Source organism: Acidiplasma sp., from assembly GCF_038728925.1.
Classification (GTDB): Archaea; Thermoplasmatota; Thermoplasmata; order Thermoplasmatales; family Thermoplasmataceae; genus Acidiplasma; species Acidiplasma aeolicum.
Map to the genome: position 1 here is coordinate 1 of NZ_JAVYSZ010000004.1, position 98,711 is coordinate 98,711.

A 98,711-nucleotide genomic window follows, 5' to 3' on the forward strand; every position below is an offset into this window, starting at 1 on the left:
AATTAAAAAGCATTATATCATTTATAGATGATACGTCAGAGGAAATTTTTATGGCAATTTTTTCCCCTCCGGAAAATACAATATAATCAAAATGATATTCTGTCCCTGACATGCCAGTTATAGAATAATTTGCCTCAACTTTTAATGCATGTGTATCCAGAGAAAACGATTTTGACGCAATTCGCTGCAAAATATCAGTTGATATATTTCCTGCCAATACTACTTAATATATGCTTAAAATATAATACTTTCGCTTAAATATAATACATTAATTTTTAATTTTTAAGATTATACTATATTTAAATCATCGAAAACCTCATCGTAAATATCAGAGCACATTTTAAGCTTTATAATGTTCTCCTTATATATTTCCATGCCGGATGAATACATAATTTGAAGATATTCATTGACTCTAAACGAACTTAAAAATTGTGTTATGATTACATTCCCATCTTTAATCTGGATATATGTCCCATCCCTGAATATGCCATGGTTATTTAATCTTTCCTTCATAAGTAAAAACAATGGATCTTTTATGTATGTTTCATAAATTAATGCATTTTTTGAAATGCATTTTAATTCATCATTTTCCTCAAGTTCAGAATCGGCGTAAATTAAAATTTTAAAACTCTCATCATCAGAAAAAGCATTTATGGCCTCTGCCACAAGATTTCTCTGTTCTATTAAAGTGGCCCCATATCCCATGTTATTCACATTAAATGGAACACTATACTTTATAACTGCCAGTCCCGTCCTTTTGTTTTTTTTAAAGAGTAAATATTTGTATCCCTCAGACTCCTTTATTAATATATCATCTATAAAATATGGTATTAGCAGGTATTTGTTTACAATTTGCGAGATTTCTGCTTTGTAATCACTGTGAAATCTGCATCTAATAATCAATTTGCCATCCTCTATTGTTGTTTCTGATAGCTTTAATGATTTAACCTGAACCAGCTCATTTATTAAATTTATTATTTTCTCATTTGATATTTGTACTGTTACATAAAAATAATTTTCAAATTCCGATGCACCATAAGATTCAAGAAGCTCTTTCGGAATTTTTTTATTTTTATCCTTATAAATGAATACATTTGCATAATTCTTCTTTTCCTGGCTCCTGAAAAAAAGCGTCATATTTAAATTATGCAGCTTTGACCATCTAAATATATATGAATCAGATGATATCACAATTTTCATTTTCATATTAAGTCTTTTGTCAACATCGAGTATATTCATTAATGCATTATTTAATAGTTGTATATATATTTAATTTCATCAATTTAATAAATATATAAAAATTTTATAATTATACAGAATTCTTTAATAATATTATTTTAGATATCAGGCTAACGGCTATTTCCTCTGGGGTTATTGCATTAATCATTATTCCGGCAGGGCAGTCTATTTCATTTAATTTATCATCATTAAAATTCTGTTTTAATTTTTTTAAGTCGTTATTAAACCTGTTTTTGCTTGCCACTAGCCCAATATATTTGTGTTCCCTTTTAAGTATGTATGAAAGATATTCTATTTCCTTTTCGTTCTTAGTGAGCAGTATGAAATAAGAATTTTTTAAATCAATATCATTAAGTTTTTCCTCCAGCTTTTCATTTTCAGTATTTATTTTCAATAAATTTATTTTAATTATATCTGCAATCTTTTTTATGTTTAAATAAATCTCATCATCATCCGATTCTGTTAATATTATAATTCTCTGGCTGTTATAAAATGGTTCTATGAATATATTTATTACACCACCGCAGGTTGTATCCATGTTATAATCATAAATTTTATTATTCTTATCAAGCCCAATTGAAATATTTTTTGTCATATTTTTATTTATGCTTTCATTGCAGGCATCAAGAACATAGGAATCCATTTTTCTGCTCCCAAGCGTGCCCGCAATAATCCTGTTTTCAGAAACTATCAGCCTGAATCCGGGTTTTGCTATGGATGAACCTGTTGAACTTATTACTGTTGCAATAGCATAGTTTTTGTTATTATTCTTTAGTTCATTAAGTATTTCTAAATAATCGTTATACATATTTATATTATAATATATACATATAAATAAATCTATGCAGCGGAAAAATACCTGCCAGATTGGTTTTATATAGTTAATTATGATAACTATAGTCATGGAGGGATATGGTAGGGCGAAGAAATTTTTCAATGCCAATGCCGAGAAATACTCTCAGAGCAGGTCCCATGCTGAGGACAGTGACCTTGATATTTTAATTGAAAGCTTAAATTTAAATTCAAATATGAAAGGACTCGATGTTGGAACCGGAACAGGATTTACTGGCTTAAGGCTTGCACGTAAAATTGATATAGTATATGCCATGGATATTGCAGAAAACATGCTTAAGGAAACGTCCAAACTTGCTGATAAGTACGGTGTGCAGAATATTGTAACAATAAAGGGAAGCGCTGAATCAATGCCATTTGATGACTCTAATTTTGATATTATAACATCAAGGAGGGCACCACATCATTTTCTGGACAAGGCAAAATTTATAGATGAGTCATATAGAACACTTAAATCCGGTGGCATGATAGGCATAGATGATATGACCTGTGACCAAAATTATATTAATTATTTAAACCGGCTTGAAAATATACGGGATAATTCCCATATGGCTGCTGAATCTCCAGAGGGCTGGATTAAATTATTAAAGGATGCAGGTTTTTATGATATTAAGTACCATATATATGAAAGAAGAATATCGTTTGCACAGTGGATATATCCAGTTAGAGAAAACTCAATTGAGGGCTTGGATAGCTATAATTATATAATAAATTCCGGTCCATTTAGAGACTATATAAAATGGGAAAATAACTCATTTCTAAAAAAGTGGATTATTATAACCGGCAAAAAACCTTAAAAAGATAATTATTGGTCACTAATTTTAACATATAAAAATAGTAAAAATCCTATGATAAAAAAAATTCCTGCTGTATAAAATACCAGTTTGAATCCAAGTGAATAGGATTTGACGAAAAAAAGTATCAAACCATATATAAGGGGTGAAATTGATGATGCCCCGCCGGTGGCAATATTATAATATGCCATAAACTTTCCAGCCTCCTCTCTTGGGGACATGTCGCTGGCCAGGGCTTTTGAGACACTCATAAATATTCCGTAGGATATCCCTATCATTGATCCAAATATTAAGAAGTATGTAAATTTTTCAAATTCTGGTATCAAAAACATGGCAAGAGAGCCAATCAATGTTGTAAATAGAAGCATTTTCACCCTGCCAACGCGATCAGAAAATATTCCAAAAACAACAGATGCCAGTGCGGAAACCACCAAAACAACTATACCGGCAATTGATACATAATATGCGGGATTTGAATAATTAAGTATGTATTTAAAAAAATAAAGTTCGAAAAATGATAACCCAACAACACCTGAAAAAACCATAAAACTGCCTAAAACCACATAAATATAACTTTTTATGCCCTTTTTTAGATTAAATATGTCCATAAAAATTTTGAATAGTCTCTCCCTTGAATGAACAATAACAGAATCATCCTTTTTTATGGTACCGGTTGTTAATATCCCTGTAAATATCAGAACAGCGGATATAACAATCAGGCCATATATTGTTTTTCCAACTGTTATAAAATATCCGGTAACTGCATAGCCCATGGCGGAACCAATTAAAATGAATAAACCATTTATGCCTGCTGCGGCACCCCTCTCATCCTTATGCAAAAAATCCACAAATAATGGCTGGTATGCACCAACAGATATATTCGATGATACCTGTATCATTATATATCCTATCAATATTCCAAAAACATTTATTTTCATTACCTCATCCAGAAAAATTGAAAAAACTGTTAATATAACACCTATAATTATGTACGGCCCCCGTCTTCCCCATAGAAATGTGTATTTATCGCTGGCAGTTCCTGAAATTAAGCCTATAAAGACCCCTGCAGCAGTGCCTATAAATGCTATGAAACCCAGAAAAAGGCTGTTGTTTACAAAATTTATGAGTTCTATTGGCAGTATATATGATTCAAATGAAATCCATAGAAAATTCGTTCCAATATGAATTGAATTCATGCCAATAAGGTATTCCGGGCTTCTTTTTTCCTGCATTTAATGCTTTGATATTATTAGACTATATTAACATACGCCAATTTTATTATATTTTAATATAATATCCTGGCGTGTTCAGGCTATTTAAATATCCCGGGGGGAAGAATGTTTCAATAAAAGATATAGAAAATGTTTTTAGATCCTCTGGTTCGGATATATTTATAGACGTTTTTGGTGGTTCAGGGAATGTTATACTGAATGTAAATGCCCCCAATAAAATTTACAATGATATAGATTTTAATATTTACAATTTTTTTATTGAGGCTAAAACACATTTCTTTGATCTTTATAATTACCTGAATGATATATCAAAAAGCCCTGATAATCTTCAGGAATATATAAAGGCCATGCAGTCCAGCCATAGTAATGAAAGATTAATATCTGCTGCAAATTTATTTGTACGGCTAAATATATCATTCGGTGGTATGGGCAACTCCTATGCCACCAGAGAAAAATCAATTTATACACAATTTATAAAAAAACTTGAAAATCTTTATGATGTTCATAACGATATTAAAAAATGGATTATTGAAAATATGGATTTTTCATCGTTAATAGATCATTACAATAGTGTGGATGCATTTTTTTATATGGATCCTCCATACCCAGGTAAAAACTGGTATAACCATAATTTTTCAGACAGTGATTATAAAAGACTGAATAAATCATTAAAAAAGATTTCAGGCAAATATTTATTAAATTTTTATGACAGTGAATACATTAGAAAAATTTTTGGAAATCCATCATTTATAAGGAAATATAAAAATCACAATTCAAACAATGAAGAGTACCGGTATTTATTATTCTATAAAAATTGGTAAAATTATTTTATACTTAATGAATGCATGGTTATGGAAAAATATTCAAGGAAATCCTTTAAATATATATTTGGCATGAATTCAATTTATCTTGGCAATAATTATTTATGGATTTCTTTTGAATCATTGTTTCTGCCCTTCCTTATAGCAAGAATGGTTGCGCAGAATGCACAATCATTATATCTTGGAATTATAGCATTTGCCGGCATAATAATAGGAATTTCATTTAATGTTTTTGCGGGAATAACCACAGACAGTCTTGAAACAAGGTTTGGAAGGAGAAGGCCCTTCATAATGCTTGGGTCGGCAATAACGCTTGGGTCATTAATATACTTTATTATTTATCATTCCTCAATAATATCAATTTTAATTGTTTATGTATTAATAGAAATAGGGTCAAATATGGCATATGGATCATATTTACCACTTGTCAGGGATATTATACCTGATTATCAGAGGGGGACATCATCAGGCATAAGCGGATTTTTTACATTAATAGGAACGGCACTTGGTTTTGGAATCTCAGGCCTGCTGCTTGGTTATAATAAATTGAATCTTGCATTAATGGCAATTATCTTATCATTATTTATTACAACATTATTCACTGTAAACACTATCAGAAATGAAGATTACAGATCAAATGCAGATAAAATATTTTTTCACTTTTCAAAATTATTTAAAAAAATTGCAAATCAACAAAAATTTAAATGGATGTCCATATCAAATTTCTTTATAATTATTGGCAGTTCTGGATTGACATTCTTTGAATTTTATTATTTTGAATATATACTTAATATAAAAAATAGTGCAATCTATGTGGCCATTGCCGGCCTTATAATATTAACGGTGTCGGCCATATCCGCTGTATTAATAGGGATGATATCAGATAAAATTGGCAAGGATGTTTTCATTTTTATATTACCAGTAATTGGTGGTATAAGTGTTCTAATGATAATATTTGTTAGGAGCTTTTATCTTTTTTTAATTATCGGATCAGTGCTTGGCATAACATTTGGGAATTATTTTTCAATGTCAAATTCATATATTAGCTATGTTGTACCAAGGGGAAGTGCCGGAAGATTTATGTCCCTATTTTCTTTTTCCACAGGAATTGGTGAGGCATTCTCTCCAATGGTCTATGGATTTATTCTTTTTATTTTTGGTGGTCAAAAATTAATTGCGTATATAAGGCTTTTTGAAATATCATCCTTGTTCTATTTTATAGGTGCAATAATAATATTTTTTAAGGTTGTGAATTTAAAATCTGGGCTTAAAAAATAGTTAATTAGGATAAAATTTGTTTATGTTATTTAACTTACGCAAAATAGAATGTAAGGTCATTGAAATATAAATTAAAAAATGCAATTAAATTTATAATCATATACCATTATCTTACATGGATTTTCAGGATTATATAGAGGAGGGCGTCATAGCACGTCAGGCAATTGATGAATCCCAGATAATGAGAATTGCACAAAAAATTATTGACTCATTTGATAGTGGGGGAAAATTAATAGTTTTTGGCAATGGTGGGTCAGCGGCCGATTCACAGCACTTTGTTGCCGAACTAACCGGGCATTTTCTAAAGGAGAGAAAACCCCTGCCTGCCATAGCATTAACAACAAATACATCCTCACTTACGGCAATAGCCAACGATTATGATTATAATTCGGTATTTTCAAGACAGGTTCTGGCACTTTCTGGTAAAAATGACACCGTAATAGGCATAAGTACCTCAGGTAATTCAAGGAATGTTTTGGAGGGAATTAATGCTGCGAATACACTTGGTGCATATACAGTTGGAATGACTGGCATATCTGGTGGAAAATTAAAAGATATATGCAGGGAGGTTTTTATTGCAAAATCGAATAAAACATCTATAATACAGGAAATTCATATAACAGCCATTCATATGATATGCGCAGTTATAGATGATCATTATTAAACTAATCATTATAATTTTTTATCAATCTATATGGATTAGATTTAAGTTTAATATAAAAATTATTTTGAAAAATATATTATTCTTGAACCCTCAAAATCGAAATCAAAATCCATTTCACGGAGCCCAAGGGTTCTCACAACGTTACTTTTTTTATCATCCCCGACTATAAAAACCAGAAAACCACCCCCACCGGCTCCTATAAGGTTACCACCAAGTGCACCGGCAGATTTTGCCATGGCATAAAGATCATCTATTTCTTTGTTTGATATCCTTGAAGATAGTGATTTTTTAAGTGACCAGTTTCTATCAAGAATTTCCCCCATGGAATTTATGTCCATCCTATAAAGAGCATCATAAAAATCACGGGTTAATTTCTTCATCTCATGATAGGCATCCAGATGTTCATTTATCTGTTTTTCCATGTCCGTATGTATTTCAGGAGATTTCCTGTTTATTCCTGTATATAAAAATGCAATATTTGATCTCAATTTCTCCAGCATATCAACACTAAGGGCAACTGGATTAACATTTACGCTTTCATTTTCATTAAAATTAAGCATGTTTATTCCACCAAAGGCAGCCATGTACTGATCCTGCTTTCCTCCTGCCTCCCTAAGTATCTCCCTTTCTATTTTAACAGCCTCTGATGCCAGTTCCTCTCGTGAAACGTACTCTGATTTATATGCATGAAGGGCATTTAACAGGCCAACAAGGAATGTGGAGCTTGATCCAAGGCCCGTACCATGCGATGGTATATCCGAAATGCTAAGTATTTCAATGCCACCATCTATATTTAAAAATCTTAATGCCTCCCTAACAGATGGGTGCTTTATTTCATCAATCCTATCCACTATTTCAGTCTGAGAATATGAAATCCTTATCTTTGAATCAAATTTCTTATTAACTATTATATAAATGTATTTATCTATTGCAGCAGAGATAAGTGCACCGCCATAATTCCTGTAATATGCCGGTATATCTGTACCCCCGCCAACAAACCCGATTCTTAGAGGAGTTTTTGTTATTATCATTTTAATACTTGTAATATTCAATTAATTTATCTATGCCCTCATCCAGTGAAACCTTCGCCTTAAAGCCTATTTTTTCCTCAGCCTTTTTGGTATCTGCAAGCGTTTCATGCACGTAATTTTTTATTGGCATCTCTATGTATTTTGGTTTCACATTCTTTTTAAGGTGTTTATTAAGTATATCAACGAGCTGGTTTAATGAATAATTTTTACCAGTACCAACATTGTAGACATTGAATCCATGGTTATTTAATGCCGCAAGGGTCAGGGCATCAACAACATCATCAACAAACACAAAGTCCCTTCTCTGCTCCCCATCGCCGTAAAGTACGGGCTGTATATCGTCATGTATATCCCATAGAAACTGTGATACCAGGTTTGCAAAGATTTTCTTGGATTTCTCGTGATATCCGTATATTGAAAAGAATCTCATGGCTGATACATCCATTCCATAGAGCTTATCATAAAGCTCGGCAACCCTTTCCATGGCAATTCTTGCCTCGGTATAATAATCGGTAACCTTTGGAATGACATTTTCAGAATGAGGCGGTTTTATTTCATTATAAATTGAGGATGTTGATGCATATACTATTTTTGATTTATTTTTCTTTGCCAGTTCAAGTATTTTTATCATATCATTTATGGCATTTCCTATTAAAAGTGGGTTATTGCGGTACATGGGCGATGATGAGTAAATACCTATATGGAAAATATAATCAACATCAAGGCAGTAATTATTTATATTCTCAACCCTATCCTTTATAAAATCTATATCTGGCAAAATATCATTCAAATTGCTCATGGAACCTGTTTGAAGGTCATCCATGACATACACATGATTATCCTTATAAAGCCTGTGAACAAGATTTGAACCTATAAAACCTGCACCACCAGTTATTAATATTTCCTTATTCCTAATATCCATGGTAAGTGATGGTAACTTTATATAAAAAGTTAATTTGGATTAACCCTGAATAATTGTATTTAAAGTAGATGCCCCATTTTATCCTTTTTAGTTTCAAGATAAAATTTATCGAAAGCATTTGGTTCTATAATTATTGGTATTCTCTTGGATATTTTTATGCCATTTTCCTCCAAAAATTTAATCTTTTCCGGGTTATTGGTTATGAGTTCAACAGATTTTATTTTAAAATATTTTATTACCTCGACAGCAAAATTATAATTACGTGCATCTGCCGGCAATCCCTGTTCAAGATTTGCCTCCACAGTATCCAGACCCTGATCCTCAAGGCTGTATGCCTTTATTTTATTCAGGAGGCCAATACCCCTGCCCTCCTGGCGGAGATAAATTAACATGCCATACTCGCTCTGGCCTATCATTTTAAGTGAGGTCAGAAGCTGATCACGGCAATCACATCTTAATGAACCCATTATATCTCCGGTGAGGCATTCGCTGTGTATTCTTACGGGGACATTTTCCCTGCCATAAATGTCACCCTTAACAATAACAGCATGATCCTTATTTTCGTCGTTTTTGAAAACATATATGTCAAAATTACCAAATCTTGATGGCAACTTAGCCTTTGCATAGAACTCTATCATATTTGTCACTTCTAATTACGTAATTCTATAAAAATATATTTCAAAATTTTTTTTATCCTTTTTGTTAGTTTACATAACTACAATTACCTATTTTTCTTTACTATATTTTATATATTTATATGAATATAAAATAATATCTTCTGTTATCCATTAATTTTCCTTGCTATTAAATAGCAATTATTATTTTTAAAAATATAGTATGTTTTGTCTCCATTTAGATGTTTTTCCATCTCATTTTTTAACCTATAATATTCTGATGTATCAATTGAAAAAATAAAAAATATTTTTCCGGCATTTAGTTTTATTAATTCATTTTTAAGTTTTTCTATTGATGATCTTGCCTCCAGTATATATGTACGCCCAAAGAAATTTTTTATATATTCATTGGATGTGAATAAAAGCCTTTTTTTATCATGATATATTAAATGCATATTATCATCTATGGCCTTATAAAGCAGTTTAGAATATATTAAGCTTATATCAGGTAAATATAAATAATCATATATTTTATTATTCTGGTTGACGATTTTAATCTCCTCAGGCTTACCTGTTATCCTCCTCCTTTCGGGAAGCATAACCGCTGAGGTAAAATCTTTCTCGGGATTCATTGTATACAATGTTAGCCTACTAATATAACCATTCACAGATATATATTCCCTTTCACCATTTATGCCTATGTTTTCCCATCTCATCTGTGGTGGTAAATCAAAAACAAAACCAGCATTTGGATTAAATCTTTTCATTATAATTTCAGGATTTGGAATGAGATCATCCATCTTCCTTTTACTGGCCATTGCAGGCCTGAGGGGATCTGAAAAGATTATATCAGCGGAATACCTTATATCATTAAAGGCATCATTATTTATGAAATTTGCATCAGAATTATATGCGCGTTTATTTAGCAATGATAGGAGGTATCTAACCCTGTCTATCTCTATTCCCGTTACATGGGAATATTTTGAAAAAAATATGGCCTGCATGCCTGCTCCGGAACCTATATCAATGATCTCACTGCCTTTCAGTTTTTCACCCCTGTAATCTCCAATTATTTCCGGTGTTGAATACATTGATGCGTATTTGTCAAAGAATAATCTGCTGCTTTTCGAAAATTTATGTGCATTCAATATCCTGTAATGTGCGAATTCATATAGCAAATCAATATTTTTATAATCATATTTTTTCTTAATAAATTTTAAATCATATCCAGAAGTTATATCATTTGCTATATTATCTATCTCATTATTTATAAGATCGTAGTATGAATTGGATTTTACAAGTCCTTCAAGCAATTTTATAATGTTACCCATTTATGACTTAAATACCAAGGTTTATAATTACCTTTATCCATAATAAATATAAAAAATGGAGGAATTAATTTTAAAAGAATTTATTAATAAAACCAAAATAACCATGTGGATTATTAAAAAATGGTGAAGCGATGATACTTGACGGGAACCTTGTTGCAAATAAAAAAATGGAAGAAATCAAAAATGAGGTCGATGACCTTAAAAATAAATACGGAATAATGCCGCATTTAAAATTAATACAGATCGGCAATGATGCTGCATCGTCAATTTATGCAAATGCAAAGATAAGGCGTGGAAAAAAACTTGGAATTAACGTGACACTGGATAAATATCAAAACATCAACCAGGATGAATTAATAGATTTAATTAAAAAATACAGTATTGACAAAAATATACATGGAATAATGATGGAATCACCCCTGCCTGAGAATTTAAATTATTATGACATAATAAAATACATACCATACTACAAGGACTCTGATGGCCTTTCACCGGTAAATCTTGGAAATTTATATATAAGGAATGAGGAAATAGCACCAGCCACAGCAAGGGCAGTTGTAGACATCCTTGAACATTATGGAATTAAAAATGGGAATGTGTGCATAGTTAATAGGAGCCCCGTTGTCGGGAGGCCATTATCAATGATGCTTTTGAACCGTGATTTTACTGTAAGTATATGCCACAGTAAAACGTCAAATTTAAAGGAAATTGTCGAATCATCAGACATCCTGGTTGCCGCAATAGGCAAAAAACATTATTTTGGCAAAGATTTTGTAAATAACAATTCTATAGTCATAGACGTGGGAATTAATTATGAGGGCAATAAAATTTATGGAGATGTAAATTTTGATGAGGTATCCGGCATTGTTAAGGCAATAACACCTGTACCCGGTGGCGTTGGTGTAGTTACAGCCACAGATATATTTCAGAATTTTATAAACGGTATTAAAATACAGATGCATAATTTCGTTTAAAATGTATTTGTAATCGATAAGTTTATATCATTTTGTAGAATATTTTCCCGATGATTTCTCCGGATGAGCTTTTAAAGCCAAATGTTTCAACAACCTTTGCAAGAAATGGGTCAAAAATATACATACTGAAAAATTTTTATGATTTTTCTGTAAATGACGACATATATTATTCTATTAACATGGTTGAGGTTGGAAATAGCAATATAATACTTTATTCTCTTAACAGAAGAAGGTATGTATTTAGCCTTGATTCCATATCATTTTTCAAGGTTCATTACAGATATGAAAAGGTTAAGTTAAACTTAATAAGATACCTTCTTTATATGGGAATTTATTCTGTGGCAATGGCAAGGATTTTATCCTTTGTTGCCAGGTTGTAAACTTTTTTAAAATTAATTTAAAATTTATAAAAAAATTATATAAACCATTTATAATTTTGGTATAAAAGATTATATATATGCTGAATTTTATGATATTATGGTTAGCATTTTTAGAATGGGATTTCAAAAATCCGAAACGGTTAGACAGCTTGCTGGAGAGAGTCTAGCAAGATTTGCCATCATAGCCATTGTTGCGGGTTTGCCGGCATTCCTAGAGGGCTTTGATGCCGAAATATATTCATTTGGTGCTGATTATATTGTACCGTCCATAACAGGGCCGGCATATCTTAGCATAGGAACAATTTTAACAGGTTATGCAATAGGAATAGCAATTTTTAGCCTGGTCGGAGGATATTTCTTTGACAGGTATTCTGTTAAAAACACAATCTTACTTTCGGTTTTAATATTCTCTGCATTTACTGTTTTAACAGGATTTGTAACAAATACTCCAGAACTTTTTGCCTTCAGACTGCTTGTTGGCGTCGGTGTTGGTATGTTTCAACCTGCAGGTGTTGCACTTCTTGGGGATATATTCTTTGAAACACGTGGGAAGGCAGTGTCAGTATGGGCAACATTTTTTGGTGCAGGCCTTTTTGGAGGACCATACATGATATCTCCATTTCTTCCGGCATTCAGGATTCCATTCGAGTTATCCGGCATAGTTTCAGCCATAGTATTATTGTTGGTTCTATTCATTATACCTGTTACATATAAAAAGGAGAAAAGGGAAAAAATAAAACTGGAAAACATATTTAACAGAAATACAGTGCTTCTTGCAATATCTGTATTTTTCTTTGGAATAACCCTATTCGCAGGTTACCTCAGTTATTATGTAAAATATCTTGAACAGGGTCTTGGATTTCCAACAGGTTCAGCGGCAGTTATAGCATCCATGGCAGGCCTTGGAGGCTTTTTACTTGCATTTTTCTATGGTTATATAGCTGATAGAATAGGCAGAAAATACATGGTTATAATAACCTCATTTCTAATTTTCATAGGCAGCCTTGGCATGTTTATACTGTTTAAATCATTTATAGGCCTTGCTGTTTTTACATTTATCTTTGGATCAGGATGGGGTGTCTACGTTGACCTCCTTGTTGCCTTTGGGCAGGATTCTGTGCTGGACCGTGTTGTTGGGTCTGTGTCTGGATTTCTGTTTTTTATCTTTAACATCGGGACATTAATAGGCGGACCATTATACGCATATCTTCTTGGATCAAAGAATAATTATACATTTGCATCGTATATAGCCGTTGTCATACCTGCATTCATTGCACTGATATCCCTTATATTCACCAAGAAGATTACTAAGAGTAATATAAAGGAGCATCCAGAATTTGAGGAGGCAAAAATCAGGGAAAAATCTGCAGAAAAGGAAGGCTCATAATCTTTTATACCTGTAATTTTCATCAACATAAATTTTTATTCCCTTTTTTATTGTTATATCTTCATAATTTAGAATATTATATGTATAAATATCAACGGCTATTTTTATATTATCAATTTTAAAAAATAAAAAATTGTTTTCATCATCTATTTTATCAACAATATCAATATTAAAGTTTTTCTCCTTCTGGCACATGCCTGAATCACATGATGCTATGTACTCATCTGTTCTTATTACCAGAATTCTTTCATTGAGTTCACTTAAAAGTCCATCGCATATGGTCAATGTACCAGAATTGATTTTTACTGATAACATTTACTCAAAAAGTTTTTTATATGCCTCAATGGCATCTTTAATTTCCTTTTTGGCAAATTCAGGACCCTCCCATCCATTTACCTCAGTTTTCTTATTTTGAAGTGCCTTATAGGTGGCAAAGAAATTCTCTGTTTCCTTAAGTATATGTTCAGGTATTTCCGTGTATGATTTAAGATCCTTATAAACAGGGTCATCAAGGCATACACATACCATTTTATTATCAATATCTCCAGAATCTACCATTTTCAATACACCTATTGGTTTGGCCCTTAATATTACACCGGGAAATGTGGGCTGTGACATAAATACAAGGGCATCTATGGGGTCCTTGTCTGTATAATATGTTTGCGGTATCGCCCCATATTCCATTGGATAAACATAGGATGAATATAAAATGCGGTCAAGCTTAATTCCTGGAAATTCCTTGCCCATTTCATACTTGTTTCTCGTACCCTTTGGTATTTCAACAACCACATATACCTCATCCGGCGGGTTCGGACCGGCCGGTACCTGATGCCAGTAGCTTCCATTTTTTTCCATTATTGTTTATTGTATAATGATATTTTATATTTATTCTTTGAATAATATATTCCTGAATAACTTTATAAAATAATTTGCATACACTTAAAGATGAAAATTTCGGTTTACAGCCCTCTAAGAATTAGTTTTGCAGGTGGTGGCACAGACATAAGCCCATTTTTCGAAAAATATGGTGGAGCAGTGTTTAACACAACAATTGATCGTGGAATACTATTGAGGTATACTGATGACAAAATGCCACTAGAGGTTTCCTCAAGAGACTTTTTAAAAAGTGCCATAGTATTAAAACAGAATTCATCTGTTGAGGATAAAATTATGGAATTATTTATGTCAAACGGAATTAAAACCGGAAAGCTGATCATTAATAGTGATGTACCACCGGGATCAGGGCTTGGTTCCAGCAGCGCGCTGATCACAGGCATTCTAAAAATAATTTATAAGATTACAAATAAGAATAAAAATTCATATGAAATTGCTGAGGAGGCATATAATATAGAGAAAACAAATTTTGGGATTGTCCTTGGAAAACAGGACCCATATGCAATATCCGTTGGCGGCCTTAAATATATGGAATTCAGTAAAAATTCTGTTATAACAGAGGCATTCAATCTGGAAAATGATTTCATAGAAACATTACAAAAATCAATGCTGCTTGTTTATACAGGAAAAACGAGGGAAAGCTCAAATGCATTAAGGGATCAGGTTATTAAGTCAGAGAAAAATGATAGTGACACATTAAATAAATTATTAAAAATAAAGGGTTTGGCCGCATCAATGGAGAAAGCATTTAAAACATCAGATTATGGTGAATTCTGCAATATTGTAAACTCTGGCTGGGAAATAAAGAAAACACTTGGAGAGAAAGTTTCCAGTGAGAAGGTTGATGACATAATTGATTTTGCGAAGTCCATAGGTGCAAGGGCGGCGAGGCTTCTCGGGGGCGGCCTGGAAGGATTTATACTTTTAATTACCCCACCTGACAATGTTAATAATCTCCAGAAGGAAATGCTGAAAAAATCAGAGTTTGTAATCAGGGTTAGATTTGACGCCATGGGATCAAGGATGGTATCACCATTTTAACCCTGTAATCTTTTCGTACATATTTTTATAAAGGTCTGATACCTTTTTAATCATATCATCCGGGAGTGGTGGTATATCCGGTTCCTTCTGCCCAAGATCACGTGCCCTGTAAAGTGCATCATGGTATCCTGTTGACCTGTAATACTGCCTTACCATTTCCTTGCTTAGCTCCCTTATATTTCCGTTGGAATATTCATTTAAATCCCAGAACCTATCCTCATCAAGTGTGCCAAATGTATCTATGATCGTCGGCACTCTGCTTATTCCCAGTGCAAACTCCTTTTTTCCATCAGCATGTATTAACCCCCTGCCCTTTACAGACTCATTTATTCTTCTGTCTATTTTTAATATTTTTTCCTTTATATCATAAAGCTCGTAAAGCTTTAAGCCTGAAATGGTCAAAGCCTCATCTGTTTTTAATGGTCTGTCAAATTTTTCATATTTTGTGGTTACCTCAAAATAGGGGTCCGGAAATTCATCTCCATATTCAGGCATATTTTTAAATCCAGCATCATGATAATCAAGGATTCCAGACTTTATCCTGTCATAATATGTTCCTGCAACATAATACCTTGTTATAAATTCAAGCGGAACCATGTAATTGCTAAAATATTCCCTTCCCCTGCTAAATACATTAAATTTTTTGACACGCATTTCATTGTTGCCTTCAAGTTTTATTAAATCTGTTTCTATTCCAATATCACTGGCAACACCATACCAGTAATATGAGGTTCTGCACAGTGATTCCCCCTTATCAGGAATATCCACTGGTATAATTTTATCAAAAACTGATATTCTATTTGAAAATTTAAAAATTAGGGTGTCTCCATCCGAGTAAATATCCTTAACCTTTCCACTTTTTATAAATTCCATGACACGGTATAATTTATGCCAATATAATTTTATTTGTTTGTAATTTGCTGTAATTAAATATAATGTATGAGGCAAGCATAATTATCCATGATGCAAGCAATAAAGCCTCAATGGTCTCAGGTATTGATAGTCCAACACCCTTTAATTTTATAATCTTGAGGGCCATTAAAATTCCTATGATTATTACCATTAGCGATATAAGTGCAGATATCATGCCATAAAGTGTTATAAACCTGGATATTCTGAACAGGCTAAATATTATAATTCCAAGAGGCATTAAAATAAAATATAATATTGCAAATGTTAAATGTATATCACCGGTATGTTCATCAAAGATCCCTACAAAGAAAAGCCCAATGCTTCCTATAATCATTAATATTATAGGTAATGGCTTAACAGGAACTGCCCTGTATAGAAATACTGAAAATGCTGTATTCATTAATCCCTCAAAAATAACTGCAGAATCAAACAAATAATAATATTTATGGATGCCAAGACTGCTTAGTGAGTTTACATGCCATGAAAAGTATGGTGATATTGAAATATCAAGAAATATAAGTGATAAGGTCACCAGCGGACCAATTATACCGGTCAAAAAATATAATTTATTCATAATTATAAAAACATAGTTTTTATTAAAATTTATTGATGGAAACATAATTTTTTATTTACCTTAAGGCATCATATATATAATTTGAATACCGCATTAATCAGGAATAACTGTATATGCATTGATTTTTTATTCTAATTATTATATATAAAAGTGTATGATATTAAATTTTATGATTTTTACAATAAGCCCCATTTTTATAAGATATCTCCATAAAATAACCATATTATGGGGAAAAAAGGTTAAATAAAAAATTTGTAATTATTTAATTATGGAAATTGAAAAGGACTCATTTCTGGAATCCCTTACAGAGGATGATGGTAAGCTTCTAATGGACATTGCTTTAAACGCACTAAAAAAACATTTCGGGCTTGAATATAAATTTCCAGCAATACCCGAAAAATTTAAAACCAACGCAGGTGTTTTTGTTACAATCAATGAGGAAAAAAATCTAAGGGGATGCATAGGGTATATATTTTCCATAAAACCGCTGGCGGAGGCTGTAAAGGAGATGGCAGTTGCGGCTGCAACGGAGGATCCAAGGTTCAGGCCGGTTACATTATCCGAATTTAATAAAATAGAAATAGAAATAACCGTACTTGGAAAACTCCAAAGAATTAATTACACAGACATTGATAAAATAGACCTTGGTGTTCATGGTATATATGTTAAAAACGGATTTTATTCAGGGGTTCTTTTGCCACAGGTTGCAATAGAATATGGTTTTAATAAGCAGCAGTTCCTTGAGGAAACCTGCAGAAAGGCCGGAATGAAAAGGGATTGTTATCTAACATCAGAAATATACATTTTTGAGGGAAGGGTGTTTAAATAAATCCAGATCTCTCCCCATAAACTCTTTTTGAAAGATTTTCAAGAAAATCATTGCCATAAAATACGGCCTTAAGTGCCATGGCATCCCTGTAAAATTTTTCAACCCCGAAATCCTTAAAATAGCCATAGCCTCCATGAACATTCAATGAATATTTTGATATTTCCAGTGCATTTTCTATTGAGAAATCAAAAACATATTCTGAATTTACATTACTGTAAATAATGTTTCTCAGGATATTTTCCCTGGCTACCATTTTTGATAGATTAAATGCTATTGGTCCAAAATCCTTTAAATGCACATCAAATGCCTGCCTGACAGCAGAGTATTCAAGTGCCTTTTGCAACGATCCAGATATTATGCCAAGATTTATTGCGGCCAGTGATCTGTATGAATTCATTATTGAATTTTTTATGTTTTTATTTGATTTTATATTTTTTTGATTTTTAATACCGACATTGCCAAACCTTATGCCCTTAAATCCCATAAAATCCTTTTCAGTAAAATTTTCGTTTTCTGCTATGGCCGGCACATCAGAGGACATTATTGTATATTTTCCATTTGCATTTAATACAGAATCTAAAGAGTTATTTTTTATGGTTTTATCAAGAGATATACCAATAAAATCATCACCTTTAATAACATCGTTAAGATAATTTAAATCATCAGAAAGCACCGGATATGCAATGGAATTAATTAAAAATATTTCAAATGCAGAGGACGGTGAGTATTTTGAAAGCACCTCCAGAATAATATTATATGAGGATTCATCAAGCCCTGAGCCACCAAGATTTTCAGGTATTAATGCGGCAAGGAAGCCCTGTGATGCAAGTTTTTTAAGGAGATTATTATCAATGCCATTTTCCTCTATTTTTTTCTCATCCAGTGTGCTGCCGAATTCCTCAACGTTTTCCCTTAATAGTTTATATTCATCCTCCATTTAATTACCCCCTTTTAATATCTGCCTTGAAATAATGAGCTTTTCAATCTCGCTTGTTCCCTCCCATATCTCCATTATCTTTGCATTTCTAAAGAATCTCTGTGTTTTATGATCATTTTTGGTAAGTTCCATGGCCAGTTCAGAGGCATAAACGGCCGTTTCTCCGGCATATACCTTTGCCATGCTTGTAAGCGCCGGTTTTGGATCAAACTTAAATAGATATGATGCCGCATTGTATGTTAACTGCCTTGACGCCTCTATGCGTGTTGATACATCTGAAACCTTGAACATTGTATATTCATCCTTAATATTATTATTTTTTACAAATTCAAGAATTTTATCCAGTGCACCACGGGCTATTCCAAGGGCCTGGGCGGCAACATATATTCTGCTTATATTGAAAAATGTCATAATATAATAAAATCCCTGGCCAACCTCACCGATAACATCATCCACTGAAACCTCCAGATTATTAAATTTCAATTCTGCTGTATTTGTGGCCCTCACACCAAGCTTGCCATGCAATTTATTGGCCTCAAATCCCGGTGATTTTGTGTTAATTAAAAATGTTGTAAGGCCGTGATGCTTGTTCTCCTCATCAGATGTTCTCGCTAGAAGCACTATATAATCTGCAATACCTCCATTGGAAATAAACATCTTCGATCCATTTATTACATATTTATCTCCAATTTTTTTTGCTGTTGTTTTCAGTCCAGCAACATCACTGCCACCGGATGGCTCTGTTACACCAAGGCCAAGTATGTATTTCCCTGAATAAACATCATTGAGAATCCGCTTCTGTTTTTCATTACCATAAAGCATGATAACCTCTCCGCCAAAATATGGTATTGTTGCCGCTATGCCCAGCCCAGCATCTATTCTGCAAAGTTCCTCAATTGAGATGAGTATCTTTGCCGGATTTGACATATCTATAAGGCCTGATTTTAATGCCTTAAGCCTTATATCATCAGGATATTCCTCTGTTTTATCATATCTATCTATAAGATCCTCTGTAAATTCAGAGAGCCCAAAATCCCTTACCTTCTTTCTGTAATCATCAAGTTCCTCAAACATTTTAAACACGCTCCAGAAGCATTGAATATCCCTGCCCTCCACCAACGCATAATGTGGCTATGCCAAGATCCTTCTTTTTATCATTTAATGTACGTGCCAATGTTCCGGCAATTCTTGCACCAGTGGCCCCGAGTGGATGCCCTATGGAAATTCCACCACCGTGAATGTTTACCCTGGCAAGATCAAGGTTAAATGCCTTTACAGCATTTAAAACAACAACAGCAAAAGCCTCATTAATCTCCCAGTAATCTATATCGTCAGGCTTTAATTTATTTCTTTTAAGCACCTTTTCTGTGGCCGGAACAGGACCCTCACCCATTATTGTGGGGTCAACGCCTGCTGATGCAAAATCAACAATTCTTGCAAGCGGTTTAAAACCGTATTCCTTAACCTTCTTTCCTGACATTATCATCAGAAGAGATGCACCATCGTTAAGTGTTGATGAATTTCCAGCAGTTATTATGCCATCCTCCTTAAAAGCCGGCCTAAGAGCTTTTATTTGTTCAAGAGAGGCATCAGGCCTTATTCCAAGATCCTTCTCATAAACCTGGCCGTTAACCTCAACAGGCATTATTTCATCCTTAAAAAACCCATCCTGGTATGCCTTTTCTGCCCTTAAATGTGAATTATATGAGTATTCATCCATTTCGTCCCTGTCAATGTGCTTAATGCTGGCAAGTTTTTCCGCAGTTAATCCCATGTTATATGAAACGTTCATATTATATTTTGCGTATTTTGGATTTACCATTAATTCCATATTAGGTTTAATGTATGGATTATTTATGCCAAGAGGAACATGCGTCATGTGCTCCATGCCTCCTGCAAGAACTATATCTGATTTCCCGAGCATGACCTCCATGGCACCTATCCCCGCAGCATTAAGCGATGATGAGCATGCCCTGTCCATAGACATTGCAGGCACCGTGTATGGCAGGTTTGATAAAAGCACAGGATGCCTGCCTCCGTATGTCCAGTTCTCACCTGCCTGAAATGCACATCCGGTTATGACATCGCCTATCTCCTCTGGATTTATTTTGGTCTCCTCAAGGGATAAATTAATTAATTCCGATAGAAGCTTATCCATTCTCAAATCATTGTATGCATCCTTTTCAGGGTCATTTGGCCTGGCCCTTGAAAACGGAACACGCTTAAAATAAACTATATATGCATCCTCCATTATTTCACCCTCTCCCTAAGTATCTTCTTATCTATTTTTCCTGTTCCTGTCTTTTCAAAATTTTCAACAAAATAATACCTATCAGGCATCCAGAATTTTGCAATTCTGCCTGTATCCACATATTCATTAAGCTTTTTCCTTATTGTTTCTTCATCTGCTGACCCTTTTATAAATGCAGCAGGGCGCTCCCCCCACTTCTGGTCCCTGTATGCCACAACGGCAACCTCATCAACCCCTGGAACGGTGCTTATTAAATCTTCCAATATCACGGATGGTATAAATTCTCCCCCGGATTTTATCGCATCAGATTCCCTGTCAACAATTTTTATGTATCCATATTTATCCATAACCGCGAGGTCTCCTGTATGAAGCCAGCCATCCTGCCAGAGTTTTTTAGTTTTTTCATCATCCTTAAAATAGCCTGATGTTAACCATGGTGCCCTCAAAATTATCTCACCGATTTCATTTTCGTTTTTTTCAACATCATGGTTTCCAGAAACAACCCTCAGTCTCACCATTGGTATTGGTATGCCTGTTTTTCTCCTAACTGCCTTTTTTGTTTCTTCATCAGAATTTTCTATAATGGAATTATATGTTGCAAGTGTGATTATTGGGCCTGTTTCGGACATGCCATAACCTGATATTATGGTCATGCCTGATTTTTCAGCAAGATCCGCCAGACCTGAGGTTATTGCCGCACCCCCAATTATGGTTTTTAAATGAAGTTTTCCCATTATTGACGGTCCGTTTTTTTCTGATAACAGCAAATAAAGTATGGATGGCACCATTGCAGATACATTTACACTGTATTTCTCCATGGCATTAAGTATATTTGGCCAGTCGTATTTCCCTGGGACTATATATTTCATGCCTTTCAATATTGCAAAATATGGTATTCCCCAAGCATGGACATGGAACATTGGAACAAGTGGAAGTATTGTATCAGTGCGCCTGAAATTTATGGGATCATCTGATAATGCAGCCAGTGAAGATATGCTGTGTAATATTAACTGTTTATGTGTATAATAAACACCCTTTGGAAGTCCGGTTGTTCCAGATGTATAAAATAGAGTTGCAATGGAATTTTCATCGGGCTCATCGATTTTTTCATCATTTTCCTTTAACAGGTCATCCATAAAAACATAATTATCCATGTTATATTTTTCATGGCCATTTTCAGAGTAAATAATAAAAAGGCTTACAAAGCTAAATAGATCCTTATACTGCATTATTAATGGCATGAATGCGGAGTTAACTATAATATATTTATCCTCGGAGTTTTGTATTGTATAGAATAATATCTCTGGCGGGTACCTTATATTAACCATATGCAGGGTGGCACCAATCATTGGCACGGCATAATATGCATACATATAATTTATGGTATCAAAATCAATAATGCCAATTCTATCACCATTTTTTACACCCAGCCGCAACAAATTACCTGCCAGCCTTTTCACATTATTATAAAATTCCTCATAGGTTAATTCCCTATCCCTGTAAATAATTTCCTGATTTTTATTGGACATAACTGAAGCTTCTAAAAGACCATTAATGGTCAGCCTGTAGTTATTCATATTCCATTTATGGTCTTAATATTAATAAAATTTCTTTTCTAAACATTAACACTTGATGTTAATTAATTAATATAGATTTTTATTTTCTTTCTATTTAAATGAAATAACAAAATGCCCGATAGGAAGTAATATATTTTTTAACGTTATAATACATCATGGATTCAAAAATAGCAGTAATAGGAGCAGGAACAATGGGACACGGTATAGCCGAGGTTTTTGCGCTTGGCGGTTATTGTGTCAACCTTGAGGATTTTTATCCCGAGGTTATTGAAAGGGCCAAAAGGGAAATAAATGAAAGCCTATCCAAACTTCTTTCCTCTGGAAAAATTACAAGGGAGTTGTATGACAAAACACTGAAAAACATTAATTATTATAACAATATAAAGGATGCTGTTGATGGAGCATACATATCAATAGAGGCGGTTCCAGAAAAGTTTGAAATTAAAAAAAATGTGCTTTCGGAAATTTCAAATTACACTGATGGAATAATAGCATCGAATACATCAAATATAAGGATTACCGAACTGGCCGAATTTGTTAAAAAACCCGAGCGGCTTCTTGGCATGCATTTTTTTAATCCTCCAGTATTAATGAAGCTTGTTGAGGTTATAAAGGGTGATAAAACAGATGAAAAGTATATTGATGAGATAATGGCTGTTGCAAAGGCCATAGGGAAAGTACCAATAAAGGTTATGAGGGATGAGGCAGGTTTTATTGTCAACAGGGTTTCAGCACCCGAACTCCTAGTATTCTGCATGGCGCTTTCTGATTCGGACCCTGCAGGCATAGATGCATTCTTTAAATCTCAGGGCCTTCCAATGGGGCCATACCAGCTTTTTGATTATGTTGGCCTGGATACCGTATACGATTCCTTAAAATATTATGCACAGGAATTATCTCCGGATTATGGAAAATGCAAAAACCTGGATTCATACGTTAATGCAGGAAAGCTTGGAATGAAAACAGGGTCTGGTATTTACAGGTGGGAAAATGGTAAGGCAGTAATACCGGAGGCGGCACCCTCAGAAAAGATAAGCCTTATGGATGTATTTTCACTTGAAATAAACGAGGCAACAAAATTAATAGAGAGTGGCATTGCCACACCAAATGATATTGAAACAGGAGTTAAACTGGGTCTGAACAGGCCATTTGGTCCGGTAACAGTGGCCCAGGGTTTATCCTCCTCTGATGTTTTAAAGACCCTAAATTCACTCTATGAAAAATATAAAATTGATGTGTTTAAACCATCCAGTACAATAATTAATGGAAAACTAAAGGAGGCATTTTCACCACATAAGGCAGAAAAGGCCAGAGACGAAAATACTGCCCAGAAATACATAATTTTTGAAAAGCATGAAAATACAGGAATTATAAAATTAAATAACACAAAAAATAATCTTATAGGTTCCGGGCTTATTGATGAATTAAATGCTGTGCTTGATAGGATATCAGCTGACAATGATATACATGCCGTGCTTATAACAGGCAATGGTACCAATTTCTCTGCGGGTGCGGATCTGTCACAGTTTATAAACAGCCCCTATGCATTTATGGAAATGTCAAAAAAGGGGGAAAATACCTTTGATAGAATAACAAAAATGAACAAAATATTTGTGGCTTACCTGAAGGGATATGTCCTGGGGGGTGGCCTTGAGCTCGCGCTTGCATGTGATATAAGGGTTTCTTCAGGCGATGCTGTTCTTGGGTTCCCTGAAACATCCCTTGGCCTAATCCCGGGATACGGTGGCAGCCAGAGGCTTCCGGCATTAATCGGAATTTCCCGGGCCATGGATATAATACTATCAGCCGAAAGAATAAATGCACAGAAAGCCTACGAATATGGCATAATAACAAGAATATTCAATGATGATGGGGAGGCACAGGCATTAAAATTGACGGAGGAACTTTCACAGAGGATATCACCTGCATCGGTTTACACTGCCAAAAGATTAATATATGGAACATCCAGAATTAACCTGGATTTCGAATCAATTTCCATGGGAATGCTCTATGGTGGCAATGACCTTAAGGAGGGAATCAGGGCATTCATGGAAAAAAGGTCGCCAAAATTTGGTGGTAATTAATTTTTAAATACATTATTTTTTAAATAAATTAATGAATCCCTTACTATTTCTGCACATTTATCTATTTCCCTGTAATTAATAACCTCGTCAGGTGTGTGGGACAGCTTTGTATCACCAGGCCCATAGGTTACCACAGGTATCCCCCAGTCATGGCCCAGTGTGTTCATGTCACCAGAACCGCTTTTGAATATTAATCTTGGAACCATGCCGTTCTTTTTAATTGATGCCTTGAATGCAGATACCAGATTGCTCTTAAGGTCAGATATATATGGATATGTCCTGTTCTGTGTTTTAAATATATAATCTCGGGAATCCCCGGCAAGTGATTTAATTTCACTTACAATATCATTCTCTGTAACCGATTTTGGATATCTTATATCTATGAACATTGATGCATTTTCAGGCGTCATATTGTCATATTCCCCGCCGTTAAATTTTGTTATTCCCGCGCTTATATCATTAAAATCCTTATTACTCCCCCATTTATCCCTGATCTTTATCCAGAGGTTTATAAGAGAATCTATGGAATTCTCCTCCATCCATGATGAGCTTGCATGATGGGAGCTGCTGTGTTTTTTAATCTCCATAAGTATTCTTCCCTTGTAACCTGCAGTGATATTTTCAGGGCCTCCCGGTTCACCAAAAATGGCGTAGTCGGTTTTATCGTAACCTGATTCTATGTAATTAATACCCTTGCTATCACTTTCCTCCCCTGAGGCTGCTGCAAGTATGATTCTGCCATCGAATCCTGAATCTAATGCATGTTTTGCCCCAAGCATTAGGGCAAGAAGGGATGATTTTGCGTCCACAGCACCGCGGCCGTAAATTAAATCACCGTCAATTTTTACATCAATAAATCCAGGAACAGTATCTTCGTGGCCGCAAATTAGTATTGATGGTTTATTTCTTCCTGTTACCGAAACAACATTGTATTTTTCATCTATAACCGGATTCGGAAATCCCAAATCCTCCATGTAATCTCTAAGGAGTTTTGCTATTTCATACTCCTCCCCGCTTGGTGAGTATATTTCAAGCATTTTTATTAACATGTCCCTTGTATTCATTTCCTTGCCTCGAGTATAAGATAGTCAGCTATATAGGCAGGTATGTCAACGCCAGTTACCGGTACAGTATTTTTAAATTCAGTGTTTCCATTAATTTCGTTGACAAAATAACCATCCCGAGATTCAAGTATGTCTATGCCATAAATCCCAGGGCCTATGGCCTCAGCAGATTTTAGTGCAATATCCTCTATTTCAGGTGTAATTTTTAGTGCCTCTGCACGGCCCCCAAGGGCTGTATTTGTTCTCCAGTCAGTACCAGATTTGTATCTGTAAATTCCTGCAACAACCTGATTATTTATTACAAATACCCTGAGATCACGGCCAAATTCATTAATATATTCCTGTGTATAATTTATCTGGTACAATGGATACATATAATCCTTATATTCCATGACATCCATTGCAGCATAGTAATCATTAAGAAGTGATATCATTCTGCCCCAGCTCCCTGTTACAGGCTTCGTAACTGCAGTACCATGAAAATCCTCATTAAACGATTTTAGAAAAACGTCCTTTGAAAACGATACAAAACTTTTTGGAATTTTCACACCATGGTGGGATAAAACAAGCGATGTAAACATTTTATTTCCGGTGATCACAGTTGAATTAAAATCATTTAAAATCCTGTGCCCTGTGAATTCAATATAGGCTGTTGAATGCAGATTCCGGTAGTAGCCAGTGGATCTTTGAAGTGATATATCACCCCATTCTTCATTATTTTCAACAAGGTTAAGATTTAGGTTTTTAACATCCTTAAGCATTACCTCGACATTTTTATCCTGCAGGGCCTTCATTATTGATTTTTCTTCCCACCTCATTATGTCATAAACAAGAGAGACTTTCATTTTATGACCTCTTTGTAGTATTCATTTATGGATTCGCCTATTATTGATGATGCCTTTGATAGATCATCATATGATATTACATATGGTGAGAGCATCCTTATAATGTTAATACCGGAATAAAGTGCAAGAACGCCTTTATTAATCAGATCCATGAGTACTGGCAAAAATTTTACGCGAAGCTCTATGGCATTCATAAGGCCAAGCCCCCTTACCTCCTTAACGATTTTAACATCGTTTAATGATTCATTTAATTTTGATCTGAAATACTCACCCTTTTTGGCAACGTCGTTTATGAGGTCCGGCGTGAGCTGTTCCAGTACAGCGGTTCCGGCTGCACATGCTATTGGGTTTCCACCTGTTGTTGATGACTGCTCACCCTTTTCAAGGTTATCCATGAATTCATGCCTGCCTGCTGTTACCGACATTGGTATGCCACCACCTATGCCCTTGCCTATTGTAATTATGTCTGGCGTTATGTCAAAATGCTGGTGTGCCCACATTTTCCCTGTTCTGCCAAGGCCTGATTGAATTTCATCCGCAACAAATATTATGTTGTTTTTTTCTGTAATTTCCCTTAATTCTCTTACATAATCATAATCAGGTATGTTTATTCCACCTTCCCCCTGAACCGGCTCAAAGAAAACCGCAGCTATATCATCATCCTTTTCAAGCAGCTTTAAATCATCAGTATTATTGTATCTAATGAACTGCACATCTTTTATTAATATGTCATCAAAGTATTTTCTGTACTTATTTGAATATGTAATTGAAAGTGCACCAAGCGTTTTTCCATGATATGAATTTGTCATGGCCACAAGCTTGTGCTTTTTTAATGACTTTTTTACGACCTTTATTGCAGCCTCTATTGCCTCAGCACCGGTGTTGCCAAGATAAAATTTATCAATGCCTGCCGGAACAGAATCGGCAAGTTTTTTAACAAAATTATTTCTGGCCTCTGTATACTCTGATGCATGGGCTATTGGAAGTATATCCATCTGATCGCAAACAGCCTTTTTTATTTTATCATTTGAATAACCAAATATTGCAACACCATAGCCTCCCATCATATCTATGTATTCCTTGCCGTTTTCATCGTACAGCCTTGCCTCCTCGCCATTTTTAATATGAACCGGCAATCTCTGATACGTATTTGCAATATACTCATCCTCATAATTTTCCATACCATCACCTGTTAATTTATATCTTCATTGCATGGGTTTTCCTTGAAATTACAGTTCCATGCATAATATCTTTAAATGGATTTGAGATAATAACATTCTGAACCCCCAAATCTATGGCCTCTGTTGCAGCCATTAATTTTTTATCCATGCCATGTCCAACACTTGTTATTATGCTTTTTATATACTCGCTGTCAGCGTCCTCAACCACTGTACCATCCCAGTAAAGTCCGTCAACATTTGTGGCCATTATAAGGGTGCTGGCACCTGTATATCCTGCAATATATGCTGCTGCCCTGTCAGCATCTATATTAAGATAGCTTTCGGGGGAATATGCCACAGGTGATATTACAGGAATATATCCAGATAAAACTATATTTTTAATAATATCTGAATTTACAGATGTGATTTTACCTGTGTAACCCCCATCAATTACCATCTTTCTGTTCTTTTCATTAAGTATTATTAATTTATCCTTTCTTTTTGCATTAATAATTGAAACACCGTTAATACCCAGTGCATTGATGCCTGAGTTTCTTAATGAATGTACTATTTTTTCATTTATGAGGGACATGACCATTGTGAAAATTTCAAGTGTTTTTTTATCTGTGTACCTGCTTTTTATACCCTCTGGGGACGTAACAAATTTTTGTTCATATCCGAACTCATCACTGTATTTGTTTAGGTAATTGCCACCCCCATGGACTATTATAATATCATCATTTATATTATTTAAAATATTGGGCAGCGCATTTTCATTTATAATCTTCTCAAGTATGCTTCCACCAATTTTTATCACAATCATATTCTACACCGGGAAAAGTGATGGCGCGGTTAAACCCTCTGATTCATTAAATCCATACATTATATTCATGGACTGTATGGCATTTCCTGATGCGCCCTTTATCATATTGTCTATTGCACCGAAGGATACTATCCTGTTAATGTACCTATCAATTGCAAAACCAAGATCGACAAAATTTGAACCAACAACAATCTTTGGATCAGGATATTTGAAATTGCTCTTTTTATCCATTATTAACCTTACAAATTTCTCACCAGAATAAAATTCCCTTAACAGCCCCCAGCCATGGATTTCATCTGTTTTTGCAAAGATGCTTGATGTTGTCAGTATACCCCTGACCATGTTTACTGAGTGTGCCGATAATGCGATTTTAACATCCCTGCCTGTTGCATATTTTATTTCCTGCTCAATTTCTGGTGTGTGTCTGTGGCCTGCCGGTTTATATGCCCTCACAGAGTTATACCTTTCTGAAAAAACCTTTGACTCATCAAGTTCAGCACCTGACCCAGATGAACCAACCTTTGCATCTACAGTTATAACATTATTATCAAGGTCAAGGGAGGCAAATGGTGCAATGCTGTATATTGATGAGGATGCTATGCATCCGGGCACTGCTATATACCTGGCATTTTTGAGTTCCTCCCTGTGCAGTTCTGGCATTCCATAAACAAATTTTTTGATAAGGTCAGGATATGGATGTTCAAAGCCATACCATACAGGGTATTTATCCGGGTCTCTCAGCCTGAAATCTGCGCTCATATCCACTATTCTAACCCCACTTTCCATGAGCTGTGGTACATAATTTATTGATGTGCCATGTGGCACTGCAAGAAAAACAACATCAAGGTCATCTAAAAGGTCAAAAATGCTTCTTCCCGTAAATTTTAGGTCTGTGAGACCGTAAAGGTCTGGATGTATTCTGGCAACCTTTTCATCCTTATGCTTATTTGATGTTGCAACAGTTACCTCAACGTCACCATGATTGGCAAGCAGCCTTAAAAGCTCACCACCAACGTATCCGGATGCCCCAACAATACCAGCTTTTATCAATTTATTCTCCCCAGTCCTCTCCCACATTTTCTGCAGGTTTTATCTCAACTGAATTACCTGATATCGATGTTATTTCATAGTTCATGCCGCATGAAGGGCATTCCAGCAGTTCTCCTGCCATTGAGTCGTCTGGCACCTGTATTTTTTCTCCACATATCTTGCATTTCGTTTCCATTTTTTCACCTTTTTGGTATTTGTTTATTAATTATGTTTTATTAATAAACATTTGTATATCCATATATCATTTTTAACATTATAAGTCCATTTTAACCTATAATGCCAACATAACATAATTAATTCATAGTATTTAAAATATACGAATTATGTATAAAATTTACTAATTTCGTATTAAGACCAAAAAATGACCAGTATTTTAAAAACCCAAAAAAACAGGATTATGGTTTACCATAAAGTATCCGCCTAATCTTATTTTTATAATCTTTTAATGCGCTTTCCTTCTTATAAATGGATAAATTTAATTCTATTTCAAATTTATTATTTCTTTTGCTGCGCACTTGTATCACTTTTCAGGGTTATCCTGCATTTCCTTTAAAAGTTTATTCAGCTCCTCATCCTCCTTTGATGATTCCGAACCTGACATTTCTGTATTGCTCATTGAATCTGATTTCTGGGACATTTCCCTGCTTAGAGATTCCAGAATCTTTTCTGGATTTGCTGTCGAAATATTTGCTGTTTGCTCCACAGCATCCTTAATCTGGTCAAACTGATCCACGAGTGTTGACTGTATCCTTTCCTGTGCATTTGTAAGCTCATTAAGACTTTTTGACATATCAGCTATCTGCTGTGGGGTCAGCTCGCTGCTCTTTAATGCCTCTGAACTCTGAATAATAGAACTGCTTGTTTGCTTAAGTGTGAGTGAATACATTAAATTAAGGTCGACACTTTCAAGAAGCAGTGAATAATCCTTAAGGCCATTTATTGAGGTCTGGATTGCGTTCATAAAAGATGCAAATAATTTTGCCTTCATCATATTATTCTGCCTTAATGCAAGTTTGGCATCCTCCCTGCTTTTTTCCAAAATCTTCTCATACTGCCTTATTTGCCTGTTTACAGTGGCCTTGAACATGCTAATTTTTGAACGTTTTTCAAGAATTTTTTCCTCATCTGATTTACCAATTTTAAAAACCATAATATATAAATATATACTTTTTAATAAACTTTTTGTATTACTGTACCATATATTCCCGATATTTTTCCAGCATTCTTTCATCTATTGACGGTTTTATTTGGTATATTACAGAAATAATATCATCAGTTGTAACCGGTATTTTATTGCCCGTTTTTATAACCTCCATAAACACATTCTGAACAGCCTTTTTGCATATGAATTCTATATCAGCCCCGGAATACCTTTCCGTAAGCTTTGCCAGCTCCTCATAATCTATATTTCCAAGAGGCTTGATTTTTGATAGCTTTAGCTGGAACAGCTTTACCCTGGCATCAAAGTCTGGGGGTGGAACATATATTTTAACGTCAAATCTACCGGGCCTTAAAATTGCCTCATCGATTGCCCATGGGTTATTGGTTGCTGCTATTATAAAGATATTCTTGTCCTTTTCTGATGTTAAACCACCAACCTCTGTTAAAAGCTGTGAAACCCCCCTTTTTGCAGCATCGGACTCTGTTCCACTTCTTTTGGGCACCAGCGTATCTATTTCATCAAAAAATATTATTGATGGTGATAGCAGATATGCAGCCCTGAAAAGCTGTGAAATATTTTTTTCAAACTGCCCAAACCACTGGCTGTAAAGTGACGAGGGATTTACATTAATAAAGTTTGCCTTAACCTCATTTGCTATGGCCTTAACAATAAAAGTTTTTCCGGTACCGGGGGGACCAAAAAGCAGCATGCCGCCTCCAAATTCGATATTATACTCCTGTGATAGCTCCTTATATCTCATTGGATATATTATCTTTGATAAAATTTCATTCTTTACATCATTAAGACCTGCAACATCATCGAAGGTAATTTTTGGTATTTCTGGAGGTTCAATATTTAAAGATTCAAGGATTTTTTTACCCTTTTCGAGCCTGTCCTCACCAGCATCTGAGTTTTCAAGCCTTTTATATGTTTTAAGTATCTGCTCAGCCTGTTCTGCCCTTTTTTTCCTTTCAGCGCCTTTTGATTCCCTGGCAAGCTCCACCATATGAATATAGGCTTCCTTATAATTTTTTATGGCCTCTTCAAGTTTCCCCTCTGCCTCCATTTTTATTGCCGTTTCAAGGGTTCTGTTTATCTTATAAAGATCCTCCATTTCCTCTATCCTCCTTATCAATTACAGTGCCCTTGTTGAAAAGATTATATTTTCTAAACTTACACGCAACATTATAAAATTCAAATTTTAATTCATATTCCTCTGGGAAAATGGCAAAATCAACAAGCTTGTTCCATGTTTTTAACGGGAAGAACAGATAATCCTTCTCCCCCTCTCCAACATAATAAAGCATCCCAACCTTTAATCCTGTAATTGAGCTCAGATCAGGCATTGCAACCTCTGTGGGATTATCTGTTGCAGGATTGATTTCAACAAGCTTACCATTTACAACACACCCGGATTTTATTGAATACATTTGAAGTATCTTTTTTGAAACATACACAAAATTTTCTGAGGCATGTTCAATTGATGTATTAAGGTTCAGGTGGTGCAGTATTCCCATTACTATAAGCGTCATTTCAAAAGAAATATATATAATCGTTATATAAATTTATTTGAAAAACATCATTGCCATTTTATACGCATTAATATATAAAAAAATACATTTAAAATTCAATAACTTTAAATATAAATTTTTCTTCTCTATTTTATGGTTATTTCAGGATATATATTACTTATCCTTGCCTTTATCGACGGTCTATTTTTTGGGCTGGCAATAAAAAAAGGCATAGCATCGGCCATATTGATAATCATTGCATTCATAATAGCATGGTATGCCGGATTTGCCTTTGTTCCAAAATTGTCGCCCTCACAGATAGGGTCTTCAATTAGCTCGTTTGTGAGTTCCCATATAGCAATGGTTCCAAAACTTTTGGGCCTCACACACTCTGTTTCATTTTCCATTGTACTTGTTCTGTTCATAATAGGTCTTGGCATAGGTATATGGAAGGGATAAAAATAACAAAGTTTAAGTTAAAATAAAACTTTCTTATTTGATGGAAGTTTCAAATTTAAGAACATTAAGCATAACGGCAGAACCATCCAAAAAAATATCCTTTTGTTCTGTGGTTTATGACATTGATAACTCCATTATTTTTAACCTTAAAAAAATTATAGAAATTGCTGAGGAGATTGGGTTTAATTACGAAATAATAATAATTACAGAAAAGGATATAGATATAGAAAATCCAAATTTAAGGATAATTAAATCTAAATTCAACAGCTATGGAATGGCAAAAAGTATTGCAGTTGCCCAGAGCAGTGGTGAATATATAATAATACTAAATCCTGAACTTGAATACAGCATAGGTGTTTCAGATATAATATATAAATTCATAAATCAGAATGAAAAAAAGGCCCTGATTTCAAATTTCACTATAATAAATAGGGATGTGATTATTAACAATGGCGGGTGGCGTGATTTAATGGAATATGAGGATATCGACCTGCTCGTAAGGACGGTTGCCAGTACAGGTTTTATAGCCTATCCATCAAAAACATTTGATATTTTTTTAAAAAGAAACTATAAAAGGAATAAACAAAAATATGGTATTATGTCCAGATTAAAAGAGAATAGGGACACCATAATTGCATGCAATTTAAAATTATCAGACGCATTCCTTTTTCTTGATGGCAGTAAATTGAATATATTAATGTCTAAATTTATGGAAAAATTTTCCGGGATCAAACCATTTGTATTTAAAAAGGATAAAAGCAATTATATTATTGTTATGGAGACTCTAATAGAATCATTAATATTAGAGGATTATAAAAAATATAAACTCCCTGAATCATCAGAAAGAATGCAGATTTCAAGTAAGGATTATAATTACCTTAAAAGTAAAAGCTATCTGTGGAATAAGGTTACACAAAGTATAGAAAAAATAACGGAAATAATAAATTAATTTCAATCTTTTTCATCATCTTTTTTTAATTTGTATCCACATTTTGGGCAGTATTTCATATCATCTGTTATATCTGCACCGCAATTAGGGCATTTTAGATTTGTTGCTGGAAGATTTTCATTGCTTTCTGCATCTATATAATCACCTGGGTTTATTTTCCCCTGATTTTTTTTATCCCCACCAAATACTGCCATGCCTATATTTGCCTTAGGTGCCCTGGCCTTGGCCATCTCCAATTCGTATCTCTTTTGATCCTCCTGCATTCTCGCTGTATTGTTTGCATATTCCTTTTTTGAAATAGATGCAAGCCTTGTTATATTATTTACCCAGTTTTTAGGATCCTTTATTATAAAATCAACCCTTACAAGATTTTTATCACCATTATAATATTCTATACTTAAAATCTTCTTTGTAAAAAGACTAAACTTTGGTATGGCGAATGTTGCATTTTCCACATTATACAAAAAAAGGTTAATATCTGTAACTGCAGGTGATGCCCTTAAAAATTGTCTTTTACCCTTTTTTTCAAATATTATCCTCTTATCAGTTAAAAATAAATTGCCGTCTATATAAACATTATTTTCAATCTTTTTTGCCCTCGCGCTTAGAAATTCATGTTCGTCATTTTCATATATTGGCATTGATTTACATATTTTATAGAATATTATAAAGTTTCCCATGAAAAAAATAAAAAAACAAAAAATAATAACAGGTAATATATCCATGTTTAAATGATCTTAAAATTTAAAGATTCCGCACTAACAGACGATGAAGACTTTGATTATATACTTTCATCAGATATAAACATAGATGGGGATACGGCAATCAAATTTTTTAAGGAGGCACAAAATGACAATTTTGATCTTTTAATAATTAAATGCAGACCGGATGGCCTAAAAAATTTTTCAAATTTTATTCTAAGATTATCATTATCAATTAAAAGCAGGTACCTAATTGGATGCATAAATGTTTACTCAAAATCTGCATATAAATTTATAAAAGATTCCGGCAATTCAATAATTAACGATAGGGTTAATGCACTCAATATAAATATAGATATATTAAAAAATAATTTTAAGGTTGGTTATTCAAGTGTTGATATTGGAAATAAGGCCAGAATAGGCTTAAAAGATTATGTTTATCTAATTTTAAAGCGTGGTACAATATTAAGATATTCCATAATAGGTTTATCAGGTATTGCTGTTAATGAGGGTTTTTTATTCCTCTTGCATCCATATCTTGGAAATATATTAAGTATAATTCCTGCCATTGAAATATCAATTATCTACAATTTTTTTATGAATAATAGATTTACTTTCAATGGGCACGGAATGTTTCTTAAAAGGCTTTTTAAGTACAATATTTTTAATCTTATCGGCTACGGCGTAAATTTATTAATTTATTATTTTGCAATTTTTGAAAATGTAAGTATTTATATAGCCGATTTGCTTGGAATTATAGTGGCATTTATAATAACATACAGTACAGCCTCTTTTCTTGTGTGGTAATTATGGATGACAGAATTAAAAGAATAACACTTAATTACGGGTCTGCCCTTTCAATAATTGCCACATCCATAATTTTTGGGGTCTTTGGTTATCTTGATATTTATGCCATAATTGCAGAATTCCTTATTATGATTTTATCATTTATTTTCTTATTTTTTTCAAATATTAATGCCAGATCAAATATAATTGATAGGTTAATTTATGTATATATATTCATGGGAATGCTAATACTTATCCTGCTTGCTGTGGCATTCATAAAGGCGCCATATTCCCACATCCTGTTTATAATAATCCTTGCAGTTTTTGCCTTTATTGCATATAAATATTATAAAGGAAAAATTAGTCTTGACTTTCTTGAAAATAGGAATTTAAATTTTAAGGCAATATATATAATTTTATCATTGATTGTATTGATAATTATTTTTTCACTCCATTTTTATTTGCATTTTATACAGCAGGATGAGTATTATATAGATGTTTATTCGGCAATACAGTTTATGTCTGGCAGGGACCCTTATATACCTTATGTAACAGCCTCTGTTTTCAGTCATTTTAACATGATAAATTATCAGCTTTTTTCAACACCAACAATGAATGGGAGTTTTGTTACCTTAATGGGATACCCGGCACTTTCGTTTTTGGTATATGTTCCATACGTTTTAATAGGGAAATATAACAATTTTATTATATCTATATTAATTATTATACCCTTTTTTTTAATATATAAAACATATGGCAATAAAAAAATTGCACTGTACGCCCTTTTTGGGTTATTAATAAATATTTTTGTACTTTATTATGGAATAGTGGGTTTAATTGGACTGTTATGGGCCGTACTATTAATGACATCATATTTTTTCAGGAAGAATTACCGATTGTCTGGAATATTCTATGGTCTATCCCTTTCAGCGAAACAGTTTCCTGCCCTAGTTTTTCCATACATTATTTATATGATTTATAAAACCCACGGACCTAAAAAAACATTTTACTGGCTAATATATGGCGCAGGAATCTTTTTCTTAATAAATGGTTATTTTATCATTAAATCACCATACATTTATTTTAAAGATATCCTATCAAGTGAAACACTTAAAATTTATGGCATTGGTGAGGGCATCTCACAGATATCATTCTTAAATTATGCTTATGTACCTTCTAATGTATTCACGGGAATAATGGTTATAATTTTTTTGGTTACCATAATAGTTTACATAAAATATTATGATATATTAAAATATGAATTATTTGCATTTCCTGCCATATTTTTCCTTTTTAATTATCGTGTTCTTCCAGGATATTTTATATTCTGGACCATGATATCGCTTATAACTATTGCCAATATTAATAAAAACGACTTAAAAAAAGAGATAAATACAAAAAAAATCAAAAAATTTGTTTATTATATTATTATTTTTTCCCTTGTAATTATAATTGTTCTGGGATTTATAAACATAAATCATGAGGACCCTGTAACGTTTGAAAGCATATCGCCAACATATAACCATGGGAAATTAACAGGATTTAATATTACAGTAAAATATTCTGGAGACAAAAGGCTATATTTTAGAGGCATAGCAAATGAATCAATTAGCAATGGCATTTTATTTAATTCTCAAGAAATATATTCCAATGGTGATTATAAAATATATAAAATAACATTAATAAAAAATGAAATAATTTATAATAATTCTGCACTTGAATTAATTGCATACAATGGAACAGTTCTCGGTTCAAATGTATATAAAATACAAAATGGTGAAATTAGTGTTTACCATGGGATTTTATATAATCCTCCGCGAAATAGGATATCACTAAGTCAGACCCAGCTCTAAAGAAGGCTGTTAAAACCTCATCAACAATATTTTCACCCAGGTATCCTGATTTAACAGCATTTTTTATCATTGTATACTCACCGCTAACACTGTATGTCGCCATTGGCATGTTGAACAGTCTCTTTGCCCTGCTGATTATATCAAGATATGCCAGTGCTGGTTTTACCATGACTATGTCTGCACCTTCCTTTATATCAAGTTCTATTTCACGTAAAGCCTCATCACCATTATGATAATCCATCTGATATGATTTTCTGTCCCCAAACTGTGGGGCTGACTCCGCAGCGTCCCTGAACGGTCCGTAAAATCCAGATGCAAATTTTGAGCTGTAAGCCATTATTAATTTATCTGTGTATCCATTTTTATCCAGAACCTCACGTATGGCCTTGACCTGGCCATCCATCATTCCACTTGGGGCTATGATATCTACACCAGCATCGGCATAGCTTAAAGCCTCCTTCTGATAAATTTCAAGTGTTTTATCATTATTAACATAGCCATTTTCTATTATTCCACAGTGACCAGTTGATGTATACTCGCAAAGGCATAAATCAGCTATAACATTAAGATCTGTATTTTGCTTTGCGGTTCTAATTGCCTTCTGAATTATGCCATTGGAATCATATGAGGATGAACCTGTTTCATCCTTGTGTGCCGGAATTCCAAAAAGAATTATACTTTTAACACCAATCTCCTCAAGGTATTTTATATAATTTTCATAGGCGCTTAAAGAATATCTGTATATATCCGGCATTGATGGTATTTCCTTTTTATCTTTTTCCGTCTCATCAACAAAAACAGGCATAATTAATTTTTCAGGCCTTATCTCTGATTCTTTAAATAATGATCTTATATTACTATCTTTTCTGTATCTTCTCATTCTTATTATAGGATACATAACTATGAAATCACTTATGAATTATTAACGTTTTTTGATTTATCCCATTGATTATGCAAATGGAGGGTAAAATAGTTATGAAGGATAGAAAATGGGAGGTATTAAAATAAACTTATTGCAAAGATTATTGTAATATTGAAGATATATAGGGTATCATACAGGTCGTCTAAATACCTCTTCAATAACCATAAAGAGTTCATGGAATTATTGAATATTACAGATATACCAGATTTTAGAACATTACCATATAAATTCAGCAATAATAGATATGATAAATCCCGTTAATTATGAGAACAATGATAATATAATAAGGCTTATAATAAATGCATTCTTAATATTGTATTTATCAAAAACGTAGCCACCAACAAAGCTAAATATTGTAATTCCAAGTGCATATGAAAAGTTGATATCCCAGCATAAAAATAATTTATATTTACAATTTTTAATATAAACCATGATCCAAAAAAGAAAAGGGCATCATCAAATAATCTGAATATTATTTAATAGATATGCATAATGAAAATATTTCATCCTTCAAAATTAGGGGTAAATTATGTTAAAGATTTTATTATAGGAAAAGTTTATAACTTTTTATATAATCCGATAAAAATGTATATTTCACTTGAAGATAGTTATGTAGTAAGGGTTCCACCAGAGTTGCTTAATGAAAATTATGATCAGGCTGTACTGGATGCTGCAAGGTCAGTTCTTGAGGGAAAAATAATTGATATAGAAAATAAAGATAATGTCAGTATTGGTAAAACCTATATTATTTCGCTGGAAAACATCAAAAGAATAGGAGACGGCTCCATAGTCCATGGTGATGGTGGCGTTTATCAAACAATACAGTATACAGCCCTTGCATATTATCCAAAAATGCAGGAAATAGTTGATGGTGTTGTTAAATCAATTCAAAAATTTGGAGCCTTTATTAAATTTGGTCCGTTCGAGGGGCTACTTCACATTAGCCAGATCATGGATGACTCAATAAATGTAGACCTTGATAACCAGATATTATCAGGAAAGGATACAAAGTTTTTATTAAAAGCAGGTGACAAAATAAGGGTAAAAATTGTTTCCTTAAATTTAAGTTCATCATCCCTATCAGACAGCAAAATAGGGTTAACAGCCAAACAACCCGGGCTGGGTAAGGAGGACTGGATAAAAAATGATAACCTCAAAAATTAGGTGATAAAATGAAAAAGGTATATAAGGCATGTAGAATATGTAAGAGATTAACGCTTGACGATGTTTGCCCCGTACACGGTGATGAGAAAACAAGGGAGGACTGGTTTGGTTTTCTTATAATCAACGATACCAATTCGATAATAGCCAAAAAGGCCGATATTAAAGAACCGGGTATATATGCGATTAAAGTTAGATCATGATATTGTCCTTACACCGGAAATTATAGATCATATCAAGAATTTTAAACACAATATTGCAAGCCCTGATGATATCATAAAACTCTCAAAAGAATATAAAATAATAGCAGTCGGGGACGTTACAACAGAAAATTTAAAAAACCATGGTGTAAACATTTTCCTGCAGGTTGTAGACCTCATAACAAAGCGTAATGAGGGTAAATTTCAGCACATTGAAGGTTCCATAGCGGTGAAAAATCCTGCAGGGACAATAAGCCTTGATCTGATTAACGCCATAAAAACTGCACTGACTGAAAATAAACCATCAAGAATAGAGGTGTCCGGTGAGGAGGACCTTGCCGTTATACCAATAATATTTTATGCAGATTTAAATACAGTAATAGTATACGGTATTCCTGATATTGGCATGGCGTATATAAAAGTAAATAAGGCAATAAGAGATGATGTAGAAAAATTATTGGGTGATGTAAATGTCTGAAAGTTCGGTTAAAAACTTTAATGTTGAAAGTGAGAAGGATAATAAGCTACTGCATAGGAAGGAGATAAGATATACAATGACCTTTAGCTCCGGAATAACCCCCAGCAGGGATTATATAAGGGATCTTCTGGCCAATTATTATAAGGTTAATAAGGAGCTCATCATAGTTGATAAAAATAAGCAGGAGACAGGTAAGGATGAATTAAAGGGTTATGCCAAGATATATGATAAAAAGGAGAATGCAATGCTTTATGAGCCAGACTATGAGCTTATAAGGAATAAATTAAAGGAGAAAGTGGTGAAATGATGGAAAAAAGAGAATTATATGCAGTTGAAAATAATAAGGTTGTTAGAAAAAGAAGATTCTGTCCAAGATGTGGCCCCGGAGTTTTTCTGGCAGAGCATAAGGATAGATATACATGTGGAAAATGTGGTTATACCGAATTCAAAAATAAAAAATAATTTTTAAAAAATTTTAAAGATTATAAATAAGGTTTGTTGTTTCCCCGCTTTCCTTTTCTATTGCTGTTATTCTCTTTCTTACAAGCTCCTGTGATTCCTTGTCATCTGTGCGCAGGCTTAATAACTGTATAAGGTATGTTAGCTCGTAATCAAGAATAAGGCTTAATGTCCTTAGATATTCTAACCTGCCTTCATCCAGTGATTTCCTCTTATTTGAGATAAAACAGTCCAGATGCACTGAACCCTCCTTTGTGAAGGTAAATTTCTCCCCTGTTTTAATGGTTTTATTGCACAAGTAGCAGTTATACTCCATAAAATCCTAATAATAATTCAGATGTTAAATTTATCGTTGCCATTTACACTAATTTTATAAAAAATATTTATCTAAAGATATAATAGGGTAGCAATGGAAAAAATACATGACATATTATCGGATAAATTCATAAATTCTGAGGTAGAAATCAGGGGATGGGTATACAGAATCAGAAGTTCTGGAAAGATTACATTTATTATACTTCGTGATTCTTCCGGGATTATCCAGTGTGTTGCCAGCTCAGATAATTTAAATGAGGATCAGATGAGGGAGCTTTCCTCAATGACCGTTGAAAGCAGCATGGAGGTTTCAGGAACAGTAAGAAAGGATGATAGGGCCATTACGGGATATGAGCTTGCAATTAAATCATACAAAATTTATGAGAGAAATGAAAATTTTCCAATAACAAAGGATCTTGGAGAGGAATTTTTACTTGATAACAGGCATCTGTGGATAAGAAGCAGGGAGTTTACATCTGTTTTAAAAATAAGATCCACAGTATTTAAGGCATTTGCAGATTTTTTTTATAACAACAGTTATTATCAGGTTCAGGCTCCAATGTTTGTATCCACAGCCACTGAAGGTGGATCAACATTATTTACAGTTGATTATTTTGGTGAAAAGGTTAATTTAACACAGAGTTCACAATTTTACCTTGAAACATTGATATACAGCCTTGAGAAGGTGTTTACAATAGCCCCCAGCTTCAGGGCTGAAAAGTCAAGGACAAGGAGGCATCTTGCAGAATACTGGCATGCAGAGGGCGAGGCCGCATGGTACAGCAATGAGGACATGATGAAAGATGAGGAAAAATTAATAGAATATATTGTAAATGAGGTAATAAAAAACAATTCTGAGGACTTAAACATAATTGGCCGGGATATAAATGTTCTAAAAAAGATTAGGGCACCGTTTGAGAGAATAAAATACCGTGATTTAATAGAAATGGCAAACAAGAAATTTGGAATGGATCTTAAATATGGGGATGATCTTGGTGCCGATGAGGAATACAATATTATGATACATTTTGACAGACCAATATTTGTGACAAATTATCCAGAGGAATTAAAAACATTTTACCATAAACCCGATCCAGAAAATCCCGGAGAAATACTATGCCATGATATGCTGGCTCCAGAGGGTTATGGGGAGGTCATTGGTGGTGGGGAGAGAATTTATGACCTAAATGAGCTTCTTGATAGACTTAAGAAGAATAACCTGAATCCTGAGGATTATTACTGGTATGTTGATCTAAGAAAATATGGCAGCATACCGCACAGTGGCTTTGGTCTTGGCCTTGACAGACTCGTTACCTGGATATGCGGGCTTAAAAATATCAGGGATTCCATACCATATCCAAGGACAGTAAGAAGGGTAAAACCATGAATGATTTTTTATCCATGGTTAGGTACCATGAATCAGAAAAAATACCGGTTTGGTTCATGCGGCAGGCTGGAAGATACATGAAATCATATAATGAAATTAAAAAAAACCTTTCCATAAGGGACATATGCATGGATCCTGATATTACCGAAAGAATTACATATTCACCGGTTGATCTGCTTGGAGTTGATGCTGCAATTATCTTTGCTGACATAATACTCCCACTTGAGGCCATGAATTATGATATTGACTTTTCAAATACCGGGCCGGTTATATATAATGGCTATCAAAAAAACAGGGATTTAAAAAATATAATAGAATTTGATGAAAAAAATTTAAAATACAAAACGGCTGATGCAATAAAATTATTCAAGGAAAGGCACAAGGATGTGCCATTAATCGGTTTTTCAGGCGGTATAATAACCGTTCTCTCATATGTTCTCTCAGGGTCATCTGACAATAATTTAACATATACAAAAAGTGTAATATTACGGGATAAAAAATTCAGACTTTATAAAGAATTAATTAAGGATATGATTATAAAATATTTAAAAATGCAAATAAATGCTGGAGTTGATGCAGTACAGATTTTTGATTCCTGGCTTGGCTCACTTTCTCCATATATTTTTGAAAAAAATTTAAAAAGTGATATTTTTGATATTATCAATGAGATAAAATCAAATATACCTATTATATATTTTGCCACAGGAAATTCAGGTATGATTGGTGAATTTAATGATATAAATCCTGATTTCTTAAGCGTTGACTGGCGGATAAAAATCAATGATGCCAGAGTCATGCTTAGAAATACAATAGGAATACAGGGAAATCTGGATCCATATGTTGTTCAATATGATGAAAATGCAGCCATCGAGGAGACAAATTACATATTAAATAGCATGAAAAGCCATGACAATTATATATTTAATCTTGGCCATGGTGTATTACCAGATACCCAGGAAAGCACATTAAAAAGAATTGTTTCATTTGTGCATGATTATAAAAATAAATAATAAAATTTTTTTTAATAAAATTATAAATTAAAAATATGTATACACTAATATGTACAAGGTTATATTATTAAGCTATGGTAGCCCTGAAAGAATTGAGGATGTACCTGAATACCTGAGCGGGATTTTCAACGGAAAAAAGGTGCCTGAAAATATTTTAAATGAAAATATTGAAAAATACAGAATGGTTAATGGAAAATCTCCATCAAATGAAATAATAAAAAATATTATGGATAAGCTATCAAGGCTTTTAAACAAATACGGTGATTTTGAGGTTACGGATGCATACAAGCACTGGAAACCAGGAATTGAGGAAACCGTTGAATCATTGAATAATGAATATGAATCTGTAATAGCATTGCCATTATTTGCGTTTAAATCTAATAATGTTAGTAAATCATATGAGATACCGTTCAAAAAGGCAATACTGCCAAAAAATGTTGATTATAAGTTCATAAACGGGCTTGATGATGAAATGTTCACATATGCATGGATAAAAAACATTTCTAAATACATTTATGATTATGATTCCTTTCTTTTTACCGCACACAGCCTTCCATTAATAGATGACGAAACAGATTATATAAATTCCTTACACAAATATGCTGATAAAATTTCAAAAATTCTTGGAATAAAATCTTATTATACAGCATTTTACAGCCAGGGGCCCTATGGAAAATGGATTGAGCCATCTATTTACTCTCTAATTGATAAATTCAGGGCGGATGGCATTAAAAATATTGCTGTTGTGCCACTTGGATTTTTATATGAACACCTAGAAATTTTATATGATCTTGATGTAAAATATAAGGAATTCCTTGCAGAAAATGGTATAGAATACGTAAGGGCCAAAACCCCATCATGCTCTGATGAATTAATTATTTTATTAAAAAATGTAATTTTAAAAAATTTGGAGAAATAAATGTTATTTTTTAAAGACGTTGTTAAAAATTTTTAATAATAAAATTGTAAATTTTATATTTTATAACGCCGGTATTAATTAATTAAAAAAATTTAAGTTACTTGATTTATTATACTGGATGGTTATGCCAATGGAATCATTAAATATATTTACTTACAATGCACAGGAATACATACGGGAGATTGCCAAGGCTGGAACAAACAGCGATATTACATTATACCATAGAAAGGACGGAGACAGGATATTTACATTTATAGAGCCCTCAAAGTATCCTGATAAGCTTTCATCCTTAACAGATTCAATATTTCCGGCGGATATTGCCGTTATTTCAGGAAAAAATCTTGACAAACATTTTGGTGAGGTGATCGTTGCCCTTGATTTGATGGGCAAGAAAAATGGATTTATAATATCGGATGAGGATAAAAAGGATATAATAAAAAAAATTATTTCAAATACAAATTTAAGAAATTATAATATATTTACTGGCAGACCAATGGAACTTGTGGATCAATTATCCGATGTTATTCCTGAAAGAAAATTAAACGGAAATTATACATTAATAGATCATTTTTTTAAGGTGAGGGGGGTTGGCACTGTTGCCCTTGGATTTGTTCTTTCAGGCGAAATTAAAAAACATGATAAATTAATAATTTCGGATATTGATAAGGAAATAGAGATAAAATCCATACAGATGAATGATGTTGATGTTGAATCAGCCAGCACCGGGTCAAGGGTTGGGCTGGCACTTAAAAACATTGAACCAGAATCCATGTCCCGTGGCATGCTGCTATCGGATAAACCGTTTGAGTATAAAACTGAAATATCAGGAAATATAAATATACACAGTTCCGTGAAAAACAGGCCTGAAAACAGCTATGAGGCATTCGTTTCAGATATGATGAGATACCAGCGCGGGCGTGTTGAAAATAATAAGATAATTCTTGATAAAAAAATACCTGTAATAAAAAATAATATTGTGTTAAGCAATAATAATATTATCCCCAGGGTTTTTGCAACCCTGAATTTTTAATTTTATTTTCAATCATTTCCCTTGTTCCTATGTCATGCCTTATATAATAACTTCCAGTTATGTACTTTAAATGTTCCTCAACTATGTCTGAGGCCTCATATATTGAGTCTGAAATCCCTGTAAGTGCAAGTGCCCTTGAATGTCCAGTTTTGACAGTTTGCATTGTTCCTGAAACAGAGGCATAGTACAGTTTAAAATTTTCAGATTCGAGATTCGTTCCAATCTTTAATTCTGATTCAACAGGATTTATTCCATATCCTGGTGGTACAATATACTTTAATACTGTTGCCTTTTTTTCAAATTTAATATTATTTTTAAGAGTTTCGCTGTAAATATCCAGAAATATGTCCACAATGTTTGATCTTAATAATGTTAAAACGTTAATACCCTCAGGGTCTGCAAACCTTGAGTTTATTTCAATAACCTTTATACCATGATTGGTGGACATGAACTGGCCGTAGATTACCCCCTTAAATGGATTTCCCTCCTCTCTTAGGGCATATATTATTTTCTTTAATATTCCCTCGGCAATTTCCCTATCTCCAGCCCTCAGGAATGGCAGTGAGAAATTTGAATCTGTAATTGAACCCATTCCACCGGTATTTGGTCCAGTGTCACCCTCATAGAGCCTTTTATAATCCTGTGCGATGGGCATAAATACAAGATGCTTTCCATCTGTAAAGGCCTGTAGTGAGAACTCCTCCCCGCTTTCCTTTTTTTCTATTAAGACCTTCCCATCCCTATTAAGTATGTATCTCGCATAATCCAGAGCCTCATCCTTTCCTGAAAGCTGAAGGCCCATAACCTTAACGCCCTTTCCACCTGTAAGACCTATTGGTTTAACAGCATATTCACCGTTATTTTCATTAAAAAATTTTTTCAGTGAATCCTCATCATCAAATACATAATTCTCTATATTACCCTCTATTTTATATTTCTCCATTATGTATCTCATGTATTCCTTTGATGTTTCAATTCTGGCGGCCTTTCTTGATGGTGACGCTGTCGGTATGTGATTTTCAAGCAGGTAATCATTAAGGTCTGTATTTAATATATCATCAGGGCTTATGAATGCTATATCTATATTATTCTCCCTGGCGAAATTCAGTACGAATTCATTTGCATTATCACCGTATTTAATATATTTGTGGGACATTTTTATAATTGATGGGTTCTCATTTAATATCACACTGTATAATGTATCCTTTTCATTAATTTTCCTTGCAATGGCATCCTCCCTTCCACCACTGCCAACAAGCAGAATGTTCATTTTTCAACCTCTTTTTTCAAAGTTCTCTTGTTGATATTGAATTTAGTGTAAAAATTTTTTGTTACATTATACCTGTGTGTGTTTCTATATCTTTTTGCTGATATCATGCCAGATTTTTTTAAAGATTCAACCGCCTCAAGGTAATTATATCCAAACTGTTCCCTTAAATCACCGGAGATTGCATTTGGATGCTTAAATATATATGAGAGCATTGCCAGTTCCTTATCATTGAATTCCTTCTCAATAAATGGTGATACTATATCAGAAAATTCATCAGAAAGCTTTATTTTATATTTATTTCCAAATCTCCCCACTGTGAGTGAACTGTTTATCTCTTTATAACCTGTTTCTATTACCTTAATGGCCTTTAAAACCTCATTATTGTCAATGTTCAAATAATCGCCTATATCAGAAACTTTTAGTGGCTCCTTGCTTGAATATAATATTGCCTCAATTTTTCTAACAGTATCATCCATAAAAAACTATATGCATAATATAATTTTATTTTTATCCATATAATTATCTGATTGATTTTATCATTATTTTAATTTATTTATTAAAAAACTATATATATTATCAATATATTCATGCAATATGAGAGAACATCTGTTCGGTAACAATGTTCAAAAGAATTATCAAAATAATACTGATTTTATTGATTCACCAGCCAAAAAAATGCATAAACAATCAGAATTGTTTTTCCTTTGGTTTGCATCAAATTTAACCATAGGGGATTTTGCTGTTGGCTTTATTCCGGTAATTTTGGGGCTTAACCTGTATTTATCACTGCTTGCATTCTTAATTGGCAATCTCCTGGGATCCGCAATGGTTGGCATAGTGTCATTAAGCGGTCCAAAAACTGGATTGCCACAGATGGTTCTGGGCTTCCGCGCCTTTGGTCTTAAATTTGGAAAGGCCATGTCAGTACTTCAATACATTAATACACTTGGGTGGCTTACAGTAAATATTGTACTGGCATCTTTTGCATTTTCTCTTGCTTTTCATCTTGGTAATTATATTGTATCAATAATAATTCTAGCAATAATTATTTTTGTTATATCATTTTCAGGAAGAAAAACCATATCATATTTTGAAAGATCAATGTCCGCCGTTCTTGGTTTAATATTTATTTTTATAATAGTATCCGGCATTTATCATTCATCTTCAATATTAAATTACGCCTCAGTATCATATCCCAGCGGAATAGCCTTTGGAATTACGCTGGCCACCTCGTTTTCATACATAATGTCATGGGCACCGTATGCCTCAGATTATTCAAGATTCAACGAGGATGGTCATGGAATCTTTTATTATACATTCCTTGGTGGATTTATAGCATCCATATGGTCAGAAATAGCCGGAATGATTGTCGCCATAATCTCATTAAACCCCTCAGGAAATCCTGCAACGGACCTGAGCTCAGTATTACAACCATATGGAATCATAGGTCTGTTTGCAATATTTCTGGGTGGTATAGCAGCAGATGCCATTAATTTATATTCAAATTCCATTTCTCTTTTGACGGCAGGTATAAAAATCACAAGAAAACAGGCCTCAGTTCTTGGCATTATAATAGCCGGAATTTTATCCCTAATAACATATGCACGGTTTTATTCATTTTATGAGGATTTTCTTTTTATACTCGATTACTGGATAACACCATGGATAGGTATAATGATTTCAGATTTCTTTATTGTAAATAAATTAAAAAAATTCAGAACTGATATAATACCAGGTTTTAATTATGCCGGTATCATGTCTTACCTCACCGGTCTTTTAGTATCCATACCATTTATGGATCCTGGGGTTGTATATGAGGGAATTATATCAAAATTATATCTTGGAGGTGTTGATGTAAGTTATTATGTATCATTTACGGTTGCCCTGCTTATGTACCCTGTAATAACAAAAATAATTAATAAACGTTATATAAGCAATAATGCTAAATGACAGGGAAATACTGGAATATGTTAAGAATGGCAAGCTTATATCTGAGAACTTTAAGGAGGCCTCGCTTACACCCAACGGCTACGATTTAAGGGTAGGCAACATCATACCTGGTGAGGACATAGAAAGTAAAACATTATTCTTTATTTCATCGTTGGAGGTTATTAACATGCCAGATAATATTACTGCATCATTATATATAAAATCACGGTATGCCAGAAAGGGAATATTTGGGTCCTTTGGTTTCGTTGATGCAGGTTTCCATGGAAACTTAACAATGTCCTTTATTAATTATGGAGACAAAATTACAATAAAAAAATATGATCCGGTGGTGCAAATTGTCTTTTTTACAATTAAGGAGCCTGAAAAAAATTATGAAAAGCGTTCCGGGAATTTTCAGAATAGCCATGGGATAAGGTTGGAATGACATCCTTTATAAATGTATTATAAAATATTTTAATTACAACCATTTCCGTGGGGGCTCATTTAGATTTCATGGTTATTGATTTCCAGAAAATAAATTTGGTTAATACATAACATATGCCTGATTCCTAATATAAAATAGATAATTTTTCATAAATATGAATTAAAAATAATGAAAAATCTTTAATTTATTAAAATTATTATGATTATGATAATTATGTCAGAAATACTGGAAATTGCAAAAATGGATCCTGAAAAAAGAAAGGATGAAATGCTGAAGCTTTTAGGTGAGATTTTAAAACAGGATGACAACACCAAGGTCAGCACAATGAAAAATCTTATAATGGAAATGTCCAAGGCTGACGATAAAACATATATTGGTTTATGCACAACAAATATGACAATTGCCTCATCATTGCCTGACAACCAGTTAAGTGCCTTTGTTTCATTAAGAATGAGGGCAAATTCAGAACTTCCTGACGATATTAAATCTAGGGATATGAAAATGATTCAGGAAACCCTAAATGAACTTCCGGCAGATGTTAAACAGAGAATGATGAAATTTATGGGAAATTAAAAAAAATTTAATATAAAATATAATAATTTTTTTAACAATTGTTTACCAGCCGCGATCCTGAAGTTTTTCTATATTCTCTATTTCAAGGCCGGCCATACCCTCAAGTCCAGAGGAAACGTCAGAAATTAGCTTGTAATCCTCAAAGTTTTCTGTTGCATCAACAATTGCCTGGGCCATCTTCTCAGGATTCCTCGATTTAAATATTCCGCTGCCAACAAAAACACCATCCATGCCCATTTTCATCATCAGCGCAGCATCGGAGGGTGTTGCAACACCTCCAGCGGCAAAATTAACAACCGGAAGCCTGCCCATTTTTTTAATGTCCTTTAATACCTTAAATATTGAATCTATTATTGTCTTGGCATCCATTCCATAATAAACATCATTAAGTGGCAGTTTTTTTGAATCACCAAAGAGCTCCATGGATGTCTGTTCTCTCAGTGATGTATAGCTTTTTGATATGGATTCTGCAACATTGTATAATTCATCATTTGTTAAATCCTTCAGTATTTTTATTCCATCATTTACTGTTCTTATGTGCCTCATTGCCTCTATTATATTTCCGGTACCTGCCTCACCCTTTGTCCTTATCATTGCTGCGCCCTCAAATATTCTCCTTACAGCCTCTGGAAATGTCCTTGCACCGCATACCACAGGAACCTTGTAAAGCTTTTTGTTTATATGATAAAATGGATCAGCAGGTGTTAATACCTCACTTTCATCAAGCATATCAACACCAAGATTTTCAAGCACATATGCCTCAGTTATGTGCCCTATTCTAACCTTGGCCATGACAGGTATTGATACTGCATTTATTATTTCCTTAATTTTTAGTGGGTCTGCCATTCTTGCCACGCCACCCTCCTTTCTTATATCTGCTGGAACCCTTTCCAGCGCCATTACTGCCACTGCCCCGGACTTTTCGGCTATCTTTGCCTGCTCGGCCGTGGTAACATCCATGATAACGCCACCCTTGGTCATTTTGGCAAATCCACGCTTAAGCAACTCATCACCAAATTTTAATTTGGATAATTCAACCATGGTTAATATATAATTAATTGATATTTACGTATTTTTAATATTGCTATATTTATATAAATTTTATTATAATATAAGTAAATGTACAAAAATAAGAACATGAAACTATTATTAATTAAAACAATATTATCTTGCCATGAACACTCTGGTCATCGCCAATCCGGGCACAGGTAAAACCACAAACATATCAATGGAGGTTGCAAAATTATTAAAAAACGGCATTTCGGCTAAGGATATCCTGTGCATAACGTTTACAAACAAGGCCGTTGAACAGCTCCGTTCTAAAATTAATGAGTTTATTTCTAAATTTAACATCCCGGGAAATGCATACGATATTAAGGTCATGACATTTCATGGATATGCATATGAACAGCTAAGTGAAAGTCTAAACCATAGGGATATAATATCTTACAATGTGGTAAGATACCTCATATTTAAAAAATTAAATGAAATTAGGGCATTTAATTATTCACGTGAATATATTATTGATACGTTAATACCAAAGATAGAAAACGCATTAAGATACATAAAAAGCTTTGGTATACTTCCAGAAGATATTATTAAAAATCATGATGATATAATAATCCATGTAAAGAATCTATACAAACAAAAAAGGATAAGAAACATATCAATGGAAGAGGAATTATATCTGTTTGAATATTTTATAGAGGCTTTCAAATACTATGAGGAAAATAAAAATAATTATGATTTTAATGATCTTTTAATGCAGTGTTTGAAACTTCAATACAGGGATAATTATAAATATATTTTTGTTGACGAGCTTCAGGATGTAAATGAGCTTGAGGCCCAGCTTGCACTTTCAGCAGGTGAAAATAAATACTTTGTTGGAGATAAAAAACAATCCATATTTGGTTTTCAGGGAGGTGCACTTTCAGTTTTTGAATCCCTAATTAAAGATCCCAATTTTACAAAAAAATCCCTTGATATAAATTACAGAAGCACTGAAAATATATTAAAATATGCTAAAGCGTATTACATCAAAAATGCCAGTGACAGTTCAGAGGAGCTAAACAATTTTCATGGTATAATGGAACAGGGAAATATTGTTACTATTATAGAATCAGAAAACCCAGAGGCCACTGTTGCAATGGCACTAAAGGGTTTAAAGGGAAAAACAGGTGTACTTGCCAGAACAAATGATCAGATATCCTTAATATCAGAATATTTGGACAGAAACGGAATAGAATACTCAAGTGACACAACAACGCATACCGTAATTGAGGCTAAAAATGATATAATAAACTTTTTGAGGGGAATTTTTTACGATGACCCCGAAAATATAACAAGGTCTCTATTTTCAGTATTTTCTGGGATGACATTAAAGGAGGCATTTGAAACTTCCGAAAATATAAAAAATGCAAATTATACACTGGATATATTTAGTGATGATAATCCTGTTCTTGGGCTTAAAAAAATGGGATTTAACAGGGAAACCATTAAAAAAATATTTGAGGAACGAATAATACCAATAGCAGCATCAATAAATCGCGAATATTTTATTACAGCAAGAACTGTTAAGGCCGCAATAGATGAATTTTTCTCCATGAACAGTGATTATACAAGGTCTGACTTTTTTAATTTTCTTGACCTGATTTATTCAGAGGAATTTATGGAGGCCGGAGAAAAAGATATTGTTTTAACAACCGTACATAAGGCAAAGGGGAGAGAATTTGATAATGTAATTTACATCCCAAAAAAAACCAGAAAATCCGAGGCGTTTATAGATGTTATAAGCTCGGCAATAATAAAATCAATAAAAAATATAGATGTGGAAAAGGAACTTGATGAGGAGAGCATTAGAATAAATTTCGTTGCAATAACCCGGGCAAAATATAATTTAACCATTATAAGCACGCCCGGGGAGATGCCAAATTTTTCCATACCTGAATATTCAACTGTTTTAAGCGGTAATACTGACGGTTTAAATAATAATTCATTTAATAAATACAATGAGGCCTATTTTCAGTTTGTTGCCGGTAACTATGATAGATCAAGGAATATACTTAGTGAAAATACATCATGGCTTGTATCAGAAATATATAATTTTTTTAAATCAAAAAATGTCCTATCATTTTCATTAATAAGCTCAATTGATAATCCATTCCAGTTTTTAAAACGCTATATATTAAGATTGGATGAAAAAACAACAGCATTGTTAATAGGGCTCCAATCCCATGAGCTTGCGGAACTAAACTATAAAAATGAAATAGAGGAGGAAAATCTTGAGGAGGATCAGGCCAGCACACTGGAAAGAATAAGATCAATAAACAATGAAATAGAAAGAAATTTTAATGCAAGGCAGATAGAATCGGAGACAGGCATAATAATAAAGGTTAATGAAATGTTTGATGAATTCAAGGGCATAGATGATTCAATAATGTTTTATGGAAAACTTGATGCCGTTTTTGCAGGTGATGGAAATATTATAATACTGGATTACAAAACAGATAAGAACACGGGCAATGCAAATCACCACCGCGTTCAGCTATTATCATATAAAATTCTTTATTCTGTTAAAAACAGCGTCCCTGTGGAAAAAATATTCACAGCCCTCGGATATATAAGGCTCCGTGGAAATATCAACACAAATAAAATAGAACATGGCATAGTGTACAAGGAACCGGACAAAAATAGCGAGGAAAAACTAAAAAATTATATTACTAAATTCCTTGAATACAAAAATAATCCTGAAAAATTCATACAGGATTTGTTGAATGCCAATGACAACAGCGTATTATATAAAAGGATTAAAAACATGCTCATCAATTTTTCAAAAATGTGAAATATTTATTCTTCTAAAGTAAATAATATATATTGTCTAGCAATATATAAAAAATGTCATTGATATTTATACTCATAAAATTCATATCAATATTAGTTGGCTCAATTTTTGCTGGTTTTATAGGGTCACTAACAGGCCTTGGCGGTGGCACTGTCCTTGTTCCAATACTCACATTATTTTATGGAATACCATTTATTTTTGCAGCCGGTGCAAGCCTTATATCAACAATTGCAACATCTGCAGGTTCAGCAAGCGCATACACAAGAAAGAAAATTGCAAATATTAAGATTGGAATTGGTCTGGAAATAGCAACAACAACAGGTGCAATTGTCGGCTCATTGACACTTGTATTTATAGACAGGCATGCGCTTATATGGGTTGTTTATGTCATCTTTGGTCTTGTACTTTTATTCTCGTTAATACCGACCATAAGAAAGATAGGTGCCGAGGTTCCACCCGAAATGCCTCCAGACTGGACCACAAGAGTTTTCCAGCTTACCGGTCAGTACTATGATGAGCATTTGAAACAGACTGTAAAATATAAGGGTGTAAGATGGTGGCTTGGTGAGATCGTAATGTTCTTTGCAGGTTTTGTTTCAGGGCTTCTCGGCATAGGTTCAGGTGCATTAAAGGTTCTAGGAATGGACTGGGCCATGAACCTGCCAATGAAGGTTACAACCACATCAAGTAATTTTATGATAGGTATAACGGCTGCAACAGGTAGCTCAATATACTGGTATGAGGGTTATATTAACGTTTTTATAGCAGCCGCAACAGCCATAGGGGTTCTCATAGGTGCGTTTTTTGGTGCCAAGGTTCTTGTAAGAATATCAAATCAGAATATAAGATGGGTATTTTTTGCAATATTATCATTTTTGGGTTTTGATATGGTTTTTAAGGGCCTTCATATAATAAATTTTATAATTACGTTCTCACTGACAATACAGTTCTTTATATCCATAGCAATATCAATAATTATGATATCTGCGCTTTACATACATACAAGAAGAAAGGAATGGAAGGAGGTGAAATAAAATGAAAAATCATGATGATGAAATAATTATTAGTTATTTTCTGCGTGCCGGTGTAATTATAAGTGTATCATTTATTGTACTTGGCGTAATATTAATGTTTGTAAAGAATGGTGGTGATGGATTTACACTGTCACAGCTATCATCATATAACTATGCATTGAATCATGGAATTGATTCCAAGTCACTTCCCCTTGGCCTGATACCTGAGGGATTAAGATCCCTGGATGGTCTTTACTTTATAACAGTTGGGCTCTGGGTGCTAATATTTACACCAATAACAGTGGTTTTTATAGGCTGGATTTCCTTCCTTGAGGATAAAAATTACAGGTATGTTTTAATGGCCTCAATTGTGTTATTTAACCTGTTCTTTGCAATGCTTGTTGTTCCCAGATTTATTGGATAAATAACAAAATTATAATATTTTATTATTATATTATATATTGAATGGCAATAAATAACTCATTTTTTGGTTATACGCGCCGCTTTGAACCAAAGGATACAGACAGGGTTATGCAGATAATCCGTGAATCACTTTCAGAGTATTATACAAAATCCCTTATAATTGACCTTTATAATGCATGGCCTGAGGCATTTCTTGTCTATGATAATTTAAATGATATAACCGGGTTCATTATTGGGTCAAAGTATTCCGGTACTGAGGGTCGCGTACTTTTATTTGCCGTTGATAAAAATTACAGAAACAGTGGTATAGGTTTTAAACTTTTAAACGACCTTACAAAGGTCATGATTGGCTTCGGTCTGTCAACAATTAGGCTCGAGGTTAGAACAGACAATGAAAATGCAATCAGGTTCTATAAAAAGAATGGTTTTTCAATTATATCAACATTAAAGAATTATTATTCTGATCTTTCAGATGCATATTTAATGTGGAAAATTTTATAAAAATTAATTTTAAAAATTATTAATAAATTTAGAATACATCAACCTTGCCATCAACGAACATGTTTGTAAGGTCAGATATATGTGCAAGCTTGTCATCGGCTATTGCCCTTATGTTGTTTTTATGTTTGGAATGGTCCACATTGTCCTCATATATAACCTGTATTCCGGCAACATGGGGCTCATCAACGGGCCTGCCAATCTGTGATACTATCCTCACAAGAACCTCCTTGATATCGCCACCCTCCTCCTCAACAATCTTGTTTGCAATTATGTTTGATAGCACATTATAAAGCTTTCCAACATGTGTAACCGGGTTCTTTCCCGCAGCAGCCTCCATACTCATGGGCCTGTACGGTGTGATAAGCCCTGTTACCCTGTTGCCTCTTCCAACAGAGCCGTCATCGCCGTTTTCCATTGAGAGGCCAGTAACTGTAAGATAATAAACCTTATCCTCCTTTATATCCCCGGTATTAACAAATACCTTAATATCATTGTCCGTGTATTTTATGGCATTGTCCATAATTTTGTTTGTTAATTCTTCCTTTATTGAATAATATTCTGTTGGGTCCTTCACATACTTATCAACGTATGCTGCTGCCACTGTAAGGTTTATGGTTTTGTTTTTCCTGAACCCCATAACCTTTATATCATAACCTATCTGTGGAAGTGTTTTCTTTAATTCACCGTTTATGTAATTTTCTGTTAATTTTACAATTTTTTCTGTATCTGTAAATGGTGCGAATCCCACACCGAATGATGTGTCATTTGCCTTGAATTTTCTTGTGTCATATAAACCCCTTAAATCTATAGATCCATTTCCTATTCTGGAGTCTATCATAACATCAGCATCTATATCAAGATCCGGAAAATGATCCCTTAAATAATCCTTTGCTGATTTTATTGCAATTGATTTTACAGGAACCCTTTCATCACCAACGGTTGATGTGGCCCTCCCACTTAATAATATATATGTTGGTTCAAGTACATTGCCACCACCAAATTTTGGATCAGCCTGCCCGCCGACAACCTCCACCTGATCGGTGTTATGATGCAAAATTCTGCCATAGTTCTTAATATAATACTTGCTCAGTGCCCGGCTTACTGATTCGGCAATCCCATCCGCAACGCTGTCAGGATGGCCAATACCCTTTCTCTCTACAATTTCAACCTCCCTGCTTGCAGTTGGGCTCTGTTTTATCTGTTCAACCTGTATGTTTCTCTCCACTTTTAACTGTGATTCCATGGTGAATTGATTGGTAAATGTTCTTAAATCTTTTGCATAAACGGTTATTAAATTACTCTTTACTTATTAATATTACTATCAGTAATACGCACGTATCAATACATTTTTATTATAACTTTTTATATCCTATTATGAAAGCCCTTATAAGTGTTTATAATAAATCCGGCCTGCTTGATTTTTTGAAATTTATGGGTAATAATATTGAGTTAATATATGCAACTGATGGCACATTCAAATATCTGTCAGATAATGGCATTAAGGCATTTCCAACATCTGAACTAACAGGATTTGGGGATATTTTAGACGGTCGTGTGAAAACACTTCACCCTGCAATATTTTCCGGGCTTTTATCAAAAAGGGATTTAAAAAGCAATAACGAGCTTAAAAAATATAATTATCCAGATTTTGATATTTTAATTTCAAATCTGTATCCATTCAGTGAGGCGGCAAAAACTGGGGATTTGGCTAAAATGATTGAAAATATTGACATAGGTGGTGTATCATTAATCAGGGCTGCCGCAAAGAACTATAAAAACGTTGTTGTGATTTCTGATCCTGATGATTACCAGTATGTAGAGGATGAATTCAATGTGAACAAGGAGATATCAATGAAGGCACGTGAGTACCTTGCATTAAGGGCGTTTTCCCGTGCTGCAGTTTATGATATAAATATTTATAATAACCTGTACCAGCGTCTCAATGGTGAGGAACCAGATGAATTATTTATACACGCCTATGATGGTGTCAAATTGCGTTATGGTGAAAACCCCGATCAGAAGGGATTTATGTACCGCACAGAAAAAAAATTGGGAATACCAAATGCCGTACAGTTAAATGGCAAGGAATTATCATACAATAACATACTGGATGCCAATGCCGCGCTGGAAACAGTTCAGGATTTTGATGAACCAACATCAGTTATAGTGAAGCACAGGACACCATCCGGTGTGGCCTCTGATGCCTCATTGAGTGCGGCCTTTAATAAATCATATAATGCAGACCCTGAATCAGCCTATGGTTTTGTTGTTGCTGTAAATAGAAAGCTGGATATTGAAACAGCCAGGGAAATGGAGCATAAGTTTATAGAGGTTTTAATAGCCCCAGATTATGATGGTGATGCCCTTTCACTTTTAAAAAAGAAAAAGAATTTAAGGATACTAAGGGCAAATATGGAAAGGGATAATTCATATGCCATTTCATCTGTTTCCGGTGGCGTACTGGTTCAGACAAGGCTAAATCCCAATTTTGAATCCATGGATCTTAAAACAGAATATCAGGCATCTGAGGAACAGATAAACGATTTAAAATTTGCGTGGAAGATAGTTGCACATACAAAAAGCAATGCAATGGTTCTGGTCAAAAATAAAGTTTCAACAGGAATTGGAGCCGGCCAAACATCAAGAATAGAGGCATTAAAGATTGCAATAGACCGTGCGGGAGATAATGCGTCCGGGTCTGTGATGGCATCTGATGCATTCATACCGTTTGATGACTCTGTAATAGAATGCCATAAGCATGGAATTACAGCAATAATAGAACCGGGTGGGTCCATAAGGGATGCAGATGTAATAAACCGTGCAAATGAATATAAGATGCCGCTATACTTTACCAATAAAAGAGTGTTTTTACATTAAATTATTGTTATTATTAATGCAATTAGATAACCTGCTATGGCACCGGAGTTTATTAATGGCAGCCCCGGGGCAGGCTTATTTTTATTTATATAAAAAAGAATTATCATGGCAGTTATTGAACCAAGCGTTGTTAGTATAAAATACAAATATATATGTGAGATATTACTTATACTGGCTGATATTACCAGTATTTCAGGTATTGCCATATCACCAAATCCAAGCATCATAACATTATTCTCACCGCGATTATCGAATGTAAGATCCCGGAGTTTCATGTTATAATTTTCAGGCAGTGTAAACATCAATGGAAATGAATTGTCAACTGCTGCCCTTGCCAGGGATACCATATGCTTTGTTTTGTAAACAGATATATAATCATAGACTGCAAAAACTATTAAAAGTGCTATTGCAATATACACTCTTAAAATATTGCCAAGGATGGCAGCAGAACCGCTTATCATTAATATACCGGCCGCATCTGTGATATACCATTCATTTTTAAATATAATTAAATACCCAAAGATACCGGTTATTAATATTATAATTAGATAATATTCAATAAAATTAACTGAAATTATATCGGCTATTATGCTTGATACCACGAATACCATGTATATTACCGCTGCCAGAAAAATGGCCCTTATGATATCAGCATGCTTCTTTACAAGCATCAGGATAATGGCTGTAAATACAATTAAAAATACAAGATAATAGAGGACAAAATAGATATTTACCGCTGATTTCTCACTTGCTATGCCTGGTATTTGATGTATATTTATTGCCAGATAAAGAGCCAGCAATGAAGATAAAACGAAAAAGAACACTGCCAGTAATTCACTCCTTAGCTTTTTCACCCTTATCCTTCCTGTTGTATTCACATTTTATATTTGGGCAGAACTTCCACCTTCTTTTACCGTTAATTAATAAAAGCAACGGTGCACCACAGTAAGGGCACACCTCACCGGTGCTGTTTATTATTCCCTTCTGCGGCAGCGGATATGTTACAGTGCATTTTGGATAATTTGAACACCCAAGAAACCGTTTTCCATATCTTGACTGCCTTATAATCAAATCACCGCCATCCGAGGGGCATTTTCCATAAGTATTTTTATTATAGGAACATTCTGGGTCAATGCACCTTATTTCAGGTGATTGCCCCCTCCTTATTATTTTTATTAATGGCAATCCACATACAGGGCATTTTTTATCTGTTAACTGTATTAATGGTGTTCCAGATATATTGAAGTTTATTTTGCATTCATCGTTGCTGCATTTTATTTTTTCAAAATTTCTGTATTTTATAACGGATATGTCACCATTATCAATGGGGCATTTTCCAATTACCTCACCCTTATTTGCATATTCTGTTATTGTTTCCTTAATGCTATCCCTGTTTGACCTGAAGTTTTTAAGCACCTCATGAAGCATTAATCTGGATTCATTAACAACATCAATTTCATTCTTTTTATTTTCGGCTATTTCATCCATTTCCTTTTCAAGTTTTGCAGTCATATCCGGTTTTGCAATATCAGAATCGATTGATGTTACTGATTTAATAAATCCTATGCCAAGCGGTGTTGGCCTTACAGGATTACCAGTGGCAAAATTTCTATCATTTAGTTTCTGTATTATATCATGCCTGGTGCTTTTGGTTCCAAGGTTTAATGACTCCATCATCTTTAAAAGTGATGCTATGTCATATCTTTTTGGGGGTTCTGTTTCCTTTTCCTCTAGGTTCCATTCCCTGCCACTTACAGATTCTCCAGATTTTAATTCTGGAAGCCTAATTTCATTCAATTTTCTAAATTTATAAATTTCATACCATCCCGGATCCAGTATTCTCTGGCCTGTTGCAACAAACATATGACCATTTATCTCTATCTCTGCCCTGGATGACTCTATCCTTGCATTTTTATAAAGCGTTGCGAGAAATCTGCGAACTATTAAATCATATACTGTTTTATATGCTCCATTCAAAGGCTTTTGCGGTAAATTAACAGGGTATATTGGAGGGTGGTCAGTTGTTTCAATTTTTCCCCTTGATGGAATAATCCTTTCCTGATTGATTACAAGTTTCGCCTCGTTTTCATAATCTGATTTAAGGAATTTTTCAGCTATGCTTTTTAATGGTATTGACCTTTGATACACTGTATTGTCAGTTCTTGGATAGCTTATTAATCCAGACATGTAAAGTTTTTCAGCCACCTTCATTGCATTTGAAGGTGTAATGCCAAGCCTTGATGCCTCTCTCAGAAATTCTGTTGTGCTGAATGGTACAGGCTTATAAACTTCCTTCTCCTCCCTATCATAGCTTTTTACCGTGCCATCCCTGTTATTTATGTCATTAAAAATTGATTCAGCCTCGGATTTATCCTTAATATCTTTTTCATATCTGGCCGTAAAATCTATTTTTTTGTTAAATTTTACAGAAATCTGATAATATTTTTCAGGTATAAAGTTCTGTATTTCCTCTTCCCTCTTGACAATAAGTGCAAGTGTTGGGGTCTGCACACGGCCCACAGAAATAAAATCCTTCCATAATCTGTTGCTTGTAACCGAAAAAAATCTGGTTAAAACTGCACCCCATAGAAGGTCTATTTCCTCCCTGGCCCTTGCCGAATCTGCAAGTCCATAATTAACGTCTATTAAATTTTTAAATGCATCCTTTATTTCCTGATTTGTGAGTGCACTGAACTTTGCACGCTTTACCTCTGTATAATTTTTAAGGAATTTTAAAGATTCAACACCTATTAACTCACCCTCACGATCATAATCAGTTGCAATAATGACTCTTTTTATATCATTAAATGATTGAAGTGCATCAGAGGCTTTTTTATTCTTAATATTATAAACAATCTCTGAATCTATAAGCTTATCAAGGTCTGATTTTATCCAGTCCTTAAAACTTTCGGGGAAATCAGATTCAACAATATGGCCGCTAAGTGCAACCATTATATTTTTTTCACCATTATCATCAAATTCAATATAGCTTATATTCTTTGACTTTTTCTGGTGCATGTTTTTTTCTGAAAGTATATATGCTATCCTCCTGCCTGCATCAGCCTTTTCTGCTATAATTAGATTAATCGACATTTATTTCAGGATATTATAATACCATGTTACATAAAGATTATTGAATAAATGATTAAATTTAATTTTAACATTTTTATCATCTTATCCAGTTCAATGATCTCCTAACAGCCCTTCTCCAAATTAAATAATCATTTATATATGAATCGGGATTCAGATCAGGCTTAAATATTCTGTCAAATTTCCATAGATGCTTTATATCATCAATTTTCATAATACCAGAGGATACCGCATTCAGGTAAAAAATACCTGCAGCAGTGTTTTCAGGATTTTCTGACCTTAATACATTAATTCCGGATAGCCTCGCCTGGAAGCGCATAAGTTCATCATTTCTGCTGGACCCACCATCACATCTCAAATCAATTATACCCAACTTTTTTCTTATAATTCTAATAACATCCTCCACCTGGAATGCAATAGATTTGATAACCGCTGAAATAAGCTCTTTATTTCCGGTATTTCTTGTTATGCCTATAAACATGCCACGGGCACCATCATTCCAGTAGGGTGACCCAAGGCCAGAAAATGCCGGAACAAAGTAAACATCATTTTTATTATCCAGATTATACCCTGTATTTTTTCCATTTAATGCCTTTAGTGCCCATTCAAATGCCGATCCCGAGTTGAATATGCTTCCCTCAAGCGCATAATATGCACACCCATCATTAAGTGAATATGCCACTGTGGATATAAGGCCATGGGCATTTAGAATCCTTTTGCCGGTGTTTGCCATTATAAATGACCCGGTTCCATAAGTATTCTTTACGTTTCCGTTGGAAAGTGCGTTCTGGCCCACCATGGATGCACTCTGATCGCCTGCCATGGCCATTACAGGAATGCTATTTCCATTTATTTTTGCATATCCAAAATTATGCGTGGATGAATGTACCTCAGGCAAAATATCTCTGGGTATTTTAAATATTTCAAGTAAATCATCATCCCATGAAAGTTTTGAAATATTAAATAGCATGGTTCTGGATGCATTTGTGTGGTCAGTTGCATGCACGGCCCCATTTGTAAGTTTCCATAGTATCCATGAATCCATGGTTCCGGCAAGCAAGTCCCCATTTTTAACCGTGCCTAATTCATCTTTAACATTATTTAGCACCCATTTAATTTTCATTGCACTGAAATATGGATTTGCAACAAGCCCTGTTCTTCTTCTTATCAATTTTTTATAATTATTAAAATCTGGAATATCCATTTTCCTTTTATCCTGCCATGATATGCCATTATAAACAGGGATTCCTGTACGTTTATTCCATATTATAATGCTCTCACGCTGGTTCGTAATTCCAATTGAGCATATTTGGCTGGAATCTATTCCTGCATTTTCCATTGATTTTTTTAATGTTCTTAAAACTGCATTATAAATTTCAAGTGGATTAAACTCAACAAGGCCATTGCCCGGATAATATAGATTAATTCTCTCAGATTCAATTCCCACAATTTTTCCATCATCATTGAATATTACTGACCTTGTTGATGTTGTTCCCTCATCTATTGATATGAAATATTTTTTCATGGATAAACCATTATAAAGAATAAACATAATTAATTTTATGCAAAAAAGAATATTGATATAAATTATTTATTAATTAATTGTATATTCGAAATCTTTTTTAAATGCTTCATGTTATTGACCCATATGTATTCTGGAAAAAAGGCGTTTTTGGTTAACGGACGTGGAAGGTATATAGATGATATAAATCTGCTGGACATGCTTTATATGAGTATTTATCGAAGCCCATATGCAAGGGCAAGGTTAAAGAATATAGATGGTGGATTAAATTCACATGAACTCAGGGCATACTATAAGGCTGCAGTGGGAGAGATGGCTGATCTTTCTGGAGGAAGAGAGGATTTAAAATTATATCGGGAACCGGTACTTGCGATTGATTATGTAAACTATGTTGGTCAGCCCATAGCTGCTGTTTTTGGGAAAAATAAATATGATAGTGAGGATAAACTCTCTGAAGTAAACGTCGATTTCGAACCAATGCAGGCAGTATCATCCATTGATAAATCACTTAAAAGTGATCCTGTTCATAACGGTGCATCCAGCAATATTTTGGCATCGTATACACTTGGCACAAAATTTGACGAAAAGGATATAGATTATGATATCTCCCTGGAGGATGAATTTTTTAATGAAAGAATCCTTGGCAATTCCATAGAAACAAGGGGATGCATTGCAGATTATCGGGATGGTTTTTTAACATTCTATGCCTCAACGCAGTCTGTACATTCAATAAAGAATGGTCTGGCATCCACACTTGGCCTTGATAGGGATAAAATTAGGGTGATTCAGGCTGATACCGGCGGTGCCTTCGGTTCCAAGGGCGGTTATTATCCCGAATATTTAATTGCGGCATATGCTTCAATGAAATATAAAAAGCCGGTAAAATGGATAGAAACAAGATCTGAATACCTCATGGCGGCATATGCGGGCAGAGGTGTAAAATCATGGGCAAAAATATATGCAAAAAATAATGGTAAAATCACCGGCATTCAGGTTAAACTTTATGTTGATGCAGGCGCATATGATGCTGGTACGGGTTCTTTTGCACCCTATTTTATAGGGTATCAGATAACCGGGCCGTATTTAATAAAAAATGTTTATGTTGAGGCCGCATCGGTAATAACAAATAAATCCCCAATGGGCCCATACAGGGGTGCTGGCAGGCCGGAGGCATCATTTATTATGGAGAGGATGATTGACCTGCTTGCAGATAGAATTGGAAAGGACCCTGCAGATGTAAGGTTAATAAATGCATCCGATGTACCGTTTACATCACCAACCGGGCTTCAGGTCATGGATGCATCCAGGCCATTCCTTGAAAAAGCCCTTAAAACCATGAATTATTATGAAATATCAAAGAATGAAAAAACAGGACTATCATTCTTTGTTTTAATTCCATCAACAAGGCCCGGAGAAAGTGCCAGAATAGTTTCAGGAGATGGACATATAAAGGTTTATCTCGGTGGTGATACACATGGGCAGGGTCATGAGGCATGGGCAAGGAATATAATAAAGGAATATCTTAATGTTGATGAATCTCTGGTTACACTTGAAAATGGTGATACAAAGGAGCTTGATGAGGGTGTTGGTGCATGGGGAAGCAGGTCCGCCATAGTGGGTGGTTCGGCTCTTGTAAATGCATGCAAGAAGATAAGGGAACAGGTAAAATCCAAATTTGGAGAATACGCACCGGACAAATTACTCAATAATCACTTTGATGCAGAGGATTTCTTCTCTGCCGATTTTTCACTTAATTCATTAAATGCAAATATGATCACTGCAAGGGTTTTAAACCGCAGGGTTGATGTAACCGGCTGGTACTGTTATTACGATCTTGGCAATGTTCTGGATATGGGAAATGTTATTGGTCAGATTCAGGGTGGCGCCCTTGAGGGCATTGGCCAGGTATTATCAGAGGGCATAAAATATTCAGACGATGGCCAGCTGATTACAAACAGCATATCACTGGCGGGGCTGTTAAAGGCAGATGATATACCGGATAAGTTTCATATACATATAGCCGAGAATCCATCCGATGTACCAAGCCATGCCAAAGGTCTGGGGGAATCCCCAACTATAGGCACGCCATCAGCCCTTGCAAGGGCAATAGAACTTAATACCGGAAGTAGGGTAAGGATTACTCCAATTGGCCCGGATTACCTTTAATATTATGGATTTAAAAAAATATTTTATTTTTCATATCTTGATTTTAACAATTTTATAAATTCACGCATCCACTGTGGATGATCTGGCCAGGCCCTTGCCGATATTAGATTTCCATCGATGACGGCTGCGCCATCCACAAATGTGCCCCCTGCAATTTCAACATCAGGTGCAAGTGCCGGATATGCTGCAGTTTTCCTTCCCTTCAAAACACCCGCAGCAGCCAATCCCAGCGGTGCATGGCATAGCTCTGCCACCGGTTCATTTTTTTCAAAAAAGTACTTAACTATTCTTTTAAAATCAGGGTCATTTCTTATATATTCAGGTGCCCTGCCCCCTGGGATAATTAAGGCATCGTATTCTGAAGGATTTACATCCCTAAATGCCAGATCTGCCTGAAGCTTATATCCCAATTTTTCTGTATATGTGTCGAATCCATCCTCGAAATCATGAACCACAAGCTGTATCTTCTTTTTTTCAGGTGCGGCAACATCAACGTCATAGCCCTCCTCCCTCATTCTCTGTAGTGGATACATTACCTCCAGAGATTCTCCTGCATCTCCTGTTAGAATTAATATTTTTACCATATTATAATAACATAAAAATACATATAAAATTTTCCATTAGATATAATATAAATTTAACATATTATAAAGATAAATAATTTACATGGATTAAAATTTAAATAATTTAAAATACAGGTATATTTATATAATGATAAACCTATATTTTATGATTTATTGGGGCAATAAATAATTTATAACGGAGATGCCAAAATATAAGTATCTCACTTAACAGGTATTTTGGTTTTAATAATTATATAAAAATTCCATAATACTAAGAATATGCTTTAAATTTGAGCTTTATGCATGGAAAATATAATAAAATATGTGGGAGCACTGGGATTTGAACCCAGATCTAAGGGTCTCTTCCATGTTTCATCGTTCCAGTCATTCATCATTTAATCAGATGACCTTTAGCTAATCACAAACTGACTGGAGCCCTCTAGGATACCTGATTACCCCATGCTCCCTTACATACAGTATTATTTTTTAATATAAATATTATAGTGTTCTAGTTAATTCCATTGATACCCTTATATTAAATTTATAATCATCAGAATTTATTAGAAGTCATAAAATCGATTTTAAATGGTGATTATTAAGCAGAACCAAAGATTTCATACATATATGCAAATATTGTGCCAATAAATTCATCAAAAATATTATTGGGAAATGAATTTACATTGAATTATAAATCAACATATAATAATGAAATGAAAAACTTAATAAACAGTATGGAATTAATTTCATTTACTTATATGAATTCAAATAACAATACACTAAATAAATTCGGAATAGAATATTCATATATTGCATTGGCAATGAATAATATGTTAAAATTAACAAATAATAATATTAAAAATATTGAAATAGATAAAACAATAGGAATAGCAATAGACGATAACTGGAACTGCATTATATCAATAATTGGTTTTGTTTTCGTAGGTCTTCTTACAATAGGAGCCGCAGCAGGCATAACTTTAGATATAGATGGAATTGGAACACCTGCAGTTATTTGGTTACTATCATGGTTTGCATATTCCACATTTGGTATGTATGGAGTTGCAACAGCATGTGGGTGGTAAAATGGATATAAATATAAATAAAAAGCTAGCTAGTTTAAAAAAAAGCATTATATTATTATTAATAGCCGAAATAATACAATTAGCATTATTATATATACCAAATTTTACGGTAAATATTATTTATAAAATTGCCACTTTTTTATCTTTTGCTATAATTATCCTTATTGTATATTCATATTTTTATGAAAAAAATAGGATAATAAATCATAAAAATTAATATATATATATAAAAGAAAATAACAAAAAAGAGTTTTTCATATCAGCCATTAGTGTGGGTATTATTATCGGATTAATAACATTTGTAACAAAATCTATAATAATATCAGGAACAGTTGCTATTATGTCTTTAATTATTATAATTATATATTTTTATAACAGAAGTAACAGAAGTTAAAGACAAATAACTTTAATTAAATCTATATACATTGTTTATGGATGGTGCTTATAATCACCTTATGCTATATAGCGACAAATGTATGGCAACATCCAAAGGTGTTTCTTAGCATGGTTAATAAAAACCATAACATAACTGTCCGAATTAAAGACTATTTTCAATGAATCAGAAAGTTTTAATGCCACTGGCATAATTCAGCCCACATTGGCCCGGCATGGCGGGTAATGATATTCAAAATTTATATAAAATTAAATTTTTTTAATAAAAACTAGATTTATTAATATAATACTCTTAAGTCAATAATGTATTAATAAAATAATGTAATATAGCATAAAATGACAGAAATTTTAAATATTTCAGATAATAAATATTATGAATCAATAAAAAGGGCTGCAGAAATAATAAAAAATGGGGGCACTGTTGTTTTTCCGACAGAGACCGTTTACGGGCTGGGTGCAAACGCATATTCAGAAGATGCATGCAAAAAGATTTTTGAGGCCAAAAAAAGGCCTGCAGATAATCCATTAATTGTAACGGTTTCAAATTTTGAAATGGTAAATAATGTATGCTATATTGATAAAGATATTGAAGAAAAAATGAAAAAAATCTGGCCATCCCCATTAACATTGTTGTTAAAGAAAAAGGATGTAATACCGGATATCGTCACATCTGGAATGGATACAGTATGTGTAAGGTTTCCGGACAATAAAATCGCGCTCGATTTAATAGAGGCTGCAGGTGTGCCTGTTGCCGCACCCAGTGCAAATATAGCAACAAAGCCATCAATAGTTGATTCAAAAGATGCAATAAAGGAACTTGATGGCAGGGTGGATGCAATCATAGACGCGGGCAGGGTAAAATTTGGTGTGGAATCCACCATACTTGATGTCACAAAAAAACCATACAGTCTTCTACGCCCTGGTGCGTATTCCGTTGAGGATATTGAGGCGGTATTTGGCCAGATATATATAAGCCCTGTTGCCGAGGGTTATAAGGAATCCAGCATTGCGCTTACACCGGGCATGAAATACCGGCACTATGCCCCCTCAAAGAAATTATTCCTTATTGAAAATGAAGAAGAATTCAGGGAGTTTATATCATCACACAGATCCAGGGAATTCCTGGTTTTATGTTCAGCGGACAATGCAAAATATGCAAAATTTGATAAAATTGTTCTCGGAAAAAATGCTGTGGAGGCTGCACATAACCTGTTTTATGACTTCAGAATACTTGACCAGAGTGATAAAAAATATGGTGTTATTCAGGCATTTCCTGAAAAAGGGATTGGCTTTGGCCTAATGAACAGAATTAGAAAGGCAAGTTTCCTTATAATAAAGGACAAAGAAAATATAGATAAAATAAATGAAGTATTAAATGAGTCCTGAAAGCTATAAGATCAGATGGGATTTAATACTTAAAAAGGAGATAGAATACCTGCAAAAAAAATATCCTGATATAGATGTTAAATCAAATTATCAGGGCATAATTTCAGACCTGATGGAAAATAAGATAAAATCAAAAATAATGGTCAATAAAAACGATTTAATTGCCTATGGGTATATTATGGATTCTGTAGAAAAGCATGATAGGATTTATGCTGATATTGGATTCCTGAACCAGAAATACATAAACAATGAGAGATTAAAGGTATTTTTTGACTGGATTCTTGAGGCCGGTAAAAATTCGAGAAAAAAGATTATGCTAAATCCAATATTTAATGAAAATGAAATTTCAGAAAAATACCTTGAGTCAATCGGCTTTAAGAAGGCAGTGAGAAAAAGAATGGTCTTAAATCTGGATGATTATAAATATAATGAAATTAGTACAAAATACGAAACAGGAAACCCAAGGGATATATCATCTGAAATTTATGCAGATGCTGAATATGATGCATTCAGATATTCATCTGATGCCTTTCTGTTCAGCAGCATCAGGCAGGATAGAATAGAATCTGTAAATTCCTTATTTAATGGAGAATATGGAAAGATATTATATGATGCATCCCTAATAATAAAAAACAAGGGAAGGGTAATTGGATCGGTGCTTTCCTCACAGATAAGCTTTGACCGTGCCTTCATACTTTCAATTTTTGTAAAGAAGGAGCATAGGAATGAGGGAAACGGCAAATACCTTTTATACTCAGCATTAAACAGGTTAAAGGCACTATCATATAAGTATGTGTACCTCTGGGTAAATGAAAAAAACACTGCATATAAAATGTACGGGGATGCAGGGTTTAAGTTTGATAACTACCCTCCAGAGATTATATATTATATTAATAAACCATGAATGGCAAGCAAAAATATTAAATCATTTTATTGTTTTCCCATTTATGAGTATTATAGATTTTATTTCCATGGCATTATTTATTGTCACAATTATATATATATCATTAAAGCAGATAGAAACATTCAAAATTAAACTACTTGTTTCCATGCCTTTTATTATTCTTATATTCCTATTTTCAAGATCTTTTGTACTTCTTCCAATATATATTTATTCATTAATAGCTGCAACATATTTGTACACAATATTTTTTTATATACCATTTGCCATAGATTTTATTTTAATTTTAATATCCTCATTGGACCATATGGCCACACTAAAATTGCTTTTGATATCAATATCAGTGCCAATGCTTATGTCGATGTTTCTTGATAAGAACATGAAAAAGTACGGATTGGAAAATGAGGAGCATAAGGGCAAGGATATTAAAAGAGAATCATACAGAGACTATTTCCAGATAGGAACAGGTATAATTACCATTCTTGTTTTTGTATTTTTCGGGCATTTTGGAAAGGTTATAATCCTTTATTCTGTGCTCTTAATATACCTTTTTGGCAATATACTGTATCTGCATAAGGATTACAGAATTACTAATCTTGTATACAGAATGGAAAGGGAAAACACAAAGCTTGGCCTTGGTTCAATGTATCTTGCATCAGGTTTTTTGCTTGTTATGGGTTTTATAGGTTCCATCAGGGTGCTTTATGTGGCGGCATTCCTTATAATGGTTGGGGATTCCCTTGCAACAATAATAGGTATGAGGCTGAGAACCCCAAGGCTCGTGTATAATAATAAAAAGTCAGTTGGTGGATTTCTTGCAATGTGCATTCCATCATTTATCTTCGGTGTTTTTTTCATTTTTTATGTACCTGCAATATTTTATTCAGTTTTTGCCACATTTGCAGAAAGCATATCCAATAAAATAGCAGACGATAATATTACAATACCTGTATCTATAATAATAGCCCATTTTATTCTTGCCGTGGCCTGATATTTAAAAAATAATTTTTTTAGAAAGGCATTAACTGCAAAATTTTTATAGTCTAATGTATTTTAGATGTTAAGCGAGTGTGGTGTAGCCTGGTAACACGCGACCTTGCCAAGGTCATGCCCCGGGTTCAAATCCCGGCTCTCGCACTTTTTTATTTAATGTTTATTTAATTGTGTGATTATTTAATATTAAATACATATCTTTTTGTGACCATAATTAACTGAACTTTAGATTATGCCTTCCGTTAACCATTTTAGCATACGCCTTTGCAAGTTATCATCCATTTGATGCCTAAATCTTAAATACTGTACAAAATCCCTAATCCTGTTAAATGCCTCATGGTTTCTTTTTAATTATATTATATGATGCAATACTTATCAGAATTATTAACAGCATTTATGAAATTTTAATTCATGTTAATTGCACAAAACCACGGTTTCTGTATGCTGTGAAATATTGCAATCATAAAAATATCAATGAAACTAATGGTCATAGTATTATTTATGTAATTTTCTAATAGATAGTTTATAAATCAATAGTATAGTAATAAAGTTTAAGTATTGCCATGCAATTACTACTATCTCGTGATTAATTATGATTAATAAAAATAGTAGAAATGGTATATTATTTACGGCAGTTATAATAATGGTAATGACAATAGCAATGAGGTCAACAAATAATATGGTGATTACCACACTGCCATTGCTATCCAAAATTGACCTTGGCTTTTCCAAATTCTTTGTAGGTATTATATCTGCATTGCTTTACCTCTTTACATTTTCAGCAACGTTTTACATAAATCCAAGATTATCTGCATCGCCTAGAAGATTTTTATTTATAATATCAAATATTGTAATTACAGTTTTACTAGTATTATATTTCCTTGCAAATTATATAATTATATGGCCTGTATCTGCACTGGCAGGTTTTTCATATGGAATGCTGATGCCCAATCTAATTACCTCAGCATCATTGATAAATGATCAGAAAACCAGGGAGAGGCTTATATCCCTATATTCAGTTGGATTGAGCTTAAGTTTAATCATAGGGCCAGTATTTGAGGACTATATACTGTCAATAACCTCAAACAATTACAGACTGGTATTCTTATATTTTGTGCCCATAGCAGTGGCCGGCCTAATTGCCTCAATATGGATAAAATTCCCTGAGACCAAACATGAGAACAGGAAAAGAGCATTTAAAAATAGGTCTCTTAAGATTTCAATTTTAACCATAACCACGTATAATGTTCCATTTGCTGCACTCAGCATTTTCCTGACCCTATTTGCCATAAGCAGATTCCACATATCAGGTGCACTGGCTTATTCACCGTATATTTATTTCTTTGCAGTATCATTCATAACCAGATCATTTATGACAGTACGTCCATTTAACTCCATTAAATTACCATTGCTCATATCAATAATAATAACGGCGGCCGCACTTGCAGCCTTCCCATTTTTGCCAAACTTTTTATCATTTATACTGGTAATGATGCTCCTTGGAATTCCTCATGGATCAGTATTCCCATTATCAACAATAATAATATCTAGAGGTTCAAGCCTGGAGGAACGCAGTGCTGTAAATTCATATTTCATGGCATACAATAATATACTATTTATGATAATTCCCCTCGTCTTTGGTTATATTGTTGGCATAATAGGGTATTCTGTATCATTTTTCCTTTTGATCATTCCTGTGATAGTATCATCAGTAGCATTATACTGGAAATACAGCAATGACGAAATCTTTTCATATTCGTCATCTAATAGGGGCAGGGTCCGGAAAAATGCAAGCAAAATTATATATAAATAAGCGGGACTAACTGTTCATCCTCAGTTAGCCCACCGTGATGGCTTTTAAGCAGTGGTTTATCTCTGTTATTCTGAACCTTATATATTAAAGCCCTCCCATCCTCTGGTAGGAGTAAATAGTCCCCCACTCTATTCAGAAACCTTTGACTTACATTTCCCAAAAGATTTTTATTAATTATATCATTATATTTAAAAATAGAAACATTTTCATATTTTATAAGGTCTGAAATATCCTGCCTTGTTTTTAAAAACATGGCCCTTGAATCACCGTATGGCATTATATCCAGCCTTTCAAGGAGGTCTTTATTGTCATTTATAATAACATTTTCTGAAACAGGTACATGCCCATGATCCGCTGTTATGATTATATTATAATTATCCTTGTATTTTTCAACACTATTCTTTACATTGTTTATAATTTCATCGGCTGCATTTAGCACAAAATCCTGATAGGTACCATAGGCATGTGCAAGTGAATCAATAAATGGTATGTAATAGTATATAAAATCATAACCCCTGGATGCTGCATTATCCAGCTGGTAAATTGAATCCCAGAAGAACTTATACTGATAATAATCCCCCTCCATCATTACGGAGGTAAATGTTGTTTTATCAAGCCTTCCCGGCATTATAACGGCATATTTTTTATTGGTATTTTTTAGGTATGGTTTTATATCATATTCATCTGTAAAATTTCTAATTGGCTGCAATGCTTCAGATGTATCAAGTCCGTTAAATGTAAACCTCATGGGGTTTATCACACCAATGTCATTTGTATAATTTGTGTATCCTATTACACCATGTTCTCCCGGCATCATTGCTGTAAACAATGTTGTAATAACGCTTGCTGTTGTTGATGGGAACACTGTTGTAATTTTTCTGTAATTCATATTAATATTCAATCTTTTAACATAATTTATGCCGAATCCATCAATTAGAACCAAAATTGTTTTATCCTTTTCAAGGTTAATATCAATTGGATCCCTTTGTGTATTTACACCTAAAGAATCCGATAACTTTACTGCAAGATTATATATGCTGTTTTTTTTATAATCAGGATAAACAAATGTCATAAATCATTATTGCTTTTTTATATATATCCTTAGTTGGTATTTGCACATAAAATAATATATTTCGTTTAATGCCGTAATTAATTTTAAATAATTTGAAATATTTTGATTTATATGCTATTTAAAGAAAATGCCAAAGACATGGACTATGAATCGATATATAAAGATTTTAAATTTGACATTCCAGATCATTTAAATATATCTGAAGAAATAGAAAAAAACAGCGGTGTTGCATTAATAGACAAAAATAAGAGAATGACATATAGGGAAATAAAGGAAAGAAGTGGCTACGTTGCAAAACTTTTAAGGGAAATAGGTATTTCAAAGGGTGATGTGGTCTCAATTTTGCTTGACCAGTCATTTGATTTTGTTATCTCTCTTTTGGGAATTTATAAAATGGGCGGCACAGCACTGGCATTATCACCAGTTTTTGGAGACGAGGCAATAAAATACAGAATTTGCAGTTCTGGGTCAAGGGCAATCATAAGCAATATACAATTCAGGGAAAAGTTCAAAAGCATAGATATAATCAAAATTGGAGACGGGCTGGATTTTGGCATTAACGGCAAAAACAGTAATGAACCATATGAAAACACAAAAAAATCAGATCCAGCACAGCTAATTTATACCTCAGGTACCACCGGAAATCCCAAGGGAGCAATGCTTCCACATCAGTGGGTTATAGGGAATATGCCGGCATGGATTATGGGATATGATTTCCCAGATGCGGGTTCTTTATTTTCAACACCTGCTGAATGGGCATGGGCTGGTGGTCTTGCTGACAGCCTGCTGCCTGCACTATACACAGGAAATACAGTTGTTATAAGGGAGAGGAAAAAATTTGATCCGGATGAATTTTTCGATTTTTTAAATCTATTTCATATAAATTACCTTTTTCTGGTACCAAGCGCAATTAGAATGATTAAATCCTCAGGAAAAATATATAATCATAATGTTAAGTCCATTCTCACAGGCGGTGAATACATATCACCTGAATTAATAAATTACATGCACGATAGGCTTGGCATTAGGGTAAATCAGACATATGGCCAAACTGAGGCAAACATGGTGCTAATAAACATGTACAAATGGAATAATCTGGATAAAACTGGAAGGCCTGTGCCCGGTCACAGTGTTAATATTTATCATTCTGACGGTACACTGTGCAATGAGGGTGAAACTGGAGAAATTGGGGTAGAGCTTCCAGATCCTGTGGTAATGATTGGCTATAATAATGCCGATGCAAAAATTATAAAAAATGTAATTATGACAGGGGACCTTGGATATTCAGACCATGGATTTATTAAATATGTTAATAGGAGCGATGAAATCATAAAGATATCCGGATACAGAATTAATCCAATAGAGGTTGAAAATGTAATAGATGAGATTCCATTTGTTAAAAAATCTGCAGTTGCAGGTATAGACGATGATATAAGGGGTAAAATTATAGGTGCAATAATAGTATTAAAGGACAAAACTGTTCAAAATCCTGACAAAATTATAAAGGAATATGTAAGGGATAGGCTTGCACTTTATGCCTATCCGAGGTTAATAAAATTTTCTGATTTTTTACCAGAAACATATACCGGAAAAATTGCCAGGGCGCTTGTTAAAAGGGAGCTAATTGAATATAAATCGTCAATTAACGAAATTAATTACGGGAAATAGTAAAAATATTTATATATTATTGTTTACTAAAATTTTTTAATGATAGAAAAGAATGTTACTTTTAAAAGCTATAAAAATGAGGATTTTACCAACGCATTAAAAATATCAGTTTCAGCGAATCTGGGCTGGGGATTTGAATTATTTGACCTTGTTGTCTATCTTTATGTAACTACAACTATAGCACCACTGTTCTTTCCAAGTAGCAGCTACATAGCATCTGTTTTATTATTTTTAGGAACTCTTGTTCTTGGATACTTTGCAAGGCCCATAGGGGCGGTATTTCTGGGGCACTTTGGAGATAAAATTGGGCGCAAGAGTATATGGCTTGTTTCCCTGCTTGGCATGGGAATAGCAACCGTTTCCATGGGATTTTTACCAACATACGCTCAGGTTGGTGTCCTTGCCACCGTTTTATTGATAGCCTTAAGAATGTCACAGGGATTTTTCCTTGCTGGTGAGTGGGGTGGTGGCCAGACCATAGTAAATGAGAATTCCCCGCAGGGTTTAAGGGGATTTTTTTCAGGGATACAGCAGGGGGGAGCAGCACTTGGGCTTATCTTTGCTGTAATTGCCAATGAAATAGCACTTTATATAGCACCCGGGGCAGCATTCAGCACAATAGGCTGGAGGATAATGTTCTGGTTTGGTGCCATCCCACTTGCAATTGCAATTCTAACAAGATATAAAATAAGGGAAAGAATTGTGTTTAATGCTGAAAAAACCGTGAAATTTCCAATAGTGGATGTATTTAAAAAATACTATAAATTTGTTATTGTTGGCACACTTTTATTACTTGGAAACGGAATTATATACTATGGGGAAATAGCATACATGCCAACATATCTTGGGCTTTATACAAAACTCAGTGCAGCATCAATAGACCTGGCCGTTCTTGTTACAAATCTGGTCTGGCTATTCAGCAGTCCAATTGCTGGTTATCTCAGCGACAGGGTCAGATCAAGAAGGGCATGGATATCATCCATATTTATTATAATGATTATACTTGCGTATCCTGTAATATTATTGCTGCACAGTGGATACCTTCCATTTGTTCTATTCAGCGGTATAATTCTTGGATTAATAATATCATTCCAATATGCGGTTATACCTGCCTTTTTATCAGAAAACAGTGATTCTTCAGTGAGATATTCCTTTATTGCATTTTCAATAAACCTTGGCGTTGCGTTATCATCCTTTGGACCATTCCTTGGAACCTATTTATCAACTGTAATGAAAAACAGCGTCCTTGGAATAGTAATACTGGTAATAGCAAGCTCACTTGCAGGCTTCATTGCCATGATGTTTTCTCCAAGAGACAATATTGATGCAGAACTAAATTAATATTTTTTATGTTTTTTAGAAAAATATATAGCAATAAATTATTTAAAAAACTATAAATAATAGATGTTACTTTATGAAAAGGGGGTGTTAAGATGGTCAAATTCGTTGAATTTTATGATGATGATGACGACGATGAAGATGACGATGATGACGATGGCGACGATTTCTAATAACATTTTTATACAAAATTAAAATCAAATAAAAATGGAGGTCATTGTCATTGGTGGTGGGGCTGCAGGAATGTCTGCAGCATCCAAAATTAAACGGGAAAATCCGGACTATAATGTAACAGTTTTTGAAAAATCCAATTTTGTTTCATATGCCGAATGCGGAATGCCTTACTATCTTGCGGGCTATTTTGATGATTTTACAAGACTTTTACATTATCCAATAACGGAATTTACAGAGAAAAGGAAAATACGGGTTTTTATAAATACAAAAATAGACAGGATAGATGCTGTAAATAAGAGAGTATTTTCAGGAACAGTTGCATACAGCTATGATAAGCTTGTTATTGCCACAGGGGCATCACCAAAAATTCCTGATGTGCTTAAGGATACCTATTTTTTAAGATCCATGAATGAGGCAATTAATATTAAAAAGAAGCTTGAAAACTCACATGATGTTACATTAATAGGCGCAGGCGTTCTTGGCACAGAGCTGTTTTCGCTGCTTAGTGAAAGGTATAATGTAAGGCTTATATCAAAGCATGAGTTTATACTTCCCTACCTGGATGAAGATATTGGAAATGTATTGAAAGAAATTGTTTTGGCCAATAATAAAAATATAGAATTTAATTCAGTTCCTGTTGAGGTCACAAAAAATAACAATAAATTTACTGTAAAAACAGAATATGGAACGCATGATGCAGATATTGTGATATCCTCAACAGGCATAATTCCGGATGTTTCCTTGGCAGAGGAGGCTGGATTAAAAACCGTTAATGGCCTAATAAGCACTGATGATTATCTTCACACATCTGATTATGATATATTTGCTGGTGGTGACACTGCTGCCGTAAAAAACATAATAACCGGTGAGAGGCAGCATTTCCCACTGGCACAGATTGCAAATAAAATGGGCAGAACAATAGGGATAAATATAAATAGGGATACACGTAAATTCCCCGGTGCTCTGGGCACAACCATAATAAATGTCTTTGGCTGGCAGGTTGGATATACCGGCATTAATGAAAGAACTGCAGCCAAATATAATATAAATGCTGAAAAAATATTGGTACATGGAAAGAGCAGATCAGCCTATTTAAATGGCAGCGATGTTTATATAAAGATAATAATAAATAAAAATACGGAAAAAATTATTGGGGCGCAGATAATAGATAAAGATAATGGGGCATGGAGGCTCAACACCCTGGCAGCAGCAATAACATCAGGAATTTCGGCCTCTGACATGTTCTATGCAGACCTCGGATATGAGCCTGAATATGGGCCGGTATGGGATCCAATAATAATAGCCTCAAGCCTTGGCATTGATAAATTAGATGCGAAATGACAGCAGGACAACAAGATATGATAGAACCGTCAAAAATATTATAAGAATTATTGTGCCATAAATATAATTCATTATTTTTCTGTTATATATCACAAAGAGGAAAAAGTTTACGATTTCCCTCATTTTCAATTTTGATTTCCCCTCAGTTCTTTTTACAAATTTTACAGGATACTCGGTTATTTTGAAGTTATTATTTACAAGCCTGTTGACTATGTCCACCTGGCCTACATACCCATTTTCTATATCTATTTGATGGGCCAAAAATTCACACGCCCTTCTGCTGTACACCCTAAAACCTGATGTGCAGTCCTTTATATCTATGTTAAACGCAACATGAAAAAGGAGGTTTGCTGACCTGCTAATAATCTGCCTGATAAATTCATCATCTGTGACACCATTTTCAGTATATCTTGAACCTATAACAAGATCAGACGATGTTTTTATTGCCTGATCTATCATGCCATTGATATCCTCAGGCCTGTGTGATAAATCAGCATCCATGACAACAACATAATCAGAATCAGAAAGCCTCATGCCATCAAGCTCTGCACTAATAAGGCCAAGCCTGCCACTCCTGAATAATAAATGCACATCCGGATACCTCTTTTTTATTTCTGGAGTCCCATCATCAGAGCCATCGTCTATTATATAAATAGAATCCAGATTCCTTTTTTTAAGCTCAGGAATTAATCTTTCAAGGTTTTTTTTCTCGTTAAGTGCGGGTATAACCACACTTGTGGTTGTCATATGGTGGGTAATCTAAAAATTGCTATTTAAATTTTTTAAAAAAATAAAATTTTATAATGATACCTTTCCAGGAATCTTTGGGAATGGTGATGTGTCCTCTATTCTTTCTAATCCGCACACAAATCTTGTGAATCTTTCTATGCCTATACCAAATCCCGTGGACATTTTAATTCCGTGTTTTGCAAGCTCAATGAACCATTTAAACTGTTCCTCAGTCTGCCCCTTTTTATGTATTCTTTCTATTATTCTGTCAAGCTCATATTCTCTTTCTCCCCCAGATGATGCCTCCTGATAACCCTCGGGCCATATTAAATCCATATCCCTTAGTATTCCTGGTTTGTCAGGGTACTCACGATCATAGAATTCCCTTTCCTTTAATGGTATATCTATCAGCCATATGGGCGTTTTTGATTCCTTTGAAATGATCCTTTCAAAATCCTTTCCATATTTTTCCTCTGCCTCAGCATATGTTATTTTTGGGAATGGTTTCTGATAATCTGGAAGATCACGCCCAAAATATTCAAGTTCCTCTGGGTGCTCCTCCTTTATCCTTTTGATTGTATATATTATTAAATCCTCGGCAAGATCCATCATATCCTCCCTTGTCTTTTCCAGTGCCTCAATATCTATCTGTGTGAACTCATACAGATGCCTGCCTGTTTCAGCCTTTTCCTCCTTTTCTAATCTTATGTTTGGTGACATTATAAAGATCTTTTTTAATTCCTGAACTGCTATCTGTTTATGGAATATCATGCTTTTTGTTATCCACATATCGCCTCCATAGGCACTTATCTTTGGGTCATATACAGGATGGTTTAGTGGGTCAGTAAGCGGTGATATTATAATTGGCGATATTTCTATATAGCCCTTTGATCTTAAAAAATCCGTCACATAGGACCGGATAAAACTCTGCACCTTTATGGCATGCTGTACCTTCTTATCTGCAAGGTGCTTCATGGCAAGCTCAACTTCCTTTTTAACATAATCATTGCTTTTATATGCTATTTCCATATTAACTTTATATTATTACAATTTATAAAGCTTTTAGTGTAAATTCTGTTATTAAAACAAATAATTTAAATAATGAATTGCCATTTTGGTATAATGTTGGATAGTATTGATAAAAAGGATACTAAAATTATAGAGTATTTAAAGGAACATGGCAGGGATAAAATTTCAGATATATCAAATGCATTGCAGATGCCCAGGGCAACAATATTTGAGAGGATGGAGCGCCTTAAGAAGGAAGGTTTTATAAGGAAGTACACTGTAGACCTTGATTATGAGAAGCTCGGGTATTCTGTTCTTGCCTACATATTAATACAGTATGATTCAAAGTCAAAAACAGATCAGAGAACATTATGCGCCAACCTTGCAAAGCTTGACAACGTCATTTCAGCATCAATTATTACCGGTGATTGGGACATAATAATATTAACAGCACAGAAAACAATGAAGGATCTTTCAACATTTGTGCTTGAAAAATTAAGAACCATGGATGGTGTTGAGAAGAGTCTTACAATACCATTATTCGAAAGAATATTATAAAAAAAAGTATTTATGTATACGTTGCTGGGATAGCCTAGCCTGGTAGGGCGCAGGTCTGGAAAACCTGTGCTGAAATAGCTCGGGAGTTCAAATCTCCCTCCCAGCGCTTTCATCATTTATCTGGCTTAACCTGTTCACTGTATTTATTATATTTCTAATTACAGCATCCCGATTTTTTATGTAATCAAGGGACCATACCCTGTAAATATTCCAGCCACGATCTGAAAGCACATTATTTCTAATTCTTTCCCTTTCAGATGGTGTTTTCATTCTGTAATAAACGTCGCCATCTGTTTCTATACCAAGTATGTAATGATTTTTATCTGCCGGGTCAATTATGCCAAGAGGTATATTGTTTTTTGAAAAGCCAACATTTTTGTCCACTTTTAATCCAGAATTTATAAGTGCCTCATAGATATCGTCTGTTATTTCATCAGAGCTTGAGAATTTATTAACCGTATTACCATCACCTGTTACCGCAAAATGTATGTACCTTCTTAGCAGTTCCGGGCCGCTGCCGGCAGCATTTTCCGGTACTTTTATGTCTTCTGGTTTAATTGACGATACTATTATTATTTTTTTTCTTGCCCTGGTAATTGCAACATTAAGCCTTTTTTCACCACCGGCAGAATTTAAAGGGCCAAAATTCATTGTTAATTTTCCATTTTCATCCCTTCCATAACCTATGCTGAAAATGATTATATCACGCTCATCTCCCTGCACATTCTCAAGATTCTTAATAAACAGATTTCCATTATTTATCATATCCGCAAGCACATTATCATTTCTTGAGTATTCAGTTACAGCATCCTCTATGGCACTCCTCTGGGCATCGCTTAATGTAACGATTCCTATTGACTCGTTATAATTATATTCTTTTTTAATTATATTCACAACCTCATTTGCCTCTGAAATATTTGTTCTTGATTTTCCCCTGCCATATGTACCCTCCACATAGTCAAAAACTATTCCTGAATTTTCTGATGATTTGTATGCAGATGGAAATGTTTCAAGTGAATTATCATAAAAATATTTGTTGGAAAATGCTATTAAACGGTCATCAACACTTCTGTAATGCCACTTTAGTGACAATTTTGACAAACCAATGGCATCAAACTGATCCATTATATTGTCAAGGACAACGTAGTTTTCGTTATATTTGGATTGGTTGACATTTTCGAAAAATGACGTCGGTGGAAGCTGCTGTGTATCCCCGGAAATTATTGCCTGGCCTGATCTGAATAATGAACCCACGGCCTCGGAAGGGGTTACCTGTGAGGCCTCATCAAATATAACCACATCAAAATTTATATTAACCCCAATGTATGAACTAACATTTATGGGGCTTGCCATAAAGCATGGCTTAATGCTGAACAATATATCCCTTATTTCTCCGAATATCTTTTTAACAGGCTTCTGGAATTTTTTCTTCGCGTTCTCTGTTTTTATTACCATAACCTCCTCTGGATATTTTTCCATTGCCGCAATTTTTCTCTTATAAAGGGAATAAATCAGACCCTTTTTATATATATCCATTCTCTTTATATCGAATTCCCTGAACATTTTGATAAGGCGTTCGAATGAATTGGAGCTAAAATTTCTAAGGTTCTCATCATTTCTTACATAATAATTTAGGAACTTAGTATAATACTCGTGATTAAATGCGTTAAGAATGTCACGGTCATGTATTTCGGTGCCAAGAATGCCATTAATTTTAATGCCCTGCGAGTTCAAATTGTCCATTAAATCAACTAATTTTATGTATCTTTCAAGGTCAAATTTATACAGGGTACCCATGTTTTCGTAAATTTTTGTTAAATCATATTCATTAATTTTGATTGAATCATCAAAATATAATTTGTAGTTTCTTATACCCCTGTATAATAATATATAATTCCTGATTATATCACAATTTAAATCATGATCCTTCATTTTAAAAGTTTCAGGGATATCATCTATTATTTTTTTATCCTTAATGTTATTTAAAATATTAGATATATACGCAATCTTCTTTATATTATCATGGTTAATGTCGCCTATTTCTAATTCGATTTTTTTAATGTTATTTCCCTCAAGCTTTATTGCCCTTGCAGTGCCAATATATTCCAGAATTTCACCATAGCCCTTTTTCTCAGTAAAATTATAGATATTTCTTATTTTTGCATAAATTTCCTTATACGATGATGACATTCTTTTAAATGGAGATTTATATTCATTTTTTAATAAACTGTACAGCCTTTCCAGGTCTGTATTCAAAATTCCATCACCATGAATTTTTTTTAATTCCCCTAATTTTTTATCGTAATCATATTTTTTAGAAAAATATTCATTAAGCCTGATGTTTAATTTGGTATAATCAATGTTTAAATCCTCTGGGGTTATATTAATGCCATAATTAATGCCACAGGCAAGTAAAAATAAAATCTTATAATTATATATATTTGTTAATTTTATTTTAAAATCTTTTTCTATTTGGTCTCTGTGATTATTTATGTATTCAATGGATGCCATAATGTCCTCAATTGATTTATAAAATTCATTCTTATTTTTTTTAAAATAGTTTAAGTTGAAACCCTCTGGAACCTTAAAATAATCGCGAATTATATCATAATAATCCGCAAGCTCTGATAACTGAAACCTTATGTTCTCAATGTCGTCATATTTATATTTCAAAACCTTATCATCAATATCAATATGCACATTTGTTTTACTTTTTATTATTCTGCAGGCAGCGTCATATACTGATATACCTGAATTCTCCCTTATCTGATGCAGTGAATTAACATATCCATTTAGAACTCCTGTATATCTATCTCCCGGCATTGGTTCATTTCGTATGTTCTTTTCAGAATCAATGCTTTTATAAAATGATTTGATTACATCTGACTTGGATATATTTCCATGGAGGTCAAGAAGAAAATCGCCAAATCCATTCTCCTCCAGGCGCCTTCTGACAACATCTATTGCAGCCTTTTTTTCGCTGACAAAAAGTACACTTTTTCCGTTGCTTATCGAATCAATAATTATATTTGCTATTGTCTGGCTCTTTCCAGTACCCGGCGGGCCATTAAGTATAAAACTTGCCCCATGCCTTGCGGCGTATACGGCCTTTAGCTGGCTGGAATCTGCATCCATGGCAGTTATTATCCCGGAATAATCAATATTATCCGGCATCATAGCATTTAACTTTTTAACTGTATCAAAATCCCCAGCAAGTGCCCTTGTGAGGTCATTTTTCATTATAAGGGCATGGTTTGCCTTTAAATCGTTATAAATTATGTTATTCGTAAATGATATAATGCCCAAATAAACACTGTTTTTTACCTCCCATTTTGTTTCTTTTATTGCTGACTTAAAGGATTTAATTGCATCCATAATATTTAAATTCTCATCGAAATTAAAGTCAAATTTAATATTAAACTGATCCAGCTTTTCCCTTAGTACTGGATTAAAGAATATATCTCCCTGAACAGATTCTATATAATACTCATCGTATATTTTTCTTGTCATTTCCACAGGAACAAAAAATAGCTGTGTCTCAACATCAGAACCATCTGAATCCTGCCATTTCAGGATGCCAAATGATAGATAAAGGGCTATGGTACCGTGCTCGTTTAATGCACTCTGGGCCCTATAATAGATATTTTTAAGCGAATTAATTAATTTTTCACCACCTGAAACAATGATTTCATCCTTTTTTCTTGAATCCACATCCTCATGTGTGTGAAATGACATCTTTTTATCCTTGTTTACTATGTCATCAAAAATAAAAGGGAGGCTTGGGGATTTAATTCTCAAAAAAAATTTGCTATCAAAATATAATAATTTATTATTTTTTGATGTGTCTATAACATCCTTTTCCCATTTTGATATATTATCCTCCATGTTTATTTCCATAAAATCCTATCTTAAATCATTATATCTGTATATTAATTTTATTGCAAATTTTAAATGTAATATATTATTTAAAATCATAAAAATTATTTAATATAATAATATATACCGCTATGAATTACAGGGTAAAGGAAATAATGACAAGAAATCCAATAACATATAATGTTCCAAGTTCAGTATCTGATGTAATAAGGGTATTAATAAAGAATAATGTTACAGGTATACCACTTGTTGGCAGGGATGGAAAATATGCAGGGGTTATAACAAGACGTGATATATTTTATAACCCAAATGAAACCCAGACCGCACTCGTAATGAGGAAGGCAAATACGGTAAAAGAGGATGATTATGTTGAAGAGGCTGCTAAGGAAATCACAATACAGGGTAAAAGACATCTTGTTGTTACCAATGACAATGATGAGGTCACAGGCATACTAACACCACAAAATTTTTTAAATATAATACAGGAAAAGTTTGGCGAGAGAAAGGTTAAGGAGGTAATGACATACAATGCATTTCCAATATGGGAGGAATCACCATTGAGCGTTGCACTTATAGCCATGAAATTATCACAGATATTCTCATTTCCAGTTTTAAATGCAGAGGCAAAATTTGTTGGCCTAATTACTGACAGGGATATATTTGACAAGGTTAAATTATCATCAACAGAGGTGTTATCAGAGGCAGGCATTGCCGATGATGAGGATCCATGGTCATGGGAGGGTATAAGAAATGTATTTACATATATTATTGAGAAATCAAACATAAGGGTTCCAAATATGCCTGTAAGGGATGTAATGGTAAAGAATCCTGTAGTGGTTTATCTTAGCTCAACAATAGGGGAAACTGTTAAGCTTATGTCTCAGGGGAACTATAACCAGGTTCCGGTTCTTTCAGGCCACGGTGATATTTATGGAATGCTATATGATGTTGAATTATTAAAGGTATTCAATGATTAATATGTATAATGATATAATTGAATTATCCAAGAGAAGGGGTTTTTTCTGGCCATCATTTTCCATATACGGTGGTTTTTCCGGATTCTATGATTACGGACCCCTTGGCGTCCTTCTTAAGGAGAATATAATAAAACTCTGGCGTGAGGATTATCTTGAGGATGGCGCAATATTTATAGACACTCCAAATTTAACACCGGAACCTGTTTTTAAGGCATCAGGCCATATAGACCGATTTTCTGACCTTGCCTGTGAATGTGATAAATGCAAGACCAAATTCAAGCTGGAAACAGTTCTTAAATACAATGGGATAAATGCTGTGCCAAAAAATCTGGATGAGGCAAATGAAATATCATCAAAAAACAACCTTAAATGCCCTGTATGCGGAAATATAATTAAGAAAGTTTACGATTTTAATTTAATGTTCAGGGCCAACGACATGTACCTCAGGCCTGAAACTGCCCAGGGAATCTTTGTAAATTTTAAGCTTCTTTACAATTATAATAAAAACAGGCTTCCAATGATTGTCGGTCAGGCAGGCAAGGGATTCAGAAATGAAATATCACCAAGGCAGAGCCTGATAAGATTAAAGGAATTTAACCAGTGTGAAATAGAATCATTTTTTGATCCTGATAGCCTTGAATTTGGTGAACTTTATGATTATCTTCCTGTAAAATTGCTGCCAAATACCGGTGATGTATATAAAAGGACCGTAAAGGAGGCCTATGAATCTGGCATAATACCAAATCAGGCCATGGCATACTTTGTTTTGAAAACACAGCGGCTTTTAAATAAAATTGGAATAAAAAATGAAATGCTGAGGTTCAGGCAGCATATGCCTGATGAACGCGCACACTATGCTGCGGATAGCTGGGATGCAGAGGCTTTAATAGACGATGAATGGTTTGAAATAGTTGGAATCGCCAACAGGACTAATTTTGACCTTACAAATCACGGTAATAATTCCAGTGAGTCAATGACGGTAAAAATTGGTGAGAAAGAAGTAATACCATATGTGATAGAACCCTCATACGGAATTGATAGAATAATATTATCAGTTATGTCACAGTCATTTTATAAAAGGGACAATGGGTATAACGTTCTTGCACTTAATGAATATGTTGCGCCATTTCATATGGCAGTTTTCCCGCTGCTTAAAAAGCAGAAACTTCAGGAAAAGGCCAAAGAATTGTTTTCAAATCTATTCCCAAAGGATAAATATATAATATACGATGATGTTGGATCCATAGGAAAACGGTATGCAAGGCAGGATGAAATAGGAACACCATACTGTATTACCATTGATTTTCAGACGCTGGATGATAATACCGTAACAGTAAGATTCAGAGATTCCATGCAACAGAAGCGTATTTTAATATCCGATCTTGTATCCCAGGAAAATCCTCTAAGTGCACTGAATGCCTTAAAAATTGTTCAATAATATCTATTTACATTTTAAAAGTTTTCAATTTTAAAATTTTTTATTTTAAAAAATAAAAGGGTAAAATTACTGTTTGCTTGCCCGTCTTGCCCTCTTCAATCTTCTTATCTTTTTCTTTCTCCATTTCCAGCGCATATGCCCCCTTTTTTTCCAATCTCTTGAACTTCTCTTCAATATGTCACCTCAAAGTATGGTAATTTGCTTATGGTATTATTTTATAATATAAATACCTATTTTAGAAATTTTACAGTGCAAAAAAATGTCTGTTAAAACTATTTAAGGCATATAAATTATTTTTAATTTATTTTTATATGGTATACTAACATAAAAATAAATAAATTAATATATACTTAAAAAATAAACCCATATGAAGGTTTTAGTATCTTATGATGATTCGCAGGGTGCAAAGGAGGCACTAAAATATGCATTGAGTATGAAGTGTGCAATAAATGAATATAAAATAGTTTATGTAATACCCACAATAGTTGGAATCAGTGCCAGTTTTGACTCATATATACCTGAATCTGTGTATGAGGGCCAGGATAAAACAGCCGATGAAATTCTATCACATGCATCAAAGGAACTTGATAAAGCGGGTGTAAAATATGAATTAATCAAATTAAACTCCAACGGCGAGGAAATATCAAAATTAATCATAGAGGAGGCAGAGAAGGACAATGTTGATCTAATCATTACAGGCACAAGGAAGCTTCACGGGATAAGCAAATTAATACTGGGTTCTGTAAGCTCAGGTATTATTGCGCATTCAAATATACCGGTTACTGTGGTGCCGCCATAATTTGAAATACTTTATATATTTTTATAAAATCAGGTTGTGATAACCGTGGGAAGTATAAGACCATCAAATATAAAAAGGATAGCAGAGGAGCTCATAGAGAAAAATAAGGATGTATTTAACGAGGACTTTAAGCACAATAAGGAGGTTTTAAAGAACTTCGTTGAGAACAGCGTAACAAAAAAAACGTTTAATGAGCTTGCCGGATACATAACAAGATACAACCTAAAGCTGAAATCCAAGCAGAAGAATGAAATGGAACAGCTTGGGCTTGCATAGGCTTATTTTCCTTTTTCCTCAGGCAATTTTTCCTTTCTCCATGTATTCATGCCACCATCAAGGTGGTAAAGTTTTTTATAGCCCATCCTTGCAAGCCTGTTTGCTGCCGCCCTGCTTCTATGTCCGGTCTTGCATACAAGGATAATCTTTGCATCCCTGCCAAAATCCTTAATGATATCATCCTCACGGCCTAATTTGTAATGCACCGCATTTTTTATATGGCCCCTGCGAAATTCAATGCCGGTTCTTACATCAATAATTTTATATTCATTAAGCCTTTTCATAACATCTTCTGGCTTAAGGGGCTCCAGCTCAGGTGGATCAATAAAATAATCCTTTCCACGTAGGTAATCCTTTAATGACATATTAATCAACCAAATCATCATTATTATAAATCCCAACAAATATTGGGGTTTCGTTTGTTATCCACTTTCTGGCAAGAACCTCTCTAAGCTTTTCCGTTACATGGGACCAGGCTGCAAGATCCTCAACCTCATATAAAACCACAAATTCCTGATCTCCAAGGCCAAATGAGTACGTTGTATATGACAAAATTCCTGAACTTTCCCTATCTCCCCTGGCAGTTCCTATATGTCCTGCGAGTATTTTCCTGCGTTCCTCATAGTTTATTAAATACCATTCACGATCCTTGCTCATTGGGTATGCCACAAAATACTTCTTTGGGTCTGTTTTTAATGTATCCTCCAGGTTTTTTCCCTCCTTAATATACGGTGAATCCTCATATAATGATAGCATGCTGTATGTTGAATCGCCATAGGTGCCAAGTGCAGAATTAATCCCCTCCTTAAGTTTTTCAAGGTTTATTGGTTCATAGGCTGTTGACCAGAACAAAATATCATTATCATGCCTTACCGATTTATAATATTTTATGCTGATTAAATTCTTTTTAAAGCCATTTATAAAATCTATAAGTTTTTTGTTTACTGATTTTTTACCCTCCGGGTCCAATGACCAGAACTGCCCATTTAATTTATATGCTAAAACATACATGTATATTGTCATAACTGTCCTTTTTATAAGTTAATTTAGAAATATAAACTTTTCAATCCAGAGTTCTCTGATTATTATTTGCCACGTTATATTTTTTTAAATCAAACTGAGAATAAACAATTTCCCTGAGGAGCCTTGATATTGTGTAAATATCCTTATTTACTGGCTCTATCATTAAATTGCTCTGTGGAATTTTTACGCCTGTCATCTCGAGCTTTCTTATATAGTCAGATCTTAACGGTGGGTTTACAGTGTTGTAATCATTCTTGTTAATTTGTGAAACATTGCATTTTTCAATTTCCCTCATAAATATTGGACGTTCAAAGAGATAATTCAATAAATACAATGAATAGAGTCCAGATTTTTCGGAATCCATTGATCTGGCAACATCACCTACTATTGAATAAATATCCTGGCTATCATCAAGGAATGAAAAAATTCTGGCAGGTTTAATCTCCTTCTCCTTTAATATTCCCAGCTCAACCATGGCATCAAGATATCCCGTAAGGACAAGCCTGTGCATGTTTATTCCCTTTTGTTCCAGAGACTTCTGTATCCCTGTTATTGATTTTTCATCCCCATTAATTTCTTCAAGTATCAGCTTATACATTTTTTTATCTTCCAGTTTTTTGTTATCGAAATTATTAATCATACAAATCACCTGTTGCGTATTTAATCATATTCTCCGCCTCTTCTATGGCACCCATACATATTTCTCTGGACATGCCTGTGAATTTAAATGGGTCAAGAGCATCATCAAGCATGCTTTTATCTATAAATTTTTCTATTCCATTTTTTATTAGTGATTCTTTAAATGAAATCTTTTCCATGTAAGCCTTCATTGATGCCTCCCTTACAAATTCATGGGCCTCCTGCCGGGGCATACCATTTCTGGCGAGGGTTACTGTTACACTTTCAGACATAATGAATTGATCATTAATTACCTTTTTTAACATTTCATCCTTATTTATATAAATGTTCTTAAATAAATCAATTGATTTTGCAAGCACATCATCCGTCAGTATGGATGTGTATGGTATTGTAAATCTTTCAAGGGCGCTGTTTGTTAAATCCCTTTCATGCCACTGTATGCCCGCCTCATACTCCGGAATTATATAGGACCTTATAAGCCTGCACAGGCTCACTATATTCTCGGCATTTACTGGATTCCTTTTGCTGGGCATTGAGCTTGACCCAACCTGTTCGCTGGAATTAAAATATTCTGAGACCTCATTAATTTCAGGCCTCTGTAAATTCCTGACCTCGGTGGCAAACTTTTCAAGAGATACTGATATATTGTTTAAAATTGACAGATACTCTATGTATCTGTCCCTGCACACTATCTGTGTTGATGCAGTTTCCGGCCTTATCCTGAGTATCTCACACGTTTTATTCTGAATGTCCCTTGCCCTATCACCTAAAGCGGCACCTGTTCCAACCGGGCCAGAAATTTTTCCAACAATTATCCTCTGCCTTGCGCCGCTTAAACGTTCAAGGTGCCTTGTAATCTCTGAAAGGTATACAGAAAGCTTAAGGCCAAATGTAATGGGGCTGGCATGCTGGCCATGTGTTCTCCCAACCATTATTGTGTCCATATTTTCATTTATCAATTTTATAAGAATATTCATAAATTCAATAAGATCTGATGTAATGATGTTTATGGCATCATGGATCTGTACTGCAGTTGCAGAATCATTAATATCATTGGATGTGACCCCAAAATGGACATAATTTTTTCCCTCATTGCATTTTTCTGTTAAAGCATCAACAATGGCCATTACGTCGTGCTTTATATGTTTCTCAATTTCTTTTACCCTTTCAAGTTTAACCTGATTAGAATTAACAACTCTCTGTATATCATTATACGCATTTTCAGGTATGATTTTATAATACGATTCTGCCTGTGCAAGTGCGGCCTCAACACTGAGCATTATTCTTAACCTGTTTTCCTCTGAAAAAACACCTTTCATTTTATCTCTGCCATATCTGTAATCCAGGGGGGAGACGATCATAAAAACAATATAACACATAGGTTTAAATTTTTTTGTTATTATTTTTGAGTTTTGGATAAACTATATAAATGAACAGCAAGATAATGCCAGATCCGGTGAATAGGGCCCCTAAGGCAGCAAGATAACCGGAATATTTAACATCATTGAATTCTGTTATTTTTGCAAATTCATAGTCCATCAATGGTTTCTGGCTGTTAAATGCTATAAAAACATAATTCCCGGTTAGATTTTTATAAATTAATGTACCATCACTGGATGAAACGGGTTTTACCGCATATTTACTTATATTCGCTGGTGAAATATACTTTGCCATGGATTCCTTTACAAGGCCGTAATTGCTGCTGTTTGTAATCATCATTAGCTCATAATTTGAGGAAAAGTTAAAATCATCTGATTCATACTCACCGGAATTGATCTGATGCTCGCTGTTTTTTACAGGAATCTGGGTAAGTCCATGATACCCAGTGCCAACCATGATAATTCCTGATATTATAAGGATAACTGCAATAATTCTCCAGTATTTTTTCACGGATAATGATTTAAATGTTTTATTTAACATTTGTTAGAAGATGATTCTATAAAGACAGGTCTATATCACCGGACCTTATTTCACCAATCATCTTATTATATTTTGAATTAACCTCATCCTCTGACATTCCGCAGTCAAGGCTTTCCATATAAATTTCATAATTTTCCTCTTCCGGGTCTATTTTTCCTGAATACACCTTTATGTATCCGCATCCCTTGAAGTTATAATTTAATCTGTATGCAAGTTCCAGTGTTATATTTAAATCCTCCAGATATTCAAATTTTTTTATAAAATCTCCCATAATATGTTATGTAAAACAATTATAAAATTTTTGATTATATATATTTATCAAGTCCATGCTCCCATATATGCCTTAAATTGTCTATTTCCTCATTTATTACAACCTTCCCAAGATTTTTTATGATTATTTTATTATTTACTGTTTTTCCAAGCCTAACCGGATTAACCGATTTAAATTTCTCCTCAAACGCTTTTTCCATGCCATTTTTAACCTCTATTACAATGGCCGTGCCAAGCTCTGAAAATAATTTTTCGTTCAACTTGCCATCTATTTGGGATAAATCAGCATCAATGCCTATGGACCCACCAAATGCCATCTCTAAAAGTGCCATTATTAATCCACCCTGGGAAACATCATGTGCAGAATTAATTATTTCCCTGTTATTTTTTAATAATTCCATCAATATCTTTAGGTCATTGAGGTTCACAGGCGGTATGTATGAATATTCTGCATTAAACATTTCTGAGTACTCGCTTCCTGCCAGCGTATTAATAATATTACCTATTACATATAACCCTGAATTAGTGGATTTTAAATCTGGTGTTATCCTTTTTACTATGTTATCCATAATGCCTATCATAAGTATATTGGGTGTGGGCTTTATTTCACCATATTTAGACTGGTTATAAAAGCTGACATTACCAGAAACCAATGGAAGATCCATATACCTGCAGAAATCTGATATGGCCCTCACAGATTCCTTAAATTTAAACATTGTTTCAGGGTTTTCAGGATTTCCAAAATTAAGGGCATCGATAATGCTGTGCGGCATTGAACCGGAGCTTATTGTATTTTTATACGCCTCTGCAAGTACCCACATTGTGCCATTGTATGCATCTATACTTACAATTTTGCCCCTGGAACCTGAAGTTATCGATAAGCCTGACATTGAATTTTCCAGGGGCTTAATAATTGATGCGTCTGAATGCGTTTCATGATTCGGAAATCCGGTGAATGGCTTTGTTATTGTGCATCCCCTAACGGTAAAATCATACTGCCTAACAATATTAAACCTTGAGCATATGTTTGGCCTTGAAATAAAATCCCTTATAAATTTTTCATAATTTTCTGGCTCCCTAATTGCAATATCTGATTTATTATTAATCACCGGACGGTAATTCCTTGCATATACCGGCCCTGATGTTAGAAATTTTAAATTCATATCCAAAATCTTTTTGCCCTTATATGTTATGATTAAATTATCACTTTTTACTGTTCTGCCTATTACTGAATATTCTATACCCCATTTTTTGAAAATCTCATCTGCAAGCTTTAAATTTTTTTCTTCCATGGCCAGAAGCATTCTTTCCTGTGATTCACTGACCCATATCTCCCAGGGTTCCATGTTTGCATCCTTTAAAAGCACATTATCCAGGTTTATGATGCCAGATAAACCGCCAGCGTATAAAAGCTCACCCACGGCACTTGAAAAACCGCCACCGCCAAGATCCTTCATGCCATCTATTATGCCAAGGTCATTTATTTCAAGTATTGCATGTATCAATGGCTCCTTTATAATGGGATTTCCAAGCTGCACAGCATTCCTGTTCTCTGAATCATTTTCATTGAGCGTTTTTGATGCAAAATTAACACCATGAATGCCGTCCCTGCCTGTTCTTCCACCACAGACTATCAATATATCATTTTCCTTTTCAACCCTGCTTCTTACAATTTTATCCTTTTTAACTATGCCAATGCAGCCTGCATTTACAAGTGGTATTGTATTGTAGCTGTCATCAAAATCTACTGAACCGGCAACAGTTGGTATGCCAACCCTGTTTCCATAGTCCCTGATTCCTGCAACAACCCTGTTAATAATAAATCTCTCTGTTAACATGCCACTGGTATTTTCTGGATTTCCAAAGTATAATGAATCTATGAGGGCAACCGGCTGTGCACCCATGCAAAGAACATCCCTTATAATTCCCCCAACACCGGTGGCAGCACCACCATATGGCTCAACAGCACTGGGGTGGTTATGGCTTTCCATTTTAACAACGTACGCATAATCTTCATTAAATGATACAACAGCAGCGTCATCTTCCATTGTTAAAATCGTATAAGGGCTTTTTAGGCCTGAAAAATACCTTTTAAGGTATATCTTTGAACTTTTATAGCCCGAGTGTTCACTCCATGCCTGTGCAATTGCCTGAATCTCTATATCCTCTGGATTCCTTTTAAGTCCAGAAAAATAGTTTTTTAATACAATCATCTCATCCAAGGATAATCCAAGCGAATTGCCCATTTTTTTTAAATTATCATCATCCGCATCCAGAATGTTAAACAATTCAATCACTTATCTTCTCTATTTTATATTCCTGAATAACCGGATTGGTAAGTATATTTTCAGATATATCCTGAATCTGGCGCATTGAATCCTCCTCATTTATTGATGTTGTAAACTCATAAATTTTGTATGTTTTAACATCATCTATACCGGAATATCCAAGCATGGATAGGTTTCTCTTTATGCTGAGCGCCTCGGGATCCTCAACATTTGGCAGGTATTTAATTTCCACTCTTATTTTCATAAACCTTTATGTATAATATAAAATTAAATTTATCTGTTAATTTTTGATAATAAAAATAAATGTGCCCTGCGCACAATATTAATCATTGGCCTTATTAAAAGCTGGGAGCTTCCTATTATAAAAAGGTAAACACCATCAAGCTCATTATGATTTGGAAGGAATAAAAAACTACCGACAAGGAACTCCATTCCAACTGCTATATCATTGGCAATGCTCAACCAGTCATAGAATCTTCTTATTTTTTCCTTTCTAAGGTTTTTATAATTATATTTTGTTATGGCATTATTTATCTTTTTATTGCTTAAAAATTCATCAAGATGCATGACTATGGCTGCAAGCCCATCATTTTTAATTAAGAAAATAACACCATTATAAAACTCAGGGTCTATGTTTTCAGACGTTTTTGAATAGCTGTAATTTCCGTATTCTCCATCCTTAACCATTATAATTAATTTTATAAACCATTTCTGATTTAAATATTCCGTAAAACTGTTGATATCAAATTTTAGTTTTTTTATTTCATTTTTTGAATAATCAGCAAATACCTTTGAATAATAAAAATCATCGGAAACTATTATTGGCATGGCAAGTTTTAATTCAGGATTGCATGATTTGCAGTTAATATTCATGTTAAGTATTATTGTCTCAACTATCATTGTTGCAAGCTTCCTGTATAAATATACAACATGCATAATTCCTGATACCTCATCAAATTTTGCAAAATATGAAATTACGCTCTGAAATAATTCCTCCTTTGCCTGCTGATCAATAGCATATGAAAGGTCATTGATGTTTATAACCTCCAGTGTTGCATCCTCATTAAATGTGCTTATTACAAGATTGTCTTTTAATTCGTTAAATATATTTTCACCAAAAAGGAATGATATTAGAGGCTTTAACACCGCCCATTTGACGTTAATTCCTATTCTGTTTCTCTGTATAAGGTAAAGCAAATATATGGCTTTGGAAATTCTTAATTTTTCGTCCATTGCTTGTATAGTTAAAATTATTTAAAATATTTATTGAATATATTTTTACCAATAAGAATGGCAGAAAATCACCAAGTTTATAATATGATAAAAAAAGTACATGAAGCATTTGCAGGAATAAATAAGATCTGTTTGTATCCAAAAAATTTAATCATTAATGAAATAATAGCTTAAAACGGTGAATATTAATATGTATAAAGGAAACCGTCACCTGCCAATAAGGTCTGAGAGGCAGTATGCAGAAATGTCGGTAAATGATGCAAATGTTGCATGTCTAAGATTAAATAAAAATGTCATAAACCTCTTGCAGCCTTCAGGGCATATAAGTCATTGCGGAGACTTTTGCAGTCACTTGCAATGAAATATAATTATAATAGAAATGATACAAAATGTGCGGTTCCGAAAAATGAAATGCTTAGGGTTGCAAGACTGCTATAGCATTGATTATAGGAATATCATTACTGCCATTATTTTTATTATTTTATTCTAATTATGTGTCATCAGGATTTATAGTATCATATATACATGCAAACATAGTTTTGGGAACAAGCTATTACCTTATAATGGTGTCATTACTATCATTAATTTCTATTATACCATTAATACCGTTTTTAAGAAAAAATACATTGAAAAATAATTTAATAAAAAATGCTGCAAATTAATGTTTTAATATTCTTATATTCTTATTGTACCATTATTTTATCCTTATATGCATTCAGACATAACGATATTAAGCGTATATTCAGGAAGATTATTGTCATATAAATACAATTATTAAATAATGGAAAGATATAGAATTATGTATTCATATAACCATATTACCATAAAATATTTATTGCGATTTATAATATAATATTATGGTAAAAACAACCATCATTTTGGATGATAATATATACAAAGAACTTATTGATGAATCTATAGAAAGATACGGCACAACCAAAAAACTTTCTTTATTAATAAATGAAAAGTTAAGAAATTATAATAAAATTAAAAATACAGATAATGATAAACTTAAATTAACATATAGGCTTGGAAGAAAATTAACAAATGCTGAAATAAATCAGGCAAAGGAAGAATACAGAGGAAAAACAGAATGGAAGCAGTAATAGATACAAATGTATTAATTTATGAATTTATTGAGGATTCAGAATACCACAATGAGGCAAAGGAAGTGCTAAATAAAATAGACATTATAATAATACCAGAAATAGTTATAAATGAATTTATATATGTTTCATCTAAAATTGGTGTTCCTTTTAAAAATATAAAAAATAAGATTCTTGAAATTTATAATTCTTATCAATCAGAGGTCATAGAAATAAAAAATGATTATATTATTAATATAATAAATAATTCAAATAATATTTATGAATTTAAAAATTTCAATGATGTAATAATATCATTTATATCAAAAATTAATAATGTACCCTTATTCACATTTGATAATAATTTAAAAAAATATTGCACTAAAAATAAAATTAAATTACTTAAATAGTACTATTTCATTATTTATATATTAATAATGTAATTTTAATAGATGTAATTAAAAGTGATTAAAAACACTTAAATATATTTATATCTATATTGTTAATGTGATAAATGGAGTTTCCAGTAAATATGTATTCGATGATTATGGAAGGCCGGTAAAAAGTTTAAGGATACAGTTAAATGCAGTATGCAAATTGGATCCGGATTTTTATCTGTTGGCTGCATACCCATATTGCTGGATGCATTTCCACCAAAGGAGCGTGGAAGGGCCGTCGGCATAAATTCTGTCTCATGGGTAATAGGAACATTAATAGGCCCTGTTCTAGGCGGCTTTCTTGTTTTATATAACTGGAGGTATATATTTTTAATAAATGTGCCCATAGGCTTTTTCGGTGCATTTTACGGATACTATGTAATCAAAAAATATAAAATGGATTTAAAACAAAAAATAACAAAATTACCGGTTATTTCTCTTTTATTATTTATGGTTCCATTAATAATATTCATAGCATTTTTAAATATATATGTAATGGTAATAGCAATAATAACATGATAATGTAATTAATCTACTGTAAATTTAAAATGACTCTTTGCAATATCATAAATTCATTAGGAGATGAAAAAATGACAAATGCAAAGAGTCAATTAATAAGTATAGAAGAATTAATAAAGCTTTTCATAAATGACAGAAAAGAGGGAAAGAAGGAACTGATTACATGGTTTCTAAACAATGTAATGGATGAGGAGGCCATTGAACAGTTAAATGCTGTAAGATATGAAATAACTAATGGAAGAACAGGATACAGGAATGGTTACAAGAAGAGGAAATTAAAGACTTTGGATGGTGAATTAATATTGGACAAGCCTGATATAGGGTCAGGATCATTTGAAACTAAGTTATTTGACAAGTACTCAAATGTTGAAAAGGCTTTAAACTCTGTAATAGCAGAATCATACATCAATGGTGTGTCAAAGATCAGTAAACAGTATAATAAATAATCTGGGTGTAAATGTATCTCCTGAGTACGTATCATCACTGAATAGGGAGCTTGATAAAAAGGTTAAGGAATTCTTAGAGAATAGAATAGAGGATAAAATAAAATATTTATACATAGATGCAACATACTTCAAGGTCAGGGAAAATGGTAAATACAAATCAATGGCATTATACACATCAATAGGTGTAAACACCAATGGAATAAGGCAGATATTATCAATGGATATTTATAATTCAGAGGATGAAATAGACTGGAATAATTTCTTCTTTAAACTCAAGGAAAGAGGATTGACAGGAGTAAAGCTGGTAATATCAGATGGCCATAGGGGAATAATGAAGGCAGTAAAAGAATCATTCCCCGGATCACTGTGGCAGTACTGCCGTTTCCATTTCATGAAGAATTTAAAAAATACCATGAATAATGAGCATTGGAAGGATATATCAAAAATAGTGTCAGGGGCATTAATGAATGAATCATTGTTTAGGATGGCCATATATAGGATGGAGGAAATGAAGTTAAATAAATCAATAGATGATATGTTCTATAAATGGTATGATTCATTGTATTTATATACATAATTCCCTGAAGAACACCAAAGAAGATTACATACAAACAATGTAACAGAGAGATTCAACAGGGAATTAAAGAGAAGGACTAAAAAGATAGGTGCATTTCCAGATAGTAATTCATTGATAAGGCTGGTTGTTTCAATAGCAATGGATATTAATGACGAATGGCTAATAAGGAAATACATAAATATGGAGGTTGATTAGGGATAATGTTAAAGGGTCATTTGAATTTACAGTAAAAGTATTACATTTATCGTAATTACTGTACCTTATTTTTATTATTTCTGAATAAATGAACAAAATTTGGGTTATAAAGAAATGATTTAACATCACTATTATGTGTAAATACACCACCGGTAAGTATTAATGCCTGTCTGTTTATTCTATTCTCAAACAACGTCTTTTCAAGATCATTTACGGTTGTTTCTATTATTTTTTGATCTGGCCATGAAATTCTGTATGCTATTATAACCCGGTCATCCGGGGAATACCCTGCATCAAGAAGTTTTTTTGTTACCGCACCGGCATTTGATGCACTTAAAAAAATGCCAAGGGTGGCTCCATGCCTGGCCATAACAGAAAGATCCTCGGATTCAAATTTTTCAGTACGCCTCGGCACCCTGGTAATAATTATTGTCTGTGTGCTTCCCGGGGACGTTAATTCCATGCCCATTGCTGCTGCAGCGGCAAAAAGTGATGAAATGCCTGGGATTATTTCATAATTCATGTTATTTTTTAACATAAATGACGTTACATCGTTAATTGCACCGTATATTGACGGATCACCGCTGTGTATTACTGTTATGTCCATGCCCTCATTATAAAACTTCTGAATAATTTCATTAATTTCATTTATGTTCATGCCAGAGGTTCCGTATATTCTATCTGTGGACGCATTCTTTAAAATATCAGGATTTACAAGTGAATCGGCATATAAAATGACATCCGTTTTTTCTATAATTCTTGCAGCCTTAACTGTTATTAAATCAGGGTCTCCTGGACCCGCGCCTATTATATGAATCATTTTAAAATCACCAGTGCCATATATGAGTCTATATCATTTATATTATTATATATTTTCTGGGATTTTAGGGATACATTTTCCATAATATAATACTTTTTCAAATGCTCATCATCCAGTAATTTTTTTAATACATCCTTTGCCCCAATGGCCTTTATTATTGCCCCATTTTTTGTCCCCATTATCATTTTTTTCATGTATTCATAATCATTAACTGCCGGAATTATTGTAAATATCTCATCTTTTTCTGCCATGGGAATTCCAAATATCGCGGCGGCAGCATTTATTGAGCTAATCCCCGGTATGAACCTAACCTTACAGTCCAGATACCTGTATAAATCAAGGAATGTGCTGTAAAGCATCGG

101 protein-coding genes, 3 tRNA genes and 1 pseudogene are annotated in these 98,711 nt (G+C 33.8%); 52 read left to right on the forward strand and 53 right to left on the reverse strand.

Annotation, left to right across the window (positions count from 1 at the left end):
• The 3 genes from QXW15_RS02480 to QXW15_RS02490 form a co-directional block, all read right to left on the reverse strand.
• Positions 1 to 217: hypothetical protein (locus QXW15_RS02480; protein ID WP_342789899.1), on the reverse strand; the 217-nt coding region annotated here is incomplete at its 3' end.
• Between the two features lie 71 nt (positions 218 to 288).
• The gene (locus QXW15_RS02485; RefSeq protein ID WP_342789900.1) at positions 289 to 1,239 is read right to left on the reverse strand and encodes a hypothetical protein; all 951 of its coding nucleotides are present in this window, start codon (positions 1,237 to 1,239) and stop codon (positions 289 to 291) included.
• A 70-nt stretch (positions 1,240 to 1,309) separates the two neighbouring features.
• The gene (locus QXW15_RS02490) at positions 1,310 to 2,047 is read right to left on the reverse strand and encodes an XdhC family protein (protein ID WP_342789901.1); all 738 of its coding nucleotides are present in this window, start codon (positions 2,045 to 2,047) and stop codon (positions 1,310 to 1,312) included.
• A gap of 94 nt (positions 2,048 to 2,141) precedes the next feature.
• On the opposite strand from QXW15_RS02490, the gene QXW15_RS02495 reads away from it, so the two are divergent.
• Positions 2,142 to 2,888, forward strand: a complete 747-nt coding sequence (locus QXW15_RS02495; protein ID WP_342789902.1) for a methyltransferase domain-containing protein — start codon at positions 2,142 to 2,144, stop codon at positions 2,886 to 2,888.
• Between the two features lie 8 nt (positions 2,889 to 2,896).
• Here QXW15_RS02495 and QXW15_RS02500 read toward each other — a convergent pair whose 3' ends face one another.
• Positions 2,897 to 4,117 (reverse strand): MFS transporter, encoded by a 1,221-nt coding sequence (locus QXW15_RS02500; protein ID WP_342789904.1) that lies wholly within the window; start codon positions 4,115 to 4,117, stop codon positions 2,897 to 2,899.
• 71 nt (positions 4,118 to 4,188) lie between these two features.
• Here QXW15_RS02500 and QXW15_RS02505 point away from each other — a divergent pair, with 71 nt between their 5' ends.
• The 3 genes from QXW15_RS02505 to QXW15_RS02515 all read left to right on the forward strand — a co-directional run bounded on the left by QXW15_RS02505 (position 4,189) and on the right by QXW15_RS02515 (position 6,880).
• The gene (locus QXW15_RS02505; protein ID WP_287950098.1) at positions 4,189 to 4,938 is read left to right on the forward strand and encodes a DNA adenine methylase; all 750 of its coding nucleotides are present in this window, start codon (positions 4,189 to 4,191) and stop codon (positions 4,936 to 4,938) included.
• A 30-nt stretch (positions 4,939 to 4,968) separates the two neighbouring features.
• The gene (locus tag QXW15_RS02510) at positions 4,969 to 6,216 is read left to right on the forward strand and encodes an MFS transporter (protein ID WP_342789905.1); all 1,248 of its coding nucleotides are present in this window, start codon (positions 4,969 to 4,971) and stop codon (positions 6,214 to 6,216) included.
• Between the two features lie 115 nt (positions 6,217 to 6,331).
• Positions 6,332 to 6,880 carry a D-sedoheptulose 7-phosphate isomerase gene (locus QXW15_RS02515; RefSeq protein WP_342789906.1) on the forward strand — a complete coding sequence of 183 codons (549 nt, stop codon included), beginning with the start codon at positions 6,332 to 6,334 and terminating at the stop codon, positions 6,878 to 6,880.
• 59 nt (positions 6,881 to 6,939) lie between these two features.
• Here the strand turns inward: QXW15_RS02515 and QXW15_RS02520 are convergent, their stop codons facing one another.
• From QXW15_RS02520 to QXW15_RS02535, 4 genes are all read right to left on the reverse strand, one after another.
• Positions 6,940 to 7,911, reverse strand: a complete 972-nt coding sequence (locus tag QXW15_RS02520) for a kinase (protein WP_342789907.1) — start codon at positions 7,909 to 7,911, stop codon at positions 6,940 to 6,942.
• 1 nt (position 7,912) lies between these two features.
• The gene (locus QXW15_RS02525) at positions 7,913 to 8,833 is read right to left on the reverse strand and encodes an NAD-dependent epimerase/dehydratase family protein (RefSeq protein WP_287950090.1); all 921 of its coding nucleotides are present in this window, start codon (positions 8,831 to 8,833) and stop codon (positions 7,913 to 7,915) included.
• Between the two features lie 59 nt (positions 8,834 to 8,892).
• The gene (ribA, locus tag QXW15_RS02530; protein WP_287954497.1) at positions 8,893 to 9,471 is read right to left on the reverse strand and encodes a GTP cyclohydrolase II; all 579 of its coding nucleotides are present in this window, start codon (positions 9,469 to 9,471) and stop codon (positions 8,893 to 8,895) included.
• 143 nt (positions 9,472 to 9,614) lie between these two features.
• Positions 9,615 to 10,778, reverse strand: coding sequence for a class I SAM-dependent methyltransferase (locus QXW15_RS02535; protein WP_342789910.1), 1,164 nt, complete (start codon positions 10,776 to 10,778; stop codon positions 9,615 to 9,617).
• A gap of 131 nt (positions 10,779 to 10,909) precedes the next feature.
• Here QXW15_RS02535 and folD point away from each other — a divergent pair, with 131 nt between their 5' ends.
• The 3 genes from folD to QXW15_RS02550 all read left to right on the forward strand — a co-directional run bounded on the left by folD (position 10,910) and on the right by QXW15_RS02550 (position 13,519).
• Positions 10,910 to 11,752, forward strand: a complete 843-nt coding sequence (gene folD, locus QXW15_RS02540; protein ID WP_055032495.1) for a bifunctional methylenetetrahydrofolate dehydrogenase/methenyltetrahydrofolate cyclohydrolase FolD — start codon at positions 10,910 to 10,912, stop codon at positions 11,750 to 11,752.
• A gap of 50 nt (positions 11,753 to 11,802) precedes the next feature.
• Positions 11,803 to 12,132, forward strand: coding sequence for a hypothetical protein (locus tag QXW15_RS02545; RefSeq protein WP_054963806.1), 330 nt, complete (start codon positions 11,803 to 11,805; stop codon positions 12,130 to 12,132).
• A gap of 97 nt (positions 12,133 to 12,229) precedes the next feature.
• On the forward strand, positions 12,230 to 13,519 hold the full coding sequence (locus QXW15_RS02550) for an MFS transporter (protein ID WP_048100962.1): 1,290 nt from the start codon (positions 12,230 to 12,232) through the stop codon (positions 13,517 to 13,519).
• Here QXW15_RS02550 and QXW15_RS02555 read toward each other — a convergent pair.
• Together QXW15_RS02555 and QXW15_RS02560 are read right to left on the reverse strand one after the other, a co-directional pair.
• Complete coding sequence (locus QXW15_RS02555; protein ID WP_048100963.1) at positions 13,514 to 13,834, reverse strand: hypothetical protein; 321 nt, start codon at positions 13,832 to 13,834, stop codon at positions 13,514 to 13,516. The genes QXW15_RS02550 and QXW15_RS02555 overlap by 6 nt on opposite strands.
• Entirely contained in the window at positions 13,835 to 14,374 is a 540-nt protein-coding gene (locus QXW15_RS02560; protein ID WP_048100964.1) for an inorganic diphosphatase, read from the reverse strand.
• Positions 14,375 to 14,464: 90 nt separating this feature from the next.
• Here QXW15_RS02560 and QXW15_RS02565 point away from each other — a divergent pair, with 90 nt between their 5' ends.
• Positions 14,465 to 15,454, forward strand: coding sequence for a kinase (locus QXW15_RS02565; protein ID WP_342789911.1), 990 nt, complete (start codon positions 14,465 to 14,467; stop codon positions 15,452 to 15,454).
• Here QXW15_RS02565 and QXW15_RS02570 read toward each other — a convergent pair.
• Together QXW15_RS02570 and QXW15_RS02575 are read right to left on the reverse strand one after the other, a co-directional pair.
• Complete coding sequence (locus QXW15_RS02570) at positions 15,443 to 16,327, reverse strand: phosphoribosylaminoimidazolesuccinocarboxamide synthase (RefSeq protein ID WP_048100966.1); 885 nt, start codon at positions 16,325 to 16,327, stop codon at positions 15,443 to 15,445. The two genes, QXW15_RS02565 and QXW15_RS02570, sit on opposite strands and share 12 nt — an antisense overlap.
• 13 nt (positions 16,328 to 16,340) lie before the next feature.
• Positions 16,341 to 16,940 (reverse strand): DUF998 domain-containing protein, encoded by a 600-nt coding sequence (locus QXW15_RS02575; RefSeq protein WP_342789912.1) that lies wholly within the window; start codon positions 16,938 to 16,940, stop codon positions 16,341 to 16,343.
• Between the two features lie 268 nt (positions 16,941 to 17,208).
• Between QXW15_RS02575 and amrA the strand changes: the two genes are divergently transcribed.
• Positions 17,209 to 17,769 (forward strand): AmmeMemoRadiSam system protein A, encoded by a 561-nt coding sequence (gene amrA / locus QXW15_RS02580; RefSeq protein ID WP_048100967.1) that lies wholly within the window; start codon positions 17,209 to 17,211, stop codon positions 17,767 to 17,769.
• Here the strand turns inward: amrA and QXW15_RS02585 are convergent.
• Genes QXW15_RS02585 through QXW15_RS02600 form a run of 4 tightly spaced genes read right to left on the reverse strand, consistent with a single transcriptional unit; the run spans position 17,762 to position 22,534 of the window.
• On the reverse strand, positions 17,762 to 18,706 hold the full coding sequence (locus QXW15_RS02585) for an acyl-CoA dehydrogenase family protein (protein WP_048100968.1): 945 nt from the start codon (positions 18,704 to 18,706) through the stop codon (positions 17,762 to 17,764). The genes amrA and QXW15_RS02585 overlap by 8 nt on opposite strands.
• Complete coding sequence (locus QXW15_RS02590; protein ID WP_342789913.1) at positions 18,707 to 19,780, reverse strand: acyl-CoA dehydrogenase family protein; 1,074 nt, start codon at positions 19,778 to 19,780, stop codon at positions 18,707 to 18,709.
• A 1-nt stretch (position 19,781) separates the two neighbouring features.
• A complete protein-coding gene (locus tag QXW15_RS02595) occupies positions 19,782 to 20,957 on the reverse strand; it encodes an acetyl-CoA C-acetyltransferase (protein WP_287954508.1) in 1,176 nt (391 codons plus the stop codon).
• Positions 20,957 to 22,534, reverse strand: coding sequence for a long-chain-fatty-acid--CoA ligase (locus QXW15_RS02600; protein WP_342789914.1), 1,578 nt, complete (start codon positions 22,532 to 22,534; stop codon positions 20,957 to 20,959). Before QXW15_RS02600 ends, QXW15_RS02595 begins: the two co-directional genes overlap by 1 nt.
• Positions 22,535 to 22,689: 155 nt before the next feature.
• Here QXW15_RS02600 and QXW15_RS02605 point away from each other — a divergent pair, with 155 nt between their 5' ends.
• A complete protein-coding gene (locus tag QXW15_RS02605; protein WP_054964429.1) occupies positions 22,690 to 24,618 on the forward strand; it encodes a 3-hydroxyacyl-CoA dehydrogenase/enoyl-CoA hydratase family protein in 1,929 nt (642 codons plus the stop codon).
• Here the strand turns inward: QXW15_RS02605 and QXW15_RS02610 are convergent.
• The 9 genes from QXW15_RS02610 to QXW15_RS02650 form a co-directional block, all read right to left on the reverse strand.
• Entirely contained in the window at positions 24,615 to 25,682 is a 1,068-nt protein-coding gene (locus tag QXW15_RS02610; RefSeq protein ID WP_342789915.1) for a M20/M25/M40 family metallo-hydrolase, read from the reverse strand. The genes QXW15_RS02605 and QXW15_RS02610 overlap by 4 nt on opposite strands.
• Positions 25,679 to 26,527 (reverse strand): RimK family alpha-L-glutamate ligase, encoded by an 849-nt coding sequence (locus QXW15_RS02615; RefSeq protein WP_048100974.1) that lies wholly within the window; start codon positions 26,525 to 26,527, stop codon positions 25,679 to 25,681. Before QXW15_RS02615 ends, QXW15_RS02610 begins: the two co-directional genes overlap by 4 nt.
• On the reverse strand, positions 26,524 to 27,708 hold the full coding sequence (locus QXW15_RS02620; RefSeq protein ID WP_342789916.1) for an aminotransferase class III-fold pyridoxal phosphate-dependent enzyme: 1,185 nt from the start codon (positions 27,706 to 27,708) through the stop codon (positions 26,524 to 26,526). Before QXW15_RS02620 ends, QXW15_RS02615 begins: the two co-directional genes overlap by 4 nt.
• A gap of 16 nt (positions 27,709 to 27,724) precedes the next feature.
• Entirely contained in the window at positions 27,725 to 28,510 is a 786-nt protein-coding gene (locus QXW15_RS02625; protein WP_048100976.1) for a [LysW]-aminoadipate/[LysW]-glutamate kinase, read from the reverse strand.
• 3 nt (positions 28,511 to 28,513) lie between these two features.
• The gene (argC, locus tag QXW15_RS02630) at positions 28,514 to 29,560 is read right to left on the reverse strand and encodes an N-acetyl-gamma-glutamyl-phosphate reductase (protein WP_231563390.1); all 1,047 of its coding nucleotides are present in this window, start codon (positions 29,558 to 29,560) and stop codon (positions 28,514 to 28,516) included.
• 1 nt (position 29,561) lies between these two features.
• The gene (lysW/argW, locus tag QXW15_RS02635) at positions 29,562 to 29,735 is read right to left on the reverse strand and encodes an alpha-aminoadipate/glutamate carrier protein LysW (protein WP_169749827.1); all 174 of its coding nucleotides are present in this window, start codon (positions 29,733 to 29,735) and stop codon (positions 29,562 to 29,564) included.
• Positions 29,736 to 30,080: 345 nt separating this feature from the next.
• Positions 30,081 to 30,710 (reverse strand): hypothetical protein, encoded by a 630-nt coding sequence (locus QXW15_RS02640; RefSeq protein WP_048100977.1) that lies wholly within the window; start codon positions 30,708 to 30,710, stop codon positions 30,081 to 30,083.
• Positions 30,711 to 30,747: 37 nt separating this feature from the next.
• On the reverse strand, positions 30,748 to 31,857 hold the full coding sequence (locus QXW15_RS02645; protein WP_342789919.1) for an ATP-binding protein: 1,110 nt from the start codon (positions 31,855 to 31,857) through the stop codon (positions 30,748 to 30,750).
• A complete protein-coding gene (locus tag QXW15_RS02650; protein WP_048100978.1) occupies positions 31,820 to 32,254 on the reverse strand; it encodes a hypothetical protein in 435 nt (144 codons plus the stop codon). Before QXW15_RS02650 ends, QXW15_RS02645 begins: the two co-directional genes overlap by 38 nt.
• 132 nt (positions 32,255 to 32,386) lie before the next feature.
• Here QXW15_RS02650 and QXW15_RS02655 point away from each other — a divergent pair, with 132 nt between their 5' ends.
• Both QXW15_RS02655 and QXW15_RS02660 read left to right on the forward strand, forming a co-directional pair.
• The gene (locus QXW15_RS02655; RefSeq protein WP_048100979.1) at positions 32,387 to 32,692 is read left to right on the forward strand and encodes a hypothetical protein; all 306 of its coding nucleotides are present in this window, start codon (positions 32,387 to 32,389) and stop codon (positions 32,690 to 32,692) included.
• A gap of 40 nt (positions 32,693 to 32,732) precedes the next feature.
• Complete coding sequence (locus tag QXW15_RS02660) at positions 32,733 to 33,641, forward strand: hypothetical protein (RefSeq protein ID WP_054964208.1); 909 nt, start codon at positions 32,733 to 32,735, stop codon at positions 33,639 to 33,641.
• Between the two features lie 2 nt (positions 33,642 to 33,643).
• On the opposite strand, the gene QXW15_RS02665 is transcribed toward QXW15_RS02660, so the two are convergent.
• Positions 33,644 to 34,282, reverse strand: a complete 639-nt coding sequence (locus QXW15_RS02665; protein WP_048101339.1) for a zinc ribbon domain-containing protein — start codon at positions 34,280 to 34,282, stop codon at positions 33,644 to 33,646.
• Positions 34,283 to 34,372: 90 nt separating this feature from the next.
• Between QXW15_RS02665 and QXW15_RS02670 the strand changes: the two genes are divergently transcribed.
• Entirely contained in the window at positions 34,373 to 35,149 is a 777-nt protein-coding gene (locus tag QXW15_RS02670) for a GtrA family protein (protein ID WP_048100981.1), read from the forward strand.
• A 2-nt stretch (positions 35,150 to 35,151) separates the two neighbouring features.
• Positions 35,152 to 36,981, forward strand: a complete 1,830-nt coding sequence (locus tag QXW15_RS02675; protein ID WP_342789921.1) for a hypothetical protein — start codon at positions 35,152 to 35,154, stop codon at positions 36,979 to 36,981.
• Here the strand turns inward: QXW15_RS02675 and hemB are convergent.
• Entirely contained in the window at positions 36,911 to 37,879 is a 969-nt protein-coding gene (gene hemB / locus QXW15_RS02680; protein WP_054964335.1) for a porphobilinogen synthase, read from the reverse strand. The genes QXW15_RS02675 and hemB overlap by 71 nt on opposite strands.
• A gap of 609 nt (positions 37,880 to 38,488) precedes the next feature.
• Between hemB and QXW15_RS02685 the strand changes: the two genes are divergently transcribed.
• Genes QXW15_RS02685 through QXW15_RS02705 form a run of 5 tightly spaced genes read left to right on the forward strand, consistent with a single transcriptional unit; the run spans position 38,489 to position 40,204 of the window.
• Entirely contained in the window at positions 38,489 to 39,067 is a 579-nt protein-coding gene (locus QXW15_RS02685; protein WP_054964339.1) for a DNA-directed RNA polymerase, read from the forward strand.
• Positions 39,068 to 39,075: 8 nt separating this feature from the next.
• Positions 39,076 to 39,267, forward strand: coding sequence for a transcription elongation factor subunit Spt4 (spt4, locus tag QXW15_RS02690; RefSeq protein ID WP_048100984.1), 192 nt, complete (start codon positions 39,076 to 39,078; stop codon positions 39,265 to 39,267).
• Positions 39,245 to 39,742 (forward strand): DUF359 domain-containing protein, encoded by a 498-nt coding sequence (locus QXW15_RS02695; protein WP_048100985.1) that lies wholly within the window; start codon positions 39,245 to 39,247, stop codon positions 39,740 to 39,742. The genes spt4 and QXW15_RS02695 overlap by 23 nt, the downstream gene beginning before the upstream one ends.
• Positions 39,735 to 40,049: a 30S ribosomal protein S24e gene (locus QXW15_RS02700; protein ID WP_048100986.1), complete on the forward strand. Its 315-nt coding sequence runs from the start codon at positions 39,735 to 39,737 to the stop codon at positions 40,047 to 40,049. The genes QXW15_RS02695 and QXW15_RS02700 overlap by 8 nt, the downstream gene beginning before the upstream one ends.
• Positions 40,049 to 40,204 carry a 30S ribosomal protein S27ae gene (locus tag QXW15_RS02705; RefSeq protein WP_048100987.1) on the forward strand — a complete coding sequence of 52 codons (156 nt, stop codon included), beginning with the start codon at positions 40,049 to 40,051 and terminating at the stop codon, positions 40,202 to 40,204. Before QXW15_RS02700 ends, QXW15_RS02705 begins: the two co-directional genes overlap by 1 nt.
• 13 nt (positions 40,205 to 40,217) lie before the next feature.
• Here QXW15_RS02705 and QXW15_RS02710 read toward each other — a convergent pair whose 3' ends face one another.
• Positions 40,218 to 40,517, reverse strand: coding sequence for a DUF2175 family protein (locus QXW15_RS02710; protein WP_054964336.1), 300 nt, complete (start codon positions 40,515 to 40,517; stop codon positions 40,218 to 40,220).
• Positions 40,518 to 40,610: 93 nt separating this feature from the next.
• On the opposite strand from QXW15_RS02710, the gene asnS reads away from it, so the two are divergent.
• The 4 genes from asnS to QXW15_RS02730 all read left to right on the forward strand — a co-directional run bounded on the left by asnS (position 40,611) and on the right by QXW15_RS02730 (position 44,862).
• Positions 40,611 to 41,903 carry an asparagine--tRNA ligase gene (gene asnS, locus QXW15_RS02715; RefSeq protein WP_054964337.1) on the forward strand — a complete coding sequence of 431 codons (1,293 nt, stop codon included), beginning with the start codon at positions 40,611 to 40,613 and terminating at the stop codon, positions 41,901 to 41,903.
• Complete coding sequence (gene hemE / locus QXW15_RS02720; RefSeq protein ID WP_048100990.1) at positions 41,900 to 42,913, forward strand: uroporphyrinogen decarboxylase; 1,014 nt, start codon at positions 41,900 to 41,902, stop codon at positions 42,911 to 42,913. The genes asnS and hemE overlap by 4 nt, the downstream gene beginning before the upstream one ends.
• A 49-nt stretch (positions 42,914 to 42,962) precedes the next feature.
• Positions 42,963 to 43,832 carry a ferrochelatase gene (locus tag QXW15_RS02725; protein WP_048100991.1) on the forward strand — a complete coding sequence of 290 codons (870 nt, stop codon included), beginning with the start codon at positions 42,963 to 42,965 and terminating at the stop codon, positions 43,830 to 43,832.
• A 118-nt stretch (positions 43,833 to 43,950) separates the two neighbouring features.
• A complete protein-coding gene (locus QXW15_RS02730) occupies positions 43,951 to 44,862 on the forward strand; it encodes an EF-Tu/IF-2/RF-3 family GTPase (RefSeq protein WP_309221639.1) in 912 nt (303 codons plus the stop codon).
• Here the strand turns inward: QXW15_RS02730 and purD are convergent.
• Entirely contained in the window at positions 44,828 to 46,132 is a 1,305-nt protein-coding gene (gene purD / locus QXW15_RS02735) for a phosphoribosylamine--glycine ligase (RefSeq protein WP_048100992.1), read from the reverse strand. The genes QXW15_RS02730 and purD overlap by 35 nt on opposite strands.
• Complete coding sequence (locus QXW15_RS02740) at positions 46,129 to 46,608, reverse strand: SMC-Scp complex subunit ScpB (protein ID WP_054963838.1); 480 nt, start codon at positions 46,606 to 46,608, stop codon at positions 46,129 to 46,131. The genes purD and QXW15_RS02740 overlap by 4 nt, the downstream gene beginning before the upstream one ends.
• 118 nt (positions 46,609 to 46,726) lie before the next feature.
• Between QXW15_RS02740 and QXW15_RS02745 the strand changes: the two genes are divergently transcribed.
• The 3 genes from QXW15_RS02745 to QXW15_RS02755 all read left to right on the forward strand — a co-directional run bounded on the left by QXW15_RS02745 (position 46,727) and on the right by QXW15_RS02755 (position 49,079).
• Entirely contained in the window at positions 46,727 to 48,082 is a 1,356-nt protein-coding gene (locus QXW15_RS02745) for a cytosine permease (RefSeq protein WP_287950550.1), read from the forward strand.
• Complete coding sequence (locus tag QXW15_RS02750) at positions 48,072 to 48,506, forward strand: dCTP deaminase domain-containing protein (protein ID WP_054964298.1); 435 nt, start codon at positions 48,072 to 48,074, stop codon at positions 48,504 to 48,506. The genes QXW15_RS02745 and QXW15_RS02750 overlap by 11 nt, the downstream gene beginning before the upstream one ends.
• Positions 48,507 to 48,719: 213 nt before the next feature.
• Positions 48,720 to 49,079, forward strand: coding sequence for a hypothetical protein (locus QXW15_RS02755; protein ID WP_048101342.1), 360 nt, complete (start codon positions 48,720 to 48,722; stop codon positions 49,077 to 49,079).
• Between the two features lie 42 nt (positions 49,080 to 49,121).
• On the opposite strand, the gene pdxS is transcribed toward QXW15_RS02755, so the two are convergent.
• Complete coding sequence (gene pdxS / locus QXW15_RS02760) at positions 49,122 to 50,120, reverse strand: pyridoxal 5'-phosphate synthase lyase subunit PdxS (protein ID WP_048100996.1); 999 nt, start codon at positions 50,118 to 50,120, stop codon at positions 49,122 to 49,124.
• A gap of 133 nt (positions 50,121 to 50,253) precedes the next feature.
• Between pdxS and QXW15_RS02765 the strand changes: the two genes are divergently transcribed.
• The 4 genes from QXW15_RS02765 to rimI are packed head-to-tail and all read left to right on the forward strand — an operon-like array spanning position 50,254 to position 54,857.
• Entirely contained in the window at positions 50,254 to 52,920 is a 2,667-nt protein-coding gene (locus QXW15_RS02765; protein ID WP_055040918.1) for an ATP-dependent DNA helicase, read from the forward strand.
• Positions 52,921 to 52,973: 53 nt separating this feature from the next.
• Positions 52,974 to 53,954: a sulfite exporter TauE/SafE family protein gene (locus tag QXW15_RS02770; protein WP_054963882.1), complete on the forward strand. Its 981-nt coding sequence runs from the start codon at positions 52,974 to 52,976 to the stop codon at positions 53,952 to 53,954.
• A gap of 1 nt (position 53,955) precedes the next feature.
• Entirely contained in the window at positions 53,956 to 54,357 is a 402-nt protein-coding gene (locus QXW15_RS02775; RefSeq protein ID WP_048100999.1) for a DUF1634 domain-containing protein, read from the forward strand.
• A 41-nt stretch (positions 54,358 to 54,398) separates the two neighbouring features.
• A complete protein-coding gene (gene rimI / locus QXW15_RS02780; RefSeq protein ID WP_048101000.1) occupies positions 54,399 to 54,857 on the forward strand; it encodes a ribosomal protein S18-alanine N-acetyltransferase in 459 nt (152 codons plus the stop codon).
• Between the two features lie 28 nt (positions 54,858 to 54,885).
• Here rimI and QXW15_RS02785 read toward each other — a convergent pair whose 3' ends face one another.
• A complete protein-coding gene (locus QXW15_RS02785; protein WP_156150271.1) occupies positions 54,886 to 56,100 on the reverse strand; it encodes a methionine adenosyltransferase in 1,215 nt (404 codons plus the stop codon).
• Positions 56,101 to 56,231: 131 nt separating this feature from the next.
• Here QXW15_RS02785 and purH point away from each other — a divergent pair, with 131 nt between their 5' ends.
• Entirely contained in the window at positions 56,232 to 57,734 is a 1,503-nt protein-coding gene (gene purH, locus QXW15_RS02790; protein WP_048101001.1) for a bifunctional phosphoribosylaminoimidazolecarboxamide formyltransferase/IMP cyclohydrolase, read from the forward strand.
• On the opposite strand, the gene QXW15_RS02795 is transcribed toward purH, so the two are convergent.
• From QXW15_RS02795 to QXW15_RS02805, 3 genes are all read right to left on the reverse strand, one after another.
• Positions 57,731 to 58,588 (reverse strand): presenilin family intramembrane aspartyl protease PSH, encoded by an 858-nt coding sequence (locus QXW15_RS02795; protein WP_231563392.1) that lies wholly within the window; start codon positions 58,586 to 58,588, stop codon positions 57,731 to 57,733. The two genes, purH and QXW15_RS02795, sit on opposite strands and share 4 nt — an antisense overlap.
• Positions 58,569 to 60,827 (reverse strand): DNA topoisomerase I, encoded by a 2,259-nt coding sequence (locus tag QXW15_RS02800; RefSeq protein WP_048101002.1) that lies wholly within the window; start codon positions 60,825 to 60,827, stop codon positions 58,569 to 58,571. The genes QXW15_RS02795 and QXW15_RS02800 overlap by 20 nt, the downstream gene beginning before the upstream one ends.
• Positions 60,828 to 60,903: 76 nt before the next feature.
• Complete coding sequence (locus QXW15_RS02805; protein ID WP_342789922.1) at positions 60,904 to 62,376, reverse strand: glycerol kinase GlpK; 1,473 nt, start codon at positions 62,374 to 62,376, stop codon at positions 60,904 to 60,906.
• Positions 62,377 to 62,472: 96 nt separating this feature from the next.
• Between QXW15_RS02805 and QXW15_RS02810 the strand changes: the two genes are divergently transcribed.
• Entirely contained in the window at positions 62,473 to 64,512 is a 2,040-nt protein-coding gene (locus tag QXW15_RS02810) for a xanthine dehydrogenase family protein molybdopterin-binding subunit (RefSeq protein ID WP_342789923.1), read from the forward strand.
• Between the two features lie 23 nt (positions 64,513 to 64,535).
• Here QXW15_RS02810 and QXW15_RS02815 read toward each other — a convergent pair whose 3' ends face one another.
• Both QXW15_RS02815 and QXW15_RS02820 read right to left on the reverse strand, forming a co-directional pair.
• Positions 64,536 to 65,096: a DJ-1/PfpI family protein gene (locus QXW15_RS02815; protein WP_048101004.1), complete on the reverse strand. Its 561-nt coding sequence runs from the start codon at positions 65,094 to 65,096 to the stop codon at positions 64,536 to 64,538.
• 304 nt (positions 65,097 to 65,400) lie between these two features.
• A tRNA-Trp gene (locus tag QXW15_RS02820) sits at positions 65,401 to 65,542 on the reverse strand.
• A gap of 288 nt (positions 65,543 to 65,830) precedes the next feature.
• Here QXW15_RS02820 and QXW15_RS02825 point away from each other — a divergent pair.
• From QXW15_RS02825 to QXW15_RS02850, 6 genes are all read left to right on the forward strand, one after another.
• Entirely contained in the window at positions 65,831 to 66,157 is a 327-nt protein-coding gene (locus tag QXW15_RS02825; RefSeq protein ID WP_342789925.1) for a hypothetical protein, read from the forward strand.
• Positions 66,158 to 66,886: 729 nt separating this feature from the next.
• Positions 66,887 to 67,936: an L-threonylcarbamoyladenylate synthase gene (locus tag QXW15_RS02830; RefSeq protein WP_342789927.1), complete on the forward strand. Its 1,050-nt coding sequence runs from the start codon at positions 66,887 to 66,889 to the stop codon at positions 67,934 to 67,936.
• Positions 67,926 to 68,840 carry a GNAT family N-acetyltransferase gene (locus QXW15_RS02835; protein ID WP_055032430.1) on the forward strand — a complete coding sequence of 305 codons (915 nt, stop codon included), beginning with the start codon at positions 67,926 to 67,928 and terminating at the stop codon, positions 68,838 to 68,840. Before QXW15_RS02830 ends, QXW15_RS02835 begins: the two co-directional genes overlap by 11 nt.
• A 43-nt stretch (positions 68,841 to 68,883) precedes the next feature.
• The gene (locus QXW15_RS02840; protein ID WP_342789928.1) at positions 68,884 to 69,828 is read left to right on the forward strand and encodes a hypothetical protein; all 945 of its coding nucleotides are present in this window, start codon (positions 68,884 to 68,886) and stop codon (positions 69,826 to 69,828) included.
• A 73-nt stretch (positions 69,829 to 69,901) separates the two neighbouring features.
• Positions 69,902 to 69,974 (forward strand) — tRNA-Gly (locus QXW15_RS02845).
• Between the two features lie 448 nt (positions 69,975 to 70,422).
• Entirely contained in the window at positions 70,423 to 71,643 is a 1,221-nt protein-coding gene (locus QXW15_RS02850; RefSeq protein WP_342789929.1) for an MFS transporter, read from the forward strand.
• On the opposite strand, the gene QXW15_RS02855 is transcribed toward QXW15_RS02850, so the two are convergent.
• Entirely contained in the window at positions 71,630 to 72,715 is a 1,086-nt protein-coding gene (locus QXW15_RS02855) for an alkaline phosphatase family protein (RefSeq protein WP_055040951.1), read from the reverse strand. The two genes, QXW15_RS02850 and QXW15_RS02855, sit on opposite strands and share 14 nt — an antisense overlap.
• A gap of 111 nt (positions 72,716 to 72,826) precedes the next feature.
• Between QXW15_RS02855 and QXW15_RS02860 the strand changes: the two genes are divergently transcribed.
• The 3 genes from QXW15_RS02860 (at position 72,827) to QXW15_RS02870 (ending at position 77,236) form a co-directional block, all read left to right on the forward strand.
• Positions 72,827 to 74,383 (forward strand): AMP-binding protein, encoded by a 1,557-nt coding sequence (locus QXW15_RS02860; protein WP_342789930.1) that lies wholly within the window; start codon positions 72,827 to 72,829, stop codon positions 74,381 to 74,383.
• A gap of 39 nt (positions 74,384 to 74,422) precedes the next feature.
• A complete protein-coding gene (locus tag QXW15_RS02865; protein WP_287954532.1) occupies positions 74,423 to 75,724 on the forward strand; it encodes an MFS transporter in 1,302 nt (433 codons plus the stop codon).
• A 204-nt stretch (positions 75,725 to 75,928) separates the two neighbouring features.
• Positions 75,929 to 77,236 carry an FAD-dependent oxidoreductase gene (locus QXW15_RS02870; RefSeq protein ID WP_342789932.1) on the forward strand — a complete coding sequence of 436 codons (1,308 nt, stop codon included), beginning with the start codon at positions 75,929 to 75,931 and terminating at the stop codon, positions 77,234 to 77,236.
• Here QXW15_RS02870 and QXW15_RS02875 read toward each other — a convergent pair.
• Both QXW15_RS02875 and QXW15_RS02880 read right to left on the reverse strand, forming a co-directional pair.
• The gene (locus QXW15_RS02875; protein WP_287960172.1) at positions 77,222 to 77,983 is read right to left on the reverse strand and encodes a polyprenol monophosphomannose synthase; all 762 of its coding nucleotides are present in this window, start codon (positions 77,981 to 77,983) and stop codon (positions 77,222 to 77,224) included. The genes QXW15_RS02870 and QXW15_RS02875 overlap by 15 nt on opposite strands.
• Before the next feature lie 51 nt (positions 77,984 to 78,034).
• The gene (locus QXW15_RS02880) at positions 78,035 to 78,994 is read right to left on the reverse strand and encodes an asparagine synthetase A (RefSeq protein ID WP_052656893.1); all 960 of its coding nucleotides are present in this window, start codon (positions 78,992 to 78,994) and stop codon (positions 78,035 to 78,037) included.
• A 93-nt stretch (positions 78,995 to 79,087) separates the two neighbouring features.
• On the opposite strand from QXW15_RS02880, the gene QXW15_RS02885 reads away from it, so the two are divergent.
• Entirely contained in the window at positions 79,088 to 79,531 is a 444-nt protein-coding gene (locus QXW15_RS02885) for an Lrp/AsnC family transcriptional regulator (protein ID WP_342789933.1), read from the forward strand.
• A gap of 23 nt (positions 79,532 to 79,554) precedes the next feature.
• Positions 79,555 to 79,637: transfer RNA gene (locus tag QXW15_RS02890), tRNA-Ser, on the forward strand.
• Here the strand turns inward: QXW15_RS02890 and QXW15_RS02895 are convergent.
• Positions 79,619 to 83,428, reverse strand: a complete 3,810-nt coding sequence (locus QXW15_RS02895; protein WP_342789934.1) for an AAA domain-containing protein — start codon at positions 83,426 to 83,428, stop codon at positions 79,619 to 79,621. The two genes, QXW15_RS02890 and QXW15_RS02895, sit on opposite strands and share 19 nt — an antisense overlap.
• Before the next feature lie 110 nt (positions 83,429 to 83,538).
• Between QXW15_RS02895 and QXW15_RS02900 the strand changes: the two genes are divergently transcribed.
• Together QXW15_RS02900 and QXW15_RS02905 are read left to right on the forward strand one after the other, a co-directional pair.
• The gene (locus tag QXW15_RS02900; protein ID WP_048102572.1) at positions 83,539 to 84,384 is read left to right on the forward strand and encodes a CBS domain-containing protein; all 846 of its coding nucleotides are present in this window, start codon (positions 83,539 to 83,541) and stop codon (positions 84,382 to 84,384) included.
• A 1-nt stretch (position 84,385) separates the two neighbouring features.
• On the forward strand, positions 84,386 to 85,822 hold the full coding sequence (locus QXW15_RS02905; RefSeq protein WP_342789935.1) for a glycine--tRNA ligase: 1,437 nt from the start codon (positions 84,386 to 84,388) through the stop codon (positions 85,820 to 85,822).
• 66 nt (positions 85,823 to 85,888) lie between these two features.
• Here QXW15_RS02905 and QXW15_RS02910 read toward each other — a convergent pair whose 3' ends face one another.
• The gene (locus QXW15_RS02910) at positions 85,889 to 85,996 is read right to left on the reverse strand and encodes a 50S ribosomal protein L41e (protein WP_082180503.1); all 108 of its coding nucleotides are present in this window, start codon (positions 85,994 to 85,996) and stop codon (positions 85,889 to 85,891) included.
• Positions 85,997 to 86,189: 193 nt separating this feature from the next.
• Between QXW15_RS02910 and QXW15_RS02915 the strand changes: the two genes are divergently transcribed.
• Both QXW15_RS02915 and QXW15_RS02920 read left to right on the forward strand, forming a co-directional pair.
• Entirely contained in the window at positions 86,190 to 86,621 is a 432-nt protein-coding gene (locus QXW15_RS02915) for a universal stress protein (protein ID WP_048102569.1), read from the forward strand.
• 45 nt (positions 86,622 to 86,666) lie between these two features.
• Positions 86,667 to 86,897, forward strand: coding sequence for a 30S ribosomal protein S17e (locus QXW15_RS02920; RefSeq protein WP_048102595.1), 231 nt, complete (start codon positions 86,667 to 86,669; stop codon positions 86,895 to 86,897).
• A gap of 2 nt (positions 86,898 to 86,899) precedes the next feature.
• On the opposite strand, the gene QXW15_RS02925 is transcribed toward QXW15_RS02920, so the two are convergent.
• Genes QXW15_RS02925 through QXW15_RS02965 form a run of 9 tightly spaced genes read right to left on the reverse strand, consistent with a single transcriptional unit; the run spans position 86,900 to position 94,270 of the window.
• On the reverse strand, positions 86,900 to 87,262 hold the full coding sequence (locus tag QXW15_RS02925) for a rhodanese-like domain-containing protein (RefSeq protein ID WP_048102568.1): 363 nt from the start codon (positions 87,260 to 87,262) through the stop codon (positions 86,900 to 86,902).
• A 1-nt stretch (position 87,263) separates the two neighbouring features.
• Complete coding sequence (locus QXW15_RS02930) at positions 87,264 to 87,908, reverse strand: chlorite dismutase family protein (RefSeq protein ID WP_342789936.1); 645 nt, start codon at positions 87,906 to 87,908, stop codon at positions 87,264 to 87,266.
• A gap of 52 nt (positions 87,909 to 87,960) precedes the next feature.
• Positions 87,961 to 88,560: a hypothetical protein gene (locus QXW15_RS02935; RefSeq protein ID WP_048102565.1), complete on the reverse strand. Its 600-nt coding sequence runs from the start codon at positions 88,558 to 88,560 to the stop codon at positions 87,961 to 87,963.
• Positions 88,553 to 89,920, reverse strand: coding sequence for an adenylosuccinate lyase (gene purB / locus QXW15_RS02940; protein ID WP_054964278.1), 1,368 nt, complete (start codon positions 89,918 to 89,920; stop codon positions 88,553 to 88,555). Before purB ends, QXW15_RS02935 begins: the two co-directional genes overlap by 8 nt.
• Before the next feature lie 22 nt (positions 89,921 to 89,942).
• Positions 89,943 to 90,449, reverse strand: coding sequence for a hypothetical protein (locus QXW15_RS02945; RefSeq protein ID WP_342789937.1), 507 nt, complete (start codon positions 90,447 to 90,449; stop codon positions 89,943 to 89,945).
• A gap of 46 nt (positions 90,450 to 90,495) precedes the next feature.
• Positions 90,496 to 90,750, reverse strand: coding sequence for a hypothetical protein (locus tag QXW15_RS02950; RefSeq protein ID WP_054964280.1), 255 nt, complete (start codon positions 90,748 to 90,750; stop codon positions 90,496 to 90,498).
• A gap of 34 nt (positions 90,751 to 90,784) precedes the next feature.
• On the reverse strand, positions 90,785 to 93,046 hold the full coding sequence (purL, locus tag QXW15_RS02955; protein WP_342789938.1) for a phosphoribosylformylglycinamidine synthase subunit PurL: 2,262 nt from the start codon (positions 93,044 to 93,046) through the stop codon (positions 90,785 to 90,787).
• Positions 93,039 to 93,281 carry a phosphoribosylformylglycinamidine synthase subunit PurS gene (purS, locus tag QXW15_RS02960; protein WP_048102209.1) on the reverse strand — a complete coding sequence of 81 codons (243 nt, stop codon included), beginning with the start codon at positions 93,279 to 93,281 and terminating at the stop codon, positions 93,039 to 93,041. The genes purL and purS overlap by 8 nt, the downstream gene beginning before the upstream one ends.
• Positions 93,282 to 93,310: 29 nt before the next feature.
• Positions 93,311 to 94,270: a YrhK family protein gene (locus tag QXW15_RS02965; protein ID WP_342789939.1), complete on the reverse strand. Its 960-nt coding sequence runs from the start codon at positions 94,268 to 94,270 to the stop codon at positions 93,311 to 93,313.
• Positions 94,271 to 94,710: 440 nt separating this feature from the next.
• Between QXW15_RS02965 and QXW15_RS02970 the strand changes: the two genes are divergently transcribed.
• From QXW15_RS02970 to QXW15_RS02990, 5 genes and pseudogenes are all read left to right on the forward strand, one after another.
• Complete coding sequence (locus tag QXW15_RS02970; RefSeq protein ID WP_287961321.1) at positions 94,711 to 94,932, forward strand: hypothetical protein; 222 nt, start codon at positions 94,711 to 94,713, stop codon at positions 94,930 to 94,932.
• Between the two features lie 195 nt (positions 94,933 to 95,127).
• Positions 95,128 to 95,376, forward strand: a complete 249-nt coding sequence (locus QXW15_RS02975; RefSeq protein WP_287961320.1) for a hypothetical protein — start codon at positions 95,128 to 95,130, stop codon at positions 95,374 to 95,376.
• Positions 95,364 to 95,765, forward strand: coding sequence for a PIN domain-containing protein (locus tag QXW15_RS02980; protein ID WP_287961319.1), 402 nt, complete (start codon positions 95,364 to 95,366; stop codon positions 95,763 to 95,765). Before QXW15_RS02975 ends, QXW15_RS02980 begins: the two co-directional genes overlap by 13 nt.
• 180 nt (positions 95,766 to 95,945) lie before the next feature.
• Positions 95,946 to 96,311 (forward strand): MFS transporter, encoded by a 366-nt coding sequence (locus QXW15_RS02985; protein ID WP_287961318.1) that lies wholly within the window; start codon positions 95,946 to 95,948, stop codon positions 96,309 to 96,311.
• A 71-nt stretch (positions 96,312 to 96,382) separates the two neighbouring features.
• A pseudogene (locus QXW15_RS02990) lies at positions 96,383 to 97,529 on the forward strand (IS256 family transposase).
• A gap of 55 nt (positions 97,530 to 97,584) precedes the next feature.
• Here the strand turns inward: QXW15_RS02990 and cobM are convergent.
• Both cobM and QXW15_RS03000 read right to left on the reverse strand, forming a co-directional pair.
• Entirely contained in the window at positions 97,585 to 98,349 is a 765-nt protein-coding gene (gene cobM, locus QXW15_RS02995; protein ID WP_048102210.1) for a precorrin-4 C(11)-methyltransferase, read from the reverse strand.
• Positions 98,346 to 98,711: SAM-dependent methyltransferase (locus QXW15_RS03000; RefSeq protein ID WP_342789941.1), on the reverse strand; the 366-nt coding region annotated here is incomplete at its 5' end. The genes QXW15_RS03000 and cobM, both read right to left, overlap by 4 nt.

What these genes read in the sequence shown, in the direction of transcription:
- QXW15_RS02485 (WP_342789900.1), bottom strand. Translation starts at nt 1,239, where the DNA reads ATGAATATACTCGATGTTGACAAAAGACTTAATATGAAAATGAAAATT.
- QXW15_RS02490 (WP_342789901.1), bottom strand. Translation starts at nt 2,047, where the DNA reads ATGTATAACGATTATTTAGAAATACTTAATGAACTAAAGAATAATAAC.
- QXW15_RS02495 (WP_342789902.1), top strand. Translation starts at nt 2,142, where the DNA reads ATGGAGGGATATGGTAGGGCGAAGAAATTTTTCAATGCCAATGCCGAG.
- QXW15_RS02500 (WP_342789904.1), bottom strand. Translation starts at nt 4,117, where the DNA reads ATGCAGGAAAAAAGAAGCCCGGAATACCTTATTGGCATGAATTCAATT.
- QXW15_RS02510 (WP_342789905.1), top strand. Translation starts at nt 4,969, where the DNA reads ATGGAAAAATATTCAAGGAAATCCTTTAAATATATATTTGGCATGAAT.
- QXW15_RS02515 (WP_342789906.1), top strand. Translation starts at nt 6,332, where the DNA reads ATGGATTTTCAGGATTATATAGAGGAGGGCGTCATAGCACGTCAGGCA.
- QXW15_RS02520 (WP_342789907.1), bottom strand. Translation starts at nt 7,911, where the DNA reads ATGATAATAACAAAAACTCCTCTAAGAATCGGGTTTGTTGGCGGGGGT.
- QXW15_RS02525 (WP_287950090.1), bottom strand. Translation starts at nt 8,833, where the DNA reads ATGGATATTAGGAATAAGGAAATATTAATAACTGGTGGTGCAGGTTTT.
- ribA (WP_287954497.1), bottom strand. Translation starts at nt 9,471, where the DNA reads ATGATAGAGTTCTATGCAAAGGCTAAGTTGCCATCAAGATTTGGTAAT.
- QXW15_RS02535 (WP_342789910.1), bottom strand. Translation starts at nt 10,778, where the DNA reads ATGGGTAACATTATAAAATTGCTTGAAGGACTTGTAAAATCCAATTCA.
- folD (WP_055032495.1), top strand. Translation starts at nt 10,910, where the DNA reads ATGATACTTGACGGGAACCTTGTTGCAAATAAAAAAATGGAAGAAATC.
- QXW15_RS02545 (WP_054963806.1), top strand. Translation starts at nt 11,803, where the DNA reads ATGATTTCTCCGGATGAGCTTTTAAAGCCAAATGTTTCAACAACCTTT.
- QXW15_RS02550 (WP_048100962.1), top strand. Translation starts at nt 12,230, where the DNA reads ATGGTTAGCATTTTTAGAATGGGATTTCAAAAATCCGAAACGGTTAGA.
- QXW15_RS02555 (WP_048100963.1), bottom strand. Translation starts at nt 13,834, where the DNA reads ATGTTATCAGTAAAAATCAATTCTGGTACATTGACCATATGCGATGGA.
- QXW15_RS02560 (WP_048100964.1), bottom strand. Translation starts at nt 14,374, where the DNA reads ATGGAAAAAAATGGAAGCTACTGGCATCAGGTACCGGCCGGTCCGAAC.
- QXW15_RS02565 (WP_342789911.1), top strand. Translation starts at nt 14,465, where the DNA reads ATGAAAATTTCGGTTTACAGCCCTCTAAGAATTAGTTTTGCAGGTGGT.
- QXW15_RS02570 (WP_048100966.1), bottom strand. Translation starts at nt 16,327, where the DNA reads ATGGAATTTATAAAAAGTGGAAAGGTTAAGGATATTTACTCGGATGGA.
- QXW15_RS02575 (WP_342789912.1), bottom strand. Translation starts at nt 16,940, where the DNA reads ATGAATAAATTATATTTTTTGACCGGTATAATTGGTCCGCTGGTGACC.
- amrA (WP_048100967.1), top strand. Translation starts at nt 17,209, where the DNA reads ATGGAAATTGAAAAGGACTCATTTCTGGAATCCCTTACAGAGGATGAT.
- QXW15_RS02585 (WP_048100968.1), bottom strand. Translation starts at nt 18,706, where the DNA reads ATGGAGGATGAATATAAACTATTAAGGGAAAACGTTGAGGAATTCGGC.
- QXW15_RS02590 (WP_342789913.1), bottom strand. Translation starts at nt 19,780, where the DNA reads ATGTTTGAGGAACTTGATGATTACAGAAAGAAGGTAAGGGATTTTGGG.
- QXW15_RS02595 (WP_287954508.1), bottom strand. Translation starts at nt 20,957, where the DNA reads ATGGAGGATGCATATATAGTTTATTTTAAGCGTGTTCCGTTTTCAAGG.
- QXW15_RS02600 (WP_342789914.1), bottom strand. Translation starts at nt 22,534, where the DNA reads ATGAATAACTACAGGCTGACCATTAATGGTCTTTTAGAAGCTTCAGTT.
- QXW15_RS02605 (WP_054964429.1), top strand. Translation starts at nt 22,690, where the DNA reads ATGGATTCAAAAATAGCAGTAATAGGAGCAGGAACAATGGGACACGGT.
- QXW15_RS02610 (WP_342789915.1), bottom strand. Translation starts at nt 25,682, where the DNA reads ATGAATACAAGGGACATGTTAATAAAAATGCTTGAAATATACTCACCA.
- QXW15_RS02615 (WP_048100974.1), bottom strand. Translation starts at nt 26,527, where the DNA reads ATGAAAGTCTCTCTTGTTTATGACATAATGAGGTGGGAAGAAAAATCA.
- QXW15_RS02620 (WP_342789916.1), bottom strand. Translation starts at nt 27,708, where the DNA reads ATGGAAAATTATGAGGATGAGTATATTGCAAATACGTATCAGAGATTG.
- QXW15_RS02625 (WP_048100976.1), bottom strand. Translation starts at nt 28,510, where the DNA reads ATGATTGTGATAAAAATTGGTGGAAGCATACTTGAGAAGATTATAAAT.
- lysW/argW (WP_169749827.1), bottom strand. Translation starts at nt 29,735, where the DNA reads ATGGAAACGAAATGCAAGATATGTGGAGAAAAAATACAGGTGCCAGAC.
- QXW15_RS02640 (WP_048100977.1), bottom strand. Translation starts at nt 30,710, where the DNA reads ATGGTTTTTAAAATTGGTAAATCAGATGAGGAAAAAATTCTTGAAAAA.
- QXW15_RS02650 (WP_048100978.1), bottom strand. Translation starts at nt 32,254, where the DNA reads ATGACGCTTATAGTAATGGGAATACTGCACCACCTGAACCTTAATACA.
- QXW15_RS02655 (WP_048100979.1), top strand. Translation starts at nt 32,387, where the DNA reads ATGGTTATTTCAGGATATATATTACTTATCCTTGCCTTTATCGACGGT.
- QXW15_RS02660 (WP_054964208.1), top strand. Translation starts at nt 32,733, where the DNA reads ATGGAAGTTTCAAATTTAAGAACATTAAGCATAACGGCAGAACCATCC.
- QXW15_RS02665 (WP_048101339.1), bottom strand. Translation starts at nt 34,282, where the DNA reads ATGCCAATATATGAAAATGACGAACATGAATTTCTAAGCGCGAGGGCA.
- QXW15_RS02670 (WP_048100981.1), top strand. Translation starts at nt 34,373, where the DNA reads ATGATCTTAAAATTTAAAGATTCCGCACTAACAGACGATGAAGACTTT.
- QXW15_RS02675 (WP_342789921.1), top strand. Translation starts at nt 35,152, where the DNA reads ATGGATGACAGAATTAAAAGAATAACACTTAATTACGGGTCTGCCCTT.
- hemB (WP_054964335.1), bottom strand. Translation starts at nt 37,879, where the DNA reads ATGTATCCTATAATAAGAATGAGAAGATACAGAAAAGATAGTAATATA.
- QXW15_RS02685 (WP_054964339.1), top strand. Translation starts at nt 38,489, where the DNA reads ATGTATATTTCACTTGAAGATAGTTATGTAGTAAGGGTTCCACCAGAG.
- spt4 (WP_048100984.1), top strand. Translation starts at nt 39,076, where the DNA reads ATGAAAAAGGTATATAAGGCATGTAGAATATGTAAGAGATTAACGCTT.
- QXW15_RS02695 (WP_048100985.1), top strand. Translation starts at nt 39,245, where the DNA reads ATGCGATTAAAGTTAGATCATGATATTGTCCTTACACCGGAAATTATA.
- QXW15_RS02700 (WP_048100986.1), top strand. Translation starts at nt 39,735, where the DNA reads ATGTCTGAAAGTTCGGTTAAAAACTTTAATGTTGAAAGTGAGAAGGAT.
- QXW15_RS02705 (WP_048100987.1), top strand. Translation starts at nt 40,049, where the DNA reads ATGGAAAAAAGAGAATTATATGCAGTTGAAAATAATAAGGTTGTTAGA.
- QXW15_RS02710 (WP_054964336.1), bottom strand. Translation starts at nt 40,517, where the DNA reads ATGGAGTATAACTGCTACTTGTGCAATAAAACCATTAAAACAGGGGAG.
- asnS (WP_054964337.1), top strand. Translation starts at nt 40,611, where the DNA reads ATGGAAAAAATACATGACATATTATCGGATAAATTCATAAATTCTGAG.
- hemE (WP_048100990.1), top strand. Translation starts at nt 41,900, where the DNA reads ATGAATGATTTTTTATCCATGGTTAGGTACCATGAATCAGAAAAAATA.
- QXW15_RS02725 (WP_048100991.1), top strand. Translation starts at nt 42,963, where the DNA reads ATGTACAAGGTTATATTATTAAGCTATGGTAGCCCTGAAAGAATTGAG.
- QXW15_RS02730 (WP_309221639.1), top strand. Translation starts at nt 43,951, where the DNA reads ATGGTTATGCCAATGGAATCATTAAATATATTTACTTACAATGCACAG.
- purD (WP_048100992.1), bottom strand. Translation starts at nt 46,132, where the DNA reads ATGAACATTCTGCTTGTTGGCAGTGGTGGAAGGGAGGATGCCATTGCA.
- QXW15_RS02740 (WP_054963838.1), bottom strand. Translation starts at nt 46,608, where the DNA reads ATGGATGATACTGTTAGAAAAATTGAGGCAATATTATATTCAAGCAAG.
- QXW15_RS02745 (WP_287950550.1), top strand. Translation starts at nt 46,727, where the DNA reads ATGAGAGAACATCTGTTCGGTAACAATGTTCAAAAGAATTATCAAAAT.
- QXW15_RS02750 (WP_054964298.1), top strand. Translation starts at nt 48,072, where the DNA reads ATGCTAAATGACAGGGAAATACTGGAATATGTTAAGAATGGCAAGCTT.
- QXW15_RS02755 (WP_048101342.1), top strand. Translation starts at nt 48,720, where the DNA reads ATGTCAGAAATACTGGAAATTGCAAAAATGGATCCTGAAAAAAGAAAG.
- pdxS (WP_048100996.1), bottom strand. Translation starts at nt 50,120, where the DNA reads ATGGTTGAATTATCCAAATTAAAATTTGGTGATGAGTTGCTTAAGCGT.
- QXW15_RS02765 (WP_055040918.1), top strand. Translation starts at nt 50,254, where the DNA reads ATGAACACTCTGGTCATCGCCAATCCGGGCACAGGTAAAACCACAAAC.
- QXW15_RS02770 (WP_054963882.1), top strand. Translation starts at nt 52,974, where the DNA reads ATGTCATTGATATTTATACTCATAAAATTCATATCAATATTAGTTGGC.
- QXW15_RS02775 (WP_048100999.1), top strand. Translation starts at nt 53,956, where the DNA reads ATGAAAAATCATGATGATGAAATAATTATTAGTTATTTTCTGCGTGCC.
- rimI (WP_048101000.1), top strand. Translation starts at nt 54,399, where the DNA reads ATGGCAATAAATAACTCATTTTTTGGTTATACGCGCCGCTTTGAACCA.
- QXW15_RS02785 (WP_156150271.1), bottom strand. Translation starts at nt 56,100, where the DNA reads ATGGAATCACAGTTAAAAGTGGAGAGAAACATACAGGTTGAACAGATA.
- purH (WP_048101001.1), top strand. Translation starts at nt 56,232, where the DNA reads ATGAAAGCCCTTATAAGTGTTTATAATAAATCCGGCCTGCTTGATTTT.
- QXW15_RS02800 (WP_048101002.1), bottom strand. Translation starts at nt 60,827, where the DNA reads ATGTCGATTAATCTAATTATAGCAGAAAAGGCTGATGCAGGCAGGAGG.
- QXW15_RS02805 (WP_342789922.1), bottom strand. Translation starts at nt 62,376, where the DNA reads ATGTTTATTCTTTATAATGGTTTATCCATGAAAAAATATTTCATATCA.
- QXW15_RS02810 (WP_342789923.1), top strand. Translation starts at nt 62,473, where the DNA reads ATGTATTCTGGAAAAAAGGCGTTTTTGGTTAACGGACGTGGAAGGTAT.
- QXW15_RS02815 (WP_048101004.1), bottom strand. Translation starts at nt 65,096, where the DNA reads ATGGTAAAAATATTAATTCTAACAGGAGATGCAGGAGAATCTCTGGAG.
- QXW15_RS02825 (WP_342789925.1), top strand. Translation starts at nt 65,831, where the DNA reads ATGAATTCAAATAACAATACACTAAATAAATTCGGAATAGAATATTCA.
- QXW15_RS02830 (WP_342789927.1), top strand. Translation starts at nt 66,887, where the DNA reads ATGACAGAAATTTTAAATATTTCAGATAATAAATATTATGAATCAATA.
- QXW15_RS02835 (WP_055032430.1), top strand. Translation starts at nt 67,926, where the DNA reads ATGAGTCCTGAAAGCTATAAGATCAGATGGGATTTAATACTTAAAAAG.
- QXW15_RS02840 (WP_342789928.1), top strand. Translation starts at nt 68,884, where the DNA reads ATGAGTATTATAGATTTTATTTCCATGGCATTATTTATTGTCACAATT.
- QXW15_RS02850 (WP_342789929.1), top strand. Translation starts at nt 70,423, where the DNA reads ATGATTAATAAAAATAGTAGAAATGGTATATTATTTACGGCAGTTATA.
- QXW15_RS02855 (WP_055040951.1), bottom strand. Translation starts at nt 72,715, where the DNA reads ATGACATTTGTTTATCCTGATTATAAAAAAAACAGCATATATAATCTT.
- QXW15_RS02860 (WP_342789930.1), top strand. Translation starts at nt 72,827, where the DNA reads ATGCTATTTAAAGAAAATGCCAAAGACATGGACTATGAATCGATATAT.
- QXW15_RS02865 (WP_287954532.1), top strand. Translation starts at nt 74,423, where the DNA reads ATGATAGAAAAGAATGTTACTTTTAAAAGCTATAAAAATGAGGATTTT.
- QXW15_RS02870 (WP_342789932.1), top strand. Translation starts at nt 75,929, where the DNA reads ATGGAGGTCATTGTCATTGGTGGTGGGGCTGCAGGAATGTCTGCAGCA.
- QXW15_RS02875 (WP_287960172.1), bottom strand. Translation starts at nt 77,983, where the DNA reads ATGACAACCACAAGTGTGGTTATACCCGCACTTAACGAGAAAAAAAAC.
- QXW15_RS02880 (WP_052656893.1), bottom strand. Translation starts at nt 78,994, where the DNA reads ATGGAAATAGCATATAAAAGCAATGATTATGTTAAAAAGGAAGTTGAG.
- QXW15_RS02885 (WP_342789933.1), top strand. Translation starts at nt 79,088, where the DNA reads ATGTTGGATAGTATTGATAAAAAGGATACTAAAATTATAGAGTATTTA.
- QXW15_RS02895 (WP_342789934.1), bottom strand. Translation starts at nt 83,428, where the DNA reads ATGGAAATAAACATGGAGGATAATATATCAAAATGGGAAAAGGATGTT.
- QXW15_RS02900 (WP_048102572.1), top strand. Translation starts at nt 83,539, where the DNA reads ATGAATTACAGGGTAAAGGAAATAATGACAAGAAATCCAATAACATAT.
- QXW15_RS02905 (WP_342789935.1), top strand. Translation starts at nt 84,386, where the DNA reads ATGTATAATGATATAATTGAATTATCCAAGAGAAGGGGTTTTTTCTGG.
- QXW15_RS02915 (WP_048102569.1), top strand. Translation starts at nt 86,190, where the DNA reads ATGAAGGTTTTAGTATCTTATGATGATTCGCAGGGTGCAAAGGAGGCA.
- QXW15_RS02925 (WP_048102568.1), bottom strand. Translation starts at nt 87,262, where the DNA reads ATGTCATTAAAGGATTACCTACGTGGAAAGGATTATTTTATTGATCCA.
- QXW15_RS02930 (WP_342789936.1), bottom strand. Translation starts at nt 87,908, where the DNA reads ATGTATGTTTTAGCATATAAATTAAATGGGCAGTTCTGGTCATTGGAC.
- QXW15_RS02935 (WP_048102565.1), bottom strand. Translation starts at nt 88,560, where the DNA reads ATGATTAATAATTTCGATAACAAAAAACTGGAAGATAAAAAAATGTAT.
- purB (WP_054964278.1), bottom strand. Translation starts at nt 89,920, where the DNA reads ATGATCGTCTCCCCCCTGGATTACAGATATGGCAGAGATAAAATGAAA.
- QXW15_RS02950 (WP_054964280.1), bottom strand. Translation starts at nt 90,750, where the DNA reads ATGGGAGATTTTATAAAAAAATTTGAATATCTGGAGGATTTAAATATA.
- purS (WP_048102209.1), bottom strand. Translation starts at nt 93,281, where the DNA reads ATGAAAATAAGAGTGGAAATTAAATACCTGCCAAATGTTGAGGATCCC.
- QXW15_RS02965 (WP_342789939.1), bottom strand. Translation starts at nt 94,270, where the DNA reads ATGGACGAAAAATTAAGAATTTCCAAAGCCATATATTTGCTTTACCTT.
- QXW15_RS02975 (WP_287961320.1), top strand. Translation starts at nt 95,128, where the DNA reads ATGGTAAAAACAACCATCATTTTGGATGATAATATATACAAAGAACTT.
- QXW15_RS02980 (WP_287961319.1), top strand. Translation starts at nt 95,364, where the DNA reads ATGGAAGCAGTAATAGATACAAATGTATTAATTTATGAATTTATTGAG.
- QXW15_RS02985 (WP_287961318.1), top strand. Translation starts at nt 95,946, where the DNA reads ATGCAAATTGGATCCGGATTTTTATCTGTTGGCTGCATACCCATATTG.
- cobM (WP_048102210.1), bottom strand. Translation starts at nt 98,349, where the DNA reads ATGATTCATATAATAGGCGCGGGTCCAGGAGACCCTGATTTAATAACA.